This window comes from Streptomyces yamdrokensis, assembly GCF_053890455.1.
Genome location: NZ_CM132679.1, coordinates 5123446 through 5236711, shown reverse-complemented (window position 1 = coordinate 5236711; position 113266 = coordinate 5123446). Strand labels below are relative to the sequence as shown.

The window sequence follows — 113266 nt, the reverse complement described above, 5'->3', positions numbered from 1 at the left end:
CCCTCTACACCGCCCTCGCCGAGGTGTACGACGTCCATCTGGCGGAGGCCGAGGAGACCATCGAGACCTCCCTGGCCACCCCGCGCGAGGCCGGCCTGCTCGGCACCGACGTGGGGCTGCCGATGCTGATGCTCTCCCGGCACTCGCTGGACCGGGGCGGGCAGCCGGTGGAGTGGGTGCGCTCGGTGTACCGGGGGGACCGGTACAAGTTCGTCGCCCGGCTGAAGCGCCCGCAGGACTGAGCCGTTGAGTCAGCCTTCCGTGGAGTTTAAGTACGCAATTCCCGCGAGGGGTTCCGCCCCGGTCCGGCGCTGACCTAGATTTCCTGCGCATTACGCAGCGCAGGCGATCAGCGAGGGGACGGAGTCGTTCGATGTCACAAGCCCCAGATTCCAGCAGAGGCCCGGTGGTGACGCCCGCGCGCGTCGTCATCGGCGTCTGTCTTGCAGCACCGTTCGTGGCCATGCTGTGGGTCGGTTCGTACGCGAGGACCGACCCCACCTTCATCGGCATCCCGTTCTTCTACTGGTACCAGATGCTGTGGGTGCTGGTCTCCACCGCGCTGACGGTGATCGCCTACAAGCTGTGGCAGCGTGACCAGCGTGTCCGCGCGGCGGCGAAGGGCGGTGCGCGGCGATGAACGACGGCGTGAACGGCGTGGCACTCGCCGTCTTCATCTTCTTCTTCGTCCTCGTCACGGCGATGGGTTTCCTGGCCGCCCGCTGGCGCAGGGCCGCCAACGAGCACAGTCTCGACGAATGGGGCCTGGGCGGACGGTCGTTCGGCACCTGGGTCACCTGGTTCCTGCTGGGCGGCGACCTGTACACCGCGTACACCTTCGTGGCCGTACCGGCGGCGATCTACGCGGCGGGCGCGGCGGGTTTCTTCGCCGTGCCGTACACCATCCTCGTCTACCCTCTGATCTTCACCTTCCTGCCCCGGCTGTGGTCGGTGTCGCACAAGCACGGCTATGTGACGACGTCCGACTTCGTGCGCGGCCGGTTCGGCTCGAAGGGGCTGTCGCTGGCGGTGGCACTCACCGGCATCCTGGCGACGATGCCGTACATCGCGCTCCAGCTGGTCGGTATCCAGGCCGTGCTGGACGTGATGGGCGTCGGCGGCGGCGAGGACACCAACTGGTTCGTCAAGGACCTGCCGCTGCTGATCGCCTTCGGTGTGCTGGCGGCGTACACGTACTCGTCGGGTCTGCGGGCCCCGGCGCTGATCGCGTTCGTGAAGGACACGCTGATCTACCTCGTGATCGCGGTGGCGATCATCTACATCCCGATCAAACTGGGCGGCTTCGACGACATCTTCGCCAGGGCGAGCGAGGCGTACAGCGAGACCAACCCGGCCACCGGCGCGCCGCGCGGTTCGCTGGTGCCGGCCGAGGCGGGCCAGTGGACCTACGCCACGCTGGCGTTGGGTTCGGCGCTCGCGCTGTTCATGTACCCGCACTCGATCACCGCGACGCTGTCCTCGCGCAGCCGTGAGGTGATCCGCCGCAACACCACGATCCTGCCGCTCTACTCGCTGATGCTGGGCCTGCTGGCGCTGCTCGGCTTCATGGCGATCGCGGCCGGGGTCGATGTCAGCAACGGGCAGCTGGCGATCCCGCAGTTGTTCGAGAACATGTTCCCGGCCTGGTTCGCCGGCGTGGCCTTCGCGGCCATCGGCATCGGGGCGCTGGTGCCGGCGGCGATCATGTCGATCGCGGCCGCGAACCTGTTCACCCGCAACATCTACAGGGACTTCATCAAACCGGACGCGACGCCGGCGCAGGAGACCAAAGTCTCCAAGGTGGTCTCGCTCCTTGTGAAGGTGGGGGCGCTGGCCTTCGTCCTCACCATGGACAAGACGGTCGCCATCAACTTCCAGCTCCTCGGCGGCATCTGGATCCTGCAGACCTTCCCGGCGCTGGTGGGCGGCCTGTTCACCCGCTGGTTCCACCGCTGGGCGCTGCTCGCTGGCTGGGCGGTCGGCATGCTCTACGGCACGGTCGCGGCGTACGGGGTGGCCTCGCCGACGCAGAAGCACTTCGGCGGTTCGTCGCAGGAGATCCCGGGCATCGGCGAGATCGGCTACATCGGCCTCACCGCCTTCGTGATCAACGCTCTGGTCACGATCGCCCTGACCTTCGTCCTGAGGGCGGTCAAGGCTCCCGAGGGCGTCGACGAGACCCGGCCGCAGGACTACACGGCGGACGCGGGCGACCCGGGGGTCAGCACCGAGCTGCCCCTGGACACGGCCGGCAAGGTCGATACGGCCGCCGAGGGCACACACTGACGCGGTACGGCGAGGGCACACACTGACGCGGTACGGCGAGGGGCCGCCGGATGTCTCCGGTGACCCCTCGCCGTACCCGTGGGGCACACTCGCCCCATGGACACCGTCATCCGGCCGGTGGAGCCGTACGAGTTCGAGGAGCTCGGTGAGATCACCGCGCAGGCCTATCTGCGCGACGGGCTGCTCGACTTCGGGGAGAGCGACGCGTACCTCGGTGAGCTCAGGGACGTCGCCGGGCGGGCCGCGGCCGCCGGGGTACTGGTCGCCGTGGAGGGGACCGGGGCAAAGGCGGGCGGCGCGGGGAGAGTGCTGGGCGGGGTGACGTTCGTACCGCGCGGCGGGCCGATGGCCGACATCGCCGGGCCCGGCGAGGCGGAGATCCGGATGCTCGCGGTCGCCCGTGCCGCCCGGCGCCGGGGTGTCGGGGAGGCCCTCGTCCGCGCCTGCGCCGACCGGGCACGGGCCACGGAGGGGTGCGTACGGGTCGTGCTGTCGACCCGGCGGACGATGCGTGCGGCCCACCGCGTCTACGAGCGTCTCGGTTTCGTCCGCTCTCCCGGGCGGGACTGGAACCCTGTCCCGCACCTGGACGACATCACGCTGCTCACCTATGAGCTGACGCTCTGACACCCCTGCGCCCCTCGCCGCTCGCCGCTCGCCCCTGCGCCGCAATACCCGCCGGGACACAAGATATGGGACTGCCGACAGCACCCGGCACAAGATGTATGCTCATGCTCGCTGTCGCCGCAGGGGAATCCGGTGCGAATCCGGAACTGTCCCGCAACGGTGTACTTGTGCGTGTTCACGTTTCCCGTGTGCCCGCACGGGCTTGAGTCCGAGGACCTGCCGACAGTGCACCCGGCCGTCCGGTCCGGGTGCCCGACGTCCGGGCCTCGTGGAATGGGCCGGTGGACGCGTGGCGCGTGTGCGTGCCCGTGCGCTGCCCCCTGCCCTTGCGAGGCCCCGTGCCGAGCGAGGGAGAGCCCCACGTGACCATCGCGCCAGCCGATCCTGCTTCAGCGGTCGACGTGAGCGACGGCCCCGGTGCCGCGCTGCTGCGGACCCTGACCGAGCTGACCGCAGACCTCCAGGGCGCCGACCCCGGCCGGGTCGCCGCCGCCGCGCTGCGCGGCCGGTCCGCGCACGCGGACGAGACCGAGCTGCGCGAGCTGGCCACCGAGGCGGCGGCCGGACTCATTTCCGAGGACCCCGTCCACTCCCGGCTCGCCGCCCGGCTGCTGACCCTCGGCATCCGCGCCGAGGCCGCCTCTCAGGGGGTCACGTCGTTCACGTCGTCGATCGCGACCGGTCACCGTGAGGGTCTCGTCGCGGACCGGACCGCCGCGTTCGTCCTGGGGCACGCGGACCGACTCGACGCGCTGATCGACCCGCAGGCCGACGACCGCTTCGGCTACTTCGGGCTGCGCACCCTGCACAGCCGCTATCTGCTGCGGCATCCGGTGACCCGCAAGGTCGTGGAGACACCGCAGCACTTCCTGCTGCGGGTCGCCGCCGGCCTCGCGAAGGACGCCGGGAACACGGACGTCCGGCCGGTGGACGAGGTCGCCGCGCTGTACGGCCTGATGAGCCGCCTGGAGTACCTTCCCTCCTCCCCCACCCTGTTCAACTCCGGTACCCGGCACCCCCAGATGTCGTCCTGCTACCTCCTCGACTCCCCGAAGGACGAGCTGGACTCCCTCTACGACCGCTACCACCAGGTGGCCCGCCTCTCCAAGCACGCCGGCGGCATCGGCCTTTCCTACTCCCGCGTCCGCTCCCGGGGTTCACTGATCCGCGGCACCAACGGGCACTCCAACGGCATCGTCCCGTTCCTGAAGACCCTGGACGCCTCGGTCGCCGCCGTGAACCAGGGCGGCCGGCGCAAGGGCGCGGCGGCGGTCTACCTGGAGACCTGGCACTCTGACGTCGAGGAGTTCCTGGAGCTGCGCGACAACACCGGTGAGGACGCCCGCCGTACGCACAACCTGAACCTCGCGCACTGGGTGCCGGACGAATTCATGCGCCGGGTGAACGCCGACGCGCCCTGGTCGCTGTTCTCCCCGTCCGACGTTCCGCACCTGGTCGACCTGTGGGGTGAGGAGTTCGACGCGGCCTACCGGGCCGCCGAGGCCGCGGGCCTGGCACGCAGGACGATCCCCGCGCGGGAGCTGTACGGGCGCATGATGCGGACCCTCGCCCAGACCGGCAACGGCTGGATGACGTTCAAGGACGCCGCCAACCGCACCGCCAACCAGACCGCCGAGCCCGGCCACGTCGTCCACTCGTCCAACCTGTGCACGGAGATCCTCGAGGTCACCAGCGACGGGGAGACCGCGGTCTGCAACCTGGGCTCGGTCAACCTCGGCGCGCTCGTCGACCGGGACGCCGGTGACCTGGACTGGGTGCGGCTGGACGAGACCGTGCGCACGGCCGTCACCTTCCTCGACCGGGTCGTGGACATCAACTTCTACCCGACCGAGCAGGCGGGCCGCTCCAACGCGCGCTGGCGCCCGGTGGGGCTGGGCGTGATGGGCCTCCAGGACGTCTTCTTCGCCCTGCGCCTGCCCTTCGACTCGCCCGGGGCCCGGCGGCTCTCCACCCGGATCGCGGAGCGGATCATGCTCGCCGCGTACGAGACCTCCGCCGACCTGGCCGAACGCGAGGGTGTCCTGCCGGCCTGGGAGCACACGCGGACCGCCCGGGGCGTGCTGCACCCCGACCACTACGACACCGCTCTCGCCTGGCCCGAGCGGTGGTCGGCGCTGCGCGAGCGCATCGCGTCCGTCGGCCTGCGCAACGCGCTGCTGCTGGCGATCGCGCCGACCGCCACCATCGCGTCCATCGCCGGCGTGTACGAGTGCGTCGAGCCGCAGGTGTCCAACCTGTTCAAGCGCGAGACGCTGTCCGGCGAGTTCCTCCAGGTCAACCCGTACCTGGTGAACGATCTGAAGCGGCTGGGCGTGTGGGACGCGCGGACCCGCGAGGCGCTGCGCGAGGCCGGAGGCTCGGTGCAGGAGGTCCCCTGGATCCCCGAGGAGGTGCGCGAGCTGTACCGGACCGCGTGGGAGATCCCGCAGCGCGGTCTGATCGACATGGCCGCCGACCGCACCCCGTTCCTGGACCAGTCGCAGTCGCTGAACCTGTTCATGGAGACGCCGACCATCGGCAAGCTCTCCTCGATGTACGCCTACGCCTGGAAACGGGGTCTGAAGACCACGTACTACCTGCGCTCGCGTCCGGCGACCCGCATCGCCCGCGCGGCCCAGGCGCAGACCACCACCGCCCCCGTTCCCGCCCCTGCCCCCGTCCGGCAGCCGGCCGCCGGCCCCGAGGCCGTCGCCTGCTCCCTCGAGAACCCCGAGTCCTGCGAGGCCTGCCAGTAATGACCAGCACCACGGGCGCCACCCGGACCCAGAACCTCCTCGACCCGGGCTTCGAGCTCACCCTGCGCCCCATGCGCTACCCCGACTTCTACGAGCGCTACCGGGACGCGATCAGGAACACCTGGACCGTGGAGGAGGTCGACCTCCACTCGGACGTCGCCGACCTCGCGGAACTGAGCCCCGCGGAACAGCATCTGATCGGCCGCCTGGTGGCGTTCTTCGCCACCGGCGACTCGATCGTGGCCAACAACCTCGTGCTCACCCTCTACAAGCACATCAACTCCCCGGAGGCGCGGCTGTATCTGTCGCGGCAGCTCTTCGAGGAGGCGGTGCACGTCCAGTTCTACCTGACGCTGCTGGACACCTATCTGCCCGACCCCCAGGACCGGACGGCCGCGTTCGCGGCCGTGGAGAACATTCCGTCCATCCGGGAGAAGGCCGAGTTCTGCTTCCGGTGGATGGACTCGGTGGAGAAGCTGGACCGGCTGGAGACGCGGGCCGACCGTCGCCGCTTCCTGCTCAACCTGATCTGCTTCGCCGCGTGCATCGAGGGTCTGTTCTTCTACGGGGCGTTCGCCTACGTGTACTGGTTCCGCAGCCGGGGCCTGCTGCACGGTCTGGCGACCGGCACCAACTGGGTGTTCCGGGACGAGACGATGCACATGTCCTTCGCCTTCGACGTGGTCGACACCGTCCGCGAGGAGGAGCCGGACCTGTTCGACGACGAGCTCCGGCAGCAGGTGACGGACATGCTGCGCGAAGCGGTCGAGGCGGAGCTGCAGTTCGGGCAGGACCTGTGCGGTGACGGGCTGCCGGGCATGAACACCGGGTCGATGCGGCAGTACCTGGAGTGCGTGGCCGACCAGCGGCTGACCCGCCTGGGCTTCGAACCGGTGTATGGATCGGACAATCCGTTCGCGTTCATGGAACTCCAGGGGGTCCAGGAGCTGACGAACTTCTTCGAGCGGCGTCCGTCCGCGTACCAGGTCGCCGTGGAGGGCGCGGTCGACCTGGACGAGGACTTCTAGCCCGTCGGGCTCGGGTGCCGCCCCGTCTCATGCCGCCCGTGCGGTGCGGCGCGGGGTGGCACCCCGTGCGGGGGCGTGGTGCCGCTCGGCGGCGGCTCGGCCGGTCCCGGCCTGCTTCAGCTGCCGGTCGATCCTCCGGTCGTGCGCGATGCCGATGGCGGCGGGGAGGACCATCGGGACGAGCAGTCCGAGAACGGTCAGCATTCCGATCAGTGCTTCCACCTGTGTCGTATCCATGGACACCACTGTCACGCCTGACACTCCTTACCGAACAGTGGCAGGGCTGCCGCACACCCTCGATTTACTGCCAGCGGCAGGGCACACTGGAGCCATGCTCCGCAACGTCGCCGCTGTCCTGCTCGACAACGTGAACCCCTTCGAACTCGGCGTCGTCTGTGAGGTCTTCGGCGTCGACCGCAGCGACGACGGCCTGCCCGTCTACGACTTCGCGGTCGCCTCCGCGGAAGGCCCCTCGCTGCGCAGCAACACGGGTTTCACCATCCAGGTCGAGCACGGCCTGGACCGGCTGGAGGCAGCGGACCTCATCGCCGTACCCGCCGGGTCGTGCTACGAGACGCGGGACTTCCCGCCCGAGCTGCTGGAGGCGCTGCGCCGGGGCGTGGACCGGGGGGCCAGGGTGCTCAGCGTCTGCTCCGGCGTGTTCGTGCTGGCCGCCGCCGGCCTCCTCGACGGCCGGCGCGCCGCCGCGCACTGGCGGCACGCGGAGGCGCTGACCAGGAAGTACCCCCATCTGACCGTCGAACCGGATGTGCTCTACGTCGACGAGGACCCCGTGATCACCTCCGCCGGCACCGCCGCCGGGATCGACGCCTGTCTGCATCTCGTCCGCAAGGAGCAGGGCCCCGGGGTCGCCAACCGGATCGCCCGGCGCATGGTGGTGCCCCCGCACCGGGACGGGGGCCAGGCCCAGTACATCGAGCGCCCGCTGCCGCTGCCCGGCGGCGACAGCGTGGCCGAGGTGCTGGTGTGGATGGAGCGGCATCTCGACGAGGAGGTCACCGTCGAGCAGCTCGCGGCCCGCGCCCTCATGTCCCCGCGCACCTTCGCCCGCCGCTTCCAGCAGGAGACCGGCACCACGCCGTACCGCTGGATCCTGCGCCAGCGTGTGCTGCTCGCCCAGCGTCTGCTGGAGGGGACCGACGAGACGGTGGACGCGGTCGCGGGCCGTACGGGCTTCGGCAACGCGGCCGCGCTGCGCCACCACTTCGTACGCGCCGTGGGAACGACCCCGAACGCCTACCGGCGGACGTTCCGTGGCCCCGAGGCCGCGTGAACGCCCGCCGGAGGTGACGGTTCCGCCGGCTGTGACGGTTCAGCGCGCGACCGGCCTCAGCATCAGCCGGTTCGGGCGCAGGGTGATGCCCACGCGGGTGGTGCCGTCCGAGCCGGGCACGTGCTCGAAGCGGAACTTCGTCGCCAGCGCGGCCGCGATCAGGCTGAGCTGAGCCATCGAGAAGTGATCGCTCGGACACTTGCGGTTGCCCACGCTGAACGGACTCATGGCGTATTTCGGAACGTCCTTCGCACGCTCCGGAAGCCAGCGGTCCGGGTCGAACTCCAGGTTGCGCTCGTACGACTTCGGATCGCGCTGGATCGCGAACGGACTGTAGATGATGTCCGCCCCGGCCGGAATGCGATAGCCACCGAGCTCCGTATCCCTGACCGCCCGGCGGGTCAATATCCAGACAGCGGGACGCAAACGCATGGCTTCGACGACGACATTGTTGGTGTGCGTGAGCTTGTGGATGTCCTCGAATGCCACCGGGCGGCCTCCGGTAACGGCGAGAACCTCGTCGCGCATCCTGTCACCGTGTTCCGGATGCGTGGCAAGTGCCTGCAGCAACCACATGATCGTGGAGCCGATCGTTTCACCGCCGGGGGTGAGTATCGCGAGCACCTGGTCGTGGATCTCCTGCTCCCCGATCGGGTCGCCATTGTCGTCCTTCGCCTCCAGCAATGCCGTCAGCAAATCGTCCGGCTTTTGACCGGATGCACGGCGCTCGACGACGATCTCGTCGACCACACGATGCAAATCGGCCAAGGCCCGGTTGAATTCGCGATTGGCCGGAAGAGGCAGCTTGTACAGCGGACCGAGCGGCAGCACCATCCGCCGGTACATGCCGCGGAAGACGGTGGAGAGCGCGACGCACAGCCGGTCCGCCCGCTCGTCCGTGTAACCGCCGCGCAGGAGACAGCGGGCGGCGATGCGCACGGCGACCCGGAACGCCTCGGTGGTGCAGTCGACCGGCTCCCCCGGCGCCCAGCGCCCGGTCAGCGCGTGGGCCTCCTCCTCGATGACCGGGCCGTAGGCGGGGATCGCGTCGAGCCGGAAGGCGGGCTGGATGGTGCGCCGCTGGCGCCGGTGCAGCGGGCCGTTGGCCGTGGCCACGCCCTCCTTCCCGAGCAGGTCCTCCATCGACTCCCACAGGGGGCCGGAGATGATGTAGTCGGTGCTGAGGGCCAGCGCCCCGGTGAGAGCGGGCGTGGTGACGGCGTACACGGTCTTGGGGCCGAGCCTGAGCCGCACGATGTCGCCGTGGTCGCGCAGCTGGGACATGAAGGCCAGTGGATCGCGGACCAGTTTGAGGCCGTGGCCGAGGCCGGGGACCCCTCCGCCGGCCACCGGCGCCACGCGCGGCCCGGTCGCGTCGGCCCTCACCCGGGCCGCCTCGTCGGATGCTGCGGTCGTCGCGGATACCGCGGTCGTCGCGGATGCTCCGGATGCGTCTGGTGCGTCGGGTGTCACCGACTCGACGGTCATTTCTCACCTGCCGCTTCGTTGTTGACGTACGGGGGCGTGGACCGGTCGTCCCAGCTGTCGACCCTGTACCGGCCGGACTCGTGGTGGAACCAGTAGACGGAACTGAACCAGTTCCGCATGTTTTCGAGGCAGGCACGCACGGCCACACCCCGTTCCTTTCCTCCTACCGTGCCGTCGTCGAGACCGTCGGCGAATCGTAGGACTTCTTGTTCGGCGTCGATGAATTCGGTGACGCATTCCTCGACCCGGCGCCTCACATCGGCGGCCGCCTCTTCGGGAGTCAGTCCTTCATGTGCGATGAGACTGATTCCGAGATTGTGCACCTCATTGCCCGCCAGTTCCTTCGGGAGTGAGCAGAGGTCGTTGTACCAGGCGGCGAATTCCTGACTCAGCAGGGCCGCCCTCCGATAGGACGGGTTCTTCCGTACGGAGTCCGGCAGTTCACAGCCCGCACTCAGCTCCAGGAGATCGGTCCAGATCCAGTGGGCGAAGGTGAGCCGGCGCAGTTCCAGGTATTCCTCGACGGTCGGTACGATCCCCTCCGTACGATTGCGGAATTCCCGGTCGTACGCCTCGATCACCGTGTGGAAGTGCCGGGCGAACCGGACGTTCCACGTGTCCGGAAGGAACGAGTACAGCCGCCGCACACCGTCCGCGAGCCCGGCCACCAGTGCGTCTTCGTGACGCAGGTGGTCCGTGGGACGGTCGAGGGCCGTGTGCAGGTGGTCCTTCAGCCGCCGCCAGGCGCCGGAACGGCCGTGCACGACGTCGCGGTCGTGCCGGTCGTCCCAGACGAAGAACCACGCGCTGTAGTCCGCTATCGCCTGGAGGGCCTCGTCGGCGGCGCCGGTGTAGTAGCCCGCCATGAGGTCCGTGTAGCACAGTCCGTCGGCATATTCCTCCACCTTCTCGGCCGGCATGAGCCGCTTTTCGAGCAGCCACGCACGGGTCTCCTCCTGGAGTTTCGGCCAATACGGATGGAGTTGCCGGGGAAACGCCGCCTCGATCACCGGGAGGAACAGCGCCGGTGGAACTGCGATGGTGGTCGGTTTCGATGTGGTGCCGTGTGACAAAGCATGCACGAACAATCCCCTCTCAGCCGCCAGTCGGCGTGCGCCCCGTCCCCCGTGCCGGGCGCGCGCCGTTGCGTATCCCTGTCCCTCCATTCAGCACCACAACTGACCGTTCTGGGAACGCATTTGCCTCCTTCACTACCCGAGGGTGCCGAGAACCTCCCCTTGTGTGTCTGATTCCGGGCCGCCGGTCCCCCGAGAGGTCGAACATCTGCCGGAAAGACGAACGGCGCCCGGTCCGGCAGGGATGCCGGGCCGGGCGCCGTGCGCGAGGGAGTTCCGTGGACCAGGGGCCGAGAGGGTCGAGGAGGCCCGGACGCGACGGGCATGACGGGAGATCAGTCGTTGGCGACCACGGGGTAGCGCGGCTCGTTCTCGGCCATCTGCCGCAGCGCGTCCTTGCGTTCCCGCTTGGAGAGCCGGTCGATGTAGAGGTAACCGTAGAGATGATCCGTCTCGTGCTGCAAACACCGTGCGAAGTAGCCGGTGCCGCGCACCTTGACCGGGTTGCCCAGTTCGTCCTGACCGGTCACCTCGGCGTAGTCGGGCCGGGCCAGCGGGGCGTACGCCGTGGGGACGGACAGACAGCCCTCGTTGGAGTCGTCCAGCCGGCGCTTCTCGGCGGGCAGTTCGACCAGCTCGGGGTTGCAGACCACGCCGACGTGGCGCGCGCCGTCGTCGTCCGGGCAGTCGTAGACGAAGACCTTCAGGCCGACACCGATCTGGTTGGCGGCCAGACCCACACCCTCGGCGGTGCGCTGGCTGGCGAACATGTCCGCGACCAGCTGCTGGAATTCCGGGCCGAAGTCGGTGACGTCCCGGCACTCCTTGTGCAGCACCGGGTTGCCGACCACGGTGATCGGCCGCGAGGTGCCGCGCTCGACCCAGGCGGCCTCGCGCTCCGCGCAGCCCTCCGTGTCGATGACGTACCCCTCCTCGTCGACGGGGAGCACGCCCGCGTGCTGCTGATCGGTGTCCTGCTGAACCATGACCGACGTACGCCTTCCTGGAAAACATGGGGTGTGGTGCTGATACAGGGTACGGCGGACGGACGTCCCGCCGACCTGCTCCCACCCGCGGCCGGTCCGACAACCGGTCCGGTGGTCCGCCCCGTGAACGGGCCCCGGGAACGCCCTAGCAGACCTCTTCGAGGTCCCGCCAGTCCCGCGAGTCCGGGCTGTCCGCGACCCACCCGTCCAGCAGACCTCGGACCAGCGAGGCCGGCGCGGCCAGCCCGCACTCGCGCTCGGGCACCCACAACTGCCCGTCGGTGCGGTGACCGAGCGGTCCGGGGTGTCCGGGCTCACTGTGGTCGTGCGGGTCGAGATGCTCGCCCTCTCCCTCGTCGGACGGCATCCGGGACTCCGAGCACAATCGGCACAGCAGCCGCACCGAGGACGACCAGTCCTCGGCGGCGAACCCGGCGTCCGCGGCCAGCTGCTCCAGGGCGTCCCGGTCGGCCTCGCTCGCGGCCTCCAGCAGGACCACCCACGTGGGCACCGGCGAGGGCGCCCACAACTCGATCTCGTCGAACACCGGGTAGGTGTGCCCGACGGCCGTGCTCCGCTCGCCGTGCGGCACCCCGTCGTGCAGGACGACCTCGCCCCAGCGACGGCCGGAGGACGGCAGCGGAATGGACAGCACCTCGATCCGGGCGGGGTCGAGCCGTCGCCCCCAGACGACCTCTGCCTCCCCCTCCGGGGACAGCCGCACGGCCGCGCTGCCCAGGTCCATGCCGAGCGGCTCACCGGAGTCGGTGGGACTCCCCGGCACCTTCAGCCCGTAGGCCTGCCAGGCACGGCGGGCCAGCGGCCAGTCCTGCAGGGCGGTGCCGGCGATGCCGACGTTCCACCAGTCCGGCGCGCCGGTGTCCCGGTCGAGCAGCGCCACGGCCCTGAGGCCCGCTGCCCGCGCCTGCTCCCAGTCGTGCCGGAACTTGTGCAGCAGCGCGAGGTTGAACCAGGACTCCGACAGCCAGGGTTCCAGATCGGCGGCTCGGGTGAGCAGCGCGCCCGCGTCCTCGTAACGGCCGTCGCCGATGAGTGTGAACGCGCGGTCCGTGGCCTGCCGCCAGGAGGCGGAGGGCCTGTTCCGTCCCTTGCCGAAGATCCTCACGATTCCCGCCTGCCAGTTCCGTGCGGTGGGCGGCCTAGCCCCCGGACACCGTCTCCTTCGCATCCAACCACGTACGGCCGGAAGGGCGCTCATTACCCATGGGTTACCCCGGACCGGTCCGGGTCAGACCGTCCGGTTCGCGGCTCTCGCCGCGGTCGGGCGCCTGTCCTCACGCCGGTTCTCGCGCCCCTTCCGCCGTCGCTCCCCACCTCGTCCTCACATCCCGATCCTCATATCCCGGCCTCCGCGGTCCTCCGGCGGCCTCCGCGGCCTCCCGCTGCCTCACGACCGGCCGCCTCCGTCGTCGTACCCGTCCGCCTGCTCCCTCGCCCTGGCCCTGGACAGCACCCGGGCCAGGGATTCGACGACCTGGGGCGCGTACTCGCCGGCGGTGCCGAGGCGCAGTTCCTCCAGTGCCGTCAACGGCCCGCCGGGGCCTCCTGCCCGGGACTTCTCGTCGTACGCGTTCACCACCCGGACGATCCGCGCGGCCAGCGGCTGATCCCAGTGCGGTTCGGCCTGCCTCTCCACGATCCCGGCCACCCTCGGGTCCACCCCGGTCTGGCGGACCACGGCGCCGCCGAGCAGGGCGATCCGCCGCTGTTGCGGGGCCGGCAGGACGGCGGTGGCGCCCGCCGGCACCGGGTCGACAAGGCTGAGCTGGCCGATGTCGTGCATCAGGGCCGCGTACTCCAGCACCACCAGATCCGGCTCGGTCAGCCCCAGGTCTCGGCCCACCGACCGGCTGAGGTCGGCGACCCTGCGGGCGTGCCCGGCCGGGGTGCAGCCGGCGATCTCGGTGGCCCGCGCGAGGGAGGCGATGGTCTGCCGGTAGGTCGCCCGGACGGCCGCGTACCGCCGGTAGGACAGCTGTGCGAGCAGCAAGGGCACGGAGAGCAGGGGCAGCGCCCACAACCCCACGGCCGCGACGCCGAGCGCCATCACCGCGCCCGTCGCGACGACGGCGGCCCCGATGCCGGGCAGCGCCCTCAGCTCGTCACGCAGCACCGGCGGGAAGGGCCAACCGGTGCGGGAACGGGCCAGAGCGGCGGCGAGCACGGCGTCGCACAGGGCGGACAGCGACAGCAGGACGAGCAGCAGCAGCGCGTAGGCGGGGCCGCCCCAGTCGTCGAACGTCCCCCTGCCGTACAAGGGCTGGACACACACGGCGACGAACCCGACGGTGAGGGTCCGGCGGGCCAGCCGGTCGCGGGTGGGTCCGTGCCCGCGACCGATGTGCGGCACGCTGCCGAGCAGGGAGGCGGCGAGGACCACGACGACGGCCTGGGCCACGCCGTGGTGGCCGGGCCGCCCACCGGCCTCGCCGAGCAGCGCGTACGCCAGTGACCCGGCGGCGGCGAGCGGCGCGGCCTGACGGACCCGCGGTCCGTCGCGGGGCTGCGTTCCGGCGCCCGGCAGCGCTCCCTCACCGGGCTGCCGTCCGTCGCGGGGCCGCCGCGGGCCGTGGTACCGCGTGAGCTCCCCGACGGCGACGAGTACGCCGAAGGCGAGGGCGGTGCCTCGTTCCGCGACCCCGTGCCACAGGGTGGCGCCGAGGCAGCCGACGGCGAGCGCGGCGGCGCAGGCGTGCACGAGGGTGTGCGGCCGCGGGGTCACCGGCGTGCCCCGGGCGAATCGGCGGCCGGCTCGGCGACCGGCGGGGCGGGCGGGCCCGAGGGCTGTCGGACGTCCTCGGCCGTCACCGCGGGATGCCAGCCGGTCCGGCCGATCGCCCGCACCAGCGCCTCCACCATCCGCGGGTCGAAATGGCCCCCCGCGCACCGCTGGAGCTCGTCCAGCGCCACGGGCACCGGCCGCGCCCTGCTGTAGGAGCGGTTGGAGGTCATCGCGTCGAAGGCGTCGGCGACCGCCACCACGCGCGCGGACTCCGGGATCTGACTTCCCGCCAGCCCATAGGGGTAACCACTGCCGTCCAGCCGCTCGTGATGGTGCAGCACCGCCGCGCGGGCCTCGCCCAGGAAGGAGATCCCCCGGACCATCTCGTGCCCGTACTCGGGGTGCAGTTCGATGACCCGCCGCTCCTCGGGGGTCAGCGGCCCGTCCTTGGTGAGCAGCCGGGTGGGCACCCCGAGCTTGCCGACGTCGTGCAGGATGCCGGCGAAGCGCAGCACCTCGGTCCGCTCGTCGTCCATGCCGAGCTCGCGCGCGATCATCGTGGAGGCCTGACCGACCCGCTCGCTGTGGCCGCGTGTGTACCCGTCCTTGATGTCGACGGCCCGCACGAGCGCGCGGATCGTGGCCTGGTGGGCGGCCCGCTCCCGGTGGTACTGGGCGAACGCCCACCACGAGACGTACATCGGCGGCAGCACGAGCAGCGCGGCCACGGGCCCGTGGGTGCTGCGCCACAGCAGGGCCATCATCAGTCCGGCCAGCCCGTGCACGGTGACCGGCGCGAGCGACCGCAGGAACAGCCGCCACCAGGTCGCCTGCCGGGTCCCGCGCCGCGTCGTCCGCCAGGTCGTCCGGCTCCCGGGCCGGAGCGGCAGGCCGCCCACGAGCACCAGGATGCCGCGGTCCAGCAACGTCAGCACCAGGCAGAACACCAGCACCGAGGCGCCGGCCGCGCCCAGCGCCGCGGGAACGTCGCCGTCCGCGATCGTTTCCCGGCCGCCGGCCGCACGGTGTGCCCGGCTCGCGGCCCACACGGCGAGGGCCAGCTGCCCGGCCCGCCAGATCCGCCGCGCGAGGAACGGCCGCTGCTCCACGGGGGTGAGCAGCGCGCCGGGCAGCGCGACCAGCGCCGCGGCGGCCGGCGGCAGCAGAAAGGCCGCGGCGAGCAGTACGGGGTGGAAGGTGCCGCCGGAGTTCGGGGCACCGAGCTGCCGGGACCGGACGAGGCGTTCGCAGCAGACGTACAGCCCGGCGAGCGACGCGACGGCCCGCCAGGAGACGTCCGGACCGTACGCCGCCCACACCGGCAGCGGCGACCACGGCACCGCCGGCAGCAGACAGAGCAGGCCCGCCGCGGCGACACCGGCCAGGTACACGCGGGCCCGTGCCGGTGAGACCTCCATCAGACCCCTCCCCCGACCGTGCCGACCGTGCTCGGCCTGCCGCCTGTCAGGGTCTGGAGCCTAGGGGGACGAACGGCGCCTCCGCGGGCCCCTGGCCCGCGGATTAGCACGTACGGGTGAGGTCGCTCCTCTTTCGGAGGTGCTTACCGGGGCGGCCGTTCGGCGGGCGTTCGAACAATGGACCTCGGAGAGGCCGGGGTTCCTGAAGGACTCAGGACTCCTGCGGCGCCGGAGCGGCCTGGGGCTGCTGTGCGGCCGCCTCGGAGACGGTGACGTCCTGATCGGGAACGGTCTGGCCCGAGCGGATCACGTCGATCCGGCCCATGACCTTGGCACGCAGGTCGCCCGGCACGTCGTCCTGCCCGCAGCACCGCTTGACCAGCTTCTTCACCGCCTGCTCGAGCCCGTACTTCTCGAGACAGGGCGAGCATTCCTCGAAGTGGTGTTCGAATTTTGCGCAGTCGGAGTCCGGCATCTCACGGTCGAGGAACTCGTAGAGATGATCGAGGATCTCGCTGCAATCCGTTTCGTGCGGCTCTCCGCAGCTCATGACCTCGAGCCTTTCGCTTCGTTCGACTCTCCGGCGCCCGCAGGGACCAGTCCACGCTCGCGCGCGTAGTCCTCGAGCATGCCGCGCAGCTGACGGCGGCCGCGGTGCAGCCGGGACATCACGGTACCGATGGGTGTGCCCATGATGTCGGCGATCTCCTTGTAGGCAAAGCCCTCGACATCCGCGAGATACACGGCGATGCGGAACTCCTCGGGGATCGCCTGGAGCGCTTCCTTGACGTCCGAGTCGGGAAGGTGGTCCAGCGCCTGCGCCTCCGCGGAACGCAGACCGGTCGACATGTGCGACGCGGCCCGCGCGATCTGCCAGTCCTCGATCTCCTCGGCCCCGCTGCGCTGCGGTTCCCGCTGCTTCTTGCGGTACGAGTTGATGAAGGTGTTGGTGAGGATCCGGTACAGCCACGCCTTGAGGTTGGTGCCCTCGCGGAACTGGTGGAAGGACGCGTACGCCTTGGCGTACGTCTCCTGGACCAGGTCCTCGGCGTCCGCCGGGTTGCGCGTCATGCGCAGGGCGGCCGAGTACATCTGGTCGAGGAACTCGAGCGCGTCCCGCTCGAAGCGCGCGCTGCGCTCGGCGGTCGACTCCGCCCGCTTGTCGCCCTGGCCCTCGGGCTGCTCCGCCTGGCCGTGTTCGGTCCCTGCGTCGGTACCGGGAACCGGACCCACCTCCTCCAGAGTTGTCGTGGGACCGGAAGCGGTCTCACTCGAATCGGAGGATAGACGACGATCCGGTCCGTCCGCCGCCCGAAGAGGGACGGTCCTGGCCGCGTGCAGCACCGTCCAGTCCAGCTCGGTGCGCCCCTTGCGGCTCGGGCAGAAGGTCGAACCCATGCGGCGGACTTCCTCTCCTACGACTACGACGGCTGCGCCGGCGGACCGGCGGACACGTCGGCGTCAACAGCGGGGGTCGTCCGGACATTCCCGAAGCTTTACCCGGGCGGGTGCGGGTGGGCGGCGCTCACTGCTCCACCAGGGAGCCGACCCACCGCACGACAGCGTCCGTGACGACTGCCAGGGCCTCCTCCTGCGTGATGTCCGCCCGCTCGGGGACGGCGAGACCGTGATCGCCGTGCGCCACCTCGACCAGTTCGTACGTCCCCTCGGGGAACTCTCCGGGCCTGCCGAAGGGGTCGTTGCCGCCCTGTACGACGAGGGTGGGCACCCCGGCCCCGAGCAGCTCGTCGGCGCGGGACTTCTCGGGCCTGCCCGGCGGGTGCAGGGGGAAGCCGAGGGCGAGCACCGCGCGGGCGCCCAGTTCACCGGCGGTCCGGCAGGCGACGCGGGCTCCGGCGCTGCGCCCGCCCGAGATCACCGGCAGGCCCGGCTTCGTCAGCGCGGGCCAGAGGCCGCGCCAACCGGTGTCCAGGGTCTTCGGCGCGGGGGCCACCTTCTTGCCCGCCACCCGCCAGGGCTGCTCCACCAGCGCCACCGTCGTGCCGTGCGCGGGCAGCACGGCGGCCAGGGCCCGCAGGTCCCGGGCTTCGATGCCGCCGCCGGCGCCGTGACTCAGCGCGAGGACGAAACGCGCGGTGTGCCGGGCGGAGTGCCAGGTGATGCGGGCAGGACCGGCGTCGGTCCCGACGGTTTCGACGGTCCCGGCCGACGGCGGTTTTGCCGGGCCGACCGCGGCAGGAGCGTTCCTCGTGTTCTTCACAGACATCACATCAGAAGAGTGTGCTCTCTTCCGGTGCCTCCAGTTCCCTCAGCAGCTCCGGGCCGTTGTTGCGGACGTTGCTGACCGCGGTGGAGACCGGGAAGGCGCGCATCAGGCCGGAGGGCGGTGGCGCGAGAAGCCCGCGCAGCTCCTCGGTGTCCGTGCGGGCGGGGTCGAGCCAGGCGTCCCAGCGGTCCGGTGTGAGCATCAGCGGCATCCGCGGGTGGATGTCGGCCAGAGTCCTCGGGCCGTCCGCCGGCGCCACCGCGAGCGGCGTGGTCTCCGCCTCGGTGGTGATGACGGTGCACGTCGCCCACCAGGCCCGCGGATGGTCGTCCGGCAGGGTCCGGTCCCGCCAGAACTCGTACAGCCCCGCCATCGCGAACACCGAGCCGTCGGCCGGTGTCACGAAGTACGGCTGCTTGCGCGGGCGCTTGCGTTTGCCCTCGGCCTCCAGGTCCCGCTCCTGCGTGCCGGTGACCCACTCGTAGTAGCCGTCGGCGGGCAGGACGCAGCGCCGGGCGGCGAAGGCGCGACGGTAGGACGGCTTCTCGTGGACGGTCTCCGCACGGGCGTTGATCATCCGGGCCGCGCCCTCGGGCGTCTTGGCCCAGGACGGCACGAGGCCCCACTTCAGCTTCCGCAGCTGCCGAACCGGCCTCGGGTCGTCCGCGTCCTTCACCGCGCGGTCGAGCACGGCGAAGACCTCTTTGGTGGGTGCCACGTTGTAGTCGGGCTCCGGGGCCTCTTGCGGATCCCACTTATCGATCTCAAAGACTCCTGCGAGATCCTCGGGCCTGCGACTCGCTGCATACCGTCCGCACATACGTGCAACACTGCCAGACTCCGCGCCACCACGAGGAGCTCCCGCCCCACATGGACAGCACCGCATCCGCCTCGCTCACCTCCCTCTGGGACGAGGTCACCGGCACCCAGCCCGACCCGGACCTGTGGGTGGTGATCGCCACACTGGCCGCCGCGCTCGTCGTGGTCACGCCGCACGGGCTGTGGCGGCTCTCGCGCAACGCCATCACCATCGCGCACGAGGGGGGCCACGGGCTCGTGGCGCTGCTCACCGGCCGCACCCTCACGGGGATACGCCTCCATTCGGACACCAGCGGCCTGACCGTCAGCCGCGGCAAGCCGACCGGCATCGGCATGATCCTCACCGCCGCGGCCGGCTACACCGCTCCCCCGCTGCTGGGCCTCGGCGGCGCGGCGCTGCTGGGCGCCGGGCGCATCACGCTGCTGCTGTGGCTGGCCACGGTGCTGCTCGTGGCGATGCTGGTCATGATCCGCAACGCCTACGGGGCGCTGACGGTGCTGCTCACCGGTGGCACGTTCGTCGTCGTCTCCTGGCTGGCCGGCCCGCAGGTCCAGGCGGCCTTCGCGTACGCCGTGGTGTGGTTCCTGCTGCTCGGCGGGGTGCGCCCGGCGTTCGAGCTCCAGGCCAAGCGGGCACGCGGCGGCGCGGGCGACTCGGACGCGGACCAGTTGTCCCGGCTGACGCACGCACCGGCGGGGCTGTGGTTCCTCCTGTTCCACGCGGTGTCGCTGTGCTCGCTGCTCGGCGGTGGGCGGTGGCTGCTGGGGCTGTGACGCCGCAGGAGTGACCCGGGGACGGTGGTCGCCGGCGCGTCAACAGGGGTGTCCACCACGCGGGGCGCCCCTCGTACTCCACCGAGGGGCGCCCCGTGGAGGGGTTCGGCCCGGGGGACAACGGTCCGGGCCGGCCGTCCGGGGTGTCCCGGGCACGCCCGGTGGCCGGGACCGCCACTAAAGTGGTGCGCATGACCGCTGATCCCGCGCACACCGACCTCTGGCCCGCCCCGCACGCGAGCGGATCCGTCGACGCGACGGTCCATGTGCCGGGGTCGAAGTCGGTCACCAACCGTGCTCTCGTACTCGCCGCCCTCGCCTCCGAGCCCGGCTGGCTGCGCCGCCCGCTGCGCTCACGCGACACGCTGCTGATGGCCGGCGCGCTGCGGGCCATGGGGATCGAGATCGAGGAGGGCGTGGGCCCCGACGGCACCGGTGAGGCCTGGCGGGTGCTGCCCACGGGCCTGCGCGGCCCGGCCACCGTCGATGTCGGCAACGCCGGCACGGTGATGCGGTTCCTGCCCCCGGTGGCCGCCCTGGCCGACGGTCCCGTCCGGTTCGACGGCGACCCGCGGTCGTACGAGCGCCCGCTGAACGGCGTCGTCGACGCACTGCGTCACCTGGGTGCCCGGATCGACGACGACGGCCGGGGCGCACTGCCGCTGACCGTGCACGGCGGCGGCGCCCTGGAGGGCGGCCCCGTGTCGGTGGACGCGTCCTCGTCGTCGCAGTTCGTCAGCGCGCTGCTGCTGTCGGCGCCGCGTTTCAACCAGGGTGTCGAGGTCCGGCACACCGGCGCCACGCTTCCCTCCCTGCCGCACATCCGGATGACCGTCGACATGCTCCGCGCGGTGGGCGCCCAGGTGGACAGTCCGGAGTCGGGCGGCGAGCCCGACGTCTGGCGGGTCACCCCGGGTGCCCTGCTCGGACGGGATCTCACCATCGAACCCGACCTGTCCAACGCCCAGCCGTTCCTGGCGGCGGCGCTGGTGACCGGCGGCCGGGTGTTCGTCCCGGACTGGCCGGCCCGTACCACCCAGCCCGGTGACCGGCTGCGGGAGATCTTCACCGAGATGGGCGGTTCCTGCGAGCTGACCGAGCAGGGGCTGGAGTTCACCGGTTCCGGATCGGTCCACGGCATCGACGTGGACCTCGGCGAGGTCGGTGAGCTGACGCCGGGCATCGCGGCCGTCGCGGCGCTCGCGGACACGCCGTCCACTCTGCGTGGTGTGGCCCACCTCCGGCTGCACGAGACGGACCGCCTGGCCGCGCTCACCAAGGAGATCAACGAGCTCGGCGGCGACGTCACCGAGACCGCCGACGGTCTGCACATCCGCCCGCGCCGGCTGCACGGCGGCGTCTTCCACACGTACGAGGACCACCGCATGGCCACCGCCGGTGCGATCATCGGCCTCGGAGTGGAGGGCGTGCAGATCGAGAACGTGGCGACCACGGCGAAAACCCTCCCGGACTTCCCCGCGCTGTGGGCCGGGATGCTCGGGGCCTAGGACCGCAGACGATGCGCCGCTACGGCAAACACACCGACGAGGACGACATCCGCTCCCGCCCGAACCGCAAGGGCAACCGGCCGCGCACCCACATCCGGCCCAAACACGAGGACGCCGCCGAGGGCATGGTCCTCACCGTCGATCGGGGCCGGCTCACCTGCCTCGTCGAGGACCGGACCGTGCTCGCCATGAAGGCCCGTGAGCTGGGCCGCAAGGCGGCGGTGGTGGGCGACCGGGTCGCGATCGTCGGCGACCTCTCCGGGGAGAAGGACACCCTCGCGCGGATCGTCCGCATCGGGAAGCGGACGTCGGTACTGCGCCGTACCGCGGACGACGACGACCCCTACGAGCGGGTCGTCGTCGCCAACGCCGACCAGCTGGCCGTCGTCACCGCCCTCGCCGACCCCGAGCCCCGCCCGCGCCTGATCGACCGCTGCCTGGTCGCGGCGTACGACGGCGGGCTCACCCCGCTGCTGGTCCTGACCAAGTCGGACCTCGCTCCACCGGACAAACTGCTGGAGCTGTACGGCGACCTCGACATCCCGTACGTCGTCACCAGCCGCGCGGAACTGGAGAGCGGTGCGGCGGCCGACCGGGTGCGGGAGCAGCTGGCGGGCCGGATCACGGCGTTCGTGGGGCACTCCGGGGTCGGCAAGACGACCCTGGTGAACGCGCTGGTGCCGCAGGAGCGGCGACGGTCGACCGGGCATGTCAACGCGGTGACGGGGCGGGGGCGCCATACGACGACGTCCGCGCTGGCGCTGCCGCTGTCGGGCGCCGAGGGATGGGTGGTCGACACCCCCGGAGTGCGGTCGTTCGGCCTTGCGCACGTCGATCCGTCGCGGGTCATCCTCGCCTTTCCCGACCTCGGTCCGGGGACGGAGGGCTGCCCCCGCGCGTGCAGTCACGACGAGCCGGACTGCGCGCTGGACGCGTGGGTCGCCGAGGGACACGCGGACCCGGCGCGGCTGTACTCGCTGCGGCGGCTGCTGGCGGCCCGGGAGCACACGGAAGGCGACTGACCCGGGCGGCCCGAAGCGGCCTGGAGATGCCGGGTCCCCTCGGTGCGCGACGCGGAATCGTCGGCCCTCCCGTGTTTGTCATGGCCCGCGGACGGTAAGTGCATAATCGCACCGAGCCGGATCCGAAGCTCTCGAACCCGGCGAAGCGGGTCGCTGTACGTGAAAGCGGTCACTGCATGTCGGGACAACGGGAGGACGACACATGGCGTGGCTGCTGGTCGTGGTGGCCGGGGTGCTCGAGACCGGTTTCGCCGTGTGCCTGAAGCTGTCCCACGGCTTCACACGGCTCTGGCCGACGATCGCCTTCTGCGTGTTCGCGCTGGGCAGCTTCGGTCTGCTCACCATGGCCCTGAAGAAACTGGACGTCGGGCCCGCGTACGCGGTGTGGACGGGGATCGGGGCGGCGGGCACGGCCATCTACGGGATGGTCTTCCTGGGCGACCTGGTGTCGACGCTGAAGATCGTGTCGATCACCTTGGTGATCGTCGGCGTGATCGGGCTGCAGCTGTCGGGGTCGGCGCACTGAGCGCTCCCGGCCGGTGAACGTGGGGATGCGCCGGTGCCGGAGCGCTACGGCACCGGCTGACGGTACAGGGCACTGCGGACCAGATCGGCGACACCGCCCTCGGCCGGCGGCGGCGCGGTGACGCAGGACAGGGCGAGGCGCACCACCAGTTCGCAGGCGCGGGTCAGCTCCGCGGCGTCGGCCGGCCCGGGCACGCCGGGGCCGGTCAGGACGGCCACCGCGCGGTCGCGGACGAGCCCGACGAGGTCCCCGGGCGAGGGCAGCGGACCGTCGGCGCGGCGTTGGGCGGGGACGGCCGAGCCGGACCGGACCGGCGAGAGGGCCGGGGAGGGCAGGCGCTCGCTCCAGCAGCCGGTGAGCATGGCTCGGACGAGGGCGTTCCGGCGGGCCGCGGCGGCGGTCCACTCGGCCGCCGCGGTGAGCCGGTCGCGGGGGTCGCTGTGGACCGTGAGGGCACGGTCGACGCCGGCGAGGTAGCCGTCGGCCTCTCTGCGGACCAGGGCCCTGGCGAGTCCGTCCTTGCTGCCGAACTCGTTGTAGAGCGTCTGCCGGGACACCCCGGCCGTCGCGGCCACGTCCACCATCCGTACCGCGGACCACGGGCGGCGCGCGAGGGCCGTGTAAGCGGCGTCCAGCAGAGATTCCCGCGCTGCAGGCATCATCGCCTCCCTCGGGGCGGGCGAGCGGCTCTGCGCTTCAGATTTGACGCGTCGCCCGGCACTGTCAAGGGTTCGCGTGGGGCGCGGGGCGCGGATGCCCGCGCCGCGTGCGGACCGTCGGCCCGCGCGTGGGCCACAAGCCCCCTGTAGCCCCGGCCCCACCTCGGCAGATACGGTTCGTTGCATGCCCGACTACCTTGACGACCTGCGTCTCGCCCATGTCCTCGCCGACGCCGCCGACGCCGCGACGATGGACCGGTTCAAGGCCCTCGACCTCAAGGTGGAGACCAAACCGGACATGACGCCGGTGACCGAGGCGGACAAGGGCGCGGAGGACGTCGTCCGAGGCCACCTGAAGCGTGCCCGTCCGAGGGACGCGGTCCTCGGCGAGGAGTACGGGGTGGAGGGCACGGGGCCGCGGCGCTGGGTGATCGACCCGATCGACGGCACCAAGAACTACGTGCGCGGTGTTCCCGTCTGGGCCACCCTGATCTCCCTGATGGAGGCCGGCGAGGGGGGCTTCCAGCCTGTCGTCGGTCTCGTCTCGGCTCCCGCGCTCGGCCGCCGCTGGTGGGCGGCGAAGGACCACGGCGCGTACAGCGGCCGCAGCCTGACCTCGGCCTCCCGGCTCCAGGTCTCCCGGGTGTCCAAACTCGCCGACGCCTCGTTCGCGTACTCCTCGCTCAGCGGCTGGGAGGAGCAGGGGCGTCTGGACGGCTTCCTGGACCTCACCCGCGAGGTGTGGCGGACGCGCGCGTACGGCGACTTCTGGCCGTACATGATGGTCGCGGAGGGGTCGGTCGACATGTGCGCCGAGCCCGAGCTGTCGCTCTGGGACATGGCCGCCACCTCGATCGTCGTCACCGAGGCGGGTGGCAGTTTCACCGGACTCGACGGCCAGCCCGGACCGCACAGCGGCAACGCGGCCGCCTCGAACGGCCTGCTGCACGACGAGCTGCTGGGCTACCTCAACCAGCGTTACTAGCGCTGCCGGCGTCCGGAGACGTAAGAAGCCCGCGCACGAGGCCACGCGCGAGGTCCGCGCACGAGGCCTGCGCGCCCCCCGACTCGCCGCGCGCGCCCTCTTGTTGACTCCGGCTTCACCTGCGACTCTGAGGACCCGCCCACTTGTGAACTTGTGAAACCGTGAACCAGCGGACCGCTCCGGCGTCCGACGGCACGGTTCCCGGTAGGAGGTGGCTCCATCCCATGCTCGTCCGTGACGCCATGAGCACGGTGGTCCTCACCATCGGCCCCGCCCACACTCTTCGCCAGGCCGCCACCCTGATGTCCGCCCGCCGCGTCGGCGCGGCCGTGGTCCTCGACCCCGACGGCACCGGCATCGGCATTCTCACCGAACGGGACATCCTCAACTCGCTGGGGCTGGGACAGGACCCGGACTCCGAGCGCGCCCACGCCCACACCACCACCGACGTCGTCTTCGCCGACCCGTCCTGGACGCTCGAGGACGCCGCCCACGCCATGACCCACGGCGGGTTCCGCCATCTGATCGTCCTGGAACGGAGCGAGCCCGCCGGCATCGTCTCGGTGCGCGACATCATCCGCTGCTGGGCCCCGTACGACGACAGGTCGCCCAGCACACACCGGCGTGACCGAACGGGCCAGGAGCTGCTCGGCACGCCGAACGGGCCGGGCTCCCCGTGAGGGAGTCCGGCCCGTCGCCACGACAAGCGGTCCAGCGCTGGAATCAGCCGCGAAGGGCCTGGACCGCGGCCTCCAGCCGCTTGCCGAAGTCCTCGTCCGCCCGGCGGAAGTTGTTGACCGCGCGCTCGGCGATGTCGTCGCGCGTGACCCCGGAGAGGGCGCCCGCCAGGTTGTCGACCAGGCGGACCTTCTCGTCCTCGCCCATCAGCCGGTAGAGGTTGCCGGCCTGCACGAAGTCGTCGTCCTCGGCGTGGGACGGCGTGGCCGTCTCGCCGGTGAGACCGGTCACCGCGATGGGCTCCCACAGCGGACGGTTGATCTGGACCGGACCGTCGAAGCTGTTCGGCTCGTAGTTCTTCGCACCCTTGTGGCGGCCGTCGTACAGGTGGCCGTCACGGGAGTAGGTGCGCGCCTCGGTCGCGTGCGGGCGGTTGACCGGCAGGTGGTCGGCGTTGATGCCGACCCGGTACCGGTGGGCGTCCGCGTAGGAGAAGATGCGGCCCTGGAGCATCTTGTCCGGGGACGGACCGATGCCGGGCACGAAGTGACCGGGACTGAAGATGGACTGCTCGACCTCGGCGAAGATGTTCTCCGGGTTGCGGTTGAGCTCCAGCTTTCCGAACTCGATGACCGGGTAGTCCGCGTGCGGCCAGACCTTGGTCAGGTCGAACGGGTTGAAGCGGTACGTGGCCGCCTCGGCCGCCGGCATGATCTGCACGCCCACGGTCCAGGACGGGAAATCGCCCCGCTCGATGGACTCACGCAGGTCACGCTGGTGCGAGTCGGGGTCCCGGCCCGCGAGGACCTCGGCCTCCTCGGCGGTGAGGTTCTTGATGCCCTGGTCGGTCTTGAAGTGGTACTTGACCCAGAAGACCTCGCCGGCCTCGTTGTTCCACTGGTAGGTGTGGGAACCGAAGCCGTCCATGTGCCGGTAGGAGGCCGGGATGCCGCGGTCACCGAACAGCCAGGTCACCTGGTGGGTGGACTCGGGCGACAGGCCCCAGAAGTCGAAGACGTTGTCCGCCTCCTGCGAGCCCGTGTACGGGTCGCGCTTCTGCGTGTGGATGAAGTCGGGGAACTTGATGGCGTCCCGGATGAAGAAGACCGGGGTGTTGTTGCCGACGAGGTCGTAGTTGCCCTCTTCGGTGTAGAACTTCAGCGCGAAACCACGCGGGTCGCGCACGGCGTCCGGAGCGCCCAGATTGCCTGCCACGGTCGAGAAACGGACGAAGGTCTCCGTCTCCTTGCCCACCTCGGACAGGAACTTGGCCCTGGTGTACTTCGTCACGTCGGCGGTGACCTTGAAGGTTCCGTAGGCGCCGGCGCCGCGGGCGTGCACCACGCGCTCCGGAATGCGCTCACGGTTGAAGTGGGCCAGCTTCTCCAGAAGCAGCTGGTCCTGAACGAGCACCGGGCCGCCGACGCCCGCGCTCTCACTGTTCTGATTGTCGGATACCGGAGCTCCGGCCTCCGTAGTGAGCGGTCCCTGCGTCACGTGCGCCTCCTGCGTCATTCCAACCAACTGTGTCCCTCGGCTAAAGCCATCTCCGATCTTACAATAGACAATGTCTAAGTCAAGTGAGACTCCAAAGTCACACTCGTTCGTGACCTGGTCCGCCCAGCTGTTAGGCTGGTGTTCATGAGCGACCTTCTGGAACGACTGCGCGGGCGTGGCTGGCGGATGACCGCACAGCGTCGTGTGGTGGCCGAGGTCCTCGACGGCGATCACGTCCATCTGACGGCCGACGAGGTGCATGCCCGAGCTGTCACCAAGCTGCCCGAGATCTCCCGGGCCACCGTCTACAACACGCTGGGCGAGCTGGTCACGCTCGGCGAGGTGGTGGAAGTCTCCACGGACAAACGGGCCAAGCGCTACGACCCGAACGCCCACCGGCCGCACCACCACCTGGTGTGCGCACAGTGCGGCGCGATCCGCGACGTGCACCCGACCGGCAACCCGCTGGCCGACCTCCCCGACACGGAGCGCTTCGGCTTCACGGTGTCGGGCGTCGAGATGACGTACCGCGGCGTCTGCCCGAACTGCGTGACGGCGTAACGTTCCGGCGGCGCCGCCGCCCTTCCCCGACCCCATGACGAAGCCCGGCACCGTCGGTGCCGGGCTTCGTCATGGGGTCCCTGGATACGTGGCGATTCGCGGATCCGTGGATCCATACGGATGCGCACATACACCGAGGGCCGGAACCCTTTCGGATTCCGGCCCTCGGCCTTCAGTAGCGGGGACAGGATTTGAACCTGCGACCTCTGGGTTATGAGCCCAGCGAGCTACCGAGCTGCTCCACCCCGCGTCGATGAACGCAACATTACGTCAAGGGCGCGGACGGAGGCAAATCCCTTCCCGATCATCTGGCCTCTGTTCCTGATCGGCTTCCTACGGCCGGTCTATGGTCACCAAGCGTACAAGCGTCAGAGCCGGCAGTCAGGAGCTCGCGACGGCTTCGATCCGATACGAGGACGACTCGGTCTGCAGCGTGGAGCTCGGCCAGCTGCGCCGAGGCAGCTTCGACGGGTCCGTGCCGTGGCGGCGGGTCAGGTCAGCGAAGGGCCACAAGCATCATCCCGGGGAGTATGCGTCGGCGACGACGCGCGGCCCGGTGGTCCATGAGAGCCGGCTGGAGCTGGCCAGGCTGCTGCTGGCGGACTTCGACGCGCAGGTGGCCTGGATCTACGCCCAGCCGTGCCGGCTTCGGGCACCGGTGGGCGGGCGGTGGCGGCTGCACGTGCCGGACTTCTTACTGGTGCTGGCGGACGGGAACGTGCGGGTGGTCAACGTGAAGCCGGCCGACCGCCTGCTCGATCCGAAGATCGCGGAGGCCCTGGCCTGGCCGCGGGAACTGCTGGAGGGCCGCGGCTGGCAGTACGAGGTCTGGTCGGGTGCTGATCCGGTGCTGCTGTGGCGAACGTCCGGTTCCTGGCTGCCTACCGGAGGACCGGGGTCGTACTGGAGGAGGACATCGCGCGGGCCTGGGAGGTGGTGCGGGACGGGGATCCCCTTGCGGTCGCCGAGCGGCGTCTCGCAGCTGGCCGTTCCGTCGGGGACGTGCGGCCCGCTGTCCTCGCGTTGGTGTGGTCCGGGCGGCTCTCGGTCGACCTGACCCGCCCTCTCGACGGCGACTCGGTGCTGCGGAGATCGGCATGAGCAACTGGACGGTTCCGTTGCGGGCGGGCCTGGCCCTGATTTTCCAGGGAGAGCCGTTCACCGTGTCCGAAGTGCAGGGCCGCCAGGTCCTGCTCCAGCAGTCCGGGGCGGCCGGAGTGCGGTGGAGGCTGGTCGACGTGGCCATCCTGCTGGCGGACCCGACGACCGAACTGCTGGTTGAGTTGCCGGAAGAGCCGGAGTCCACGGCCGTCGCTCTGGGGGTACTCGACAAGGCCGAGGAGGATGCGGTCACCGAGCGCTTCCAGCACGTTCAGGAGGTTCTCTGCGGCTACCGGCTGGGCTCGCGGGACCTGGTTCAGGAGGGTGAGCCGTGGCCTGACTACGCGCCGGGCATCCCGATGATGCACCGCTACTTGGTCCCGATGGGAGGGTCCTGCATGACCGCGACGAGTTCCGCTTCAAAACGCCACCGCTTATGCGGGCCTTCCTCATCGACCAAGCCACCGACAACCTCACTCACCACAAGATCGGCGAGCCCGTCCTCTGGGAACCGCCAGACGACTGGTGCCAGCAACTGGCCTGGCCGGGGGGCAGCAGCCCGAACGCAGTTTCCAACGCCGGGTTCGCCGCCATGGCGGCAGGGGGCACTCGCATCGAGGACATCGCCCACACACTGCATCTGACCGCAGAACACCTCCGGCTCTACTGCGATGCCACCGGCAACTCCGCACCACCCCCCAGCCCAGGAGGACCCGGCCTCGGCCGCCGGACACCCCGACGCGGGCTCCTCGACCCGGAGTGCCTCCGCGCCGCCCACACCAGCGGAACCCTCAACCAGAGCCTGATCGCACGCAGGGCCGGATGCAGCCTCGCCACGGTCCAAAATGCCCTGGAAGAAACCGGAATCCCGGCCTCACCACGTCCCCAGCCCCTGAGCCGGCACATCACCCGCACGGAACTGGAACACGCTTACCTTCACCAACGCCGGAGCATCCCCGACATCGCCGATCAGTTCGGCCTCGACAGGCACCGCCTGAACCTCCTGGCCAGGAAGTGGGGCATCCCGATCCGCCCGAACAGCACCACAAGCAACCCGTTCGCACTACTCCTGAACGCACCGGCCTTGTCCGAGCCGATGGCGGCCATCAGCAACATCCGCAACTGTGTCGAGCGCCTCAGGCGCTTGGTCCAGCTCCCCGGCCAACGGAACCTCTGCGCGGCCGCCAAACACCTCAAAACGCTGCCGGCAACACTCACGCATCAGCTGAACGCCTTGGAGAAGACAGCAGGAATCCCGCTAATCCAGCGCACGAATCCGCTGGTGGCGACGGCTGCGGGCACCGCGCTCATCCACGAAGCAGAGCACCTGCTCAGCCTCTTGGATGCAGTCCGGTCTCTCCCCAACTGACCGGCGGCTCGACCAACATCACAACGCGGTCCGCCTCGACGTCGAACCCGAGGGCTGGACGGCTCCCGTCACCACCCTCGGAATCCATCCACACCGGCTTGCCCAACCGGCGACCGATCGCGGCGAGGAACCCGCACAGGACATCGAGTCGCTCCTGCCCCTGGATCTCCCGCAGGTCAAGGTCGAAGTCGATCTCCTCCGCTGCATAGAACCGAAAGATCGCCAACATGTCCGGCACCGGCCGAACCTCCAGACGAGGCTGTTCTGCGTCGGCCGGACGCGACAACACGACTACTGCCGGGGGCAGCGGCAGCACTGCCGAGCCCTCGCAGTACTGGAATGCCCAGCCCCGCTCCTCCACGAGGTCGAGGACGACCTGCCAGTCCGTCTCCGAGGAATCGGGCACCCGCACGTCCGGCAGCGACCCCATCACTTCGGGGTCGAAGAACCACCTGACGTCGTCCCACAGCAGATCAGCCACCGCCCCATCCTGCCTCCCGCAGGGCGCCCTCACCCACCGATTCCTTGTCACGGCTCCTGCCTCCGTGAGCGGGATGCCAGGATGGCCGGGTGGTCAGCGCCGAGGAGTGGATTCGGATCCGTCGCGGCCTGCGGATCGGGCAAAGGTTTCGGGGCACGGTGACAGCAATCCCGAGCCCGGGTGCGATCGGGATCTTCGTTGATATCGGTCTTCCGGTCAGCGGTTTCGTCGACGTTCTGCTTCTGCCGACGGTCACAGAAGACTGGCCGGGCGAAAGAGTGGAGGCCGAGTTCGAGGTCTGGTGGGCCGATCAGCGACCGCAGGTACGACTCAAGCCGGTGGACCCGAAGTTCCTGCGTGAGGACTTCGCCCAGTGGCAGGCGGACTGGCGACCGGGCTGGCCGGAGAACGTGCCGGTGGACCAGGCATGGGTCGATGCGGCGGCGACGTCACTACGGAAAACCGGTGTGATCGAGGAAACACTGCGCGCGGCAGGGTGGCGGCCGGGGCGGCGCACCCCAATCGATGACTGGCGCAAGGCGCTCGAGAAGACCGGCTTGGTTCGCATGCACGATGCCGCCGAAGCCTTCCTGACAGAGTTCGGCGGCCTGGACGTCCAGACCAGCGGCCCCGGCATCACCTGCGCCAAGACCCCGTTCAACTTCGACCCCGAAAACCTGATCGGCGAGGAGGACCGCTTCGCCGACTGGAGTCACACGATCGGGCGCGCAATCTTCCCTATCGGTGAACTCGATCAGGGCAGATTCTTCCTCGGCATCGACGAGAACAGCGAGATCTACCTGGTTGCGACCTGGCTGGCCGCATTCGGCCCCGCCCAGGACGCGCTGGAGAAGCTCATCCTGGGCATCGCCCCGCAGAGGATCGAGACCGCCGACTGAACAGCTCCGGGTCCAACGGTCTCTCCCGACGAACCACGCGATTGCTAAAGATCAGCCGATCGACCCACTGCTGACGCGACGCGAAATCCGTTGTTTCAGCAGGACCCACTGCTAACGGAGCGACCGAACCTACAGCGGTTGTACGCCCCCGAGGTGTGGCGACACGGTCCGCCCGTCCCACCCCCGGCCGGGCGGTCGGGCGGTGTCAGGCCGAGAGTTCCTCCCGGAGGGCGTCGCGCAGGCGGATCGCGCGCTCCATGACCGCCGCCGGGCCCAGTGCCGCCGCGCGGTCGGCCCAGCGCTGCCCCTCGGCGAGCTCACCCCGACGCGCGTAGACCAGGGCGAGCCGCAGGGCGGCACGCCCGTGCCCGGCGTCGGCCGCACGGGCCCACCACGCGGCCGCCTCGGGCTCACTGCCCTCACGGGCCAGCAGCAGGCCCAGGTTGAACGCGCCGTTGCGGGAACCGGCCTCGGCCGCCTCTCGGTACCAGCGGGCCGCCTCGGCCACGTCGCCACGGGCCGCGGCGAGCATGCCGACCCGCACCTGTGCGCGCCGGTGGCCCTGCAGGGCGGCACGCTCGTACCACTCCTCGCACTCGCTGCGCCGGTTCACCGGCTCGCCCAGTTCGTGCGCGGGCTCCGGCGGACGGCGGGCATCCAGCACGGCCGCCAGGCGGTAGGCGGCCTCGGCGCTGCCGCCGCCCGCCGCGCACCGCAGGAACCGCTCCGCCTCGCCCTCGTCGCCGTCGCGCAGCCGGGCCATGCCGACCTGGAGCGCGGCCTCCGTGTGCCCGGCGCCCGCGGCCTGCTCGTACCATCGCAGCGCGGCCGCATCCTCCTCCCGGCCCGCGTGCAGGATGCCGAGGTTGAAGGCGGCGTCCACGCTGCCCGCCTCCGCGGCCTTGGAGAACCAGGGCTCCGCCCCCTTCTCGTCGCCGGCCGTCAGCAGCAGGATCGCCAGCGCGTTGGCCGCCTCCCGGTGTCCGGCGTAGGCGGCCCGGCGGTACCACTGCTCGGCCGGGCCGGTCCGGCCCTGCTCGGCGCAGAGCAGCGCGAGGTTGTACGCGCCGTTGACGTCGCCCGCGTCCATCGCGGCCCGGTACCAGCGTTCGGCGGTCTGGGTCTCGCCGCGCTCGGCGTGCAGGGCGCCCAGCGCGTTGGCGGCGTTGCCGTCGCCGTCCTGGGCGGCGCGCAGCCACCACACCGCGGCGTTCTCGGTGTCGCCGGCGTCGCGCAGCAGGAAGGCGAGCGCGCAGGCGGCCCGCGCCTCCCCGTCCTTGGCCGACGTCAGGTACCAGCGGCCGGCCTCCTTGAGTTCGCCGCGCTTCTCCAGGATCGCGCCGAGGTACAGCGCGGCCCTGCGGTGTCCCCGCGCGGCGGCCTGCCGGTACCACTGCTCGGCCTCCTCCAGGAAGGGGAGGGTGTCCTCGTCGGCCTCCCGGGCCGCCTTCCGGTCCAGCGTCCTCGCCAGCCGGTAGGCGGCTTCCCGGTGTCCCCGCTCGGCGGCCGTCCGCATCCAGCGCTCGGCACCGGCCACGTCCCCGCGGTGCTCCAGCAGGTCGGCGAGGGCGTAGGCGCCCAGGGCGTGCTCCTGCTCGGCGGACTGGCGCAGCCAGTACTCGGCGGCGGGCTCGTCGCCGCGCTCCCGGTGGTACCGGCCGAGTGCGTGCGCAGCCGGGGCCGAGCCGGCGACGGCCGCGTTCCGCCACCATGCCGCGGCCTCCTCCGGGTAGCCGCGCTGGAACAGAAGGACGCCCAGGTTGTTGGCGGCGGCGCGGTCGCCCGCGGCGGTGGCGGCGCGCAGGTGGGGTTCGGCTCCGGCAAGGTCACCGCGGCGCAGCAGCATGGCGCCGAGGACGCTCATCGCCTCGACGTCGCCGGCTTCGGCAGCGAGCCGCCGGCGCAGCTCCTCGGCCGCCTCGTCGGCAGCCTCCGCGGTCTCGTCGCGAGGTTCCTCCCGAGGGGAGGGCTGCTCAATACGCCCTGTCTCGAACAGAGTTGTCCTGTCCCCCATAACATTCATCGTCGCACCACCTGCAACCTGGGTACACCTGCTATGCCGCAGTCAGTGAGGTCACTTCAGCGTTTTGTCGACATGCCCACAGAGAGACAAGTGAAACACAGATCCGCCAACTCCCGTCGTCGGCGCGGCCGTAGACGCTCCCGGCACATGCGTTCGCACACCACAAAGGCCCGGATTCCTTGAGGAATCCGGGCCTTTGCTGTCGCCGACTTCGCGACTTCAGTAGCGGGGACAGGATTTGAACCTGCGACCTCTGGGTTATGAGCCCAGCGAGCTACCGAGCTGCTCCACCCCGCGCCGTTGTGTGCACAACCGTACCACGGCGCGAGGTGGGCCTTTGACCAGCCGACTTGCTAACTGCTCGGGCTCGGGTCGGGACCGGGGCTGCCGTCCGACGCGCCCGAGCCGCCCTGGCCTTCCGCGGACTGGGCCTCCTCGGCCCTGCGCAAGGCATCCTCGAGGTCCTCCTGCGCCTGGCCGTAGGCTTCCCAGTCGTTCTTCTGCAGGGCTTCCTGGCCGGCCTCGAAGGCCTCCTGGGCGTCGTTCAGGGCCTCCTGGACCGTCGGGTTGTCGGACGTCGGCGGCGGCTCGGCGCCTTCCTCCTCGCCGGCTCCCTCGTCCTCGCCGGTTCCCTCGTCCTCCGGTGGCTCGGTGGCCGCGCCCTCCGCTCCGAAGATCTTGTCGAGGGCCTGCTCCAGGGTGTCCTCGAAGGCGGTCTGGCCTCCGTAGGTCACCAGCACCTTCCGCAGCAGCGGGTACTTGAGTCCGCCACCGCGCACGTAGACCGGCTCCACGTACAGCAGTCCGCCGTCGAGCGGGACGGCCAGCAGGTTGCCGTACTCCACTTCGGAGTCGCCGCCTCTCAGCAGCCTGATCGTCTCCGCGATGTCCTGCTGGGAGTTGAACTGGCTCTGGACCTGTTTGGGGCCGGCGGCCGTGGTGCTCGTCGGCAGTTTCAGGACTCTGATCTTGCCGTACCCCTCACTGCCCGCCTCGGCGTCGACCGCCATGAACGCGCTGAGGTTGTCACGGCCGTTCGGAGTGAACGTCGTGGTGAGCGAGAATGCCTGTTCCTGCTGGTCGGGCATCCTCATGCTCAGGTAGTACGGCGGTACCGCGTCGCCCGTCTTGTTCGTCGGGTCGTCCGGCACCTGCCACACCTCGCTGCCGCTGAGGAACGTGGTGGCGTCCTTCACGTGGTAGCGGGTCAGCAGTTCGCGCTGCACCTTGAACAGGTCCTGCGGATACCGCAGATGACTCATCAGGTCGTCGGAGATCTCGCTCTTCGGGTCGACCGTGTCCGGGAACGCCTTCATCCATGTCTTCAGGACGGGGTCCTGGGTGTCCCACTGATAGAGCTCGACCTTGCCGCTGTACGCGTCGACGGTCGCCTTCACCGAGTTGCGGATGTAGTTGACCTGGTTCTCCTGGGCCACCACCGCACGGTTGTCGTTGGTGGCGGTCAGCGAGTCGGCCGTCGTGTCACCGAGGGTCGTCCGCGACGCGTACGGGTAGCCGTTGGTGGTCGTGTAGGCGTCCACGATCCACTGGATCCGGCCCTCCACCACCGCGGGGTAGGCGTCGCCGTCGATGGTCAGCCAGGGTGCGACCGCTTCGACGCGCTCCTTGGGCGTGCGGTTGTACAGAATCCGCGACCCCTCTCCGATGGCACCGGAGTACAGGATCTGCGGCTCGCTGAACGCGGCGGCGTAGGCGGCCCGGTTGACCGGGTTCTCGAGGTTGACGCCGCTGTCGCCCTTGTAGCTGGTCGTCTTCTCGCCACTGTCGTCGGAGTAGTCGATCTCCTTCTGGGGACCGCCGACGATCGAGTACGTCGTCGTCCGCTCGCCGTAGTAGACGCGCTGCTCGTACGTCCCCAGGTCGCCCTTGGACGGCAGGTCGGACTCGGTGAACTCCGGACGGCCGCCGGCGTCGGCGCTGGTGCCCTTGGCCGCGACGGCACCGTATCCGTGGGTGTACCGGAAGTGGTCGTTGATCCAGTTCCGCTTGGGGATGCCGTTCAGGTTGATCTCGCGCAGACCGATGACGGTGTCCTGCTCCGCACCGGTCTCGGGGTCGGGATAGCGGTCCACGTCCAGGTTGGTCGGGAACGCGTAGTAGTTCCTGATCTGCTGGAGCTGCTGGAACGTCGGCGAGACGATGTTCGGGTCCATGATCCGGATGCTCGCCGTGTCGGAGACCTGGTCCCGGAGCTCGGTCTTGTCCTCGGTCTGGCTGGTTCCCGGGTAGTCGTCGACCTGGGCGTCGTCGATGCCGTAGGCATCACGCGTCGCCTTGAGGTTCTTCTCGACGTAGGGCGCTTCCTTGGCCTGCTCGTTCGGCTGGACCTGGAACTTCTGCACGATCGCCGGGTACAGGCCGCCGATGAGGATCGCCGACAGCACCATCAGGCCGAAGCCGATCACGGGCAGCTGCCAGGTGCGCCGCCAGAGGGTGGCGAAGAACAGCAGCGCGCAGATGACGGCGATGCAGAACAGGATCGTCTTCGCCGGCAGATAGGCGTTGGCGTCGACGTACCGCAGACCGGTCCAGCTGTCGGTCGCCTTGAAGTCGCTGGACTTGACCGCCAGGCCGTACCGGTCGAGCCAGTACGCGACCGCCTTCAGGGCGACGAAGACGCCGAGGAGCACCGACAGATGGCCGGTGGCCGCGGCCGTGGCACGCGCGCCGGGGCTGGTGACCCGCAGACCGCCGTACAGGTAGTGGGTGAGCGCGGCCGCGATCAGCGACAGGATGGTGGCCGCGAAGCCGAACCCGAGCATGAACCGGTACCAGGGCAGGTCGAAGGCGTAGAACGCCACGTCGAGCTTGAACTGCGGGTCCTTCTGGCCGAACGGCACCCCGTTGACCCACATCAGCCAGGTGCGCCACTGGCTCGAGGCCGAGGCACCGGCGATCAGCCCGAGCAGCGCGGTGATGCCGAGCAGCAGCCACTTCTTGTACGGGGCGATGCCCATCCGGTAGCGGTCGAGGTTCTGCTGCTCCATCGACATGGCGCTCAGCGGCGGCCTCATCCGGTGCGCCAGCCAGATGTTGAAGCCGACCGCGAGGGCCATCAGCAGGCCGAAGACGAAGAAGAGTCCGATCTTGGTCCACAGGGTCGTCGTGAACACCGACGAGTAGTCGACCGAGCGGTACCACAGCCAGTCGGTCCAGAACCCCGCGAACATGGTGAACACCATGCCGAGGACGGCCAGCACGCCCAGTGTCATGAGCAGGGTTCGGACCCGCCGGGACGGGCGGCCCACTCTCATCCGTGGCCCTGTCGGGCCTCCGCCTCGGTCCGGCATCTGGAAAGCCAAGGTAGGCACCTCGAAGTTCGCTGTCGATTCGTCAGGTCCGCGAGTTCGTGGACCGCGTGCGGGCCCCTTTGCTCACGGACCCACACCTATGCAACTTACTCACCCTTTACTCGGTTCCCGATTCCGGGCCTGAACGAGAGAGGATTGTGACCATGTCCAACACACCCATGGCGGCGAGCCCGCTCACCCGGGCCGTGCTCGAGATCGACGAGTACGTCTCCGGCCTCGGCTGGGACCAGCCCGCCCGGCTCTTCGCCCTCGTAGACACCGCACGGCTGCGTGCCGAGCAGCCCTCTCTCGCGCACCGGCTCGGTCCGGGCGACGAGCAGGAGACGACCGCCCTCACTCCGATCGAGCAGGATGCCATTCCAACGGGCAAGCCACTGGACGAGTTCCTGGGCACCGTCGCCTGGCCCGACTCGGTGGCCGGCTGCGCCCTGACCGTGGAGCGTCTGATGCTGCCTCCGTCCGCGGAGGCCCAGGTCCCGCAGGATCTGGACGAGGACGCGCTGGCCGCGTGGGTGGCGAAGCACCCGAAGCGCCAGGAGGTCCGTATGACGGTCGCGGTACTGCGCGACGGCTCCCGCGATTCCGCCCTGCGGCTGCGGGAGAAGGACTCGCCGACGGAGGTCCTCACCGGTTCCGCCCTGGTGCCGGGCCTGGCGGAGGCGCTGACGGCGACGTTCGAGGCGTAGTCCGGGGCCTGCCCGTCAGCAACCGCGGCGGGCGGTCCGCACGGTCAGGAGACCGTGCACGTCGGCAGGTCGGCGGCGTCGCCGGAGCCGAGGTCCTTCAGGGCGCCGAGGGCGTCGTCGATGGTGTCCACCTTGATGAGCGTCAGGCCTTCGGGGACGTCCGCGGCGGCGGCCGCGCAGTTGTCGGCGGGCGTGAGGAAGTACTCGGCGCCCTTGGCGCGCGCGCCGACCGTCTTCATCTCGATCCCGCCGATCGGCCCGACCTTGCCGGCGTCGTCGATGGTGCCGGTGCCGGCGACGAACTTGCCTCCGGTCAGGCTGCCCGGGGTGAGCTTGTCGTAGATGCCGAGTGCGAACATCAGACCGGCGCTCGGCCCTCCGACGTCGGCGAGCTCGATGTCGATGGTGAACGGGAAGGTGTGGTCGATTCCGGCGGCGATCCCGACAATGGCGCGGTCGTCCCCGGCGTCGTCGGAGGCCGCGGTGGTGATCGTGATCTCCTCGGTCCCGGTCGGCGTCCGGTTCTCCTTCTCGGCGGCGGCCTGCTCCTTGGCGGGCACGATCGTGAAGCCGACGTCCTCGCCGGGCTTGTGCCTGGTCACCAGCTCGGCGACGTCGGCCGGCTCACGCACCGCGCTGCCGTCGACGCTCTTGATCACGTCACCCGCGTGCAGCTTGCCCTCGGCGGGCGATCCCTTGACGACCGTGGAGACGATCACCCAGGACTTCACCGGGACGTCGAGCTCCTTCAGGGCCGCGACCTTGGCGCTCTCCTGGGACTGGCTGAACTCCTCGGCGTTCTCCTGGGTGGACTGCTCCTCCGTCTTGCCGTCGGGGTAGAGCGTGTCGTGCGGCACGACCTTGTTGTCGTGCGCGAGCCAGCCGTAGACGGCCTCGACCATGTTCATCCGGTAATCAGCGCTCGTGACCCGCACCGTGGTCATGTTGAGGTGGCCGTCGGTCGGATACGTCTTGCGCCCGTCGATCCGCAGCACCGGGTCGCCGTCGTGATCGCCCAGAGTGTTCACCGTCGGCCCCGGGGACATCTCCGAGTACGGCACGGGGATGAACACACCCACGCACAGAAGCACGATCAGCATGAGGGTGGAGGCGAGCATCGTCGCGGTGCGGCGTGGCATGCACCGACAGTACGGGACGGGTCTGTCAGCGCACTGTCAGGGCCGCCCGGACGGGCGGCCCTGACCTTGTCCTACGCCTGTGACCTGCCGTTCCGGCTCTAGGGCCGGGCCTCTTCCTCCGCCGGCCGAGGCCTCTCCATGGCCTCGCGGAACCGGGCGTAACCGATGAGTTCGGGGCCGTCGCCCCGCACCCGGCGGGTGCGATTGGCCCAACTGCCCCACAGTCCCGCGCCGACCGCGGCCACAAACGGAATCAGCAACCAGGCAAGCGCCGCCATGCCGACCTCCCATCCCCATGAGCGTCCGCGACTGACTGATCAGCAGATTAACCATCCACAGTGACAACGCTCATGCCCGGGGGGAGGTTATGCAAGCGGAGTGGAACGGGGAACGGGCGCACGAGAACGGAGGTGGCGGGACGGCCCTCAGAGGTGTCCTCTCAGCAGGCATCCCCCGCCCTCGGCCCGCTACGCGCCGACCCACTCCTCGGTCCCGTCCGAGAACGTCTGGTGCTTCCAGATGGGCACCTCGTGCTTGAGGTCGTCGATCAGCTTCCGGCAGGCCTCGAAGGCCTCGCCCCGGTGCGCACACGAAACGCCGACGACGACGGCGAGATCCCCGACCCTGAGATCCCCCACCCGGTGCACGGCCGCCAGCGCCCGCACGGGATACCCGGCGACGACCTTCTCGGCGATCCGCCGCATCTCGTCCTCGGCGCTCGGGTGGCACGAGTACCCCAGTTCATCGACATCGGTCCCGCCGTCGTGGTTGCGCACGGTCCCCACGAACAGTGCCGTCCCTCCGGCCGCCTCGTCACCGACGGCCCGGAAGACCTCGTCGACGGACAGCGGCGCGTCCCGGATCGCGATCAGCTTGATCGGGTCCTGTGCGGGCTGCTCACCGGGGTGATCGTTCGTGGATGCCATGTCCTCCATCGTGCCCCACGCCCACGACAGCGCGAAAGCACCCCGGTACCCCGTCGGCGTCCCGTCGGCGACGGGTGCCGCGTGGTGCTCAGATCCGCCGTCGGGCCTTCCGCGCCCGCCGCACCACTGCCGCCGCGCCCAGCAGCGCCACCGTCGCTCCCGCGGCGCCGGCCGCCGTCGCGTCCTTGCGTCCGAGCCGCCGCCCGACCACGGTGTGCCGGCCGGAGACCTCCTCCAGGAGCTCGGCCAGCACCTGCTCGTTGGTGTGGGCGGGCCGCCACCCGGCGTCGTGCAGCCGGCTCCCGCTGACCACCCAGGGGTGCATCGTGTACGCCAGGTCCCCGGCCGGGGACGGGGTGAGCCCGATCCGGTGCAGCCGGGCCGCCGCGCCCAGCGCGACCGCCGACGGCAGCTCCATCCGCCGGATCCCGCTGAGCTCCTCGACCTCCTCCTGCTCCAGCCATCCGTCGCACCCGACGGCCAGCTCTCCGTCGACCTTCTCCCGGACGGCGTACTCCAGGGCGCTGCACAGGTCGTCGACATGGCAGAACTGCCACGCGGGCCGCGAACCGGCCACCACGAGCAGCCGGGGCGACTCGAAGTACCTGGTCAGCGCGGTGTCGGTGCCACCCACGAGCACGGCCGGCCGCACCACCGTCACGTTGAGTCCGGGGTGCGCGCGGGGCGCCCTGCGCGCGAGCCGCTCGATCTCCAGGAGGTCGCCCACGCCCGTCGCCTCGGCGGTGGCCCTCAGTTCCGCGTCCTCGGACAGCGGCAGCTCGTTGTCCGGGAGCGCTCCGTAGACCATCGTCGAGGTGCACAGCACCACTCGGTGCACTCCGGCGGCCGCGGCGGCGGTCAGCACGGTCTGCGTCCCGCGGACGTTGTAGGCCGTCCGGGTGGCGGCGTCGGTCTCCAGGTCGAGGTCGAGTGCCAGATGGACCACGACGTCGGCCCCGCGCAGCCGGTCCGCGATGGCGGGGTCCCGTACGTCCAGGATGTGCCACTGTGCCTCGGCGCACTCGCCGCGGCGCTCGTCGATGGCGATGACCTGCTTGATCTCCTCCGAGGCGGCGAGCCGCTCGGTGAGCAGCGCGCCGACACCCGAGGCGGCGCCGGTGACCACGACGACGGGCCCGCGCGCGGGTGACGGGCGGGTTGACCGGTTTCGCGCTGCGCGAACCTGTGGATCTGGGGAACTCACCGGGCGTCTCCAGCGGTTGTCTTCAGTACGAGCGTATGCGAAGCATGCGTACCAGGTGGCATCCATCCTGCCGCAGGCCTTCTGTCGGCGAAGCATCGAGGCTCGAACCGCCTCAGGTGTCTACGCTGGGTGGTGTTGTCGGGCAACCGCGCCGCCGGAAGGAACCGGCGGCCCTATCAGCCGAGGAATCCCGTGAGTGACACCCCATTCGGATTCGGCCTTCCGCCGGAGGAGCCGGACGACGGCGACGAGGGCAAGAAGAAGGACCAGCAGAGCGGTGGTGGTCAGGACCCGGCCAACCCGTTCGGTTTCGGCATGTCCGGAGCCGGTGGCTTCGGCGCGCCCGGCGCGGACAATCCGTTCGCCGCGATGTTCGGTTCCCTGAACCCCAACGACCTGGGCGCCGCGTTCCAGCAGCTCGGGCAGATGCTCTCCTACGAGGGCGGCCCGGTGAACTGGGACATGGCCAAGCAGATCGCCCGCCAGACGGTGTCCCAGGGCACCTCCGACGGCACCAAGGACGCGAGCGTCGGCCCCGCCGAGCGCAGGGCCGTCGACGAGGCCGTCCGGCTGGCCGACCTGTGGCTGGACGACGCCACCTCGCTGCCGTCCGGTGCGGCTACTTCGGTGGCCTGGAGCCGCGCGGAGTGGGTCGAGGCGACGCTTCCGGCGTGGCGGGAGCTCGTGGACCCGGTCGCCGAGCGCGTCGGCGCCGCCATGGGCGACGTGCTGCCGGAGGAGATGCAGGCCATGGCGGGCCCGCTGATCGGCATGATGCGCTCGATGGGCGGCGCCATGTTCGGTACGCAGATCGGCCAGGCGGTCGGCGTGCTGGCCGGTGAGGTCGTCGGTTCCACCGACATCGGTCTGCCGCTCGGCCCGGCCGGCAAGGCCGCGCTGCTGCCGGTGAACATCGCGGCGTTCGGCAAGGACCTGGGCGTCCCGCAGGAGGAGGTGCGGCTGTATCTCGCCCTGCGCGAGGCCGCCCACCAGCGCCTGTTCGCTCATGTGCCGTGGCTGCGCTCGCACCTGTACGGCGCGGTCGACGGCTATGCGCGTGGGATCAAGGTCGACACCGCCAAGCTGGAGGACGTGGTCGGCCAGTTCGACCCGCAGAACCCGGAGCAGCTCCAGGAAGCTCTTCAGCAGGGCATGTTCCAGCCGGAGGACACTCCGCAGCAGAAGACGGCACTGGCCCGTCTCGAGACGGCGCTGGCCCTCGTCGAGGGCTGGGTGGACGCCGTGGTGCACGCGGCGGCGAAGCCCCGCCTGTCGTCGGCGGACGCGCTGCGCGAGACGCTGCGCCGCCGCCGCGCCTCGGGCGGCCCCGCGGAGCAGACGTTCGCCACGCTGATCGGCCTGGAGCTGCGCCCGCGCCGGCTGCGCGACGCCTCGCGCCTGTGGGCCTCGCTCACGGACGCACGCGGTGTCGACGGGCGGGACGCCCTGTGGGCCCACCCGGACATGCTGCCGACGGCCACCGACCTGGACGACCCGGACGGCTTCGTGCACCGCGAGCAGGTCGACTTCTCCGAGCTGGACAAGATGCTCGGCGAGGCGGCGGGCAAGCACGACCTCGGCAAGCGGAGCAAGAGCGAAGACTCCGACGCCAAGGACACCGAGGACACCGAGGACACCGAGGACGCCAAGGACACCAAGGGCGCCAAGGGCACCGAGGACGCCACCGGGGACGCCGGCGAGGGCAGGAACGACGACGGCGAGGACGATGGTGGCCGGGGCGGCGACCGCAGGGGGGACGGCGCCGGGTGAGTCTGTACGACGACGCGGTTCTCGTACTCAAGGGATACGAGGACCAGCCGGAGCTTCGCCAGGCCTATCTGGACCACCTCGCCGCGCATCCGGACGGCATGTGGAAGGCCTGTCATGCGGGCCATCTCACCGCCAGCGCCCTGGTGGTCGACCCCGGGCGCGGCCGGGTGCTGCTGACTCTGCACCGGAAACTGCGGATGTGGCTGCAGATGGGCGGTCACTGCGAGCCGGGTGACCCGTCGCTGGCCGCGGCGGCTCTGCGGGAGGCCACCGAGGAGTCGGGGATCGCGGGGCTGACCCTCCTGGCGGGCGGGCCGGTGCGTCTGGACCGGCACGCGATCCCGTCCCCCTGCCACTGGCACCTCGACGTCCAGTATGCGGCCGTGGCCGCTCCCGATGCCGCGCACACCGTCAGTGACGAGTCGCTCGACCTGCGCTGGTTCCCGTACGACGAGGTGGCGGAGGTGGCGGATGCCTCGGTCGTGCGTCTGCTGGAGGCGGCCCGGACGCGCCTGGGCGTCTGAGCTGCGGGGGCGGCCGGCACACGGGCAGACCGGCACCCGATTGTTCTCCGCGTACGGGTGAGGGGCGACCGCCTGGCGACCGCCCCCACCGTTGTGTCTCCAAAAGCCGGTCAGCTCCAGACGTTGCCCTGGTTCTGCCCGTGGGCACCCTGCTGTCCCATGCCGTACTGCGCGGCGATGCCGGAACCGGTCCGGGCGTTCTGCGGCGGCAGCAGCTCGCTGGGCTGGACGAGCGCGAAGCCGCTGCCCATGAAGCTGAGCTCCCAGCCCTCGCCGGTGCTGCCACGGCGGCGCCACACCCCGGAGGAGTGTGTCTGGGCCTGCAGCTGCACGCGCAGCCCCGTGGACCAGGCGACGATCGCGTCGGCGTCGCAGTTGACGTACTTGTCCGGAGTCACCTGCATCAGCAGCGGCATGCCGGAGGTCATCAGGGCGACCTTGCCCTGACCGGTGATGTTGAGCTGGTACTTCCCGGAGCCGGAGATGCCGTACAGGCTGTCGACGGCGACGGTCTCCTGGTGCAGTGAGGAGTCCATCGCCAGTACGTAGCTGCTGTCGACGGTCAGCCCCTCATGGTCCACGTCCATGACATGGATGTGCTGGGCGAGGTTGGCTAGGTAGACCGTGCCCTGCCCGTGGCAGCGCATCAGGTCCAGCCCCTCGCCCGTGCGCGAACGGTTGTGCGCCTGGCCACGGCTCTGGTATTCGGCGTCGAACTCGACGAGTCCCTGGTAGGCGATCATGCTGCCCTTGCGGGCGAGGATGTCGTCGTGGCCGCCCAGGGCGACCCGGAGCATCTGCTTGTTCTGCAGGCTCCAGCGTTCCTGGGTCTGCTGGTCGTTGAAGGCGAAAAGCGGGCTCTGCATGGTGTGGTTGCTCCCCCTCAGCCCCGGACCCGGAGACGGTCGGTGCTGTCCTCACTGGGCTGGACGACGACGATGCCCTGACCGGAGAACGCCATCTGGTAGGCCTCGCCGCTGCCGCGGCCGATCAGCGACTGTGCCCGGAAGCTGCGCTTGCCCTTCACCTTGAGGTTCGGGGACCAGGCGACCAGGGCGTCCGGGTCGACGTACGTCTCGTCGTCACCACCACCGCAGTCGACGACGATCGGCTTGCCCCGGGAGGTCAGCGCGACCCAGCCCTGCCCGGAGATCCTGGTGTTCCACAGGCCCTGCCCGGCGAACTTCGCCAGCCCCTTCACCCGCTCCACACCCCAGGTCAGGCCGGCGTCGAAGGCGAGGAGGTTGGTGGCGTTGACGGAGATGCCTTCGCCGTTGAGGTTGATCACGACGACGTTCGCACCGTAGTCGGCGAGGTAGAGCAGGCCGTCGCCGGAGCACTTCATCAGCGGGGCGCCCTCCCCGGTGGCCCAGTCCCGGGCGATCTGGCGCACGGCCGGCGGGTTGGGCTCGTACTGGATGAACCCTTCGTAGGCGATCATCGACCCGACGCGTGCGAGGAGGTCGTTCCCGGTCTGCATGGCGACCTTGAGCATGTGGTCGCCGTGGTTCTCCATGCGCGCGGTGACCGGTGCGGGGGCGAAGCCCGCGAGTGGCTGGTTCATGACGGGCTCCCTCAGATCTCGTACGGCTGGACGACGATGAAGTTGCCGGGCGCGCCCCGGAACTGGAGGTTGACGCTCTCCCCGGTGTCGCCGGGGTAGGAGTTGCGGCGCATCCGCACCTGGCTGGAGACGATCACCTGGGAGGCGGCCGACCAGGCGACCACGGCGTTGGCGTCGGCGAACGTGGTGGGTGTGACCGGCAGGACCACGGGCACCCCGTGCGTCTTGACGACGATGGTGCCGGTCCCCTGGAACTGCATCGTGAACAGCGCGCCGCCGGGGATGCCGTGCCCCTCGATGCGGCGGACCTCGTGCTGGAGGCTCTCGTCGAAGGCGAGGACGTTCTCGGCGGAGACGCACACGGCGTCGCCCTGGAGCTCGATCGGGTGCAGCATCGTGGCGTCCTCGGCGAAGAACACCTGGCCCTGGCCCGTGCAGCGCATCAGCTGCATCTCCTGGCCGGTCGCGTTGCCGACGATCCGGCCGCTGAACCCGGCGCCCTTGTAGCTGAAGTCGACCTTGCCCTGGTAGAGCACCATGCTGCCCTGACGGGCCAGCACGGGCTGTCCGCCCGTGCCGAGGTCGGCGCGGACCAGCTTCGGGTTCTGGGCGGTCCAGCGCTGCCCGGTGGGCGTCTCCTTGAACATCTGGAGCGCGCCGAGCACACCCTGGCTCTGCGGCGCTCCCTGGGGCGCTCCCTGCGGCGCCCCGTAGGGGGCCTGCTGACCCGGCACCTGTCCGGGCGGCATCTGTCCGGGCGGCATCTGTCCGGGCTGCTGGCCGTAGCCCGGCGGAGGTGTCGGCCGGCCGTAGCCCTGCGGCGGAGCGGGAGCCTGTGGTGCGTACGGCTGCGCGCCGTAGCCCGGGGGCGGCGGAGCGCTCGGGGCGGGCGGCTGCTGACCGGGCCGGCCGAAGGCGGGCGCCGGGGGCGGTGGCGGCACGGGGGAACCGCCGGGCGGAGTGTGCAAGGGCGCGACGATCGTCTGCGCGGCGTGCACCGACGGCGCGGAGGGCGGCGGGGTGGCGCCGGAGGGAGGGACGAACCCCTGCGTGGCAGGCTGAGGCGCGGGAGCAGGGGCCGGGACGGGTGCGGGAGGCGGCGCGGGTGCGGGGTCGCCGGGTACCCCGAACGCGGGCGGGGCGAAGCCGGGGGCCGCGCCACCGGCCTGCGGCTGCGGCTGCTGCGGGGCGGTGGGCTCCTCCTCGGCCACCTCGCCGCCGAAGTTCTTCAGCAGCGCGTCGAGCCCGCCGTCGAAGCCCTGGCCGACGGCGGCGAACCGCCACACGTCCTTGAAGTAGAAGTCACCCAGCATCACCGCGCGCTCGGTGGAGAACTCCGAGCCGTTGAAGGGGTAGCGGGCCACTTCCTCACCGCCCGCGACGATGCGGATGTATCCGGGACCGATCTGGGACATCTGCCCGGTGCCGTCGAGCGTCGCCGTGAAGGACAGCTTCTTGATCTGCTGGGGGATCGCGTCCAGCGTCACTCGGAAGGACTCCGTGTCGCCCGCCTGGGGGCCCAGCAGCTGAAGGGACTCCTCGGGGGACTTCGGCTGGTTGAAGAAGATGAAGTACCGGTCGTCCGAGAGCCGTTCCTCGGCGTCGAGACCGAAGCAGCTGATGTCGAAGGCGAGCCCGGGGCCGGAGATCTGCACGCCTACGTACAGATCCGTGCCCGCGGTGAGGTCACTGATCCTGGCCTTGTGGCCGCGTTGGAATTCCCTGGCCATGCGTACGACCGTCCCCCATCCCGAATGTGAGTGCGTCGCGCCAGGCTAACCGCAAACTCGGACATCCGATGTAGTCGGTACAGACCCGGTACACAACGCGCGGCTGCCCCTGCGGGGCGCCCACCTCGGGCGACATTCACTCGTCGCGGGCCCCCGGCGGGTGGGGCAACCGCTCGGCCGCGACCACTCCCTCAAGGTAGCCCCGGGCCCGCTCCGTCTTCGGATACGCCTCCAGCAGGCGCCAGAAGTCGGGCCCGTGTCCGGGCACGAGCAGGTGGGCCAGCTCGTGGCAGAGGACGTAGTCGACGACGTACTCGGGCATGCCCTGCAGCCGGTGCGACAGGCGGATGCTGCCCTCGGACGGCGTGCACGAACCCCAGCGCGTGTTCTGGTTGGTCACCCAGCGTACGGAGCGGGGCAGGGACCGCCCGTCGAAGTACTGGGCCGACAGCCGCTCGGCGCGCTCGGCCAGCTCGGTGTCCCCGAGTGCCCTCCTGCTCTCCTGGGCCGCCAGCTTGTCGAGCATGACGTTCACCCAGCGCTGCTCCTCCGCCTCGGACATCCGGGCGGGGATGAGCACCACCGTGCGATCGCCCTCGCGGTACGCGGAGACCGTTCTGCGCCGGCGGGGACTCCTGCGGACCTCGATCGCGCTCTCCCGTGAGCCGCCCGTCGGCTGGCTCGTCGTGCTGCGCTGTGGATCTGCGGCACTGTGCAGTGGGTCGGCGGGCACGCCCCGACGTTACCCGCTGCACACGGGGAAGTCCCGGCTCCGGGACGCTTCGGTGTCCGATCCCCCAGCCATGCGACGGATTTATACGATCATTCATCTTCTCTGTGGATGACTTGTCGCAAGGCACTTCGGATCAGGGCATGCTGGCACTCGCCGGCCGGCCCACGAGCGGACGGCGGTACGAGGGCATCTATTCAGGGACACGCGAAGACACACGGGGGACCTGACATGCATCCGATGATGAAACCGGCACTCCGGCGCGGCTGGCGCGACCTCAACACCGTGCAGTTCGGGATGACGCCCGCGCACGCGTTGACCCTGGGACCGGTGGACACCGCGACAGGCAGCTTCCTCGACCTGCTCAACGGCACCCGCGGGCTCGACCATCTGCGCAGGGAGGGCCGGCGGATGGATCTGCCCGACGGCCATGTCGACCGGCTCGTGGCCCGGCTGTCCCGGGCCGGGCTCCTCGACGACTCCCGGGGCGGCGGCCCGGCCGCCGACGCACTGCGCGAGAAGCGGGAGGTCCTCGACCGGCTGCGCCCCGATCTGGCCTCGCTGACCCTGACCACCTCCGCGCCGGGCGACGCACTCGGACGGCTCGCGGCGCGGAGCGGAGCGCGGGTGCAGGTGAGGGGCGCGGGCCGGGTGGGCTCGACGCTGGCGGCACTGTTGTCCGGGGCCGGAGTGGGTGAGGTCGACGTGCGCGACGTCGGCCGGGTCGAACCCTGGGACGTCGCGCCGGGCGGACTGCCCCCGGAAGCCGTCGGCGACCGCAGGGACGAGGCGGCCCGTCGTGCCGTGCGCCGGGCCGCACCGGACCGGCCTCCGCGCCGGACCTCTCAGTCCCCGCCCGAGGAGGGCGCCCCCGGGTTCTCCCTGGTGATCGTCGCCCCACGGGACGACGTCGCCGTGCACACTCCGGACCCGGCGGGGACCGAGACCCTGATGGTCTCGGGAACACCCCATCTCCACGCCGGCGTGGTGGAGGGGACCGGTGTCGTCGGCCCGTTCGTCCTGCCTGGTGAGACAGGATGCGCGGGCTGTCTCCAGGAGGACAGGACCGACCGGGATCCGACGTGGCCGCGTATGGTCGCCCAATGGCGCTCCGGGCAGCAGCGCCGGGTGGGAGCCTGTGATCTGCTGTTGGCCGCGACCGTGGCCGGACTCGCCGGTGCCCATGCGCTCGCCTTCCTGGACGGCCATGTTCCGTCCAGTGCCGGTGCCCGGTGGGAGGTCTCCCTCCCGGATCTGCGCTGGCGTGCGCGGCCGGTCGGGGGGCATCCCGGCTGTCCGTGCGGAGCGGCGGATCAGGACTCGGCGAAAACAGAGTCGGAGCACACCTCCGAGCACGGCCGGACGCACGAGACAATGGCCATGCACGGGCCGTCGAAGAAGGTGTGCCGTCAGGCGGACGCGAAGCGGCCGGCAAGGACTTGGAGGGCTCATGTCTGATCTTCCCCGGAAGGCGGTCACCCGGACCGCCAAGCTGGCCGCGCTCCCGCTCGGCTTCGCCGGACGGGCGACCTGGGGGCTCGGCAAGCGGATCGTGGGCGAATCCGCGGAGCTCGTCGGCCGCGAGGTCCAGCAGCGCACCGCGGAGCAGCTGTTCAAGGTACTCGGCGAGCTCAAGGGCGGTGCGATGAAGTTCGGCCAGGCCCTGTCGGTCTTCGAGTCCGCCCTGCCCGAGGAGGTCGCCGGGCCCTACCGCGCGGCGCTGACGAAACTCCAGGAGGCGGCCCCGCCGATGCCGACCCGGACCGTGCACGCGGTGCTGGAGGAGCGGCTCGGCGAGGACTGGCCCGACCTGTTCCTCGAGTTCGAGGACAAACCGTCCGCCGCAGCCTCGATCGGTCAGGTACACCGTGGGGTGTGGCACGACGGCCGTGAAGTGGCGGTCAAGGTGCAGTACCCGGGTGCCGGCGAGGCCTTGCTGTCCGACCTGAACCAGTTGAGCCGGTTCGCCCGGCTGCTGGGGCCGCTGGTCCCCGGTATGGATGTCAAGCCACTGATCGTGGAGCTGAAGGACCGGGTCGCGGAGGAGCTGGACTACGGTCTGGAGGCCCAGGCCCAGCGGGTCCACGCCGAGGAGTTCGCGGACGACCCCGATGTCTTCGTACCGGCGGTGGTCCACCAGTGCGAGCAGGTACTGGTCACCGAGTGGATGGACGGCGTACCGCTGTCGGAGATCATCTCGGACGGCACGGAGGAACAGCGCGACCGGGCCGGCCAGCTCCTCGCCCGTTTCCTGTTCTCCGGGCCGGCCCGCACCGGACTGCTGCACGCCGACCCTCATCCGGGCAACTTCCGTCTGCTGCCCTGCGGCCCGGACGGTGAGGAGGAGTGGCGTCTGGGTGTGCTGGACTTCGGCACGGTCGACCGGCTGCCGGGCGGACTGCCCGCCCCCATCGGCTCGGCTCTGCGGATGACGCTGGACGGCGAGGCGGAGGCCGTCCACGAGATGCTGCGCGCGGAGGGGTTCATCAGGGAGACCATCGAACTGGATCCCGACGCGGTCCTCGAGTATCTCTTGCCGATCATCGAACCGGCGCAGGTGGAGGAGTTCACGTTCACCCGGGGCTGGATGCGCGGTCAGGCAGCCCGCATCGGCGACCCCCGCTCCCCCGCGTACCAGCTGGCCAAGCAGCTCAACCTTCCCCCGGCGTATCTGCTGATCCACCGGGTGACCCTGAGCACGATCGGCGTGCTGTGCCAGCTGGGCGGGACGGTACGGCTGCGCGACGAACTGCGGGAGTGGCTCCCGGGGTTCGCCCCGGAAGGGCCGCAAGAGACGGACGAAGCGCGAGCAGCGGAAGTGGACGACACGGATCCGGAGGCAGCGGGACCGGAGGAGACAGGGGAAACAGAGGAAGCCGGGGAACTGCTGCCGAGACAGGCGGTGGACGAGGTCCTGATGAAGGAGCCCTCGGAGGAGAAGCCTGCCGGCCGGGGGACCGCGAAGCAGAAGTCCGGGAAGCGGAAGCCCACAAAGGGGAAGCCCACGGCGAAGAAGGCCACGGAGGGCAAGCCCACGGCGGCCAAGCCTTCGGACGTGGCCGCCGAGGACGGGGTGACCGAGCCGGTGGAGGAGGCGTCGGCGGCGCAGGCGTGAGAGACGCGGTCCGCGCCTGCCGTCACCGGCGCCGTCACCGGGACGGCTCGTCACCCGGCGACGACAACACCGCGGCGGACGGCGCGCACCGCACCATGTGCTCGGTGCAACGTACCGCGGGGGCCGGTCCGTTCGGCACGGACCGGCCCCCGCGGGAAGAGCCACGACAGACTGGATCACCTCGATCCGACGGATCGGATCATCGGGTCGGTCACTGCATGACGGCCATGGCGAGCGCGCGGCGGGCGCGCCGGGAGGCGCGCCCGGCGCGGCGCTGCATCCGGCGAGCGGTCACCAGGTGTGCGGCCCGGCGTTCCCGCTCGGCCTCTTGCAGTCGCTCGTGCATATGCGCACGGGCCAGGGCTTCTGGAATGAGTTGCATCTCTCGGGTCCTGTTCTGGCGCGAGTCGTTCGCACCACGGGTGGTGAAGTCTTCGGTCGCGGAGCCTGCGGGCTCGTCTGCGGTCGGCATCATCGGGGCCTGCTTCTGGGGGTCGTGCGTGAGGGGGCGGTTGATCGTTCCTGGGGTGTTCATGCCATGACCGGGTTCTTCCGCGGACGGCCACGCGGCCGCTTCCGGGCGACCACGACACCCTGGACGAACAGCTCACCACCCCAGACACCCCACGGCTCACGCCGCTCCTTGGCGCCGGCGAGGCAGGCCTCCATCAACGGGCAGGTGCGGCAGAGGGACTTGGCGTACTCGACGTCCGCCGGCGACTCGGCGAAGAAGACCTCCGGGTCGTAGGAACGGCAGGGGACGGGTACGCCGAGGTTCTCGATGGCGTCGTCGAGCGCGGTGAGCGCGGTGAGCGGAGTCAAGGTCGGGTCCTCCGTGGAGCCGGGCTTGGGGATCGTGTCGGAAGGCGGTACGGACGGGGCGTGCGCTTCGAGTTGCACGGTTCGTCTTCCTCGTCTGGTCGTTCCGGCCGGTGGGCCGGGTGGCGGCTGGTACCGGGCTCTTGCTCTTGTCCCGAGGCGCTTCGGTCCGTCGTCCCCGTTCGGGGACAAACAGAAGGGCCGCGGATCCCGGATGGGGTTCCGCGGCCCTGAAGGCGCCGGCCTGAGCGAATCAGGCTGGATCACTCCAGGGTTCTGGCCCACGGAAGGCCCACATCAGGTGGTGCTGCGTCGTCTGCTTCCGGAATCCGGCACCGGCTGCCGCAAAGGCATAGGCCTTCGCCTGTGCCTCTACCGCTTCCAGTGCCTTGATCGGTCGCTCATCGCGCTCACAGAGGGCAAGGCCCACGGGAGCGACGGAGGACGCCGGACGTGCGGCAGGGACGCCGGACAGACCGGTGCCCTGGTTCGAGGCGCCGAGAATGCACAGGGAGACGGCCGAGCGATCGGTCATCTTGACGATGGAGCTGGTGTTGATACTGATCACAGGACTCGCCTCCTCTCGGCGCATCGGGGAACCGGGGTCAGCCGGTCCAACGGATATGCAAGTACAACACGGAATCAGGGCCTCCGAGGAGGCCGCTGTTCTCGTGTCTAAGAACCTATGGGGATTCCTGGGGCCTGCGCAAACTATTTTCTCGACGAGTTGGAATCAGTCCTGTTTCTTGCCCTCCGCTCCGTCCCTGCCTGCGCAGATGGCCAGTACGTCGGCCCCGTAGCGGTCCAGCTTGCGCTTGCCCACACCGGGGATGCGGGCGAGCCCCGGCGCGTCCTCGGGGACGGTCTCGGCGATGGCCATCAACGTCTTGTCGGTGAAGACGCAGAACGCGGGCTGCCCGCTGCGCCGCGCCTGCTCACCACGCCAGTCGTGCAGCCGCTCGTAGACGCCCTCGTCCATGTCGGAGGGGCAGTCCTCACAGCGCATCAGCTTCATCTCGCCCGCGTCCGTCAGCGTGCGTCCGCAGACCCGGCAGCGGGCGGGGCTGCGCTGCCTGCGTCCCGGACTCGGGGTCACGGAGGCAGCCACCGGCCCGGGCACACCGCGCTCCACACCACCGGCGTCTCCCGCGCCGGCCCGGCCGGCCGCGGCGGGCGAGCCGGAACGCAGCCCGTGGAGGAAACGGCTGGGCCGGCGGTTCGCCCGGCCGCCGGGCGAACGGGCGAGCGACCATGAGACATGGAGACGCTCCCGTGCCCGGGTGACACCCACATAGAGGAGACGGCGCTCCTCCTCGACCTGCTCGTCGGTCTTCGCGTAGGTGATCGGCATCATGCCCTCGGCGACACCGACCAGGAAGACGACGTCCCACTCGAGTCCCTTGGCCGAGTGCAGCGACGCGAGCGTGACGCCCTGCACGGTCGGGGCGTGCTGGGCACCGGCCCGCTCGTCGAGCTCGGCGACGAGATCGGTGAGGGTGGCCCCGGGGCTCGCGGCGGTGAAGTCCTGGGCGAGGCTCACCAGAGCGGCCAAGGACTCCCAGCGCTCCCGCACCGCCCCCGAGCCCGCCGGCGGCTGCGCCGTCCAGCCTTCGCCCGACAGCACGGCGCGCACCTGGGAGGGCAGGTCGACCACGTCGTCGAGGAGGCTGTCGTTGCCTCCGAAGCGGGCCGCCGCGCGCAGGGCGCTGCTCGCCTTGCGCACCTCCGGACGGTCGAAGAACCGCTCGGCGCCCCGCAGCTGGTACGGGACTCCGGCGTCCGCGAGGGCCTGCTCGTAGATCTCGGACTGGGAGTTCGTGCGGAACAGCACGGCGATCTCGCTGGCCCGGGCACCGGCGCCGATCAGTTCGCCGATCCGGCGCGCGGCGCCCTCGGCCTCCGCGGGTTCGTCGGTGTACTCGGTGAAGACGGGGTCGGGTCCTGGACCGCGCTGGGAGACGAGTTCCAGCCGGTGGTCGGCGGCACGGCCGCGTGCCTGGGCGAGCAGACCGTTGGCGAGGCGGACCACCTGAGGAGTCGAGCGGTAGTCGCGGACCAGTTTCACGACGGTGGCACCGGGATGCCGGGTGCGGAAGTCGAGCAGGTGGTCGGGGGTCGCGCCCGTGAACGAGTAGATCGTCTGGCTGGCGTCGCCGACCACGCACAGGTTCTCCCGGTCACCGAGCCAGAGCTCCAGCAGCCGCTGCTGGAGCGGGCTGACGTCCTGGTACTCGTCGACGACGAAGTGCTGGTACTGGGCGCGGACCTGTTCCGCGATGTCCTGACGGTCCTGGAGCACGGCCACGGTGAGCAGCAGCACGTCCTCGAAGTCGATGACCCCCCGATCCCGCTTGAGGTCCTCGTAGGCGGCGTAGAGCTGGGCGATCTCGGCAGGGTCACGGGTCGCCTCCCGCGCGGCCTTGGCAGCGGCGGGCGGGTACTCGGCGGGGACGGTCTGGGTGACCTTGGACCACTCGATCTCGGCGGTGACGTCCCGCAGCTCGCCCCGGTCGAGCCGGATGCGGCAGGCGGCGGCCGCGTCGGCGACGAGCTGGACCTTGCGGTCGACCAGCCGGGGCAGGGATCCACCGACCGCTTTCGGCCAGAAGTACTGGAGCTGGCGGAGCGCCGCCGAGTGGAAGGTGCGGGCCTGGACCCCTACGGCGCCGAGCTGGCGCAGCCGGCCGCGCATCTCCCCGGCGGCGCGGTTGGTGAAGGTGACGGCGAGCACGCTGGAGGGCTGGAGGATCCCGGCGCGCACCCCGTAGGCGATCCGGTGGGTGATCGCCCTGGTCTTGCCGGTACCGGCGCCCGCCAGCACACACACCGGGCCGTGCAGGGCGGTGGCGACCTCGCGCTGCTCGGGGTCGAGCCCTTCGAGCACCGCGTCGGCCGAGTCCGGTACCCGCGGGAAGGGAGGGGAGTGCGTTGCTGCTGTCACACAGCCATGCTGCCAGGTCGCCAAAGACGGCTGAGCCTGTTGTCCACAGGCGCGCCCTCGCAGTCGTATTGATGCGGCAGGCATCACGTCCTTCTGATGCGGCGGGCATCACGCCCTTGCGCCGCAGACATCGCGTCACACGGGCGGGTGGGCCACGGACCCTGGGAATGCCGGCGCTTTCAAGTACGTTCCTCTCCCAACGAGGACTTCCCGAGTCGCCGAAGGAGCGCGAGAGACATGCCGGGCACTGTGACGATGTACAGCACCACGTGGTGCGGTTACTGCCGCCGCCTGAAGGGCCAGATGGACCGCGAGGGCATCGCGTACACCGAGATCAACATCGAGCAGGACCCGGCCTCCGCGGCCTTCGTGGAGAAGGCGAACGGCGGGAACCAGACGGTTCCCACCGTGCTCTTCGCGGACGGCTCGACGCTCACCAACCCGTCGTTGGCGCAGGTGAAGCAGAAGGTCGGCGTCTGAGCGAGTGATCCGTCCCGAGCGGGGTGGGCGTCCCCGACCGAGGGAGCCCACCCCGTTTCCGTGTGTCAGAAAGCGGTGCGGGTCGGGAGGGGCTTGCCGTACCAGCGCTCGATCAGGCGGGCCGCGATCGAGATGCCGTAGGGCGGGAGCATCTCGCCGGACTCGAAGGCTGCGCCCAGTTCGTCCCGGGAGAACCAGCGGGCTTCGTGGATCTCGTCGCCGTCGACGTCGATGTCGGTGGAGGTGGCGCGGGCGACGAAGCCCAGCATGAGGCTGGAGGGGAACGGCCAGGGCTGGCTGGCGACGTACTCGACCTCGCCGACGCTGATACCGACCTCCTCGTGGACCTCGCGGCGTACCGACTGCTCGATGGACTCCCCCGGCTCGACGAAGCCCGCGAGCGTCGAGAAGCGGCCCTCGGGCCAGTGGACCTGGCGGCCGAGCAGGATGCGGTCCTGGTCGTCGACGACGGACATGATCACCGCGGGGTCGGTGCGCGGGTAGTGCTCGGCGCCGCAGGCCGGGCAGCGGCGGATGTGGCCGGCCGCGGCGATGACGGTGCGCTCGCCGCAGCGGGAGCAGAAGCGGTGCAGACGCTGCCAGTTCTCCAGGGCGACCGCGTGCACCATCAGGCCCGCGTCGCGGGGTGACAGGAGCAGGCCCGCCTCGCGCAGGCCGGCCGGGCGGGCGGAGGCGTCCATGCGGCCGGGCAGGGCGTCCTTCTGCAGGGCGAAGTAGCTGACGCCGTCCTCGTCGATGCCCAGGAAGTAGCGGTGTGCTTCGGTGAGCGGCGCCTCGAAGGGGGGTGTCATGACGAGTTCGGTGCGGCCGTCGGCCGTCTCGTCGATGAGGACCTGGCCGCCGGAGACCACGAAGCAGCGCGTCGAGGGGTGGCTCCAGGCCGCCGCGAGCCACGCTTCGTCGAGCCGGTGGTGGGCGGCGCGGTTGATGCCGCTCGGGGCGGTGAGCGACACGGGACGGTCGGCGGTGTGGTCGGTCCAGGTGGTCACGGGTGCTTCCAACTCCCCCGGTGAAACGGATGGGATCGGCGGTCGGCGGTCGGCGGTCGGGTCGGCGGGTCGTACGGCGGGAGGCGACCGGGCCCGGTGGCACGCGCGGCGGCGGGGTGCTTCCAGTGTGCCCCGCGCGGGCGGCCGGGGTCGGACGGCCTGAGAGCGTTCAGGGCACGCGCCGCCAGTGCTCGGCGAGGTCGTCCCAGAGGTGTGCGGCGGCTTCGGCACCCTTGCGGAGCAGATCCAGTTCGACCTTCTCGTCGGGGGCGTGCCATCCGTCGGACGGGATGGAGATGCCGAGGAAGAGCACGGGGGCGCCGAGCACGTCCTGGAGGTCGGCGGCCGGTCCGGAACCGCCCTCGCGCGTGAAGCGGACGGGTGTGCCGAAGGCACGGCCCATGGCGCGGGCCACGGACTCGAGGGCCGGGTGGTCCAACGGGGTCAGGCACGGGCGGGTGGCGGGGCTGAAGACGATCTCGCAGCGGATGCCCTCAGGGATCTGCCCGGCCACCCAGTCGCGGACGGCTTTCTCGACGTGGCCGGGGTCCTGGCCCGCGACCAGCCGGAAGGACAGTTTGACCATGGCGGAGGACGGGATGATCGTCTTGCTGCCGGGGCCCTGGTAGCCGCCGCCGATACCGTTGACCTCGGCGGTGGGGCGGGCCCAGACGCGCTCCAGGGTGCTGTATCCGGCCTCGCCGCCGGTGGCGCGGGAGGAGGCGGCGCGCAGCCACTCCTGCTCGTCGAAGGGCAGCTCGGCGAAGAGTTCGCGTTCGCGGTCGGTCAGCTCGACGACACCGTCGTAGAAGCCGGGGACCGCCACGTGCGCGTGCTCGTCGTGCAGCGCGGCGACCAGGCGGGCGACCGCGGTGGCCGGGTTGGGCACCGCGCCGCCGAAGGAGCCGGAGTGGATGTCCTGGTCCGGGCCGTGCAGCCGGATCTCGCATTCGGCGAGGCCGCGCATGCCGGTGCACACGGTGGGGGTGTCCTCGGACCACATCCCGGTGTCGGAGACGATCACCACGTCGGCGGCGAGCCGGTCCGCGTGCCGCTCGACGAGGGCCCGGAAGTGGGGTGAGCCGGATTCCTCCTCGCCCTCGACCAGTAGTTTCAGGTGGACCGCGGGGGTGGTACGGCCGGTCGTGGCGAGGTGGGCCCGGACTCCGAGGGTGTGGAAGAACACCTGGCCCTTGTCGTCGGCCGCCCCGCGTGCGTACAGCCGGTTGTCCCGGACGACGGGTTCGAAGGGTTCGCTGTGCCAGCCGTCCTCGCGGGCGGCGGGCTGCACGTCGTGGTGGCCGTAGACCAGGACGGTGGGCGCCCCGGGGTCGGCGGAGGGCCATTCGGCGTAGACGGCGGGGGCGCCGGGGGTCGGCCAGACCTCGGCGGTCGGGAAGCCGGTCGCGGTGAGTGCGGCGGCGAGCCAGTCGGCGCTGCGGCGCACATCGGGTGCGTGATCGGGGCTGGCCGACACCGAGGGGATGCGCAGCCACTCGGTGAGGTCGTCGAGGAAGGCGGCGCTGTGCTGTTCGATGTACGTACGGACGGCGCTGACGGCACTGTCAACGGGCTGGCTCATGGTCTCGAGCCTATCGGCCCGCGGGGGTGTCCTCGGAGTGCGGTATCTCACCGGGGGTATCACCCGGTGTATCGCCCGATGGGTCTCCGGAGGGTTCCTCCAGGAGCAGCCGTTCGATGGCCGCGCGGTCCGGCAGCGCGTCGTGGCGTACGACCTCGCCGGTGCGTACGTACAGGAAGGCTGCGGTGACCGACTCCAGGGGGACGCCCTGCTGCTCGGCCCACGCGAGCCGGTAGACGGCGAGCTGGAGCGGGTCGGCGGTGCGGCCTCGGCCGGTCTTCCAGTCGACGATCTCGTACGTCGTCCCGGCGCCGGTGCCGTGCCCGCCCGCGTCGCTTTCGTCCTGCCGGTAGACGGCGTCGATGCGGCCGCGGACGACCCGGCCGGCGATCTCCAGCTGGAAAGGGGCTTCCACCCGGTAGGGCGTGCGGTGGGCGTACTCGGTGCGCTCGAAGGCGTCCTTGAGGGCGGCGAGGTCGTGCTCGTCGGCGATCTCGGCCTCGCTGCCGGGCAGGTCGTCCGGTTCGAGCAGGGGCAGCGTCAGTTCCTCGAAGCGGGCCTCGACCCAGGCGTGGAAGCGGGTGCCGCGGCGGGCGGCGGGCTGCGGCGGGCGGGGCATGGGGCGGGCCAGTTCCCGCGCGAAGCCGTCCGGGTCTGCGGCCAGTTGCAGCAGCTGGGACGCGGTGAGCGACGCGGGCAGCAGGACCTCGGTGACGCTGTCGCGGGCGCGCAGCAGTTCGCCGGCGAGGGCGTCGAGGTCGCGGTCCCAGGAGGCGACGGTACGGGCCTCCTCCGGGGTGAGGCGGGGCGCGGCGGGCTCCGGGGCCGTCGCCTGGTGCGGGACGGTGGGACGGCGGCCGGCGGGGCGGCCGGCCGGGAGACTGCCGGCGGGCGGGCCGGTGGGCGGGCTGTCGGCGGGGAGGCCGTCCGTGGGGCGGTGGGCGGTCCAGGAGTCCCAGTCGTCCTCGTCGGCCACGTCGTCGGCGAAGGGGGCGACGTCGTCGGGCGGGAGCTCCTCGTCGTCCGGGGGCGGGGGCCAGTCCGGGTCGTCGTACGTGTCCTGGGGGTGTGCGGCCGCAGGGCGGTCGTCGGGGTGGCCGGCGAGGCTCTCGAGGTGGGCCAGGACGGTGTCGGCGGCGGCGCGGCGGCGGGCGAGGGCGTCGTCGTCCAGCGGAAGGGGCCACATCTGGTCCTGGCCGGCGCGCTGCAGGGCGGGGTTCTCGTCGTCCTCGGCGGGCTCGTCCGCCCAGGCCTCGGTCTCGCCGTACCCGGCGGCGCAGTGGTCGTGGAGGGCCTGGAGGAACGCGGAGGGTCCGCGCGGTTTCTTCTGCGAGGGCCCCCACCAGTGGCCGGAGCCGAGCAGCAGCGAGCGGGGGCGGGTGAAGGTGACGTAGCCGAGGCGGAGCTCCTCGGTGTGCTGGTGCTCCTTCATCGCCTCGTGGAAGGCCTTCAGGCCGCGGGAGTCCCAGGACTCGATGTCGGGCAGGGTGTCGGCGTCGCCGCGCAGCCCGTGCGGCAGCACCTTGCCCTGCGCGGTCCACTTCTCGCGGCCCTGGCCGCTGGGGAAGGTGCCGGTGACCAGTCCGGGGACGGCCACGACGTCCCACTCCAGGCCCTTGGACTTGTGCGCGGTGAGCACCTTGACGGTGTTCTCGCCGCCGGGCAGCGCGTTGTCGAGGCCCTTCTCGTACTGGGCGGCGGTGCGCAGGAAGCCGAGGAAGGCGAGCAGGGTCGCCTCGCCGTCCCCGGCGGCGAAGGAGGCGGCGATGTCGAGGAAGTTGGACAGGGTCTCGCGGCGGCGGGCGGCCAGGGCGTGCGGGGACGCCGACAGTTCGATCTCCAGGCCGGTGACGGCTAGGACGCGGTGCAGGACGTCCATCAGCGGGTCGGCCAGGGAGCGGCGCAGGTCGCGCAGTTCGGTGGCCAGCCGGGCGAACCGTACGCGCGCGTCCGGCGAGAAGGGCAGGCCGTCGTCGTCCCCGTGGCCGTCGAGCGGGGTTTCCAGGAACGTGTCGAGGGCGTCGGCGAGCGAGATCACCTCGGACGGGTCGGTCCCCTCGACGGCCTCGGCGAGACGGCGGTCGGGGTCGTCCTCGCCGCCCACGCGCGCGTGGGACACGAGCAGGCGCGCGCGGCGGCCGAGGAGGGCGAGGTCGCGCGGGCCGATGCGCCAGCGCGGGCCGGTCAGCAGACGGACGAGCGAGGCGTTGGCACCGGGGTCCTGGAGGACCTCGCAGACGGCGACCAGGTCGGCGATCTCGGGCAGGTGCAGCAGCCCGGACAGGCCGACGACCTCGACGGGGACGTCCCGGGCGACGAGGACGCTCTGGATCTCGGCGAAATCGGTCGCCGTGCGGCACAGGACGGCGATCTCGCCGGGCGCCGTGCCGGTGCGTACGAGGTGGGCGATGGAGTCGGCGATCCAGTCGAGTTCCTCGGCGTGGGTGTGCAGCAGGGCGCAGCGCACGGTGCCGTCCCGCTCGGCACCCGGGGCCGGGCGGAGGGCCTCCACACCCGCGTGCATGGCCCGCAGGGGTTCGGCGAGGCCGTTGGCGAGGTCCAGCAGGCGGCCGCCGCTGCGGCGGTTCTCGCTGAGCGACTGGCGGGTGGCGGGGCCGCCGTCGGCCCGGGCGAAGTGCTCGGGGAAGTCGTCGAGGTTGGCGACGGAGGCGCCGCGCCAGCCGTAGATCGCCTGGCAGGGGTCGCCCACGGCGGTCACCGGGTGGCCGGTGCCGCCGCCGAACAGGCCGGCGAGCAGGACGCGCTGGGCGACCGAGGTGTCCTGGTACTCGTCGAGGAGGACCACGCGGAACTCGTCGCGCAGGACGCGGCCCACCTCGGGGATCCGGCCGAGTCGCGCCGAGAGGGCGATCTGGTCACCGAAGTCGAGCAGGTCTCGCTCGCGTTTGGCGGCCCGGTAGCGCAGGACGAGGTCGGCGAGTTCGCGCCGCGCGGCGGCCGCTTCGGGCACTTTGCGCAGGTCGGCGTTGGTGAGTTTGGTGTTCTCCAGGGTGCGCAGCAGCTCGGTGTCGTGGCCGCGCAGGTCCTCGGGCCGCACGAGGTGCTCGGAGAGTTCGCCGTCGAGGGTCAGGAGGTCCCCGACCAGGTCGGGGAAGGAACGGGTGAGGGCGGGGTACGGGCCGGGGGCCTCGCGCAGCACCCGCGCGGCGAGCTGGTAGCGGGTGGCGTCGGCGAGGAGCCGGGAGGTCGGTTCGAGGCCGATGCGCAGCCCGTGGTCGGTCAGGAGGCGGCCCGCGAAGGCGTGGTAGGTGGAGATCACCGGTTCGCCCGGCGGGTTGTCGGGGTCGATGGTGTCCGGATCGGTGACGCCTGCCTTGATCAGCGCCTTGCGGACGCGTTCGGCGAGTTCACCGGCGGCCTTGTTGGTGAAGGTGAGGCCGAGCACCTGTTCGGGGGCGACCTGGCCGGTGCCGACCAGCCACACCACGCGTGCCGCCATCACCGTCGTCTTGCCGGAACCGGCTCCGGCCACGATCACCTGAGGAGCGGGCGGCGCGACGATACAGGCCGTCTGCTCGGGGGTGAAGGGGATCCCGAGGAGCTCCTTGAGCTGCTCGGGATCGCTGATGGGTGCATGCACATGCAGAGGTTAGCGGCGGTTGCCGGCAGAAGGCCGTACCGCCCCTCAGCGTCCGGAGAACCGCAGGTCGGCGCGGGTGGTGTGATGCGTCATGCCGGTCGCCGGTGCGCCCCGCCGGGCCGGCGGGGCGCACCGGACCGCTCACTCGACCACGTGCCGCCCCTCGGGGCGGGCGCTGCACGAGGCGCGGAAGGCGCAGTGGGCGCAGTGCTGGCCCGCGCTCGGGGTGAAGCGTTCGTCGAGGACCTTGCCGGCGGCCGTGGCGAGCAGGTCGCCGACCCACTCCCCTTGCTCTCCCTCTCCCCCCAGCGACTCCTGGGCCTGCACCTTGGGCAGGGTCTCTCCGCCGTCCCGCTTGGCCGCGGGCTGGCGCAGCTGGACCAGTTCGGCGCCGCCCGTCCCGGGACGGACACCGTCGAAGACCTCGTCGACGGCTCCCTCCTGCACGGCGAGCTGGTAGACGGCGAGCTGGGGGTGGCGGGCCACCTCTGCGGAGCTGGGGGCGTGCTTGCCGGTCTTGAAGTCGACGACGTAGGCGCGGCCTTCGCCGTCCGCCTCGACGCGGTCCATCTGGCCGCGGACACGGACCTCGTAGTCGCCTGCTTCGAGGCGGACGTCGAAGTCGTGCTCGCTGGCCACCGGGGTGCGGCCGGTGCGGTCCATGACGTGCCACTTCAGGAAACGTTCGAGTGCCACGCGCGCGTTCTGCTTCTCCTGTTGCGATTTCCACGGCGCGTCGAAGGCGAGCGCGTTCCACACGGAGTCGAGCCGTTCCATGAGGACGGCGAGGTCGGCCGGGGTGTGTCCGGAGGCCACCTCGTCGGCGAGGACGTGCACCACGTTGCCGAAGCCCTGGGCGGCGGTCGCGGGGGCGTCGGCCTTCACCTCCCGGCCGAGGAACCACTGCAGGGCGCAGGTGTTGGCGAGCTGGTCGAGGGCGCTGCCGGAGAGCACGACGGGCTGGTCGCGGCTGCGCAGCGGCACCTTGCTCCGGGTGGGCTCGTACATGCCCCACCAGCGGTAGGGGTGCGCGGACGGCACCAGGGGGCGGCCGTCCTCGTCGGCGAGGGCGGCGAGCCGGGCGAGCCGGCGGGCGGCGGCCTCTCTGAGGGGCTCGGAGACACGCGGGTCGACGGTGGTGGCGCGCAGCTCGGCGACGAGCGCGGCGACGGACAGCGGGCGGCGCGGGCGCCCGGTGACGTCCTTGGGCTCGACGCCGAGTTCGGTCAGGAAGCGGGAGGGCTGGTCGCCGTCGTCGGCGGGGGCCTTCACGGCCGTCACGACGAGCCGTTCACGCGCGCGGGTGGCGGCGACGTAGAACAGGCGGCGTTCCTCGGCGAGGAGCGCGCCGGGGGTGAGCGGTTCGGCGAGCCCGTCGCGGCCGATGCGGTCGGCCTCCAGCAGGGAGCCGCGGCGGCGCAGGTCGGGCCACAGCCCCTCCTGGACACCGGCCACGACGACGAGCCGCCACTCCAGGCCCTTCGCGCGGTGCGCGGTCATCAGGCGTACGGCGTCGGGGCGTACGGCGCGGCGGGTGAGGGTGTCGGCGGCGATGTCCTCGGCGTCGATCTCCTCCAGGAAGTTCAGGGCGCCGCGGCCCCCGGTGCGTTCCTCCGCGCGGGTGGCGGTCGCGAACAGGGCGCACACCGCGTCGAGGTCCCGGTCGGCGTTGCGTCCGGCCGCGCCGCCGCGGCGGGCGGAGCGTTCCAGCCGAGTCGGCCACGGGGTGCCGTTCCACAGGTCCCACAACGCCTCCTCGGCGGTGCCGCCGTTCGCCAGGCGCTCGCGTGCCGTGCGCAGCAGCGTGCCGAGCCGCTGGGCTCCGCGCGCGTACGTGGGGTCGTGCACGACCAGCCGTTCGGGTTCGGCCAGCGCCCGCGCGAGGAGGTCGTCCGAGGGCGGCGGCAGCGCGTTGCCCGCGGCCCGCTCCTCCTCGCGCAGGGCCCGGCCGAGGCGTCGCAGGTCGGCGGCGTCCATGCCGGCGAGAGGAGAGGCGAGCAGGGTGAGCGCGGTCTCGGTGTCGAGCCAGCAGCGTCGCCCCTGCGCCTGCCCCTTCTCCTGCCCCGAGGCATCCGGTTCCGCCCCCGGCCCGCCGGCCGCCGCCGTCGCCACCGCTCGCAGGGCCGTGAGCAGCGGGGCCACCGCCGGTTCGTGGCGCAGGGGAAGGTCGTTGCCGTCGACGTCCACCGGGACGCCCGCCGAGGTGAGGGCGCGGCGGACGACGGGGAGGGTGCGGGAGCCGGCCCGCACCAGGACGGCCATGTCCCGCCAGGCGACGCCGTCCTCCAGGTGGGCCCTGCGCAGGATGTCGGCGATGTTGTCCAGCTCCGTGCCGGGGGTCGGGTACGTGTAGACCTCGGCCCGGCCGCCGCCCCGTACCGGGGTGAGCTCCCGGTGGGCGCGGACCTTCTCGGCGGGCAGGCGGGGCAGCGGCATGCGCTGGGTGACCAGGCGGGTGGCCGCCAGCAGGGCCGCGCCGGAGCGGCGCGCGACGCGCAGCACCTCGACCGGGGCCGGGCGGCCGTCCGCGCGGGGGAACGCGTCGGGGAAGTCCAGGATGCCGTTCACGTCCGCGCCCCGGAAGGCGTAGATCGACTGGTCCGGGTCGCCGAGGGCGACCAGGGTGCGGCCGCCGCCGGCCAGCGCCTGCAGCAGTCGTACCTGCGCCGGGTCGGTGTCCTGGTACTCGTCCACGTACACGGCGTCGTACCGCGCGGCGAGCTGCCGGGCGGCCTCGGGGCGGCGGGCGAGGAGCACCGCGCGGTGGACCAGTTCGGCGTAGTCGAGGACGCCCTGCAGGTCGAGGACGTCGAGGTACTCGGCGAGGAAGGCGGACGCGGCACGCCAGTCGGGGCGACCGATGCGGCGGGCGAAGGCGTCCAGGGCGTCGGGGCCGAGGCCCAGTTCGCGGCTGCGGGCGAGCACCGCGCGGACCTCGTCGGCGAAGCCTCGGGTGGTCAGGCAGGCGCGCAGTTCGTCCGGCCAGCGCACATGCGCCAGGCCGAGACGCTCCAGGTCGACCTGGCCGGCGAGCAGCTCACGGACGGTGACGTCCTGTTCGGGGCCCGACAGCAGTCGCAGGGGCTCGACGAAGAGGTCGCTGTCCTGGTGCGCGCGGATCAGGGCGTAGCACAGCGAGTGGAACGTGGTCGCCTGCGGGGCGTGCGCGGCTCCGGTGCGCAGGGCCATGCGGTCGCGCAGCTCGACCGCCGCCCTGCGGCTGAACGTCAGCACGAGGATGCGTTCGGGGTCACCTCCCCGGGCGATGCGCGCAGCCACCGACTCGACCAGTGTGGTCGTCTTCCCGGTGCCCGGACCTGCGAGGACGAGCATCGGTCCGGTCCCGTGGTCAACCACGGAGCGCTGTGCGACGTCCAACCGAGGGGGGGATGCGGGGGCCGGCGGGGTACGGACCAGTCGATGAGCGCCACGCTTCCCCCGTCGCACCTGGGGGTGCGACAGGCCGTTGGTGGAGAAAGAGGAGCTCACGTGGTTCGCCGGTCCTGGTGGGTGTGCTGGTTGCCGTTCCGCCGCGTGGGGCGGGCTGTGGCCGCGGGGTCGCGAGGGACACGCGCGGTTGACGCTACGCCGACGGAGAGTGCGGAAGCAGGGCTTCCACTTCTTCCCTCCCGGCACACGCGGCACGCGTGTCACTTGCCTCACGAACGTACGTCATGGTTCGGAGGTGCCCTGTCTCCCCCGTACGGATCACAGGTCACCCGGCGGTACGTCCGAGGGCGGAAGCCGGCCGCCGTCCTTCGCGGACCCGCCGCCGTCCCACCGCGCGCGCTTCATGTCGAGGCGCGGCAGGTGCCGCTCGGCGGCCCGGCCCGCCTCCCTCAGGGGAGTGCCCTCCGCGCGGTAGTGGTCGAGGGCCCTCAGCTCGTGACCCGGCAGCAGCGCCCCGTCCGCGCGGACGACCCTCCACCACGGGACGGCTCCCCCGTAGAGCGCCATCACGCGCCCGACCTGTCGGGGGCCGCCCTCCTCCAGCCATTCGGCCACGTCGCCGTACGTCAGGACGCGGCCCGGCGGGATCCGCTCGGCCGCGTCGAGGACCCGCTCGGCGTACTCGGGCAGGGTGCCCGCGCACTTCGGGGCGGTGTCGGACGGAAGGCTCTGCTGGCTCATCCCGCCCATCCTGCACCACCCCACCGACAACGCGGCCGGCGATCCCGCGCGCACCGGGGCGTACGTACGCCTCGCCCGGGAACCGTGTGTCGGGCAGACTGTGCGACCCCGCACCTCGACCCTGCCACCCGCGTGCGGCGGTGCGGCATGCCACCATCGTGCGGGCGGTGAACCGGTGATACGAGATCAAGACGAGGCCATGACGGAACAGGGTGCGCACCCAGGGGAGGCGGGCACCCCTGACGCTTCGGCGCGCCCGGACACCGGCCGTACCGACCGCCCCGGCTCCCAGGGCACCGATCCGCGCGACGCCGATCCACAGCACGCCGGCACCGAGGACGCGGGCACCAGCACGGCCGGGACCGGGAAGCAGGCCGCTCCGGACGCCGACGGCACCGACGGCACCGACGGCGGGAACGGCACCGATCCGGCGCACGTCGACGAGGTGGAGGGCGACGAACCCCTGCTCCCCGCGCGCGTGCACCGTCCGTCCGATCTCGTGCGGCTCCTGGTGGGCGTGTTCGCCATCGGAGTGCTGCTGGCGATCGCCGCGTTCGCCCACGGCACCACCTCGGGGCTGGAACAGGACATCACCAAGGGCACCGGTCAGGCTCCCGACCTGCTCATCAAGATCGCCGGTCTGGCCTCCAGCATCGCGATCCTCCTGGTGCCGGTCGCCTTCGCCATCGAACGGCTGATCAAACGGGACGGACTGCGGATCGCGGACGGTGTGCTCGCCGCCGTCCTCGCGCACGGAGTGACACTCGCCACCGATCTGTGGGTCGCGCGGGCGGCCCCCGGCTCGATCCAGGAGGCGCTGACCCAGCCCTCCCCCGGCGACGTCCACGCCCTCACCGATCCGGTGCACGGCTATCTGGCACCCGTCATCGCCTACATGACGGCCGTCGGCATGTCCCGCAGGCCCAGATGGCGCGCGGTGCTGTGGGTCGTGCTGCTCCTCGACGCCTTCTCCATGCTGGTCACCGGGTACACGACCCCGTTCTCGGTCATCCTGACGGTGCTGCTCGGCTGGACCGTCGCGTACGGCACGCTCTATGCGGTCGGTTCGCCCAATGTGCGTCCCACCGGGCAGACCCTGATGGCGGGCCTGCGGACGGTCGGCTTCCATCCGGTGAGCGCGTCCCGCCAGGAGGCGCCGGAGGCCGTCGAGACCGGGGACCGGGGCCGCCGGTACTTCGTCACCCTGGAGGACGGCCCGCCGCTGGACGTGACGGTGGTCGACCGCGAGCAGCAGGCACAGGGCTTCTTCTACCGCGCGTGGCGCAATCTGACCCTGCGCGGCTTCGCCACCCGCAGCAGCCTCCAGTCCCTGCGCCAGGCACTCGAGCAGGAGGCACTGCTGGCGTACGCGGCCATCGCGGCCGGTGCCAACGCGCCGAAGCTGATCGCGATGTCCGAGCTGGGTCCCGACGCGGTGATGCTCGTCTACGAGCACAGCGGCGGGCGCACCCTCGACTCGCTGCCGGACGAGGAGATCACCGACGAACTGCTGCACGGCACCTGGCATCAGGTGCGGTCTCTGCAGTCCCGCCGGATCGCGCACCGCAGGCTGGTCGGCGACGCGATCCTGGTGGATCGTTCCGGCGCGGTGATCCTCACCGATCTGCGGAGCGGGGAGATCGCGGCCGGCGAGGTGCTGCTGCGCATGGACGTCTCCCAGCTGCTGGTGACACTGGGGCTGCGGGTGGGCGCCGAACGCGCGGTGGCCTCCGCGCTGAGCGTCCTCGGCCCCGACGCCGTGGCGGACTGCCTGCCGATGCTCCAGTCGATCGCGCTGAGCCGCTCCACGCGCGCGACGCTGCGCAGGCTCGCCCGGGAGCGGGCGGAGCGCGAACGTGAGGCGGTCCTGGAGGCCTCCCGGCAGGCCAAGCTGCTGCGCACGGAGCAGGCCTCGGATCACTCTGGGGGCTCCTCGGTCGACGGGCGGCTCGAGGGCGGGAAGCCCGACAAGAAGGCCGTACGCGCGGAACAGCGGGCCGAGAAGCGGGCGATCGACGAGGCGCTGGAGGAGGCACGCGAGGAGGACCTGCTCACGCAGATCCGGCACGAGGTGCTGCGGATCAGGCCACAGGCGCCGGTCGAGCCGGTCCGCCTCGAGCGGGTGCGTCCGCGCACGCTGATCAGTTTCATCGCGGGCGCCATCGGCGGGTACTTCCTGCTGACGCAGCTCACCCATATCGAGTTCGGGCCACTGATCTCCAACGCGCAGTGGGGCTGGGTGGCGGCAGCCGCGCTGTTCTCGGCGGCCAGCTACTTCGCCGCCGCCCTGGCGCTGCTGGGGTTCGTGCCGGAGCGGGTGCCGTACGTCAGGACGGTGGCGGCGCAGGTGGCCGGTTCCTTCGTGAAGATCGTCGCCCCGGCGGCGGTGGGCGGTGTCGCCCTGAACAGCCGGTTCCTCCAGCGTGCCGGGGTGCGGCCGGGGCTCGCGGTGGCGAGTGTCGGCGCGTCCCAGCTGTTCGGGCTGGGCTGCCACATCCTGATGCTGCTGGCGTTCGGCTATCTCACCGGTACCGAGAAGACGCCCTCGCTGTCACCGTCCCGTACGGTCATCGCGGGTCTGCTGACGGTGGCGGTGCTGGTGCTGGTGGTGACCTCGGTGCCGTTCCTGCGGAAGTTCCTCTTCACGCGCGTGCGGTCGCTCTTCGCGGGTGTCGTGCCGCGGATGCTCGATGTGCTGCAACGCCCGCAGAAGCTGGTCACCGGCATCGGTGGCATGCTGCTGCTGACCGCCTGCTTCGTGCTGTGCCTGTACGCCTCCGTCCAGGCGTTCGGCGACGGGACGACGTCGGTCAGCCTCGCCGGCGTGGCGGTGGTCTTCCTCGCGGGCAACGCGCTGGGGTCGGCGGCGCCCACCCCGGGTGGTGTGGGCGCGGTCGAGGCGACCCTGACGGTCGGTCTGATCGCGGTCGGCCTGCCCAGCGAGGTCGCCGCGCCCGCGGTCCTGTTGTTCCGGCTGCTGACCCTGTGGCTGCCGGTTCTCCCGGGGTGGCTGGCCTTCAACCACCTCACCCGCAAGGAAGCCCTGTAGCGGGCAGCGACGAACACACACCGAACAACTCAACAAAACAACAGGTCAGAAGGTTATCCACAGGCTTCCGTGACGAACGCTGGATCTGCCTACCATGGCCTGACCGCCATCCGCCGCACGGTGCGGACGGCCCGCGAGGGGAATGTGGCACATGACGCGTTTCGTACGGTGGACGGCTCTGGCGGCCTGTGCCGCGCTGCTGACGGCGGGATGCAGCGGCGGCTCCTCCGACGACGGCTCGGACGACCAGGACAGGAGCGGCGGGACGGCGATCGGCTGGGGGCCCTGTGAGGCCTCCGGGGACACGCCCGCACCCGGTGAGGAATGGCAGTGCGGCACGCTCGAGGTACCGCTCGACTGGTCGGAGCCGGACGGCAGGACGATCGGGCTGGCGCTGATCCGGGCGAAGGCCACGGGGGACGACCGCCTCGGATCCCTGCTGTTCAACTTCGGCGGCCCCGGCGGCTCCGGCGTGTCCGGGATGCCTTCCTACGCCACCACCGCCTCGCAGCTGCGCGAGCGGTACGACCTGGTGAGCTGGGACCCGCGCGGGGTGGCCGCAAGCGAGGGCATCCGCTGCCGGGACGACGAGGAGATCGAGGCGGCCGAGTCGGTGGACTTCACCCCGGACACCCCGTCCGAAAAGCAGGCGTACCTCGCGGACGCCACGGACTTCGGAAAGGGCTGCCGGGAGTCGGCCGGCGAGCTGCTGGCCCATGTGTCGACCACCGACACCGCTCGTGACATGGACCGCATCCGGCAGGCTCTGGGCGACGACAGGCTCAACTACTTCGGGATCTCCTACGGCACCGAACTCGGCGGCGTCTACGCCCACCTCTTCCCGAAGAAGGTGGGGCGGCTCACTCTCGACGCGGTGGTCGACCCGACCGCCGACACGGTGGGGCACGCCCAAAACCAGACCCGTGGCTTCCAGCGCGCGCTGGACAACTATCTGAAGTCCACCGGCCGGGACCCCGGGCAGGGGTCGCGTGAGATAGCGGAGCTGCTGGACCGGATCGACGCCGAGCCGCTGCCGACGTCCTCGCAGGGGCGGGAGCTGACCCAGTCGCTGGCACTGACCGGCATCGTCCTCCCGTTGTACAGCCAGACCAGCTGGCCGGTGCTGACCAGCGCCCTGGAAGCGGCCGAGGAGGGCGACGGCTCGGAGCTGCTGGCGCTGGCCGACGGCTACAACGAACGGGACGCGTCGGGGAAGTACGGCACGACGACCCACTCGCAGCGGGCCATATCGTGCCTGGACGACAAGCAGCGGATGACGGCGGCCGAGACGGAGGAACTGCTGCCGGAGTTCGAGCGGCTGTCGCCGGTGTTCGGCCCGTTCCTCGGCTGGGACACGGCCGGCTGGTGCCACGACTGGCCGGTCCCCGGTCAGCACGACACCCCGGAGGTGAGCGCGCCGGGTGCCGCGCCGGTCCTGGTGATCGGCAACACCGGCGACCCCGCCACCCCGTACGAGGGCGCGCGGCGGATGGCGGACGAGCTGGGCGAGGGCGTGGGAACCGTGCTCACCTGGAAGGGCGAGGGCCACGGCGCGTACGGCAGTGGGAGCGACTGCGTCGACTCCACCGTGAACGCGTATCTGCTGGACGGCACGGTGCCGGAGGACGGCAAGGTCTGCTCTTGACGACGGCGGGGGCTTCGCGCACCCGTGGTGCGTGCGCGAAGCCCTCGCCGAAAACGCCCGGGACCGGGGCCCTGTCCGGGGTCGCGGTGGCGACCCCGGCGTCAGGCGCCCCGGGGATCGGTCAGTAGATCGGCTTGGCCGGCTCGATCTGGTTGACCCAGCCGACGACGCCGCCGCCGACGTGGACGGCGTCGGCGAAGCCCGCGGACTTCAGGACCGCGAGGACCTCCGCACTGCGGACGCCCGTCTTGCAGTTCAGGACGATCTTCTTGTCCTGCGGGAGGCTTTCCAGGGCGCTGCCCATGAGGAACTCGTTCTTCGGGATCAGCCGGGCGCCGGGGATGGAGACGATCTCGAACTCGTTCGGCTCGCGGACGTCGATGATCTCGATGTTCTCGCCGTCGTCGATCCACTCCTTGAGCTGCTTGGGAGTGATCGTGGAGCCGGCGGCCGCCGCCTGGGCCTCGTCGGAGACGACGCCGCAGAAGGCCTCGTAGTCGATGAGCTCGGTGACGGTCGGGTTCTCGCCGCAGATCGCGCAGTCGGGGTCCTTGCGGACCTTGACCTGGCGGTACTGCATCTCCAGGGCGTCGTAGATCATCAGGCGGCCGACCAGCGGCTCACCGATACCGGCGAGGAGCTTGATGGCCTCGTTGGCCTGGATGGAGCCGATGGACGCGCACAGCACACCCAGGACACCGCCCTCGGCGCAGGAGGGGACCATGCCGGGGGGCGGGGGCTCCGGGTAGAGGCAGCGGTAGCAGGGGCCGTGCTCGGACCAGAACACGGAGGCCTGGCCGTCGAAGCGGTAGATCGAGCCCCAGACGTAGGGCTTGTTCAACAGCACGCACGCGTCGTTGACCAGGTAGCGGGTCGCGAAGTTGTCCGTGCCGTCGACGATGAGGTCGTAGTCGCTGAAGAGGCCCATCACGTTGTCGGCCTCGAGGCGCTCCTCGTGGAGGACCACGTTCACGTAGGGGTTGATGCCCTTGATCGTGTCGCGCGCGGACTCGGCCTTGGGCCGGCCGATGTCGGCCTGGCTGTGGATGATCTGTCGCTGCAGGTTCGACTCGTCGACCTCGTCGAACTCCACGATGCCGAGCGTGCCCACGCCCGCCGCGGCCAGATACATCAGCCCCGGCGAACCCAGGCCACCGGCGCCGACGAACAGCACCTTGGCGTTCTTCAGCCGCTTCTGCCCGGCCATCCCCACGTCGGGGATGATCAGGTGGCGGGAGTACCTGCGGACCTCGTCTACGGTGAGCTCGGCGGCCGGCTCGACCAGGGGTGGCAACGACACGGGGACTCCGTTGGTCGGTCAATCACTACGGTTGTTCTTCCCCCCAACAGTGCCATGGCCTTTTTCATTCCGAGACACCCATCCCGACCTGCGAGACAACATCGTCCCAGTAGCCGGGCAGCTGCTCCCAGTGGCCGATGTTGCCGTCGTGGTCGGTGAACCGGACAGTCGCGGCGCCCTGCCGGCGGGCGATGCGCGGCGCCTCCTCCAGACGCGGCACCGGACCACGCGACCCGGGCGGGCACAGTGCAAGGGCCCCCCGAGTGGCAGAAACGCTCGGGCGGATGGACTGCGGTCCACTCGGCCACCTGTGACCAGCGGTAGTCGCGCCACGGGCCGGAGAAGGTGACCGGCTGGTCGGCGATGTCCGCGTGACCCGGGTGCGGGTGGGTTCCGTGGCCGAGGACGATGTGGGCATCGTCATGGATCGCCCGGAGCGTACGGACCACGCGCCGGACCTCGGGGAGCCCGGCGCGGTCCGCGGGGCAGTGGTCCAGGAGGAATCCGTCGGCCTGGTACCAGTCGATGAACCGGTGGTCGTCCGAGACCAGCTCACCGAAACCCCGGAGACCGTATGCCGGGTCGAGATGGCCCAGAATGCGGACACCGGCGTTGCGCAGGCGGCCGGCCGCTTCCAGGCAGCTCGGATCGGGTCGCGCTCCGGGTCCCTCGGCCACGTTCAGGACGACCCGGTGCAGCGGGGCTCGCGCCTCCCGGGCGGGTGAGCGCGTTCCATTCGGCCGGAGCGAGGAGAGGATGCGCCAGACCGGGCACGCCGAAGCCGGTGCGGGCAGCGGTGCCGGTGCTTGTGCCCCTGCCGGCCCCGGGCCTGCTGTCGCCCGCGGCGGCCGACCGGCCGGGGCGGACCGAACCGCCCGGGTGGTTCCGGTTGGTCAGATGCGGCATGCCGCCTCCATCCAGATGTCGGCGAGGGACTCCTCGAGATTGATCCGGGGCCGCCATCCGAGCCGGTCGCGCGCGGTGCGCACGTCCGCCTGCTGCCAGCTGCCGCAGCCGTCCGGGTAGGGGAACGCGACCGCGGCCGTGTGCTGGTCGGACTCGCCGCGGGGGTGCCCGATGGCCGGCCTCGGATGCGGGGGGTGGGCGGTGTGCCCCGCGTGACCGCCGTGCCCGCCGTGCGCGGAGTGGGAGAGGTGAGCACCGGGCGAGCCGTCGAGCTCGTTCAGAACGCCGCTGTATCCGGCCACCCGGGCGAGCACCCCGGCAGCGTCCCGCAGGCGGACGGCGCGACCCGAACCGATGTTGATGACCCCCTGCGCGGCGGAGAGCGAGGCCGCGTGGACGGCGCGCGCCACGTCCCGGACGTCGACGAAGTCGCGCTGGACGCCGAGGCCGCCGAGCTTCAGTTCGCCGTCACCGGACTGCATCGCACGGCGCATGGCCTCGGCGAGGCGGCCGAGCGGCGAACCGGCGGGGGTGCCGGGGCCCGCGGGTGAGAAGACCCGCAGGACCACGGCGTCCAGGCCGGAGCCGAGGACGAGTTCGGTCGCGGCGAGCTTGCTCACTCCGTACGGACCGCCGGGGCGGGGGACGGCGTCCTCCGCCGTGGAGGAGTTGGGCTGGCTGGGTCCATACTCGGCGCTGCAGCCGATCTGCACGAGCCGGGCGCCGCAGCCGCTGCGGCGCAGGGCCTCGCAGACGGTGGCCACGGCGACGGTGTTGTGCCGGGTGAGGTCGCGGGCTCCGCCGCGGGTGGTACCGGCGCAGTTGACCACGACGCCGGGGTGCACGGCGTCGAGGAAGCGGGTGAGCGCACCGGGGCTGCCGGTGGCGAGGTCGAAGCGGACGTCGGCGTCGTCGCCGCGGCCGAGAGCGGTGAGCTGGACGGCCGGGTCGGCGAGCAGACGGTCGGCGACGAAGCGGCCGAGGTAGCCGCCTGCTCCGATCAGCAGGACTCTCATCGGGCGGCTCCTGTGACGACCGAGGCCGCTGGGCGGGCGATCATGCGGGATCTCCTTGGGGTGGGGCCTCCGGCTGGGCGTGGGCCGAGGCTCGGGTGAGGGTGCGTGCTGCGTGGATCAGAAGGGTCAGGGCGGCCGCGCCGCAGATGAGGGTGGGGACGCCGCTGGGGTCCCAGGCGGCGACCAGGGTTTCCACGGGGGTGGCCAGCGCCCCGCAGCCGGGCAGGCGGGCCGTGAAGACCACGGCCAGGACGGCCCCCTGGGCGAGGGCCGCGGCGACGAGGACCACCTTCGGCGCGTGGGTGAAGCCGTGGAGGGCGAGGAGGCGGGCCAGGAAGAAGAGGGCGCCCAGGGTGAGCACTTCGTGGAGGGTGAAGGGCTCGTCCAGGGCCGTGGCGCAGAGGGCGAAGAGCGCGGCCAGGGCGCACAGGAACAGGGCGAAGGCGCCGAACAGCAGGGGGCGCACGGAGTCGGCGAAGTCCTCGAGACCGCGGCTGGCCGCGACCTTGCGGCGGGCCCGTACGGCGAACAGCCGGGCGCTCCAGGCCCCGGGGGCGAAGGCCAGGGTGAGGGCCAGGGCCGGGGCGACGGCGAGCGCCCAGCCGCCGCCGGTGACACCGGTGGGCGGGCCGTCGGGACCGCCGGTGATCGCGGTGTGGAGCAGGCCGTCACCCAGGAGGGCGTATCCGACGAGCCAGCAGGTCCAGGCCGCCGTGCCCGTGGTGGGTGGACTGGACGCGGCGGGCGTGGTGCCGAGGGGCCTGCCGCGTCGCAGGGCCGCGCGCATGGCCAGGGCGATGGCGAGGACTCCCGCGGAGACGGCGTAGACGCGGGTCTGGCCGTGGGTGAGGCGCAGAGCGGCCACCGACGCGAGGCAGAGGGCGCCGGGGAGCAGGGTGAGGAGGACCCAGCCGGCGCGGAGCCCGGGGGCGGCCCTGTCGGCGGAGGGGCGGGAGACGTCGCCGTCGCGCGGGATGCGGGCGTACAGCTCCTCCGCCAGGGAGAAGACGTCCCGGTGCCGGAAGCGTGCGGCGGTCCGGTCGGTGACGCCGTGCGCCTCGAGGCCCGCCGCGATCTCCAGGGCATCCACCGCGCGTTCGCACAGCTCGCGGTGGCGGTGCAGCAGCGCCTTCACGGGGTCGGCGGTGCCCTGGCCGGGGCCGGGCCGCGCGGTCTCGCGGTCCAGTTCGTCCAGGCCCGTCATCGCGCCGCCTCCGTCACGGGGATGGGCGACGCGTCCGCCACCGGGGTGGTCGCGGACCGAGCCGGGGCGGTGGCCCGCACGGGCGTGTCCGTGGCCCAGGCCGGGACGGTGCGGGACGGCCGGTGGGAGGTGAGGTCGGCCCAGCGGCCGGGGACATGGGCCTCGGCGGGAGCGGCGAAGGGCAGGGGATCACCGGTGGCGTTCAGGAGGACGTGGCGGACCGGGGTGCGCGCGACGATCTCCAGGTACAGGTCGTGGAACGCGGCGACGTTCTGCTCGACGGTGAACAGTTCGAGCGCGCGGGCGCGCGCGGCGGCACCGAGGCGCGCGCGCCGCTCGGGGTCGCGCAGCAGCGACACGCACGCCTCGGCGAGTGCTCGCGGATCGCGCGGGGGTACGACGAGTCCGGTGCCGCCGATGACCTCGACCACGGCGCCGACGTCCGTGGACACCGTCGCGCGGCCGGCGAACATCGCCTCGACGAGTCCGGCGGGGAAGCCTTCGACGACGCTGGACAGGACGGTCACGGCGCCCGCTGCGTACGCGTCGGCGGGGCCGGTGAGCCCCGGGCCGCCGATCTCCTCGAAGGACACCGGACCGGCGCCGTCGGCGTGCGGGTCCTCGGCTCCGTCCGGGAAGAGCCGCGCGGCCAGGTCCCTGCAGTGCTCGAGGTAGGGGGCGCCCTCGGGGCCCGCCGGGCCGCCGATGATCCGCAGGCGGGCCGAGGGCTCGGCCGTACGGACCCCGGCGAACGCGTGCAGCAGCGAGACCAGGTCCTTGGCGGGTTCCACCCGGCCGGTCCAGACGAGGGTGTGCGGGTCGGCGCGCTCCGGCGACTCGCCCGCCTCCGCGAAGGGCGCCGCGTCCATGCCGGGATGGACCGTACGGACCTTCGTCCGGTCGGCTCCGCAGCGTTCCTGCCAGCGGCGGGTGTGCGAGTTGCCCGGGGTGATGAACGCGGCCCGCCGGTAGGTTTCGGCGGCGAGCCGGCCGTGGAAGGCCGCGAGCAGGGACCGGACGGCGGATGAGGAGTCCGGCCGGGTCAGGTAGTGCGTGCGCAGCCGGACGCCGTACTCGGTCACCAGCAGGGGGACGCCGAAGAAGTGGCCGGCGAGCAGACCCGGCAGGGCGGCCGTGCCGCCGGAGGCGGCGTGGCACAGGTCGACCGCGCCGAGCCCGTCCTCCTCGTGCCAGTCGAGGGAGAGGGGGCGCAGGGCCTGGTGCAGGTGCGCGGCCACGGCCAGCAGGTCCGGCACCCGGGCCTCCCGCACGGCGGGCAGCACGCGGGGCGCACGGCAGGCGCGTTCCAGGGCGCGTACGGCGGTCTCGGAACGGAGGGCGGCGGTGAGACCGCCTTCCTCGCGGGCGAGTTCGGCGAGACCGAACAGCGCCCCGGCGAAACGGTCCGCCTCGGCCTGGGTGCGGGTCGTCCCTGTCGTTCCGGCGCCCCCGGGGCCCGCGTCGGGTGCCACCGCGGGGGTCGCCGTCGCGGAGCCGGACGCGCAGAGGACGGCGACGAGTTCGCCGTAGTGCTCGGCGAAGCGCCGGCGCGCGCGCCTGCCGTACACCACCCCGTCGTCCTCGGCCGTCCACAGCGGCGCGGTACGCACCCGGCCGACCTGCGGCGGCAGCGGCACCCAGCCGTCGTCCTCCTGGGCCTGGCTGCGACTGAACGCGTAGACGTCGAACTCGTGGTGTCCGAGTCCGCGCACGAGACGGTCGCACCAGAGTCCGGCGTCACCGCTCACATACGGATAGCCACCCTCCGTAAGCAGTCCGATGCGCACGAGTGCACCCCCGATCTCCCGTATGGGGAGCCGCCGTTGACCCGGCGGCTCGCAGCGGGACGAACGTATGCGGACAAGGTGGTGGCGTGATGGACGGTTGTCCGTCGCACCATCAGAAGGGGTGAACGGTCGTAACTTTCCCGTGTGGGGTGCGTTGGGTCACGCTAGGGGGTCGGATACCGTCAGCTGTTCGGATACGCCCAGGCGTTGGGCCGGCAGCTGATTCCGTCGTGTTCGAGGAACTTGGTCTGCTGCTGCATGACCGGGGCCAGATCGCCGTCCTTGTCACAGGTGACGTGGTTGTACCCGAGGCGGTGGCCGACCTCGTGGTTGATCAGCATCTGGCGGTAGGCGAGCAGTTCGTCGCCGTACGTCGCGGCACCCCGCGCCCAGCGGAACGCGTTGATCATCACGCGTTCGGTGGACGCCGAGTCGCAGGACACGTTGTCGACCGTGGTGTCCAGGCCGGACTTGGCGCACCACTCGGCGGTCGTCGCGGGGCCGGCGAGGGTGATGACGAAGTCGGGGCGGCCGGAGTGGATGCGTTCGAAGGTGCGGGCGCCGTTGTGCGCCCAGCTGCGGTCGTCGTTGAGCGTCCTGTGCACCGCCTCGGCGAAGAGTGCCCCGTCGAGGCCGAGTCCCCGCTCCACGTCCACGCGGTAGGTGATCTTCTGCCCCTTGCCGGGCCCTTCGGCGATGCCGGTGATCGCGTCGAACTTCCCCGAGCCCTCGGCCGTGGCGCTGAGCGGGAACCTCTTGTCCATCTTCTGCGCGTACGTCAGCGGCTCGGCGCGGGGGGCTCCCGGGGAGGTGCCCCGATCGTCGCCCGCGCCCCCGCCCACACCGGGGTCCCGGACGTCGCGCGCCGCCTGTTCGGGGGCGGACTGCGCCTGGAGGCCGTCGGAACCGTCGCGCTCGTCGGCGACCTGGCCGGCCACGACGACCGCCAGCACGGTGGTGACGGCGGCGGCCGCGATCCCGGTGAACGCGCGCCCCTTGGCGCCCTTGCCCTGCTCCGGCGCCCCGGTGGGTGGCGTGTCGCCGGGACCGGCCTGGGCCCCCGTGGCCGAGGCGGGACTCCAGTCCGTGACGGCGGTACAAGGATCCGTGGGGTGTGCGGGGCCCACACCAAAGGCCGGGCGGATCGTGGCGGGCGGACGGGGCGTGAGGACGTCGTCGCCCTCACCGAAGGCGTCGAGGTAGTCCTGCCGCGGGCCCTGTCGGCCTCGCGGCCCCCGTGGCCCGCGCGGTTGCTCGGGCGGCGCCTGGCGCTGCCCCGGCAGGGGTACGGCCCGGCCGGCCGACCGGGCACCCGCGCCGCGTCCCCCCACCTCTCCCCAGCCGCCGCCGGGTTCCCGCTGCTCGGGGTGGCCGCCGCCACGGGCGGCTCGCGGAACGTCGTACGCGGGGGTGCCGTCGGGCAGTCGGGGGAAGCCGTGGGCGGGCGTGCCGTCGGGGAAGCGAGGCACTCCCCGCGCCGGTGTCCCGTCCGGAAGCCGGCCGTCCGGTGGCCGCCGTGCCCCGTGGGCGGGGGTTCCGGGCCCCTCGGGTATGCCGTCACCCCGCGCTCCCCGCCCGGGTGAGCCGTACGGGCCGGGCGGGGTGGGTGGGCTGTACGCACCGGTTCCGCCGGAGGCCGCCCCCTGTCCCGGGGGCGTCGTACCCCGCGCCGGGCGGGCGTCGCCCTTGGGCGCGGGTCCACGGCGGCTGTGGCGTCCCACGTCGCGCCTCAGCCCCTCAGGTTGTCGGCGGTTGGCCCGCCGGCGGCGGTCCCGTCCGCGGTGATACCGGCGGCCGAGCCCGGGGCGCCCTTCGCACCCGGCTCCAAAGTATCCCCCTCCTCCGCCGGATCCGTTGCATCCGCGAGGAGTTCACGGAACGCGGCGGCCACCGCCTCGGGGTATTCCATCATCGCCACATGCCCCGCTTCGGGCAGGGTGACCAGCCTGGAGTCGCGGAACGCGCGGGCCGCGCGCCCGGCCATCCGGAAGCCGACGAGCTGGTCCCGTCCGCCGTACAGCAGCAGGGTCGGCGCGAGCACCCGCTCGGCCTGGCGCCACAGCCCGTGCCGGCCGCCGAGGGTGTACGCGTTGACGAGGCCCCGCGCGGAGCGGGCCATGGCATCCCAGAAGTACGGCAGCCGCAGCCGGCGTTCCATCTCCTGCACGGCGTGGCGGAACGCCTCCGGTGTCACCTGCCCGGGGTCTCCGTAGCAGAGCGCCACGACGCCGCGGACGCGCTGTTCCGCCGACCATCCCCGGGTGATCCGGGTGAACAGCGGGGCCACCCCGGGCACCGCCAGCAGTCCCGTCGGCACGGCGGTGCGCTGCACGCGCAGTTCGGGAAGGGCCGGTGACACGAGCGTGAGCGTCCGGACGAGATCGGGGCGCACGGCGGCGACACGGGTGGCGACCGCGCCGCCGAGCGAATTGCCCAGGAGGTGCGCGGGGCCGCGCCCGGCCGCGTCGAGATAACGGATCACCGCGCGGGCGTGCGCCGAGATCGAGTAGTTGCCGTCGTCCGGCGGCGGCGAGTTGCCGAAGCCGGGAAGGTCGACGGCCTCGCTGTGGACGATGTCGTCCAGGAGGGGCATCAGCGTGGACCAGTTCTGCGACGACCCCCCGAGCCCGTGGATGTGGAGTGCGGGCGGGAGTCCTTCGCGCGCGGGCGGCCTCGACCGCACGGACAGGGTGACGCCCGGAAGTTCGACCGACCTGAGACGCTCGCCCTCGGCGACCCTCACGGCGGCCTCTTCGGAAAGAATGGTCGTGGGCGGCACGGACGGCAGGTCGGTCGAAGACATGCCGCAATGTTACGAGACGATCACGCCGGGACTCGTGTGCCGGCGGTCACAGACCCGCCGGCCCCGCCGCGTGCACACGGCGTCACGTCCCGGTCGCGGATCGCACGACGCCCGGATCGGGTGTCTCCCTGGCTCGAACCGAGGGCACTCGTATGTGACCCCCGCACGGTGCGGGGACGTTCGCAGGAAGGGAGCCCAGCCATGGCATCAGATCCCACCGATCCCGAGACGTTCGAGGAAGCCGACGCCGCCCGCGAAGACCTGGAGTACGGTGTCGAGGCGCCGGAGGCCGACGCGGCCGAGCAGCACGCGGGCCTCGCCCCGGACCGTGACGAGCCGCTGACCGACGCCGACACCGACCGCGCCAACGAGGCGGACCTCGCCGAACAGGCCAGGGTCGTCTCCCTCGACGAGGACGACTACCGGTGACGGCGCCGAGGGAGCCGGGGAGGTCGCAGAAGGGCCACTCCACGGGAAAGGTCCACGCGGAAACGAGGTCTCGCCTTGCCCTCTCTGGCAGCTTTTGAAACCGTCCATGCGGCTTTCGGCGTCGTCCGGTCCGTGAAATCCTGCGCTCTCACCGCGCACAGCACGGTTACCGAAAAGTACGATGACGGCGCGGCTCACACCGCATGTGGACGACAATGGGAGGCGGCGTGACAGCCATCGAGCAGACAGAGACCGTGCGCCCGAGGGGCACACGCCTGCCGCGCCGTGCCCGACGGAACCAGCTGCTGGGCGCCGCCCAGGAAGTGTTCGTCGCGCAGGGTTACCACGCGGCGGCGATGGACGACATCGCCGAGCGTGCGGGCGTCAGCAAGCCGGTGCTCTACCAGCACTTCCCGGGCAAGCTCGACCTGTATCTGGCGCTGCTGGACCAGCACTGCGAGTCGCTGATCCAGTCGGTGCGTCACGCGCTCGCGTCGACGCACGACAACAAGCAGCGCGTACGGGCGACCATGGACGCCTACTTCGCGTACGTCGAGGACGACGGTGGCGCCTTCCGGCTGGTCTTCGAGTCGGACCTGACGAACGAGCCCGCGGTGCGCGAGCGGGTCGACCGGGTCACCAACGACTGCGCCGAGGCGATCTGCGACGTCATCGCCGAGGACACCGGGCTGTCGCGCCAGGAGTCGATGCTGCTCGCCTCGGGGCTGGGCGGTCTGGCCCAGGTGGTCGCGCGGTCCTGGCTGCACAGCGACCGCAGCGTGCCGCGCGACCAGGCGGTCCAGCTGCTGACCTCGCTGGCCTGGCGGGGCATCGCCGGATTCCCGCTGCACGGCAGCGAGCAGCAGTTCTGACAGCGCCGGGCCGCGGATGCCGGCGGGCGGGGGCGGCCGTTTGTTCCCGTCCGCTGTTCGCTCCTGGCGTTGCGGGGGCTGAGCGTGCACATCGCCTCACCGGGCTAATGTGTGCTGAGTACGGCGCGGAAGGCCGCGCACTTCACTGACCGTCGGAGGGACATAGCCGTGGAGGTCAAGATCGGCGTGCAGCACGCGCCCCGCGAGATCGTTCTGGAGAGCGGTCAGAGCGCCGAGGAGGTCGAGCGCGTGGTGGCCGAGGCGCTGGCCGGGAAGTCTCAGCTGCTGAGCCTCGTGGACGAGCACGGCCGCAAGATCCTGGTCCCGGCCGACCGTCTCGCATACGTCGAGATCGGCGAGCCGGCCCCGCGCAAGGTGGGCTTCGGCGCACTGTAGGCGACGGCCGGCAGACACACCGGCGGGCATGGAAGGGCCCGGCGGCTCGGCACCCCGAGCCGCCGGGCCCTTCCATGCCCGCGCTCCGCACCTTTCGGATGCTCCGGCGCTCCGCTCTGCGCGTCTGCTCCGTTCGGCTTCTCCCCCGTGCCGTTCACCTCTGCGCACCCCGCCGTTCCCCCTGCCGCCCGGCGCCGTCTTCGCTCTTCACGGACGGGGCCCGGGTCCCTTACAGGGGAGGATTGGATTCCGCAGGTCAGGGGTAGGACGGGCTACGACCGATGTGAGCAGGCCGGCTATGCGGGAGGGACCCCGAACATGCTCTTGGAAGCGCTCGGTTCAGCGATCCTCGGCCTGGCTCTGGCATGGGCGGCCACGCGCCGCCTGCCGCACCGCCTCCCCGCCCGCACGCTGGTCCTGTCGACCGGGGTGGCCGGGGCCCTGTTCGGCGCCTTCCTCACGCACAGCGCGCTGGACGCGGGCCGCCTGCCGGCGGTCCTGTTCGGGGCGGCGATCGTCTCCGTGGCGTCGCTGTCACTGCTGCTGCGCCCCGCGGGCGGGCTCCGCGGCCGATCGGCGACCGCCTGACCGGCCGCCGAAACCGGTTCCGCCGACACGACACCTCCTGTCCTGGAGCTCCACGGGGCCCAGGAGCCCGGCGGAGCCGGACGATTCTCAGGCCGCCAGGCCCAGGGCCGCCATCCGCTTGGTGTGGGCCTCGGTGATCCGGGAGAACATCCGGCCGACCTCTGCGAGGTCGAATCCGTCCGCGACACCGCCGACGAGCATCATCGACAGCGCGTCCCGGTCGGCCACGACCCGCTGCGACTGGGACAGCGCCTCACCCATCAGCCGCCGCGCCCACAGTGCGAGCCGCCCGCCCACGCGCGGGTCCGCGTCGATCGCCGCGCGCACCTTCTCGACGGCGAACCCGCCGTGCCCGGTGTCGTCGAGCACGCCCAGCACCAGCGCGCGGGTGTCGGAGTCCAGCCTGGCCGCGACCTCCCGGTAGAAGTCGCTGGCGATCGAGTCGCCGACGTAGGCCTTGACGAGCCCCTCGAGCCAGTCGGAGGGCGCCGTCTGCTTGTGGAAGCCCTCGTACGCGGCCACGAACGGCTCCATCGCGACGGTCGGCTCCTGGCCGATCCCGGCCAGCCGGTCGCGCAGCCGCTCGAAGTGGTGGAACTCGGCCGACGCCATCTTCGCCAGCTCCGCCTTGTCCTCCAGCGTGGGCGCCAGCTTGGCGTCGTCCGCGAGCCGCTCGAACGCCGCCAGTTCCCCGTACGCGAGCGCGCCGAGCAGGTCCACGATGGCGGCGCGGTACTGCGGGTCGGCGGAGGCGACCGCCCAGTCCATGGCGGCGACGCCGGTCGGCGCGGCGGGGGTGTCGGGGGTGTCCGTGACAGGGTCGGGCATGTCAGAGCTCGTCATAATCCGCACAATAGCCCGCTTGTCGCGGGCCGTAAGGCGCTGGTCAACACGTGTGATGACGACTACGTGGCCAGATCGGCCATGGCGTGTGCGCGAATTCGGGGTATGGTGGTAATGCGCCTGCCGAGTACTCTGACGTAGTCGACGGGGCGCACGTATGAGGATGCCCGGTCGGAGGCCCGATCGGCTCCGCCCCGACCGCTCTCCCTGACCGTACGGCACATTGCGTACGACGATCGGAGGGACCCTCAGCGGTACGAGCGCTAGAGCGTCGGCAGTGGTCCCGTGCCCTACGGCATCCCCGTAAGGCAGCCGACGTCCCCGGCATGGTCCATAGACGACCCCCGCGCTCGCCTCGCACCGCGCACACAGAAGAGGCAGCACCCTGACTACGTTCCGAGAGCTCGGGATTCTCCCCGAGACCGCCGAAGCCCTTGAAGCCGTCGGCATCATCACCCCCTTCCCCATCCAGGAGATGACGCTCCCCGTGGCCCTGTCGGGCTCGGACGTCATCGGCCAGGCCAAGACCGGTACCGGCAAGACGCTGGGCTTCGGCCTTCCGATCCTCGAGCGCGTGACCGTCCCCGCGGACGTGGAGGCGGGCCGCGCGAAGCCCGAGGACCTCACGGACACGCCGCAGGCGCTCGTCGTCGTCCCCACCCGCGAGCTGTGCACGCAGGTCACCAACGACCTGCTGACCGCCGGCAAGGTGCGCAATGTCCGCGTCACCGCGATCTACGGCGGACGGGCCTACGAGCCGCAGGTCGAGGCCCTGAAGAAGGGCGTCGACGTGATCGTCGGCACCCCGGGCCGCCTGCTCGACCTGGCCGGGCAGAAGAAGCTGAACCTGAAGGACGTCAAGGCCCTCGTCCTCGACGAGGCCGACGAGATGCTCGACCTGGGCTTCCTGCCCGACGTCGAGAAGATCATCAACCTGCTTCCGGCCCGCCGCCAGACCATGCTGTTCTCGGCGACGATGCCGGGCGCGGTCATCGGGCTGGCCCGCCGCTACATGTCGCAGCCCACGCACATCAGCGCCACCTCGCCGGACGACGCGGGCGCGACCGTCGCGAACACCACGCAGTTCATCTACCGCGCGCACAACATGGACAAGCCCGAGATGGTCTCGCGGATACTCCAGGCGGACAACCGGGGCCTGGTCATGGTCTTCTGCCGCACCAAGCGCACCGCCGCCGACCTCGCCGACCAGCTCAAGCAGCGAGGCTTCGCCTCCGGCGCGGTCCACGGCGACCTCGGCCAGGGCGCCCGCGAGCAGGCGCTGCGCGCGTTCCGCAACGGCAAGGTGGACGTGCTCGTCTGCACCGACGTCGCCGCCCGCGGCATCGACGTCGAAGGCGTCACGCACGTCATCAACTACCAGTCCCCCGAGGACGAGAAGACGTACCTGCACCGCATCGGCCGTACCGGCCGCGCGGGGGCGAAGGGTACGGCGATCACGCTGGTCGACTGGGACGACATCCCGCGCTGGCAGCTGATCAACAAGGCGCTGGACCTGGGCTTCGGCGACCCGCCGGAGACGTACTCCACCTCCCCGCACCTGTTCACCGACCTCGGCATCTCCGAGGGCACGAAGGGGGTCCTGCCGCGTTCGGAGCGCGTCCGCGCCGGGCTCGACGCGGAGGAGATGGAGGACCTGGGCGAGCTGGGCGGCCGTGGTGGCCCGCGCGGACGCGGTGGCCGCAACGAGCGGGCCGACCGCAGCAACCGGGGCGAGCGGGCCGACCGGGGCGACTCCCTGTCCGCGGACCACGAGCGCCCGGCCCGTACGCCGCGCCGCCGTCGCCGCACGCGTGGCGGTACACCGCTGAGCGAGTCGGCGCAGCAGCCGGCGTCCCCGGCCGTCGGGGGCGCCGGCGAAAGCACCGGTGAGGCGGAGGCCGGCACGACTTCCCGCGCCCCGCGTCGCCGTCGCCGTATGCGCGGTGGGGCCGAGGCGACGACGGCCCCGGTGGCCGCCGCGGTCGAGTCCGCCGAGGCCGCCGTCGCGGTGGCGGAGGGCACGACCGGACACGCTCCAAAGACCCCGGAAGTCCTTGAGGCCCCGTCGAACGAGGCCCCGTCGAACGAGGTCCCGTCGAAGCCGCGCCGCCGCCGTTCCCGCAGGTCCGCGGAGACGGCAGCCGTCGTCGACACCGCGGCCGACGCAGCGGTGGCGGTCGCCGTCGCCCCGTCGGCCGAGAGCGCCGCCCCGACCGGGGCGGCCCCGGTGTCCGGTGAGCCCGAGACCCCCGCCGTCGAGCCGCGCCGCCGCCGGACCCGCAAGTCCGCGGCCGCGACTGCGCCTTCGGCTGCCGAGGTAGTGGTGGACACGGCCGAGGCGACCGCGGCATCCACCCCTGAGCCGGTGGAGACCAAGCCTCGCCGCACCCGCAAGAGCGTGGCCAGGGCCCCCGAGGCTGCCGCTGCCGAGGCCGTGCTCGACACCGCCGAAGGCACGGAGGCCAAGCCCCGCCGCCGCACCCGCAAGGCCACCGCGACGGCCGAGGCCGCTGAGACCGCCACGACCGCCGCCGGTATCCCCATCCCGGCCCAGGCCACGTCCGAGACCGAGCCGGAGGCAGCCGCGGCGACCAAGCCCCGGCGCACCCGCAAGACCGCTGCGGCGGCGGAGACGGCTGTGGACACGGCCGAGGCCACCGAGGCCAAGCCCCGGGTCCGCCGCACCCGTAAGGCGGCCACCGCCACGCAGCAGCCGGAAGCCACGGCGGTCGCCACGGCCGAGGCGAAGCCCAAGCGCACCCGGAAGACGGCGGCCGCCAAGGCCGCAGACACCGCTGAGGCTGTCGAGGCGGCCGAGACCAAGCCGCGCCGCCGCGCCCGCAAGGCCACCGCGGACACCGCCGGTATCCCGGCCCAGGCGGCGTCCGAGGCCGAGCCGGAGGCGGCCGAGGCCAAGCCCCGGGTCCGCCGCGCCCGCAAGACCGCTGCGGCGGCCCCCGCGGAGTCCACGGAGGCCTGACGCGCACCCGAGGCGCCGTCCGACGGCCCGGTCCCACACCTGTGGGGCCGGGCCGTCGGCGTCACCCGGCAGGCGTCACCCGGCACCCCGCACGCCCCGCGGCGCCCGCTACCCTCACCCCGTGACCAGCCACCCCGCTCCCGCTCCCGCTCCCCCTCCTTCTCCTTCCCCTGTTGTCACCTCCCCCTCTCCCTCTCCCTTCTCCACGCTGCCGGCCGGCGCTCGGGCGTACCGGCTCCGCACCGCCCGCGGGGAGTTCGCCGTCGTCGACGTGCCGCCGGCCGACAGGCTCGAGCCGAAGGGGGTCGTGCTGTCGCTGCCCGGGTTCACGGGGAGCAAGGAGGACTTCACGCTGGTGCACGGGCCGCTCGCCGCACGCGGGTACCGCAGCGTCGCCGTGGACGGGCGGGGACAGTACGAGTCGGACGGGCCCCTGGACGACGAGTCCGCGTACGCGCGGGCGGAACTGGCGCGGGACGTGCTCGCGCAGGCGGAGGCGCTCGGCGCTCCGCGTGGAGCGGACGTACCGCTGCATCTGGTCGGACACTCGCTCGGCGGCCAGATCGCCCGCGCTGCGGTGCTCGAGGACCACTCCCCCTTCCGTTCGCTCACCCTGATCTCGTCCGGTCCCGCCCGGATCTCGGTCTCCCAGGAGCAGCGCGTGAAGCTGCTGCGGGACGCGCTCTCCCACATGACGATGGCGGAGTGCTGGGAGGCGGTCCTGGCCCTGGGCCCGCCGGAGGAGGTCGGTGGGCCCGCGCGCGGGATCGGCGGCCAGGAGCATCTGCGCCGCCGCTGGCTGGGCACCAGCCCCGCTCAACTACTTGCTACGGGGCTGCAGTTGTGCGTGGAGCCGGATCTGGTCGCCGAACTGGCCGCCGTACCCATGCCGTTCCACGTGCTGTCGGGTGCGCACGACGACACCTGGCCGGTGCCGGACCTCGACTCCATGGCCGTACGCCTGAACGCGCACCGCACGGTCGTCGCCGGGGCCGAACACTCCCCCGCCGTCGACCGGCCCGAGCCCACCGCGCAAGCCCTCGCCGACTTCTGGGACGGCCTCCAGTCCCGCCCCACCGGCAGCGCCGGCATCACCGCCCCCGGGCCCCTCGCCTAGTACTGCGCCTGGAGGTGGGCCCAGAAGCCGTCGCGCAGGGCGCGTCGCAGGTCGGCCTGGCCTCGCAGGGAGTACTGCAGCAGTCCTTCGGCCTCCACCAGCAGGTCCTGGTCGACCGAGCCGGGCAGATAGGGGTGGCCCGGCAGTAGTTCCACCAGCGAGTCCCGCCCGCGTTCGGAGAGCCACTTCGCGGCGATCTGCGCGCCGACGAAGCGGACGTCCTCGCGGGCGGGCCGGCCCGTCGCGGGCTCGTACATGGGGCCCGTGCGCCGGGAGACGTACGGCTTGAAGAAGTCGAGGTCGAAGGTGCGCTGGCTGTCGACCTCCCAGAGCAGGGGCTCGGCCTGGTTTCGGCCCTCGGGCGCCTCTATGCCCCAGAGGTGGACCCGGGCGCCGTACCCCTGGGCGGCCTCGACCGCCGAGACCAGGTCCTCGTCGCCGCCCAGCAGGGCCGCGTCGCTGATGGCGCGGTGCCGGGCCAGTGACTCCAGGTCGGAGCGGATCAGGGAGTCGACGCCCTTCTGCTGGTTGTTGGCGTTGAGGTTGCCCAGGCGGACCTTGACGTCGGGGAGCTCGGCGACGGTCTGCTGCTCGGCGGTGTGGATACGGCGCCTGGCGCCGTCGTACCAGTAGACGCGCAGCAGTCTGCTGTCCGCGAAGATGGTGCGGGCCCGGTCGATGAGCGCGTCGATGAGCCCCTCGGCGTCGAGGTCGAAGGCCCGGCGGTCCTCCGTGCCGGCGACCAGCCGCCCCGCCGCCGCGTACAGATAGCCCGCGTCGACGAAGATCGCGTGCGTGGAGGGCGTCTTCGCCACCTCGGCGAGCATGCGCTGGAGCAGCTCGTTCGTGCGGTCGATACGGGAGTTCAGGTCCGCCAGGTCGTCGTTCATCGCTTCCATTGTCCCGGCGGTCACTGTGCGAACACAACCGGTCCCGGTCGGTCTCCCGCGAAACCCTTACTCGTCAGTATTTAGTCGATCGAAGAATTTCCTTAGCGTAGGGAATGTTTGCAGGGGGCAACTCGTTGAGCACTGATGGAACACGGGCCGTTTCGGACCGTGGCCGACCACCCCAGTAGTTCTCCTTCAGGAGGATGACCAGACGAAGGGAGAAGCCCTTGCGCTTCGAAATCATGCGACTCGACGACATCGACGGCACCGCCGTGGACACCACCGTCGTGGACGCCGCCTCCGTCAACCGCATCGTGCAGCAGGCCGCCGCCATCGGGCAGCGCCTGTGGATCCGCCCGGCCGGCACACCGGCCTCATAACGCAGGACGCCGGGTCCGCACCGACCTTCCGAAGCCCCCGTACCGCCATCGCCGGATACGGGGGCTTCGCGCGTCCCGCGCGCTGCCGCGCGGCGCGGCCGGCACGGGGCGGCCGGCACGGTGCGGTCGACACGGTGCGGTCGGCACGGTCAACCGCCCTGGACCACCTGCGTGACCCCGTTGATGATCTGCTGGACGGCGATCGCGGAGAGCATCATGCCCGCGAGCCGCGTCACCAGGACCACCCCGCCGTCCTTGATGACCCTGATGATCAGCAGCGAGTACCGCATCACCAGCCACAGCACGACGTGGATGGCGAGGATCGCCGCCCACACCGACACCTGGGCCGTGCCGCTGTCGGCCTTCTGCACGGCGAGGATGACCGACACGATCGCGCCGGGCCCGGCCAGCAGCGGCATGCCGAGCGGGACCAGAGCGACGTTGACGTCCTTGGTCTGCTGGGGCTCGTCGGTCTTGCCGGTGAGCAGGTCGAGTGCGATCAGCAGGAGCAGCAGCCCGCCCGCGATCATCAGCGCGGGCACGGACACGTGCAGGTAGTCGAGGATCTGCTGCCCGATCAGCCCGAACAGGACGATCACGCCACCGGCCACGCAGACGGCCTGGAAGGCCATCCGCTTCTGCACCTTGGCGGGCCGGCCCGCGGTCAGGGCCAGGAAGATCGGGGTGATCCCGGGGGGATCCATGATGACGAAGAGGGTCAGGAAGAGGGAGCCGAAGACGGCGACGTCGAACATGACTGCCTTGCTGTGAAACGAGTGAGGGAAGAGGGGTGAAGAGGAGTCAGGAGGGGTGGGCGAGCCGCGAGCAGGGGGCACCGGAAGGACGCGTATTCAGAAGCGCTCGATGCGCAGGCCCGGAGCGAGGAGCCTCAAGGAGCGGAAAGCCCGGGAGGAAAGCGGGCGCCGCCCCCTGCGAGGGGCGGAGCCCAAGGGCGTACGGGCGGGCGGCTCAGACGCCGCCGGCCCCCGGCACCGGGAACGCGCCGGTCGCACGGCGTGTGATCTCGCCGTACACCTCGGGGTCCGTGGTGAACTCCCCGGGCACGCAGTTCTTCCGGCTGCCGTGGTAGTCGCTGGACCCGGTCACGAGCAGTCCCAGTTCCTTCGCGAGGCCCCGCAGCCGCGCCCGGGTGTCGGGGTCGTGGTCCATGTGGTCGACCTCGATGCCGTCGAGACCGGCCCCGGCCAGTTCGGCGATGGCGGACTCCGGCACGGTCCGGCCGCGCTTGCTCGCGGCCGGGTGGGCGAACACCGCCACCCCGCCCGCGCCCTTGACCAGGCGGAGCGCTTCGAAGGGGTCGGTCTCGTGCTTCGTCATGTGGGCCCGGCCGCCGTCGGCCAGCCACTGCGGGGTGAACGCGTCGTTCACCGTCTCCACCACACCCAGCTCGACGAGTGCCGTGGCGATGTGCGGGCGGCCCACCGAGCCGTCGCCGGCGATCCGCGCGACCCGCTCCCAGGTGACGGGCACCCCCAGATCGTTCAGCTTGGCGACCATGCCCCGGGCCCGCGGCACCCGGTCGTCCCGGACCAGCTCGCGCTCGGCGAGCAGCGCCGGTTCCTCGGGATCGAAGAGGTAGGCCAGCATGTGCATGCTGATGCCGTCGTAGCGGCAGGAGAGCTCGGCGCCGGTCACCAGCGTGAGCCCCGCGGGGAGTGCGGCGAGGGCCTCGGCGTGTCCGCGGGTGGTGTCGTGATCGGTCAGCGCGACGACGTCGAGACCGGCGGCGGCCGCCGCTCGTACCAGCTCGGCCGGGGAGTCCGTACCGTCGGACGCGGTGGAGTGGGTGTGCAGATCGATACGCACGACGCGTGGCTCCAAGCGGTGACGGGCGGACGGGGACGCTTCAGGATAACCGCACTTCCACACGTCCACGTCACACCCGAACCCGCCCGGCGCCCCCTACACGCGCACTCCCCCCTGTCCGCGCACTCCGCGTCGACGCGCCCCTCCGGCCCTCCCGCCGCCGCGGGTCACGGCGCCTCCATCAGCCGCGGCGACAGCGCGCCACAGGGCACCAGCTCCACCTCGGCCCCGGCGTCCCGCAGGTCGGTGAGGACCAGTTCGTCGTACATCAGGAGCCCGGACTGCTCGGGCCACACCACCGCCCACAGCCACATCCCGAGCGCCTCGCCCGCGAAGACGGCCCGGTCGTCCGGCGTCTTGGAGACGTGCCAGAGCGGGGTCGGGCGGCCGGCGGCCAGCACCTTGGTGTCGGCGGGCTTCTCGACGTCCAGGTACGGCCCCGGGTCCGGGCCGTCGACTCCCGCGTAGCGCGCGCCGAGTCCGACGCCGAGTTCCTCGGCCACCAGGATCAGCTCGCCCATGCCGCCGAGCGGCCCGGGGCCGGTGCACGCGACGGCGCTGGCACGGCCGCCGCTGCGGTCGTCACCGGCGCTGGCCACACCGCTGAACAGCCAGCCCACCGGCAGCGGCCACGGCATCCACACCGGCACCTGGGTGCGGTGCACGACGACGTCGAGAGCCTCGACGCTCGGCGGTATCACGGGCTGGACCGGATGTACTATGCCGTGCGCATCGCACTGCCAGGCATCGGAGAAGAGGCCGGGAGCCCTGACCCGGCCACCACACTTCGGGCAACTGGGTTCGCCCCTCATAAGGCCCCACGGTCCTACCCTCGCACCGCCACGTCAAGGACGATCACCCGTTCGGACCGAACCGGTCGTCCACCACGGCCGAGGCCGGCCCACCCGCCCCCCGACCGTGCTCCCGGCCGGCACCGGGCCGCCGCGGTCCTCGCCAACCGGGCCGTCGCGACTCGGCGTTGACGGGTCGGCACAGGTGAGCTTGCTCACCCCGGCGAGCGGCCGCCCGCCCCGCCGGGGAGCCGTTCAGTCCAGCGCGACGGAGGCGCGGGCGGGGTGTCTCAGGTCCGTCTCCCGGGTCAGCCAGCGCTCCTGGAGAGCCTGGGCGCCGTGCACCCGCTTCCAGGCGGCCTCGTTCGGCGTCATGGGCAGCAGCGGCAGGAACCGTACGGGCTCCATGGGCTCGTCGAGCGCCAGGTCCTCCACCAGACCGCCCGGCTCGGCGACCAGCACCGAGGTGAACGGGGCCCCGGGCCACAGCGGTTCACCGACGTCCAGGGAGGCACCGGGGGCCACGACCACGCCCTCGACCTGGGGGGACGCGGCGAGCACGGCGAGCGGGCGGAGCACCTTGTCGGTGTCGGCGAGACCGGTCCGTACCGACAGCACGAGTTCCGCGCGCGGGCCCGCGACCGGGTCCGCGATCACCGCCGTGGGGTCGGCCATGGGCTGCGCGGACATGCCGAGGGTGGCGTAGCGCACGATGTCGCCCTCCTGGAAGCGCAGCACCTCGACGCGGTCCGTACCCAGGAAGGTGACCGCCGCGCGCGCGTCCGGTTCACCCAGAGCGGTACGCAACCGGGCTTCGACCAGAGGAAGAACATCTGCCATGCGGCGAGCATAGAACTCGTCGGCGGCAGGCGAAGCGGCGCCTTGACACAGCGGTCGGCTGCTAGTGTGGCCCGGAGGTTCGGGGCAGCACGCAGTAGGCCCCCAGGCAACGCCCAGGCCGTCAGGGCATTTTCAGGGCACTGGGAGAGTCCGCCGGAGCCCCGGTACCGCTGTGACGCTCCCCCTGTGGGGGAATCCCCCCAGGGGGTCAGGATCGTCCCTCACGGGGGACCGGCCGGAGGAGGTGGGGCTGGCATGGACCGAAGTCGACCGTGCAGTAGCACCCGCTCTTCCACCCGTTGATGTAGCTGCTCCGTTCCGGCTGCCACCTCGCATCATCGCGTCTTCATCGGAAGAGCGTTTCGTTTCGTCCCGTCTGATCTGCCCCAGTAGCTGCATCAGCGACGAGACTCGCCACCGCGACGATGCGGTGCTCCCCGCTTTGTGGACGTGCCAAACATCCCCTGCCCCGGCTTTCCCGGAGGCCGGGTCGTCTCTTGGTCAGGACGTCCTCATTCCGGGTGGTTCCACCCGTTGCACCGGCGCCTTTCGTTGCCCGTTTCGCGAAGGAGCCCGCCATGTCGATGATCCGCGACCTGCGCGCCGTGGTCCGTCCCACCCGTGTCTCGCTGCGCAAGGAGAGCAACTCCCCGTACGACACCACCCGTGATCCGGCGACGGCCACCGCGGTCGTCGACTGCGCCATCTACCGCGACGGCCGGCGCGTGGAGACCGACAGCCCGCTCACCCCGCAGGAGGCGATGCGCCTGGTGCGCCGTGACTCGGGCTTCGTGTGGATCGGCCTGCACGAGCCGACCGAGGACGAATTCTCCGGCGTCGCCCGCGAGTTCGGGCTGCACCCGCTGGCCGTGGAGGACGCCGTCCAGGCCCATCAGCGGCCCAAGCTGGAGCGTTACGACGACTCGCTCTTCACGGTCTTCAAGACCATCCACTACCTCGACCACGACCGGCTCAACTCCAGCAGCGAGGTCGTCGAGACCGGTGAGGTGATGTGCTTCACCGGCCGGGACTTCTTCATCACCGTCCGGCACGGCGGCCAGGGCTCCCTGCGTGGTCTGCGGCACCGTCTCCAGGAGGACCCCGAGCTGCTGGCCAAGGGCCCCTCCGCGGTCCTGCACGCCATCGCCGACCACGTCGTCGACGGCTACATCGCGGTCACCGACGCGGTGCAGGACGACATCGACGAGGTGGAGACGGAGGTGTTCTCGCCGGGCCGGGGAGGCACCCCGCGCGGCACCGACGCCGGACGGATCTACCAGCTCAAGCGTGAGGTGCTGGAGTTCAAGCGGGCGGTGTCGCCGCTGCTGCGGCCCATGCAGCTGCTGAGCGAGCGGCCGATGCGGCTGATCGACCCGGAGATCCAGAAGTACTTCCGGGACGTCGCCGACCACGTGGCCCGGGTGCACGAGCAGGTGATCGGCTTCGACGAGCTGCTCAACTCCATTCTCCAGGCCAACCTCGCGCAGGCGTCCGTGGCGCAGAACGAGGACATGCGCAAGATCACCTCGTGGGCCGCCATCATCGCCGTACCGACGATGGTCTGCGGGGTGTACGGCATGAACTTCGACTACATGCCGGAGACGCACTGGAAGTACGGCTATCCGGTGGTCCTCGGTGTGACCGTCGCCCTCTGCCTGGGCATCCACCGCACGCTGAAGCGCAACGGCTGGCTCTGACACCGGCCCCGGGACCGCAGCGGGAACGGGCCCCGGCATCCGGGATCCGGCCCCGCGGCCCTGGATAGGCTGGGCCCATGACAAGTGCGACCAGTGCGCTGTTCGACCGGGCCCTCGTCGAGGAGGCCACCAAGAAGTCCGGCCTCGTCTGGGTCCAGGGACCCGGTGTCCCGGCCCGGCCGCTGTGGCATGTGTGGCACGAGGGTGCGATGTGCCTGGTCGGCGACGGTCCCGGCGAGCAGCCGCTGCCGGGGCTGGTGGACGGCGGGGCGGCCGGGGTGACGGTGCGCAGCAAGGACAAGGGCGGCCGGCTGGTCTCCTGGGCCGCGACGGTCGTGGAGCTGCCCTCCGGCTCCGAGGAGTGGGAGGCGGCGGCCGCCGTGCTCAAGGGCAAGCGGCTCAACGCGCCCGACGGCGAGGCGATGACGGAACGCTGGGCTCGTGAGTGCCGGGTCCTGCGCCTGGAGCCGACCGGGGCGACGGCACCGCTGCCCGACGGCTCCCTGGCCGAGCCCCCGCTGCCGACCCCGGTGACGACCCGGCATCCGGCCCCCGCGGGCCTGCCCCGGCTGCTGGCGGGGCGGAAGAAGCGCCGCTGACCGGCCGCTGCGCCGGTTCTCCTACGACGTCGGGAGCTGCCCCTCGTAATCCAGCGTTTCGTCCTTGGCCGGCCTCTCCAGGGTGAAGTCGGCGCCCCAGGCCGAGAAGGTGAGGGTGCCCGCCTTGCCGGCGCGCACCATGCGCAGTGGGTACGGCTTGCCCTCGAGCGAGACGTCCAGGGTGCCGCCGGAGCCCTTGTCGCCGGTGACGCGGATGCTGCGGACGCCGTCCTGCTCGTGGTGGCCGTCCGTGGCGAGGGCGCCGTGCAGGGTCAGCAGGCTGTCGAGGAGAACGTCCTTGTCCGCGAAGCCGATGAACTTCTTGTACGACGGGTCACCCTCCGGCACCTTCACGTACTTCTCGGCGAGCTTGCCGGCCGCCACCGTGTCCGACGCACCCCCGCCCTCGCCCTTCGCGTCGTCCTCGCCGGCCCCGCCCTCCGCCCGGCCCCAGAACTTGGCGTCGGCCTTCAGGAAGAGTTCGTCGTCGACCTTCAGCAGCCGGAAGGTCTGCCCCCCGGCGGTGACCGATCCGATGCCGCCCTCGGGCTTGAGGCGCATGTCGAGCGCGTACGTACGCCCGCTGGTGACCACGTTCCCGTGCAGTCGCACGGTGTCGACCGACTTGGCGGCCGTCCGCGTCCTGTTCTGGATCTCGGCGGCGGAGAGCCTGCCGACGCCGTTGGTGCCCTTGTTCGGGTCCTCTTCCTCGGAGGAGCATCCCGTGAGCGCCGTTCCGGTCACGAGCAGCACGCACACGGCACCCGCCAGCGTGGCTGTGCGGGAACGGCCCGGGGAGATCGGAGTCACAGGTTGCGCTGCCTCTCTGAGGGGGACCTGAACTGCGTACCGCAGATTACCGGGACCGCACCGGCCCTTTGGAGGCAGTCCGTCCGGACCGGCTCCCGAAGCACCGCCGGTCGGGACGGGCTAGCCTGAAGCCGCCTGAACGGGGCATCCGGACCATCGGAACGGTCCGCGGGGGGAGAAGCGGCAGGACCAGAGCAGGCAGCACGCAGCACGCAGCACAGGCAAGGCGGCACGGCAGCACCGCCCCGTACGAAAAGGAGCCGCCGCCATGGCAGCGGGCGCCCCCCGGTTCTTCGTCTCGCACATCTCCGGCGTCGCCACCTTCGATCCGGCCGGTGACCAGGTGGGGCGTGTGCGTGATCTGGTCGTCATGCTGCGGGTGGGCGGGCGTCCGCCGAGGCTGCTCGGTCTGGTGGTCGAACTCCCCAGCCGGCGCCGCATCTTCCTGCCCATGAACCGGGTGACCGCCGTGCAGTCCGGCCAGGTCATCACCACCGGGGTGCTCAACGTCCGGCGCTTCGAGCAGCGGCCCACCGAGCGGCTCGTCTTCGGCGAGCTCCTGGACCGCAGGGTGACGCTGGTGGAGACCGGTGAGGAGGTCACCGTCCTGGACCTGTCGGTGCATCAGCTGCCGGCCCGCCGGGAATGGGAGATCGACCGGGTGTTCGTCCGCAAGGGCAAGAAGGGGGGAACGTTTCGGCGGGGCAAGGGCGAGACGCTGACCGTCGAGTGGTCGACGGTCACCGGGTTCTCCCTGGAGGAGCAGGGGCAGGGCGCCGAGAGTCTGCTCGCCACGTTCGAGCAACTGCGTCCCGCCGACCTGGCCAACGTCCTGCACCACCTCTCCGCCAAGCGCCGCGCCGAGGTGGCCGCCGCCCTGGACGACGACCGCCTCGCGGACGTGCTGGAGGAGCTGCCCGAGGACGACCAGGTGGAGATCCTCGGCAAGCTGAAGGAGGAGCGCGCCGCCGACGTCCTGGAGGCCATGGACCCGGACGACGCCGCCGACCTGCTCTCCGAGCTGCCCGAGGAGGACAAGGAGCGGCTGCTGAGCCTGATGAAGCCCGGTGACGCGGCCGACATGCGGCGCCTGATGGCGTACGAGGAGCGCACCGCGGGCGGTCTGATGACGACCGAGCCGATCGTGCTCAGGCCCGACGCGACCGTCGCCGACGCCCTGGCCCGCATCCGCAACCCGGACCTGTCCCCGGCGCACGCGGCCCAGATCTACGTGTGCCGTCCGCCGGAGGAGACCCCGACCGGCAAGTACCTGGGCACGGTCCACTTCCAGCGGCTGCTGCGCGACCCCCCGTACACACTGGTCGGCTCGATCATCGACGACGATCTGCAGTCGCTGGCGCCGGATGCGGCGCTGCCCGTGGTCGCCGGGTTCTTCGCCGCGTACGACATGGTGGCGGCGCCCGTGGTCGACGAGACGGGCGCGCTGCTGGGCGCGGTGACGGTGGACGACGTACTGGACCACATGCTGCCGGACGACTGGCGGGAGACCGAGTTCCATCTGAACGACGACGACGTCCCGGACGACACCGGGGGCCCGGACGACACCGGGGGCCCGGACGACACCGGGGGCCCGGAGGGCGCGAGGGGCACGGACGGGAGGGACGGTACCGGTGACGCGGACGGCAGGGACGTCAGGGACGTCAGGGACGACGAGGAGGTGGTGACCGATGACACCTGAGCGCGACGGCGTGCGCGAGCAGCGTCAGCCCGCGGGAGCCACGGCCTCCGGCCACCGGCCGCGTACGCCCCGGCTGGACCAGCCGCTCCCGCCCGGGCGCCGGCTGCTGCCCGAGTGGGACCCGGAGGCCTTCGGACGCCTGTCGGAGCGGATCGCGCGGTTCCTGGGGACCGGGCGGTTCATCGTCTGGATGACGGTCGTCATCATCGTGTGGCTGGTGTGGAACGTGGCCGCGCCCGAGGAACTGCGCTTCGACGAGTACCCGTTCATCTTCCTGACCCTGATGCTGTCCCTCCAGGCCTCGTACGCCGCCCCGCTGATCCTGCTCGCGCAGAACAGGCAGGACGACCGCGACCGGGTCAACCTGGAGCAGGACCGCAAGCAGGACGAGCGGGTGATCGCGGACACCGAGTACCTGACACGGGAGATCGCCGCCCTGCGGATCGGGCTCGGGGAGGTCGCGACGCGCGACTGGATCCGCTCGGAGCTCCAGGACGTGATGAAGGAACTCGAGGGACGGCAGAACGGACACCGGGCCCACCAGGACCACCAGGACCACCAGGACCACCAGGACCACCAGGACACAATCGCGACGATGCGGGCACAACGGCCTCCGGGACGTGACGCAGACGACCGGTAGCGGGCTTACCGGGGGACGTACCGGGCGCCGTACCATCGACACCATGGCTACGGAAGACGCGGTGCGCGAGGCACTGGCGACGGTGAACGACCCCGAGATCAACCGGCCCATCACCGAACTCGGGATGGTCAAATCGGTGGAGATCGGTGCGGACGGGGCGGTCGCGGTCACCGTGTACCTGACGGTCTCCGGCTGCCCGATGCGGGACACGATCACGCAGCGGGTGACGGAGGCGGTCTCCCGGCTCGAAGGCGTCACCCGGGTCGACGTCACGCTGGACGTGATGAGCGACGAACAGCGCAAGGAGCTGGCGAACGCCCTGCGCGGCGGCCAGGCCGAGCGCGAGGTGCCCTTCGCCAAGCCGGGCAGCCTGACCCGGGTGTACGCGGTCGCCTCCGGCAAGGGCGGGGTCGGCAAGTCGTCGGTGACGGTGAACCTGGCGGCGGCGATGGCGGCCGACGGCCTGAAGGTGGGCGTCGTGGACGCCGACATCTACGGTCACTCGGTGCCGCGCATGCTGGGTGCCGACGGGCGTCCGACCCAGGTCGAGAACATGATCATGCCGCCGTCCGCGCACGGCGTGAAGGTCATCTCCATCGGCATGTTCACCCCGGGCAACGCGCCGGTGGTGTGGCGCGGCCCGATGCTGCACCGCGCGCTGCAGCAGTTCCTGGCGGACGTGTACTGGGGCGACCTGGACGTGCTGCTGCTCGACCTGCCGCCGGGCACCGGCGACATCGCGATCTCCGTCGCCCAGCTCGTGCCGAACGCCGAGATCCTGGTCGTCACCACGCCTCAGCAGGCGGCGGCCGAGGTGGCCGAGCGGGCGGGCTCCATCGCCGTGCAGACCCACCAGAAGATCGTCGGCGTGGTCGAGAACATGTCCGGCCTGCCCTGCCCGCACTGCGGCGAGATGGTCGACGTCTTCGGTACCGGTGGCGGCCAGTCGGTGGCCGACGGGCTGACCCGCACCACGGGGGCAGGCGTTCCGGTGCTCGGCTCCATCCCCATCGACGTGCGCCTGCGCGAGGGCGGCGACGAGGGAAGGCCGGTCGTCCTGACCGACCCGGAGTCCCCGGCGGGTTCGGCGCTGCGCTCGATCGCCGGCAAGCTCGGCGGGCGCCAGCGCGGCCTGGCGGGCCTGGCGCTGGGTATCACGCCGAGGAACAAGTTCTGAGCGCTCCAGGGGCCCGTACGGGGCCGTGAACGCGCCGTGGTCCGCTGTGCCGCAGGGCGCCGTCCGTCGGGGCGGCGCCCTGCGCCGTAGGGGGCATCCGTACGGGGATGCCCGTGCGGGACGACAGCCGTACGCTCCGCGGCTCAGACGGCCGCGTAGGCGGCGATGTCCTCGACCACGGCGAAACCCAGGCCGTACGCGCTCATGCCCCGGCCGTACGCGCCGACGTGCACGCCCGCCCGCGTCGACCCCGCGAGCACCCAGCCGAACTCGGACTCCCGGTAGTGGAACGGCGTCGGCACCCCGTCCACCGGGAGGGACAGCGTCGACCAGTCCGGCCCGTCGAGGTCGTCCGCCAGCACCCAGGCCGTCTCCGTCTGCTGCTCCAGCCAGTCGTCGCGCAGGGAGTGGTCCATCTGGCCCGGCCAGGTGAACGACAGCAGCCCCACTCCGGCCAGCCAGGCGGCGGAGGACACCGAGGTGGCCTCCATCAGACCGGTGCCGTCCGCACTGCGGCGCACCGGGTTCGCGGCCACCGTCACGACGACCGCGAACTTCTCCTTCGCGTCCTGGCCGGTCTGGGCCGTGTACTCGCTGCGGACCGAGGGCTCGTCACCGTGCCCGGTCGACCCGTGCTCGACGGCCCCGTCGGCCGCGGTGCCGACCTGCATCAGCCAGCGCCGCCCCGTGAACGCCTCGTCGAGGCCGTACCACGGGAAGGGCGCGCTCAGGTAGCCGTCGACCGTACGCCGGCCGAAGGGGACCTGTCGTCCACCCTCCGCGGCCGACGCCTGCGCGACTGCCCGACTCGTCGTCTCCATGCCCGGACGCCTCCTCGCTCTCGTCGGACCGGGGGCGGCCCGCCCCCCTTCGGGCGTACTCGTCCGGACCGCACAACAACTCGGGCAGCATAGCCACCTCGTGGGCGCGCGCCGGGAAACCGCCCGGCGCGTGGGCCGCGCGGACACCCGGTTCAGGCCGTACGGGGGCCTGACGGAGTATGAAACGCGTCACGTACGGGGGTGTACGGGGGCCCTGCCCGGACGGCCACGCAGGGGCTCGGCGGGGCTCAGGTGGCGTCCGCGTCGAAGGGCGGACGGTCGTCGGCGGCCGGCCTCTCGGGCTTCTTCGTCATGTCGAGGCGACCGCCCGCGGCGGGCGCGGGGGAGGCGGCGGAAGACGAGGAGGCCTGGGAGGCCTCGGGGTCGCGGCCGTGGACGGCGTCCGTGACCTCGGTCATCTCCTTCTTCAGGTCGAATCCGCTGCGGATCTCCTTGAGCCCCAGCTCGTCGTTGTCCAGCTGCTTGCGGATGAACGCCTTGGGGTTGAGGTCCTCGAACTCGAAGTCCTTGAACTCCGGACCCAGTTCCTCGCGGATGTCCTGCTTGGCGCTGTCCGAGAAGTCACGGATCTTACGGATCGTCCTGGTCACGTCCTGGATGACCTTGGGGAGCTTTTCCGGACCGAAGACGAGCACGGCGAGGATGACGAGCGTCACCAGCTCGAGCGGTCCTATGTCATTGAACACCTGAAGCTCCTTGCGATGTCCTCGGCCCTCGGCCCTCGGTGGCCAGTGCGTCGACGTGTCCGTGCGTCCGTGCGGTCTTCCGTGGTCCGGGCCGGGTCCACGGTACCCGGCCACCCCGTACGACCGGTACTGTGCCGAGGCCTCCGGCTGCGTGACGCGTACGGTCTTCGCCGGCTGTTCGCCTTCCCTTGCCCTCCGCGCCCGGGTGTCTGCCGCGCTCCGTGCCGTCCTGTGTCTAGTCGCCGCCGGAGGAGCCGAGGACGAGCGAGACCTCGCGCTCCTTGCCGTCCCGTTCCAGGGTGAGCTCCAGGCGGTCTCCCGGACGGTGGGCGCGGGTCTTGACGATGAGTTCCTCACCGGAGTGGACGCGCTGCCCGTCGACCTTCGTGATGACGTCGCCGGCCCTGATCCCGGCCTTGTCCCCGGGTCCGCCGCCGCTGACCGGAGGGCCGCCGTCGCTGCCCCTGGCGCCGACGCGGGCACCGTCGCCGGCGTAGTCCATGTCCAGGGTGATGCCGATCACCGGGTGGGTCGCCCTGCCGGTGTTGATCAGTTCCTCGGCGACGCGCTTGCCCTGGTTGATCGGGATGGCGAAGCCGAGGCCTATGGAACCGGCCTGGCCGCCCTCGGCCTCGCCGCCGCTGTCGGCGGAGCGGATGGCGGAGTTGATGCCGATCACGTGGCCCTCGGCGTCGAGCAGGGGGCCACCGGAGTTGCCGGGGTTGATCGGCGCGTCGGTCTGCAGGGCGTCGACGTAGGACACGTCGCTGCCGTCACCCTGTTCGCCGCCCGCCGTGATGGGGCGCTCGCGCGCGCTGATGATGCCGGCGGTGACCGTGCCGGCCAGGTCGAAGGGGGCGCCGATGGCGACGACGGGGTCGCCCACCTGCGCGTTGTCCGAGTTGCCGAGGGGCAGGGGGGCGAGCCCGCTGACGCCCTTGACCTTCACCACGGCGAGGTCGTAGCCGCTGTCCCGGCCGATGACCGTGGCCTCGGTGGTGTCGCCGCTGTGGAAGGTCACGGTGATCTCGCCGTCGCGTCCGGCGGGCTGCACGACGTGGTCGTTGGTGAGGATGTGTCCGCGGCCGTCGAGCACGAATCCGGTACCGGTGCCCGCCGACGACGCCCCGCTGGCGTGCAGGGTGACGACGCTGGGCAGGGCCTGCGCGGCGATCCCGGCGATGCTTCCGGGTTCCCGTCCGGCGGGCTTGCCCTCGGCCTGCGGGAGTTCCACGGAACCGACACCGCCGTTGCGCTCCAGCTGGGAGCCGACGATCCCGCCGACGCTGCCGGAGGCGAGCGCGACCACCAGCATGAGGCCGACGAGCGTCCTCCTGGCCCGCTTGCGCCGCTGCCCCTCCGTGGCGACCACGCCCCCGGTCTGCTGCAACGGGGCGCTCGCCGCGGCGGCGGCCCAGGGGTCGTAACGTCGCCAGGGGTCGGTCGGCGCCTGGTCGTCCGCCGCCGGAGCGTCCGGGGCCGGGAACACGGCCGCGGGCGCGGGCACGGTTGCGGTTGCGGGGTGGCTCGTGTCCGGGGCGCCGGGCGCGGGCATGCCGTGCGGCAGGGCGCCCGGCTCCGGGGACGGCGCCGGAACCGATGTGCCCTGCGCGGGAGTCGCCGCCGGGTGCTGAACCGGGGGTGCGGGCGCCCAGGGCCCCGGCTCACCGTACGGCGGGGTGCTGTAGGGGTCGGGGTCGTGCAACGGCCGGGGCTGCTCGGACCGGCCTCCGAGGAGACCGGATACGGCGGACCCGGCGGGCCGTACGGGCTCCGCGGTCGCGCCGGGCCCACCCCGCGCGGTGGTTCCCGCGGGCTCGCCGAGGGCACTGGGCCCGGCGACCTCGGCAGACCCGACAGACCCGGCGGGCTCCGTGGCCGCGCCGGACTCACGCGGCCCGGTGGTTCCCGCGGGCTCGACGTCCTCCGGCAGGCCGGGCCCCCTCGTCGTGGCGCTCGGGGGGCGGTGCGGTTCGTAGTCGTCCCCCGTGTCGGCCGGGGGCGTGGCGGGCCGCGCGAGTTCGAAGTCGTCGGAGCCGCTCGACGGCGCCGGGCGCTCCAGTTCGAAGTCCCCGTCCCCGCCGGGCTCGGCCGGCGGCTGTTCCTGCTCCCCCGACGGGCTCGCCTTCGGGGGCTTCCCCTCGTTCATGCTCTCCCCACAGCTGGCCGCAGATCGTCGACTCCGTGGCTCCGTACGCCTGCGCGTAGGAACTCTCCTGGTGCGACGCCCGGCTGCATGGGCCCGGGCGCGCCCCTGGATTCAATCAGGTTCGCACGCCCGTGCGCAGCGGACGCGGTCGGTGCACCGACCGGTGCACCGGTCAGCGGATGGTGCGGGAGGAGGCGACGGGGGCGGGCGCCGCGGTCGCGCCGGCGGAGGGCGCGGAGGAGGCGGGGGGCGACGAGACGGCGGCGACGGGGAAGCCGCCGGGCGGCTTGAGCCCCGGGGCCGTCTCCCACTCCGACAGGGACAGCGGCGCTGTCAGCGGTGCCATCGGTGCCCCGCCTGCCATGACGGGGGTGACCGCCAGGGGGCTGTGGCGCCGGGGGGCGGGCGGTGGCACCCCGGGGAGCAGCGGCGCGGACGCCTGGGTCGGGGCGGCCGGGGTGTCGCCCAGCGTGCCCTGGCCCTGCAGTTGGCCCAGCAGCGGGACGGCACTCCGGCGTCGCTGGGACTCGGGTGCTGTCGCCGCCGTACTGCCCTGGGTGCGCAGCGGCGTCACGTTGCTGCCGTTGCCCGAACCGCGGACCTCCGCGTCGGTGGGGGCGACGGTGACGACGCCGCCGAGGGCGATCGCCGCGAGGGACACCGCTCCCGCCGCCGCGGCGGCGAACCGCATTCCGCGTGAGGAGGACCGGTCCTGCTCGTGCCGGCTGACGTCATGGACGAGGAAACCCCGGTCCGCCCGGTCCACGCCCGACGGGGACGCGAGCAGGGGGGAGGAGCGCCGGGCAGGTGCGTAGGCGAACTCGAACCGCTCGCCGCGCCTGCCGGTCCCGAAGGCTCCGGGCATCCCGCCGAGCTGCACGGGCGGGTCGCCCGGCAGTCCCCCGCCGGCCTTCGGAGAGCCGCCGCCGAGGTCACCGCCCGCGGGAAGGCCCTGGAGGCGGGCCAGGAAGCTCTCGGACGGGGGTGGGGGCGCGACTTGTGCGAAGACGTTCTTCAGGCGGCGCTGCGCGTCCACCTCCGACTTGCACTTCGCGCAGGTGGCGACGTGCGCCAGTACGCGCTCACGCGCGTCGTGACCGAGCTCTCCGTCCACCAGGGCGGAAAGGCGGTCTCCCAGGTGCTGCTCCGCGAGGTGTCCCTCGGCAGGTTTCGGCCATGAACCGCTCACGTGCTCGTGCCCCCTCCCCCCAGTGCGGGGACACGCGGCATGAAGGAGCGGCGCTCCGCACGTGCCTGGGGCGAGCGATGGGCGAGGGCCTTGCGCAGCTGGGAGCGCCCTCGGTGGATCCGGGACCGGACCGTGCCGAGCTTGACGCCGAGGGTCGCGGCGATCTCCTCGTACGACAGTCCCTCGATGTCGCAGAGGACGACCGCGGCGCGGAATTCGGGCGCGAGCGTGTCGAGGGCCTGCTGGACGTCCGCGTCGAAGTGGGTGTCGTTGAAGATCTGCTGGGGTGTGGGCTCCTTGCTGGGGAGCCGCTCGGCCGCGTCGTCGCCCAGCGAGTCGAAACGGATGCGCTGCTTGCGGCGCACCATGTCCAGGAAGAGGTTGGTGGTAATACGGTGCAGCCAGCCCTCGAAGGTGCCCGGCGTGTACGTCGACAGCGAGCGGAAGACGCGGACGAAGACCTCCTGGGTGAGGTCCTCCGCGTCGTGCTGGTTACCGGTGAGACGGTAGGCGAGCCGGTAGACCCGGCCGCTGTGCATGCTGACGATCTCCTCCCACGTGGGCGGAGTCCACGCCTGCCCGTCCGCGTCGGTGGAGAAGCTCGCGGTCTGGGCCGGGTCAGCGGCGTGACTGTGGTCAGCAGCGGTGTCGTTCACGGATTTCGGCCTGCCCGCCGATCCGAGGAAGCGCCTCAGCACTCCCCCCCGATCCATAGGCGCAGCCGCACCTCCCCTGTCGGCTCTGATGGTGTCCGGTGGAGCCCCTACCATAGCCACCTCGCCCGTTAGCTCCGGATAAGCGGTTTTGCGAGAAATTGACATGGGCTGCCACGGCTCGTGGGCCTGCGTCAGCACTTGCTCGGTGTCCTCGCTCATTCGCCCACCCCCCTCCACGGCACACGCCGCTCGCTCTTCCCTTCAAACGACCGGTCCCATCAGTGGGTTCCCGGCGTCAACGGATAAAGTCACGCCGAGGCAACCACGGGGACAGGAGAGGGTCATTACCGCCAACCGGCAGACGAGCTGGGCGTTCGCGGACGCCTATGTCGCCGAGGACGAGGCGCTGCACTGGGCCCGGGACCGGGCCCGTGAGGCAGGGCTGCGCGCGGTGTCGCCCGGTACGGGTGCGGCCCTGCGATTGCTCGCGGCCACCGTGGACGCCAAGGCGGTCGCGGAGATCGGCACCGGCTGCGGCGTCTCCGGGATCCACCTGCTGCACGGTATGCGGCCGGACGGCGTGCTCACCACGGTCGACCAGGAACCGGAGCACCAGCAGTCGGCCCGTCAGGCCTTCCGTACGGCGGGCTTCGCCGCCAACAGGGCCCGCTTCATCCCGGGCCGGGCGCTGGACGTCCTGCCCCGCCTCGCGGACTCCGGCTACGACCTCGTCTTCTGCGACGGCGACCGGCTCGAGTACCAGGACTATCTCGCCGAATCGTTGCGTCTGCTGCGCCCGGGAGGACTGGTCGCCTTCGAAGGTGTCTTCGCGAACGGCCGGACGGTGGACTCCGGCCCGCAGCCCACCGAGGTGCTGCGGCTGCGGGAACTCGTGCGGGCCCTGCGCGAGAGTCAGGAGATGGTGTCGTCCCTGCTGCCCGTGGGTGACGGGCTGCTCTGCGCGGTGAAGCGGTAGCGGACGTCCGTGGATGTGGGCAGTGGACCTCTCTGCCCCTGACCTGTGCAAACAGTCGCCCCGGTGCCGCATGCGGCACCGGGGCGACTGAAGGGGTATGGTCGCTTGCGCGTCAGCCGACGACCTTCTTGAGGGCGTCGCCGAGCGCGTCGGCCTCATCCGGGGTCAGCTCGACGACGAGCCGACCGCCGCCTTCGAGCGGAACGCGCATGACGATGCCCCGCCCCTCCTTGGTCACCTCGAGCGGGCCATCACCCGTTCGCGGCTTCATGGCCGCCATGCTCGTTCCCCTTCCTGAAACCCAGCTCAACCGTCTAAGCCGACGGCCCACTGAAGGGCACCTGCGGTCCTTGAAGCAGGACACACGCCACCGGCATCGAACACATTGCTTCCAGGCCATTATCCCGCATCTCAGGACCCGATGACCAACATCAGTCGGCATCGCTTGGGCAACGCGCGCGAGCAAAACCACTCAATTCGGCGATGTGGCTGCGATACTGCGCCACCGCGCACCGCTCCACCGACGGAAAACGCACCGGAATTCTTTGACGCAGGTCACATGCGGGCTCCGTTCCACCGCCGTCGATCTCCGTCATGCTGTCCTGCACAGGGACGTACTGACGGGTAGGTCCACGAGCCGCGACGCGGAGGGGTACACCATGGCCGACACCGTTCTCTACGAGGTGGGCGACGGACTCGCGACGATCACGCTGAACCGCCCGGAGGCGATGAACGCGCTGAACGTGGCGGCGAAGGTCGCGCTCCGGGACGCGGTCCGGGCCGCCGCGGACGACGACGGTGTACGGGCCGTGCTGCTGACCGCCGCCGGCGACCGGGCGTTCTGCGTCGGGCAGGACCTCAAGGAGCACATCGGGCTGCTGGCCGCCGACCGCGAGGACGGCGGCGAGCGCACGATGAGCACGGTGCGCGAGCACTACAACCCGATCGTGAAGGCGCTCGCCGGGGCCGCGAAGCCGGTGGTCGCCGCGGTGAACGGGGTCGCGGCCGGGGCGGGATTCGGCTTCGCGCTGGCGGCGGACTACCGGATCGTCGCGGACACGGCGGCGTTCAACACGTCGTTCGCGGGGGTCGCGTTGACCGCCGACTCCGGGATCTCCTGGACGCTGCCGCGGGTCGTCGGCCCGAGCCGCGCCACCGACCTGCTGCTCTTCCCCCGCAGCATCACGGCCCAGGAGGCGTACGACCTCGGGATCGCGAACCGGCTGGTCCCGGCCGCCGAGTTGCACGCGGAGGCCCGGAAGACGGCGCGGGCGCTGGCCGCGGGGCCGACGGTGGCGTACGCGGCGCTGAAGGAGTCGGTGGCGTACGGGCTCACCCACTCCCTGGAGGAGGCCCTGGAGAAGGAGGACGAGCTCCAGACCCGGGCGGGTGCCTCCGAGGACCACACGATCGCCGTGCAGGCCTTCGTCAACAAGGAGAAGCCGAAGTACCAGGGGCGCTGACCGGGGGGCGGGGGACCCGGGCGGCCTGCGGCGGGTCTGCCCGCCGCCGCCGCTCAGGCCTGTCGGGCCACGCAGTCCTTCAGGTGGTCGTCGACCAGGCCGCAGGCCTGCATCAGCGCGTACGCCGTGGTCGGGCCGACGAAGCGCAGGCCCTGCTTCTTCAGGGCCTTGGACAGCGCCGTCGACTCGGGGGTGATCGGGGGGACGTCGGCGAGGGCCACCGGGGCCGGCCGGCCGGCCGGGTCGGGGGCATGCGACCAGATCAGGGCATCCAGGTCGCCCGGCGCCCATCCGGCCAGCACCCGCGCGTTGCCCAGGGTCGCGTCGATCTTGGCGCGATTGCGGATGATGCCGGCGTCGGCGAGCAGACGCTCCCGGTCGGCGTCGGTGAACTCCGCGACGGCCGCGATCCGGAAGCCCGCGAAGGCGGTACGGAAGCCCGGACGGCGGCGCAGGATCGTGATCCACGACAGGCCGGACTGGAAGGCCTCCAGGCTGAGGCGCTCGAACAGGGCGTCGTCCCCGTGGACCGGGCGGCCCCACTCCTCGTCGTGGTACGTGATGTAGTCCTCGGCGGACAGGGCCCAGGGGCAGCGCGGGGCGCCGTCCGGGCCGGGGAGGGCGGCTCCGTCGGTCACGGCTGGTCTCCCTCCTGGCGGGCGGCGGGCTCGTCCGGGGCGACGTGGGCCGCGACGGCACGGGCACCGGCCAGCGCTGACTCCATGTCGGCGATCCGGGCGTCGCGCTCGGCGAGTTCGGCGCCGAGGCGGCTCAGCGCGTCGTCCACGTCGGCCATGCGGTAGCCGCGGGCGGCGAGCGGGAAGCGGAGGGCGTCCACGTCCGCGCGGTTGACCGGGCGGTCCAGCGGCAGGGTGTCCCTCAGACGGTCGGGGGCCGCGTCGGGCAGCGGGCCGCTCTCACCGCCGCCCACCACCGCGAGGGTCACCGCGGCGACCACGACGGCGAGCGCGACGACCAGGAACAGGAACATAACCATCGCTGAGGTCCCCAGGGTTGGATCGGGAGGGTCGGATCGGGCCGGAGTCGGATGTGTGGCTCCGATCGTGCCATGCGAGTCTGACAGTCGGGATCACAGGCGGCCGGGGACGGCCGCGGACCGGACCCGACGAGGAACCGAACGAGGAGAGGTCTCAGGGGATGCTCAGGCTGGGCAGGCGGGAATTCGCACCGCACGAGCCGGTGATCATGGCGATCGTGAACCGGACCCCGGACTCCTTCTACGACCGGGGCGCGACCTTCCGCGACGAACCGGCGCTCGCGCGCGTGGAGCGGGCGGTGGCCGAGGGCGCCGCGATCATCGACATCGGCGGGGTGAAGGCCGGGCCGGGCGAGGAGGTGTCCGCCGAGGAGGAGGCCCGGCGGACGGTCGGTTTCGTCGCCGAGGTGCGGCGGCGCTTCCCGGACGTCGTGATCAGTGTGGACACCTGGCGGCACGAGGTCGGCGAGGCCGTGTGCGAGGCGGGGGCGGATGTACTGAACGACGCGTGGGGCGGGGTCGATCCGCGGCTCGCGGAGGTCGCCGCGCGGCACGGCGCCGGGCTGGTGTGCACCCACGCGGGAGGCGCACTGCCGCGGACCCGGCCGCACCGGGTGGAATACGAGGACGTGATGGCCGACATCCTGGACCGGACGCTGGGACTGGCGGAGCGTGCGGTGTCCCTGGGCGTGCCGCGGGAGTCGGTGATGATCGATCCCGGGCACGACTTCGGCAAGAACACCCGGCACAGTCTCGAGGCGACGCGGCGGCTGGACGAGATGGTCGCCACCGGGTGGCCGGTGCTGGTGTCGCTGTCCAACAAGGACTTCGTCGGCGAGACGTTGGACCGGCCGGTCAGGGAACGGCTGCTGGGGACGTTGGCGACGACTGCGGTGTCCGCGTGGCTGGGGGCACGGGTGTACCGGGTGCACGAGGTGGCGGAGACGCGGCAGGTGCTGGACATGGTGGCGTCGATCGCGGGACATCGCCCGCCGGCGGTGGCCCGGCGAGGGCTGGCGTAGGGCTCCGCCCCGGGGGACGGTCGTGCCCCTACGCCCACTTCGTCGGCGCCGCCCCCGGACCCCGGGCACGGGGCTCCGCCCCGTGCCCGCCAGGGGCTCCGCCTCCGGCCCCGGCCTGTGCCCACCCATCACCCGACTCGGTCGGCCAAGAGATGACCCAAGGACCGCGCCCGCCCACGCCGGCACCCGGCCGGTCAGGAGGTGGGCCTCAGCGGCCCGCTTCCTTCGAGACCAGGGCCACCGCTTCGTCCACGTCGTCCGTGACGTGGATGAGGAGGAGGTCCTTGTCGGCTGCCTTGCCCTGGGCGATGACCGTGTTGCGCAGCCAGTCGACCAGACCGCCCCAGTACTCGGTGCCGAACAGGACGATGGGGAACTGGGTGATCTTCTGCGTCTGGACCAGGGTCAGCGCCTCGAAGAGTTCGTCGAGGGTGCCGAGGCCGCCGGGCAGGACGACAAAGCCCTGCGAGTACTTGACGAACATCAGCTTGCGGACGAAGAAGTACCGGAAGTTCAGGCCGATGTCGACGTAGCTGTTGAGTCCCTGCTCGAAGGGCAGTTCGATGCCGAGGCCGACCGAGATGCCGTTGGCGTCGCAGGCGCCCTTGTTGGCCGACTCCATGGCCCCGGGGCCGCCGCCGGTGATGACGGCGAAGCCCGCCTCGACCAGGCCCCGGCCGAGTCGGACGCCGGCCTCGTACTCCGGTGAGTCCACCGGGGTGCGGGCCGAGCCGAAGACGCTGATGGCGGGCGGCAGTTCGGCGAGGGTGCCGAAGCCCTCGATGAACTCCGACTGGATCCGCAGCACCCGCCAGGGGTCGGTGTGCACCCAGTCCGAGGGCGCGCGCCCGTCCAGCAGCCGCTGGTCCGTGGTGCTCGCCTGGACCTGGTCCCGCCTGCGGAGCACCGGACCCAGCCGCCGCTCCTCCGGTGGGCTCTGCTTGCCCTCGGGGTTGCCAGTAGCCATATGTGCTCCCTCCGGTTGCGGTCTCCCCCGCTCGGGAGATGCCGAGATCCGGAGGAGAGGTCGTTCCACTTCAGCGTAGATCCACGCGGGTTACGTCTGGGGGACGTCAGCATGTCCGCAGAGAAGCGTTCCAAACGCCCTGCCGGGGCGGCGCGCTCACGCGGTCAGCCAGGTCCGCAGCCGCTCCTCCCCCGCGATGATCTTCGCGGTCTCCACGCGTTCGTCCCGCTTGTGCGCCAGGTGCGGGTTGCCGGGACCGTAGTTGACGGCCGGGACGCCGAGCGCGGAGAAGCGGGAGACGTCCGTCCAGCCGTACTTGGGCCGGGGGGTGCCGCCCACCGCCTCGATGAAGGCGGCCGCGGCCGGGTGGGAGAGGCCGGGCATGGCCGCGCCGCTGTGGTCGTCGACGACGAACTCGCTCACGCCGCAGTCGGCGAAGACCTCGCGGACGTGGGCGAGGGCTTCGGCCTGAGAGCGGTCGGGGGCGTAGCGGAAGTTGACGGCGACGACGCACTCGTCGGGGATGACGTTGCCGGCCACGCCCCCGGAGATGCCCACCGCGTTCAGGCCCTCGCGGTACTCCAGGCCGTCGATCACCGGGTACCGCGGCTCGTAGGAGGCGAGGCGGGCGAGGACGGGGGCCGCCGCGTGGATCGCGTTGGAGCCCATCCAGCCGCGCGCGGAGTGGGCCCGCTCGCCGGTGGTCCTCAGGAGCACCCGGAGCGTGCCCTGACAGCCGCCCTCGACCTGGCCGTCGGAGGGCTCGAGGAGAACCGCGAAGTCGCCCTCCAGCCAGTCGGGATGCTGCTCGGCGACGTGCTTGAGGCCGTTGAGGTCCGCGGCGACCTCCTCGTTGTCGTAGAAGACGAAGGTCAGGTCCCGGTTGGGTGCGGGGACGGTGGCCGCGATGCGCAGCTGGACGGCCACGCCCGCCTTCATGTCGCAGGTTCCGCAGCCCCACAGCACGCCGTCCTCGTCGAGCCGGGAGGGGACGTTGTCCGCGATCGGGACCGTGTCGATGTGACCGGCGAGGATCACGCGCTCCTCGCGCCCCAGGTTCGTACGGGCCACGACGTTGTTGCCGTACCGGTCGACCGTGAGGTGCGGCAGGGTGCGCAGGGCGGATTCGACCGCGTCCGCGAGCGGCTTCTCCGTGCCGCTGACGGAGGGGAAGTCGACGAGCCGCGCGGTCAGGAGCGCCGCGTCCAGGGTGAGGTCAAGCGGGGTGTCGGCCATGCCGACGACCCTAACGCGCTGGTGCGGGCGCACTGTCCACACCCGGCACACACGCCTCGTACTCTCCAGTACCTTGTACGCGTGTCAGAGTCACCGCCTCCTTCCAAGCGTCGTGGCCGCTTCTTCCGCTTCGGGGCGGCCCTGGTGGTCCTCCTCGGAGTCGCCGGCTACCTGGCTGTCCAGTACGACACGGGCGGCGGTCCGAGCGGGCCGGGCTGCCGGGTCGTGTCCGCCAAGGGCGACGGGGCCACCTACGAGTTCACGCCCGAGCAGGCGGTGAACGCGGCGACGATCACGGCCGTGGGCACCGCGCGCGACCTGCCCGAGCGGGCCGTGACGATCGCGCTGGCGACCGCCCTCCAGGAGTCGGCGCTGCGCAACATCGACTTCGGGGACCGCGACTCGCTCGGCCTGTTCCAGCAGCGGCCTTCGCAGGGCTGGGGCACGCCGGAGGAGATCATGGACCCGGCGTACTCGGCGGGGAAGTTCTACGACGGTCTGGAGGAGGTGCCGGGGTACACCCGGCTGCCGCTCACCGTCGCCGCCCAGCGGGTGCAGCTCAGCGGCTTCCCGCAGGCGTACGCCAAGCACGAGCCGGACGCCACCCTGCTGGCCGCCGCTCTCACCGGCCGCCGTTCGGCGGCCACCCTGACCTGCGCGGGCCGCCCGGCGGCGACCCGCGCGGCGGGGGCGGACGCGGTACGGGACGCGCTGGCACGCGACTTCGGGCGGGACGCCCTGGAGCCGGCCGGTGCCGAGGTCGGCGACCCGGCGGACTCCTCCTCCGCTCCCGGGGACAAAGACACCGGCTCGGACGGGCGGACCATGACGCTGCCGGTCTCCACCGAGGCGGATCCCGGCCGGAAGGGCAGGGACCAGGGCTGGCAGCTGGCCCACTGGGCCGTGGCCAACGCCTCCGCGCTGCACATCGAGCGGGTGTCGTACGCGGGGGAGGAGTGGACCGCCGGGGGCGACGGCGACCGGTGGAGCCCGATCGACGGCGAGGACGGCGAGGACGGCGAGGACGGCGAGGACGGCAAGAACTCCGCGGGCTCGGACGGCGGTGCGGACGGCGGTGCGGACACGGTCCGGATCACGACCGCGCAGTAGTCCGCGCGGCCCCGTGCGCAGCCGCCCGCACAGTTGCCCGATGACTCGCCCCCAGGGGTTGCCCCGGGGGTCGGGCCCTTGACGGGATGAGCGGGTTTCGCGTGCCGGCCCCCGGTTCGGCCCACCCCTTGGGGCTTGGGCGCTGTAACCATTCGGCAGCCCATCGAACGGCGTACCGTTCGTCCGCTTTTCGGCGTAGCTGATAATGCGACGCATTGCCAACTCTTTACGTCGCCGCACCGCAACCTTCCCGCCCTTCGAGCGGTAGTCACTGCGTCCGAGTCCGGAGGCCGATCACCGGGTCCGGCTGGACGTCTCACCGTTCTCTCCCGCCGAAGGAGCACCATGTCCCTCCCCCTGACCCGTCGGATCGCCCGTGCCGCGCTGCTCGTCGCCGCCGGAGCCGCCGCCGGGGTCGGTGCGGCCGGTTCCGCCGTCGCGGCCCCCGAGCTGCCGGTCAGCCCGAGCGTCGGCGGCCTGACCGTCCTGGACGAGGCCGGCGCGACCGGCACCGTGGACGACGCGACGCACACCGTCACCGACACCGCGGGCAACGCCGGAGGCCAGGCACTCGAGCAGGCCGCCGGGGACGCGCTGCCGGCCGACGCCGTCGGCCTGGACGGCGTGCCGGCCGCCCGGACCCTCCCGGCCACCGCGCTGCCGCTCGGCTGACGCGCCCGGATCCACGGGGATCCGGCCGGCTCCGCCCGGACCGCACGAGCGCCGTCGGGGCCCAGGAGGAACCTGGGCCCCGACGGCGCTCGTGTCTCCGCTCCCCCGCGTCACGCCTTCAGTCGTTCCACCGCCGCCCGTACCCGCTCGTCCGTGGCGGTGAGGGCGACGCGTACGAACCGCTCGCCGGCCGGACCGTAGAAGTCGCCCGGTGCGACCAGGATGCCGCGCTCGGCGAGGCGGGCGACGGTGTCCCAGCAGGACTCGTCGCGGGTGGCCCACAGGTAGAGCCCGCCCTCGCTGTGCTCGATGCGGAAGCCGTGTCCGAGGAGGGCCATCCGCAGGGCGGTGCGGCGGGCCGTGTAGCGCTCGCGCTGGACGCGGACGTGGTCGTCGTCGCCCAGGGCCGCCACCACGGCCGCCTGGGTGGGCGCCGAGGTCATCATGCCGCCGTGCTTGCGGATCTGCAGCAGCGGGCCGAGGACGGCGGGGTCGCCGGCCAGGAAGGCGGCGCGGTAGCCCGCGAGGTTGGACCGCTTGGACAGCGAGTGCACGGCGACGATGCCGTCGTACGAGCCGCCGTTGACGTCCGGGTGCAGCACCGAGACCGGGTCGGCGTCCCAGCCCAGTTCGAGGTAGCACTCGTCGGAGAAGACGAGGACGCCGTGCTCGCGGGCCCAGGCGACGATACGGGTCAGCTCCGCCCTGGGGAGCACCTGGCCCGTGGGGTTGGACGGGGAGTTCAGCCAGAGGAGCTTCAGGCCGGCCGGGTCCAGCTCGGTCGGGCCCGGCGCGTCGGCGCCTGGTGTCAGCGAGTACGCCTCGTACTCCGCGCGGGCCAGGCGGGCGCCGACCTCGTACGTCGGATAGGCCAGGAGCGGGTACGCCACCCGGTCGCCGGGGCCGAGGCCCAGCTGGGTGGGGAGCCAGGCGACCAGTTCCTTGGAGCCGACGACCGGCAGCACGTGGTCGTGGGTGATGTCACGGGCGCCCAGGCGGCGCTCCACCCAGCGGGTGAGCGCGTCGCGCAGTTCCGGGGTGCCCCGGACCGTGGGATAGCCCGGGGAGTCCGCGGCGGCGATCAGGGCCTTCTGGATCGGCTCGGGGACCGGGTCGACGGGGGTGCCGACGGAGAGGTCGACGATGCCGTCGGGGTGCGCGGCGGCCGTCTTCTTGTAGGGCTCCAGCTTGTCCCAGGGGAAGGTGGGCAGCCGGTCGGAGACTGCGGACACGGGTTCTCGCTCACTTTCTGGTGCGGCAAACGCCTCGGCCCCGTGCGGCGCCGATCGGGGTGATCAGGCCGTACGGGACCGTGGCGGCGCGGGCGGGGGCCGCTTTGGGGCCGCCCGAATGCTTACGCCTGCGGCGGCAGCGCGGCGATGAACGGGTGGTCGCGCTCGATCAGCCCGAGCTTGCTGGCGCCGCCGGGCGAGCCGAGGTCGTCGAAGAACTCGACGTTCGCCTTGTAGTAGTCCTTCCACTCCTCGGGAGTGTCGTCCTCGTAGAAGATGGCCTCGACCGGGCAGACCGGTTCACAGGCGCCACAGTCGACGCATTCGTCCGGGTGGATGTACAAGGACCGCTGGCCCTCGTAGATGCAGTCGACCGGGCACTCCTCGATGCACGCCTTGTCCTTCACGTCGACACAAGGCTGCGCGATGACGTAGGTCACGCTGTCGTTCCTCCTCGATAGGGCGCTGGCGGGCCTCCTCAGGCTCCGCCGCCTGGCGCGCGGGAGCGCGGCGTCGTCGATGCCCGCCCCTAGTATCTCCGTTCCTGGGCACGATCCGAACAGGAGGGGTGAACCGACCTGTGGAAATATCCGCCGCCGGACGTCTCGAGGTCCGCATCACCACCGCTGACGTGGGTAAACGGGTCTCCGTACGGAGCTTGATCGAACATGGTCCCCCGGGTGAGAAGTTCACCGACGCCGTCGGAGTTCTCACATCATGGGACAGCGGTGTGCTGCGGATCACTCAAAAGAGCGGCGAGAGCGTGCTCGTGAGGGAGTCCGCGCTGGCCGCGGGCAAGGTGGTCCCGTCCGCACCGGCCCGCCGGCGCGGTCCGGCCGCCTCGTACGAGGAGCTGGCACGGGTCGCCGCGCGGGCGTGGCGGCCCGTGGAGAGCGAGCCGCTGGGCGCGTGGGAGCTGAGGGCTGCGGCCGGGTTCACCCGCCGGGCCAACTCGGTGCTGCCGCTCGGCGACCCGGGCGCGGAGCTGGACGAGGCGCTGACGGCCGTGCGCCGCTGGTACGCCGGGCGCGGGCTGCCCGCCTACGTGCAGACGGCGACCGGCGCCGAGGGGACGCAGGAGGCGCTGGGCGCGGAGCTGGAGCGGCGGGGCTGGGTGCGGGAGGTGACCGCCGAGTTGTGGGTCGGCGGGCTCGCGCCGGTGGCCGACCTGGGACCGGCACCGTCCGGCACGGAGTCCGCCGGGGTGGACGTCGTCCTGTCCCGGGAGGCCGACGAGGCGTGGCTGGCGCGCTACCGGCGCCGGGGTCTGGGCGAGGTCGCCCTGAAGGTGCTGGGCAGCGGTCCGTCGGTGTGGTTCGCGACCGTGCCCGGGGACGACGGGGGCGCGGGTGGCGCTCCCGCGGCCATCGGGCGGTGTGTCGTGGACGGGCGGTGGGCCGGTTTCGCGGCCGTCGAGGTGGATCCGGCGCTGCGGCGGCGTGGGCTCGCGACCGCCGTGATGGCCGCGCTGGCCCGGCGGGCGCTCGACGAGGGCGCGTCGGCCGCCTGGCTCCAGGTGGAGGTCGACAACGCGGGAGCGCGCGCCCTGTACGACAGAATGGGTTTCGCCGCACACCACGCCTACCACCACTACCGCGCGCCCCGGTCGTCGGCTCCGGCCGGTGACGGGTCGCCCTGAGAGGGCACGAACCGGTCATGCGCTCCCCCC

At 71.8% G+C, this 113266-nt stretch carries 102 protein-coding genes, 2 tRNA genes, 2 pseudogenes and 1 riboswitch (2 of these 107 running past the window's edge); of the genes and pseudogenes, 44 read left to right on the top strand and 62 right to left on the bottom strand.

The genetic code is table 11. The features are described from left to right. From ACWZEH_RS23445 to ACWZEH_RS23420, 6 genes are all read left to right on the top strand, one after another. Positions 1-242 carry the 3' end of a GntR family transcriptional regulator gene (locus ACWZEH_RS23445; RefSeq protein ID WP_456193084.1) on the top strand. The gene continues 523 nt to the left of window position 1, outside the view, so 242 of the gene's 765 nt are visible here — the last part of the coding sequence; the start codon falls outside the window, past its left edge; it ends in the stop codon at positions 240-242. Positions 243-373: 131 nt separating this feature from the next. Next, entirely contained in the window at positions 374-640 is a 267-nt protein-coding gene (locus tag ACWZEH_RS23440) for a DUF3311 domain-containing protein (protein WP_456193083.1), read from the top strand. Then, complete coding sequence (mctP, locus tag ACWZEH_RS23435; protein ID WP_456193082.1) at positions 637-2286, top strand: monocarboxylate uptake permease MctP; 1650 nt, start codon at positions 637-639, stop codon at positions 2284-2286. Before ACWZEH_RS23440 ends, mctP begins: the two co-directional genes overlap by 4 nt. A 96-nt stretch (positions 2287-2382) precedes the next feature. Next, positions 2383-2913 (top strand): GNAT family N-acetyltransferase, encoded by a 531-nt coding sequence (locus tag ACWZEH_RS23430; RefSeq protein WP_456193081.1) that lies wholly within the window; start codon positions 2383-2385, stop codon positions 2911-2913. A gap of 98 nt (positions 2914-3011) precedes the next feature. Continuing rightward, positions 3012-3151: riboswitch (cobalamin riboswitch) on the top strand. A gap of 124 nt (positions 3152-3275) precedes the next feature. Beyond that, entirely contained in the window at positions 3276-5669 is a 2394-nt protein-coding gene (locus ACWZEH_RS23425; protein WP_456193080.1) for a ribonucleoside-diphosphate reductase subunit alpha, read from the top strand. Next, on the top strand, positions 5669-6697 hold the full coding sequence (locus ACWZEH_RS23420) for a ribonucleotide-diphosphate reductase subunit beta (protein WP_456193079.1): 1029 nt from the start codon (positions 5669-5671) through the stop codon (positions 6695-6697). Before ACWZEH_RS23425 ends, ACWZEH_RS23420 begins: the two co-directional genes overlap by 1 nt. 27 nt (positions 6698-6724) lie before the next feature. Here the strand turns inward: ACWZEH_RS23420 and ACWZEH_RS23415 are convergent, their stop codons facing one another. After that, positions 6725-6934, bottom strand: coding sequence for a hypothetical protein (locus tag ACWZEH_RS23415; RefSeq protein ID WP_456193078.1), 210 nt, complete (start codon positions 6932-6934; stop codon positions 6725-6727). Between the two features lie 94 nt (positions 6935-7028). On the opposite strand from ACWZEH_RS23415, the gene ACWZEH_RS23410 reads away from it, so the two are divergent. Continuing rightward, complete coding sequence (locus tag ACWZEH_RS23410; protein WP_456193077.1) at positions 7029-7991, top strand: GlxA family transcriptional regulator; 963 nt, start codon at positions 7029-7031, stop codon at positions 7989-7991. A 39-nt stretch (positions 7992-8030) separates the two neighbouring features. On the opposite strand, the gene ACWZEH_RS23405 is transcribed toward ACWZEH_RS23410, so the two are convergent. The 10 genes from ACWZEH_RS23405 to ACWZEH_RS23360 form a co-directional block, all read right to left on the bottom strand. After that, a complete protein-coding gene (locus ACWZEH_RS23405) occupies positions 8031-9479 on the bottom strand; it encodes a bifunctional albaflavenone monooxygenase/terpene synthase (protein ID WP_456193076.1) in 1449 nt (482 codons plus the stop codon). Beyond that, entirely contained in the window at positions 9476-10561 is a 1086-nt protein-coding gene (cyc1, locus tag ACWZEH_RS23400; protein WP_456193075.1) for an epi-isozizaene synthase, read from the bottom strand. The genes ACWZEH_RS23405 and cyc1 overlap by 4 nt, the downstream gene beginning before the upstream one ends. A gap of 329 nt (positions 10562-10890) precedes the next feature. Continuing rightward, on the bottom strand, positions 10891-11541 hold the full coding sequence (def, locus tag ACWZEH_RS23395; RefSeq protein ID WP_456193074.1) for a peptide deformylase: 651 nt from the start codon (positions 11539-11541) through the stop codon (positions 10891-10893). Positions 11542-11686: 145 nt separating this feature from the next. Next, positions 11687-12667, bottom strand: a complete 981-nt coding sequence (locus tag ACWZEH_RS23390) for a tetratricopeptide repeat protein (RefSeq protein WP_456193073.1) — start codon at positions 12665-12667, stop codon at positions 11687-11689. A gap of 282 nt (positions 12668-12949) precedes the next feature. Continuing rightward, positions 12950-14284 carry an HD-GYP domain-containing protein gene (locus ACWZEH_RS23385; protein WP_456193072.1) on the bottom strand — a complete coding sequence of 445 codons (1335 nt, stop codon included), beginning with the start codon at positions 14282-14284 and terminating at the stop codon, positions 12950-12952. Beyond that, a complete protein-coding gene (locus ACWZEH_RS23380) occupies positions 14281-15702 on the bottom strand; it encodes an HD-GYP domain-containing protein (RefSeq protein WP_456193071.1) in 1422 nt (473 codons plus the stop codon). Before ACWZEH_RS23380 ends, ACWZEH_RS23385 begins: the two co-directional genes overlap by 4 nt. Positions 15703-15913: 211 nt before the next feature. Further along, positions 15914-16252, bottom strand: coding sequence for a mycothiol system anti-sigma-R factor (gene rsrA / locus ACWZEH_RS23375; RefSeq protein WP_456193070.1), 339 nt, complete (start codon positions 16250-16252; stop codon positions 15914-15916). Beyond that, entirely contained in the window at positions 16249-16935 is a 687-nt protein-coding gene (sigR, locus tag ACWZEH_RS23370; protein ID WP_384018920.1) for an RNA polymerase sigma factor SigR, read from the bottom strand. Before sigR ends, rsrA begins: the two co-directional genes overlap by 4 nt. A gap of 292 nt (positions 16936-17227) precedes the next feature. Then, on the bottom strand, positions 17228-17929 hold the full coding sequence (locus ACWZEH_RS23365; RefSeq protein WP_456193069.1) for an alpha/beta hydrolase family protein: 702 nt from the start codon (positions 17927-17929) through the stop codon (positions 17228-17230). 4 nt (positions 17930-17933) lie between these two features. Then, on the bottom strand, positions 17934-18749 hold the full coding sequence (locus ACWZEH_RS23360) for an SOS response-associated peptidase (protein ID WP_456193068.1): 816 nt from the start codon (positions 18747-18749) through the stop codon (positions 17934-17936). Between the two features lie 50 nt (positions 18750-18799). Here ACWZEH_RS23360 and ACWZEH_RS23355 point away from each other — a divergent pair, with 50 nt between their 5' ends. The 4 genes from ACWZEH_RS23355 to ACWZEH_RS23340 all read left to right on the top strand — a co-directional run bounded on the left by ACWZEH_RS23355 (position 18800) and on the right by ACWZEH_RS23340 (position 22578). Continuing rightward, positions 18800-19522, top strand: a complete 723-nt coding sequence (locus ACWZEH_RS23355; protein ID WP_456193067.1) for a M50 family metallopeptidase — start codon at positions 18800-18802, stop codon at positions 19520-19522. Between the two features lie 191 nt (positions 19523-19713). Next, entirely contained in the window at positions 19714-21030 is a 1317-nt protein-coding gene (gene aroA / locus ACWZEH_RS23350) for a 3-phosphoshikimate 1-carboxyvinyltransferase (protein ID WP_456193066.1), read from the top strand. Between the two features lie 11 nt (positions 21031-21041). Continuing rightward, complete coding sequence (gene rsgA / locus ACWZEH_RS23345) at positions 21042-22052, top strand: ribosome small subunit-dependent GTPase A (RefSeq protein WP_456193065.1); 1011 nt, start codon at positions 21042-21044, stop codon at positions 22050-22052. 202 nt (positions 22053-22254) lie between these two features. Further along, entirely contained in the window at positions 22255-22578 is a 324-nt protein-coding gene (locus ACWZEH_RS23340) for a DMT family transporter (RefSeq protein ID WP_456193064.1), read from the top strand. A 44-nt stretch (positions 22579-22622) separates the two neighbouring features. On the opposite strand, the gene ACWZEH_RS23335 is transcribed toward ACWZEH_RS23340, so the two are convergent. Continuing rightward, complete coding sequence (locus ACWZEH_RS23335; protein ID WP_456193063.1) at positions 22623-23240, bottom strand: TetR/AcrR family transcriptional regulator; 618 nt, start codon at positions 23238-23240, stop codon at positions 22623-22625. A gap of 181 nt (positions 23241-23421) precedes the next feature. Between ACWZEH_RS23335 and hisN the strand changes: the two genes are divergently transcribed. Both hisN and ACWZEH_RS23325 read left to right on the top strand, forming a co-directional pair. Then, a complete protein-coding gene (gene hisN, locus ACWZEH_RS23330) occupies positions 23422-24222 on the top strand; it encodes a histidinol-phosphatase (RefSeq protein WP_456193062.1) in 801 nt (266 codons plus the stop codon). Positions 24223-24446: 224 nt separating this feature from the next. Beyond that, the gene (locus ACWZEH_RS23325; protein ID WP_456193061.1) at positions 24447-24902 is read left to right on the top strand and encodes a CBS domain-containing protein; all 456 of its coding nucleotides are present in this window, start codon (positions 24447-24449) and stop codon (positions 24900-24902) included. 43 nt (positions 24903-24945) lie between these two features. Here the strand turns inward: ACWZEH_RS23325 and ACWZEH_RS23320 are convergent, their stop codons facing one another. Continuing rightward, positions 24946-26397 carry a catalase gene (locus ACWZEH_RS23320; protein WP_456193060.1) on the bottom strand — a complete coding sequence of 484 codons (1452 nt, stop codon included), beginning with the start codon at positions 26395-26397 and terminating at the stop codon, positions 24946-24948. A 144-nt stretch (positions 26398-26541) separates the two neighbouring features. Here ACWZEH_RS23320 and ACWZEH_RS23315 point away from each other — a divergent pair, with 144 nt between their 5' ends. Further along, positions 26542-26958 carry a Fur family transcriptional regulator gene (locus tag ACWZEH_RS23315; protein ID WP_456193059.1) on the top strand — a complete coding sequence of 139 codons (417 nt, stop codon included), beginning with the start codon at positions 26542-26544 and terminating at the stop codon, positions 26956-26958. A 176-nt stretch (positions 26959-27134) separates the two neighbouring features. Here ACWZEH_RS23315 and ACWZEH_RS23310 read toward each other — a convergent pair. Continuing rightward, positions 27135-27208 (bottom strand) — tRNA-Met (locus ACWZEH_RS23310). A 96-nt stretch (positions 27209-27304) separates the two neighbouring features. On the opposite strand from ACWZEH_RS23310, the gene ACWZEH_RS23305 reads away from it, so the two are divergent. Together ACWZEH_RS23305 and ACWZEH_RS23300 are read left to right on the top strand one after the other, a co-directional pair. After that, positions 27305-28015 (top strand): TnsA-like heteromeric transposase endonuclease subunit, encoded by a 711-nt coding sequence (locus ACWZEH_RS23305; RefSeq protein WP_456193058.1) that lies wholly within the window; start codon positions 27305-27307, stop codon positions 28013-28015. 480 nt (positions 28016-28495) lie between these two features. Beyond that, positions 28496-29428, top strand: coding sequence for a LysR family transcriptional regulator (locus ACWZEH_RS23300; RefSeq protein ID WP_456193057.1), 933 nt, complete (start codon positions 28496-28498; stop codon positions 29426-29428). On the opposite strand, the gene ACWZEH_RS23295 is transcribed toward ACWZEH_RS23300, so the two are convergent. Next, positions 29391-29909: a hypothetical protein gene (locus tag ACWZEH_RS23295; RefSeq protein WP_456193056.1), complete on the bottom strand. Its 519-nt coding sequence runs from the start codon at positions 29907-29909 to the stop codon at positions 29391-29393. The two genes, ACWZEH_RS23300 and ACWZEH_RS23295, sit on opposite strands and share 38 nt — an antisense overlap. Before the next feature lie 89 nt (positions 29910-29998). Between ACWZEH_RS23295 and ACWZEH_RS23290 the strand changes: the two genes are divergently transcribed. Then, positions 29999-30808 (top strand): SUKH-3 domain-containing protein, encoded by an 810-nt coding sequence (locus ACWZEH_RS23290; RefSeq protein WP_456193055.1) that lies wholly within the window; start codon positions 29999-30001, stop codon positions 30806-30808. A 205-nt stretch (positions 30809-31013) separates the two neighbouring features. On the opposite strand, the gene ACWZEH_RS23285 is transcribed toward ACWZEH_RS23290, so the two are convergent. The 3 genes from ACWZEH_RS23285 to ACWZEH_RS23275 form a co-directional block, all read right to left on the bottom strand. Further along, positions 31014-32831, bottom strand: a complete 1818-nt coding sequence (locus ACWZEH_RS23285; RefSeq protein WP_456193054.1) for a tetratricopeptide repeat protein — start codon at positions 32829-32831, stop codon at positions 31014-31016. A gap of 223 nt (positions 32832-33054) precedes the next feature. Then, positions 33055-33128: transfer RNA gene (locus tag ACWZEH_RS23280), tRNA-Met, on the bottom strand. A 56-nt stretch (positions 33129-33184) separates the two neighbouring features. Further along, complete coding sequence (locus ACWZEH_RS23275) at positions 33185-36106, bottom strand: UPF0182 family membrane protein (protein WP_456193053.1); 2922 nt, start codon at positions 36104-36106, stop codon at positions 33185-33187. Positions 36107-36306: 200 nt separating this feature from the next. Here ACWZEH_RS23275 and ACWZEH_RS23270 point away from each other — a divergent pair, with 200 nt between their 5' ends. Continuing rightward, entirely contained in the window at positions 36307-36849 is a 543-nt protein-coding gene (locus tag ACWZEH_RS23270; RefSeq protein WP_456193052.1) for a PPA1309 family protein, read from the top strand. A gap of 44 nt (positions 36850-36893) precedes the next feature. Here the strand turns inward: ACWZEH_RS23270 and ACWZEH_RS23265 are convergent, their stop codons facing one another. The 4 genes from ACWZEH_RS23265 to ACWZEH_RS23250 form a co-directional block, all read right to left on the bottom strand. After that, complete coding sequence (locus tag ACWZEH_RS23265; RefSeq protein ID WP_456193051.1) at positions 36894-37988, bottom strand: YlbL family protein; 1095 nt, start codon at positions 37986-37988, stop codon at positions 36894-36896. Between the two features lie 98 nt (positions 37989-38086). Further along, positions 38087-38266 (bottom strand): hypothetical protein, encoded by a 180-nt coding sequence (locus tag ACWZEH_RS23260; RefSeq protein ID WP_456193050.1) that lies wholly within the window; start codon positions 38264-38266, stop codon positions 38087-38089. 189 nt (positions 38267-38455) lie between these two features. Then, positions 38456-38914, bottom strand: coding sequence for a molybdenum cofactor biosynthesis protein MoaE (locus ACWZEH_RS23255; RefSeq protein WP_456193049.1), 459 nt, complete (start codon positions 38912-38914; stop codon positions 38456-38458). Between the two features lie 88 nt (positions 38915-39002). Further along, on the bottom strand, positions 39003-40118 hold the full coding sequence (locus ACWZEH_RS23250; protein ID WP_456193048.1) for an SDR family oxidoreductase: 1116 nt from the start codon (positions 40116-40118) through the stop codon (positions 39003-39005). Between the two features lie 192 nt (positions 40119-40310). Here ACWZEH_RS23250 and ACWZEH_RS23245 point away from each other — a divergent pair, with 192 nt between their 5' ends. Together ACWZEH_RS23245 and ACWZEH_RS23240 are read left to right on the top strand one after the other, a co-directional pair. Beyond that, entirely contained in the window at positions 40311-41888 is a 1578-nt protein-coding gene (locus tag ACWZEH_RS23245) for a zinc-dependent metalloprotease (protein ID WP_456193047.1), read from the top strand. Beyond that, positions 41885-42412, top strand: coding sequence for an NUDIX hydrolase (locus ACWZEH_RS23240; RefSeq protein WP_456193046.1), 528 nt, complete (start codon positions 41885-41887; stop codon positions 42410-42412). The genes ACWZEH_RS23245 and ACWZEH_RS23240 overlap by 4 nt, the downstream gene beginning before the upstream one ends. A gap of 110 nt (positions 42413-42522) precedes the next feature. On the opposite strand, the gene ACWZEH_RS23235 is transcribed toward ACWZEH_RS23240, so the two are convergent. The 4 genes from ACWZEH_RS23235 to ACWZEH_RS23220 all read right to left on the bottom strand — a co-directional run bounded on the left by ACWZEH_RS23235 (position 42523) and on the right by ACWZEH_RS23220 (position 46439). Continuing rightward, positions 42523-43278 (bottom strand): AIM24 family protein, encoded by a 756-nt coding sequence (locus ACWZEH_RS23235; protein ID WP_456193045.1) that lies wholly within the window; start codon positions 43276-43278, stop codon positions 42523-42525. Positions 43279-43295: 17 nt separating this feature from the next. Next, entirely contained in the window at positions 43296-43976 is a 681-nt protein-coding gene (locus ACWZEH_RS23230; protein WP_456193044.1) for an AIM24 family protein, read from the bottom strand. An 11-nt stretch (positions 43977-43987) separates the two neighbouring features. Next, on the bottom strand, positions 43988-45706 hold the full coding sequence (locus ACWZEH_RS23225) for a TerD family protein (protein WP_456193043.1): 1719 nt from the start codon (positions 45704-45706) through the stop codon (positions 43988-43990). A 136-nt stretch (positions 45707-45842) separates the two neighbouring features. Then, on the bottom strand, positions 45843-46439 hold the full coding sequence (locus tag ACWZEH_RS23220; RefSeq protein WP_456193042.1) for a M48 metallopeptidase family protein: 597 nt from the start codon (positions 46437-46439) through the stop codon (positions 45843-45845). A gap of 228 nt (positions 46440-46667) precedes the next feature. Between ACWZEH_RS23220 and ACWZEH_RS23215 the strand changes: the two genes are divergently transcribed. Both ACWZEH_RS23215 and ACWZEH_RS23210 read left to right on the top strand, forming a co-directional pair. After that, entirely contained in the window at positions 46668-47894 is a 1227-nt protein-coding gene (locus tag ACWZEH_RS23215) for a TOMM precursor leader peptide-binding protein (RefSeq protein ID WP_456193041.1), read from the top strand. Then, a pseudogene (locus ACWZEH_RS23210) lies at positions 47887-49251 on the top strand (ABC1 kinase family protein); the annotation flags it as partial. The gene ACWZEH_RS23215 and the pseudogene ACWZEH_RS23210, both read left to right, overlap by 8 nt. A gap of 511 nt (positions 49252-49762) precedes the next feature. On the opposite strand, the gene ACWZEH_RS23205 reads toward ACWZEH_RS23210, so the two are convergent. From ACWZEH_RS23205 to ACWZEH_RS23190, 4 genes are all read right to left on the bottom strand, one after another. Then, positions 49763-50086 (bottom strand): hypothetical protein, encoded by a 324-nt coding sequence (locus ACWZEH_RS23205; RefSeq protein ID WP_456193040.1) that lies wholly within the window; start codon positions 50084-50086, stop codon positions 49763-49765. Continuing rightward, positions 50083-50451, bottom strand: coding sequence for a WhiB family transcriptional regulator (locus ACWZEH_RS23200; protein ID WP_381366596.1), 369 nt, complete (start codon positions 50449-50451; stop codon positions 50083-50085). The genes ACWZEH_RS23205 and ACWZEH_RS23200 overlap by 4 nt, the downstream gene beginning before the upstream one ends. A gap of 172 nt (positions 50452-50623) precedes the next feature. After that, the gene (locus ACWZEH_RS23195) at positions 50624-50938 is read right to left on the bottom strand and encodes a hypothetical protein (protein ID WP_456193039.1); all 315 of its coding nucleotides are present in this window, start codon (positions 50936-50938) and stop codon (positions 50624-50626) included. A gap of 165 nt (positions 50939-51103) precedes the next feature. Next, on the bottom strand, positions 51104-53395 hold the full coding sequence (locus ACWZEH_RS23190) for an ATP-dependent DNA helicase UvrD2 (protein ID WP_456193038.1): 2292 nt from the start codon (positions 53393-53395) through the stop codon (positions 51104-51106). 153 nt (positions 53396-53548) lie between these two features. On the opposite strand from ACWZEH_RS23190, the gene ACWZEH_RS23185 reads away from it, so the two are divergent. Next, a complete protein-coding gene (locus ACWZEH_RS23185; protein WP_456193037.1) occupies positions 53549-53791 on the top strand; it encodes a mycoredoxin in 243 nt (80 codons plus the stop codon). A gap of 65 nt (positions 53792-53856) precedes the next feature. On the opposite strand, the gene nudC is transcribed toward ACWZEH_RS23185, so the two are convergent. From nudC to ACWZEH_RS23160, 5 genes are all read right to left on the bottom strand, one after another. Then, the gene (gene nudC / locus ACWZEH_RS23180) at positions 53857-54801 is read right to left on the bottom strand and encodes an NAD(+) diphosphatase (protein WP_456193036.1); all 945 of its coding nucleotides are present in this window, start codon (positions 54799-54801) and stop codon (positions 53857-53859) included. A gap of 169 nt (positions 54802-54970) precedes the next feature. Next, positions 54971-56383: a dipeptidase gene (locus ACWZEH_RS23175; protein ID WP_456193035.1), complete on the bottom strand. Its 1413-nt coding sequence runs from the start codon at positions 56381-56383 to the stop codon at positions 54971-54973. Between the two features lie 10 nt (positions 56384-56393). After that, positions 56394-59984 carry a UvrD-helicase domain-containing protein gene (locus ACWZEH_RS23170; RefSeq protein WP_456193034.1) on the bottom strand — a complete coding sequence of 1197 codons (3591 nt, stop codon included), beginning with the start codon at positions 59982-59984 and terminating at the stop codon, positions 56394-56396. A gap of 141 nt (positions 59985-60125) precedes the next feature. Beyond that, positions 60126-63473, bottom strand: a complete 3348-nt coding sequence (locus tag ACWZEH_RS23165; RefSeq protein WP_456193033.1) for an ATP-dependent helicase — start codon at positions 63471-63473, stop codon at positions 60126-60128. Between the two features lie 219 nt (positions 63474-63692). Next, positions 63693-64115, bottom strand: coding sequence for an MGMT family protein (locus ACWZEH_RS23160; RefSeq protein ID WP_456193032.1), 423 nt, complete (start codon positions 64113-64115; stop codon positions 63693-63695). A gap of 199 nt (positions 64116-64314) precedes the next feature. Here ACWZEH_RS23160 and ACWZEH_RS23155 point away from each other — a divergent pair, with 199 nt between their 5' ends. Continuing rightward, complete coding sequence (locus ACWZEH_RS23155; RefSeq protein ID WP_456193031.1) at positions 64315-67164, top strand: lysylphosphatidylglycerol synthase transmembrane domain-containing protein; 2850 nt, start codon at positions 64315-64317, stop codon at positions 67162-67164. A 151-nt stretch (positions 67165-67315) separates the two neighbouring features. Then, entirely contained in the window at positions 67316-68809 is a 1494-nt protein-coding gene (locus tag ACWZEH_RS23150) for an alpha/beta hydrolase (RefSeq protein WP_456193030.1), read from the top strand. A gap of 121 nt (positions 68810-68930) precedes the next feature. On the opposite strand, the gene moeZ is transcribed toward ACWZEH_RS23150, so the two are convergent. The 7 genes and pseudogenes from moeZ to ACWZEH_RS23115 form a co-directional block, all read right to left on the bottom strand. Further along, a complete protein-coding gene (gene moeZ, locus ACWZEH_RS23145; protein WP_456193029.1) occupies positions 68931-70109 on the bottom strand; it encodes an adenylyltransferase/sulfurtransferase MoeZ in 1179 nt (392 codons plus the stop codon). Between the two features lie 64 nt (positions 70110-70173). Then, positions 70174-71015: pseudogene (locus ACWZEH_RS23140) on the bottom strand (spherulation-specific family 4 protein). Continuing rightward, positions 71003-72031 carry an SDR family oxidoreductase gene (locus ACWZEH_RS23135; protein WP_456193028.1) on the bottom strand — a complete coding sequence of 343 codons (1029 nt, stop codon included), beginning with the start codon at positions 72029-72031 and terminating at the stop codon, positions 71003-71005. Before ACWZEH_RS23135 ends, ACWZEH_RS23140 begins: the two are co-directional and overlap by 13 nt. Before the next feature lie 40 nt (positions 72032-72071). Further along, positions 72072-73235, bottom strand: a complete 1164-nt coding sequence (locus tag ACWZEH_RS23130) for a hypothetical protein (protein ID WP_456193027.1) — start codon at positions 73233-73235, stop codon at positions 72072-72074. After that, a complete protein-coding gene (locus ACWZEH_RS23125; protein WP_456193026.1) occupies positions 73232-75022 on the bottom strand; it encodes a DUF3492 domain-containing protein in 1791 nt (596 codons plus the stop codon). Before ACWZEH_RS23125 ends, ACWZEH_RS23130 begins: the two co-directional genes overlap by 4 nt. Before the next feature lie 182 nt (positions 75023-75204). After that, on the bottom strand, positions 75205-76743 hold the full coding sequence (locus ACWZEH_RS23120; RefSeq protein WP_456193025.1) for a DUF3152 domain-containing protein: 1539 nt from the start codon (positions 76741-76743) through the stop codon (positions 75205-75207). 8 nt (positions 76744-76751) lie between these two features. Continuing rightward, a complete protein-coding gene (locus ACWZEH_RS23115; RefSeq protein WP_456193024.1) occupies positions 76752-77825 on the bottom strand; it encodes an alpha/beta fold hydrolase in 1074 nt (357 codons plus the stop codon). A gap of 201 nt (positions 77826-78026) precedes the next feature. Between ACWZEH_RS23115 and ACWZEH_RS23110 the strand changes: the two genes are divergently transcribed. From ACWZEH_RS23110 to ACWZEH_RS23095, 4 genes are all read left to right on the top strand, one after another. Then, positions 78027-78254, top strand: coding sequence for a hypothetical protein (locus tag ACWZEH_RS23110; protein WP_456193023.1), 228 nt, complete (start codon positions 78027-78029; stop codon positions 78252-78254). 227 nt (positions 78255-78481) lie between these two features. Next, entirely contained in the window at positions 78482-79126 is a 645-nt protein-coding gene (locus ACWZEH_RS23105) for a TetR/AcrR family transcriptional regulator (RefSeq protein WP_042172863.1), read from the top strand. 168 nt (positions 79127-79294) lie between these two features. Continuing rightward, positions 79295-79522 (top strand): DUF3107 domain-containing protein, encoded by a 228-nt coding sequence (locus ACWZEH_RS23100; RefSeq protein ID WP_019522837.1) that lies wholly within the window; start codon positions 79295-79297, stop codon positions 79520-79522. Between the two features lie 318 nt (positions 79523-79840). Then, complete coding sequence (locus ACWZEH_RS23095; protein WP_456193022.1) at positions 79841-80110, top strand: hypothetical protein; 270 nt, start codon at positions 79841-79843, stop codon at positions 80108-80110. An 87-nt stretch (positions 80111-80197) separates the two neighbouring features. On the opposite strand, the gene ACWZEH_RS23090 is transcribed toward ACWZEH_RS23095, so the two are convergent. After that, entirely contained in the window at positions 80198-80953 is a 756-nt protein-coding gene (locus ACWZEH_RS23090; protein WP_456193021.1) for a ferritin-like fold-containing protein, read from the bottom strand. A 475-nt stretch (positions 80954-81428) separates the two neighbouring features. On the opposite strand from ACWZEH_RS23090, the gene ACWZEH_RS23085 reads away from it, so the two are divergent. Continuing rightward, complete coding sequence (locus ACWZEH_RS23085) at positions 81429-83933, top strand: DEAD/DEAH box helicase (RefSeq protein ID WP_456193020.1); 2505 nt, start codon at positions 81429-81431, stop codon at positions 83931-83933. 208 nt (positions 83934-84141) lie between these two features. Continuing rightward, entirely contained in the window at positions 84142-85050 is a 909-nt protein-coding gene (locus ACWZEH_RS23080) for an alpha/beta fold hydrolase (protein ID WP_456199784.1), read from the top strand. On the opposite strand, the gene ACWZEH_RS23075 is transcribed toward ACWZEH_RS23080, so the two are convergent. Continuing rightward, positions 85047-85940 carry an NYN domain-containing protein gene (locus tag ACWZEH_RS23075; protein ID WP_456193019.1) on the bottom strand — a complete coding sequence of 298 codons (894 nt, stop codon included), beginning with the start codon at positions 85938-85940 and terminating at the stop codon, positions 85047-85049. The genes ACWZEH_RS23080 and ACWZEH_RS23075 overlap by 4 nt on opposite strands. 227 nt (positions 85941-86167) lie before the next feature. Between ACWZEH_RS23075 and ACWZEH_RS23070 the strand changes: the two genes are divergently transcribed. Then, entirely contained in the window at positions 86168-86320 is a 153-nt protein-coding gene (locus ACWZEH_RS23070; protein ID WP_456193018.1) for a hypothetical protein, read from the top strand. A gap of 149 nt (positions 86321-86469) precedes the next feature. Here ACWZEH_RS23070 and ACWZEH_RS23065 read toward each other — a convergent pair whose 3' ends face one another. The 4 genes from ACWZEH_RS23065 to ACWZEH_RS23050 form a co-directional block, all read right to left on the bottom strand. After that, positions 86470-87075 (bottom strand): MarC family protein, encoded by a 606-nt coding sequence (locus ACWZEH_RS23065; protein WP_456193017.1) that lies wholly within the window; start codon positions 87073-87075, stop codon positions 86470-86472. A gap of 214 nt (positions 87076-87289) precedes the next feature. Then, positions 87290-88147, bottom strand: a complete 858-nt coding sequence (locus ACWZEH_RS23060) for a PHP domain-containing protein (RefSeq protein ID WP_456193016.1) — start codon at positions 88145-88147, stop codon at positions 87290-87292. Positions 88148-88314: 167 nt separating this feature from the next. Continuing rightward, on the bottom strand, positions 88315-88959 hold the full coding sequence (locus tag ACWZEH_RS23055) for a DUF6758 family protein (protein WP_456193015.1): 645 nt from the start codon (positions 88957-88959) through the stop codon (positions 88315-88317). Between the two features lie 234 nt (positions 88960-89193). Continuing rightward, positions 89194-89778, bottom strand: a complete 585-nt coding sequence (locus tag ACWZEH_RS23050) for a suppressor of fused domain protein (protein ID WP_456193014.1) — start codon at positions 89776-89778, stop codon at positions 89194-89196. A gap of 578 nt (positions 89779-90356) precedes the next feature. On the opposite strand from ACWZEH_RS23050, the gene ACWZEH_RS23045 reads away from it, so the two are divergent. After that, on the top strand, positions 90357-91475 hold the full coding sequence (locus ACWZEH_RS23045; protein ID WP_456193013.1) for a magnesium and cobalt transport protein CorA: 1119 nt from the start codon (positions 90357-90359) through the stop codon (positions 91473-91475). 77 nt (positions 91476-91552) lie between these two features. Beyond that, complete coding sequence (locus ACWZEH_RS23040) at positions 91553-92074, top strand: hypothetical protein (RefSeq protein WP_456193012.1); 522 nt, start codon at positions 91553-91555, stop codon at positions 92072-92074. 21 nt (positions 92075-92095) lie between these two features. Here the strand turns inward: ACWZEH_RS23040 and ACWZEH_RS23035 are convergent, their stop codons facing one another. After that, positions 92096-92884, bottom strand: a complete 789-nt coding sequence (locus ACWZEH_RS23035; RefSeq protein WP_456193011.1) for a hypothetical protein — start codon at positions 92882-92884, stop codon at positions 92096-92098. A 268-nt stretch (positions 92885-93152) separates the two neighbouring features. Between ACWZEH_RS23035 and ACWZEH_RS23030 the strand changes: the two genes are divergently transcribed. From ACWZEH_RS23030 to ACWZEH_RS23020, 3 genes are read left to right on the top strand one after another with little or no spacing between them, the layout of a single operon-like run. Then, a complete protein-coding gene (locus tag ACWZEH_RS23030; protein ID WP_456193010.1) occupies positions 93153-94583 on the top strand; it encodes a magnesium transporter MgtE N-terminal domain-containing protein in 1431 nt (476 codons plus the stop codon). Beyond that, on the top strand, positions 94573-95223 hold the full coding sequence (locus ACWZEH_RS23025) for a DUF1003 domain-containing protein (protein ID WP_456193009.1): 651 nt from the start codon (positions 94573-94575) through the stop codon (positions 95221-95223). The genes ACWZEH_RS23030 and ACWZEH_RS23025 overlap by 11 nt, the downstream gene beginning before the upstream one ends. 43 nt (positions 95224-95266) lie before the next feature. Continuing rightward, positions 95267-96400, top strand: coding sequence for an Mrp/NBP35 family ATP-binding protein (locus ACWZEH_RS23020; RefSeq protein ID WP_456193008.1), 1134 nt, complete (start codon positions 95267-95269; stop codon positions 96398-96400). A gap of 143 nt (positions 96401-96543) precedes the next feature. Here ACWZEH_RS23020 and ACWZEH_RS23015 read toward each other — a convergent pair whose 3' ends face one another. From ACWZEH_RS23015 to sigE, 5 genes are all read right to left on the bottom strand, one after another. Continuing rightward, on the bottom strand, positions 96544-97221 hold the full coding sequence (locus ACWZEH_RS23015; RefSeq protein WP_456193007.1) for a hypothetical protein: 678 nt from the start codon (positions 97219-97221) through the stop codon (positions 96544-96546). A gap of 248 nt (positions 97222-97469) precedes the next feature. Then, on the bottom strand, positions 97470-97928 hold the full coding sequence (locus tag ACWZEH_RS23010; protein ID WP_456193006.1) for a sec-independent translocase: 459 nt from the start codon (positions 97926-97928) through the stop codon (positions 97470-97472). Positions 97929-98163: 235 nt separating this feature from the next. Next, positions 98164-100077 carry a S1C family serine protease gene (locus ACWZEH_RS23005; protein ID WP_456193005.1) on the bottom strand — a complete coding sequence of 638 codons (1914 nt, stop codon included), beginning with the start codon at positions 100075-100077 and terminating at the stop codon, positions 98164-98166. A 172-nt stretch (positions 100078-100249) separates the two neighbouring features. Then, positions 100250-101266 (bottom strand): anti-sigma factor family protein, encoded by a 1017-nt coding sequence (locus ACWZEH_RS23000; protein WP_456193004.1) that lies wholly within the window; start codon positions 101264-101266, stop codon positions 100250-100252. Then, the gene (gene sigE / locus ACWZEH_RS22995) at positions 101263-101979 is read right to left on the bottom strand and encodes an RNA polymerase sigma factor SigE (protein WP_456193002.1); all 717 of its coding nucleotides are present in this window, start codon (positions 101977-101979) and stop codon (positions 101263-101265) included. Before sigE ends, ACWZEH_RS23000 begins: the two co-directional genes overlap by 4 nt. A gap of 106 nt (positions 101980-102085) precedes the next feature. On the opposite strand from sigE, the gene ACWZEH_RS22990 reads away from it, so the two are divergent. Then, on the top strand, positions 102086-102898 hold the full coding sequence (locus tag ACWZEH_RS22990; RefSeq protein ID WP_456193001.1) for an O-methyltransferase: 813 nt from the start codon (positions 102086-102088) through the stop codon (positions 102896-102898). Between the two features lie 112 nt (positions 102899-103010). Here the strand turns inward: ACWZEH_RS22990 and ACWZEH_RS22985 are convergent, their stop codons facing one another. Continuing rightward, positions 103011-103178 carry a DUF3117 domain-containing protein gene (locus ACWZEH_RS22985; RefSeq protein ID WP_003966491.1) on the bottom strand — a complete coding sequence of 56 codons (168 nt, stop codon included), beginning with the start codon at positions 103176-103178 and terminating at the stop codon, positions 103011-103013. A gap of 151 nt (positions 103179-103329) precedes the next feature. Continuing rightward, positions 103330-103494, bottom strand: coding sequence for a hypothetical protein (locus ACWZEH_RS22980; RefSeq protein WP_456193000.1), 165 nt, complete (start codon positions 103492-103494; stop codon positions 103330-103332). A gap of 63 nt (positions 103495-103557) precedes the next feature. On the opposite strand from ACWZEH_RS22980, the gene chcB reads away from it, so the two are divergent. Continuing rightward, positions 103558-104361 (top strand): 2-cyclohexenylcarbonyl CoA isomerase, encoded by an 804-nt coding sequence (gene chcB / locus ACWZEH_RS22975; RefSeq protein ID WP_456192999.1) that lies wholly within the window; start codon positions 103558-103560, stop codon positions 104359-104361. A gap of 53 nt (positions 104362-104414) precedes the next feature. Here chcB and ACWZEH_RS22970 read toward each other — a convergent pair whose 3' ends face one another. Together ACWZEH_RS22970 and ACWZEH_RS22965 are read right to left on the bottom strand one after the other, a co-directional pair. Further along, on the bottom strand, positions 104415-104999 hold the full coding sequence (locus tag ACWZEH_RS22970; protein ID WP_456192998.1) for a DNA-3-methyladenine glycosylase I: 585 nt from the start codon (positions 104997-104999) through the stop codon (positions 104415-104417). After that, positions 104996-105358: a DivIVA domain-containing protein gene (locus tag ACWZEH_RS22965; protein WP_456192997.1), complete on the bottom strand. Its 363-nt coding sequence runs from the start codon at positions 105356-105358 to the stop codon at positions 104996-104998. The genes ACWZEH_RS22970 and ACWZEH_RS22965 overlap by 4 nt, the downstream gene beginning before the upstream one ends. A 161-nt stretch (positions 105359-105519) precedes the next feature. On the opposite strand from ACWZEH_RS22965, the gene folP reads away from it, so the two are divergent. Beyond that, a complete protein-coding gene (gene folP, locus ACWZEH_RS22960) occupies positions 105520-106380 on the top strand; it encodes a dihydropteroate synthase (protein ID WP_456192996.1) in 861 nt (286 codons plus the stop codon). Between the two features lie 208 nt (positions 106381-106588). On the opposite strand, the gene ACWZEH_RS22955 is transcribed toward folP, so the two are convergent. Together ACWZEH_RS22955 and dapE are read right to left on the bottom strand one after the other, a co-directional pair. Beyond that, positions 106589-107347 carry an LOG family protein gene (locus ACWZEH_RS22955; RefSeq protein WP_456192995.1) on the bottom strand — a complete coding sequence of 253 codons (759 nt, stop codon included), beginning with the start codon at positions 107345-107347 and terminating at the stop codon, positions 106589-106591. Between the two features lie 156 nt (positions 107348-107503). Continuing rightward, entirely contained in the window at positions 107504-108583 is a 1080-nt protein-coding gene (gene dapE, locus ACWZEH_RS22950) for a succinyl-diaminopimelate desuccinylase (RefSeq protein WP_456192994.1), read from the bottom strand. Between the two features lie 81 nt (positions 108584-108664). On the opposite strand from dapE, the gene ACWZEH_RS22945 reads away from it, so the two are divergent. Next, positions 108665-109693 (top strand): VldE C-terminal domain-containing protein, encoded by a 1029-nt coding sequence (locus ACWZEH_RS22945; protein ID WP_456192993.1) that lies wholly within the window; start codon positions 108665-108667, stop codon positions 109691-109693. Between the two features lie 345 nt (positions 109694-110038). Beyond that, on the top strand, positions 110039-110365 hold the full coding sequence (locus ACWZEH_RS22940; protein WP_456192992.1) for an ATP-binding protein: 327 nt from the start codon (positions 110039-110041) through the stop codon (positions 110363-110365). Between the two features lie 110 nt (positions 110366-110475). Here ACWZEH_RS22940 and ACWZEH_RS22935 read toward each other — a convergent pair whose 3' ends face one another. Then, positions 110476-111597 carry a bifunctional succinyldiaminopimelate transaminase/glutamate-prephenate aminotransferase gene (locus ACWZEH_RS22935; protein ID WP_456192991.1) on the bottom strand — a complete coding sequence of 374 codons (1122 nt, stop codon included), beginning with the start codon at positions 111595-111597 and terminating at the stop codon, positions 110476-110478. A gap of 122 nt (positions 111598-111719) precedes the next feature. Continuing rightward, complete coding sequence (gene fdxA / locus ACWZEH_RS22930; protein ID WP_055572727.1) at positions 111720-112037, bottom strand: ferredoxin; 318 nt, start codon at positions 112035-112037, stop codon at positions 111720-111722. Positions 112038-112177: 140 nt separating this feature from the next. Here fdxA and ACWZEH_RS22925 point away from each other — a divergent pair, with 140 nt between their 5' ends. Beyond that, the gene (locus ACWZEH_RS22925) at positions 112178-113236 is read left to right on the top strand and encodes a GNAT family N-acetyltransferase (RefSeq protein ID WP_456199783.1); all 1059 of its coding nucleotides are present in this window, start codon (positions 112178-112180) and stop codon (positions 113234-113236) included. Positions 113237-113253: 17 nt separating this feature from the next. Next, positions 113254-113266: the 5' end (the start) of a transglutaminase family protein gene (locus tag ACWZEH_RS22920; RefSeq protein WP_456192990.1), read on the top strand. The gene runs 851 nt beyond the window's last position; only the first 13 of its 864 coding nucleotides appear in the window; the start codon lies at positions 113254-113256; its stop codon lies beyond the right edge, outside the window.

Coding starts and splice junctions, on each gene's coding strand:
- ACWZEH_RS23365 (WP_456193069.1), bottom strand. CDS start 17,929: ATGTCTGTGAAGAACACGAGGAACGCTCCTGCCGCGGTCGGCCCGGCA.
- ACWZEH_RS23025 (WP_456193009.1), top strand. CDS start 94,573: ATGACACCTGAGCGCGACGGCGTGCGCGAGCAGCGTCAGCCCGCGGGA.
- ACWZEH_RS23005 (WP_456193005.1), bottom strand. CDS start 100,077: ATGAACGAGGGGAAGCCCCCGAAGGCGAGCCCGTCGGGGGAGCAGGAA.
- ACWZEH_RS23115 (WP_456193024.1), bottom strand. CDS start 77,825: ATGTCTTCGACCGACCTGCCGTCCGTGCCGCCCACGACCATTCTTTCC.
- ACWZEH_RS23285 (WP_456193054.1), bottom strand. CDS start 32,831: ATGAATGTTATGGGGGACAGGACAACTCTGTTCGAGACAGGGCGTATT.
- ACWZEH_RS23215 (WP_456193041.1), top strand. CDS start 46,668: ATGCATCCGATGATGAAACCGGCACTCCGGCGCGGCTGGCGCGACCTC.
- ACWZEH_RS22940 (WP_456192992.1), top strand. CDS start 110,039: ATGTCCCTCCCCCTGACCCGTCGGATCGCCCGTGCCGCGCTGCTCGTC.
- ACWZEH_RS23335 (WP_456193063.1), bottom strand. CDS start 23,240: ATGATGCCTGCAGCGCGGGAATCTCTGCTGGACGCCGCTTACACGGCC.
- ACWZEH_RS23205 (WP_456193040.1), bottom strand. CDS start 50,086: ATGAACACCCCAGGAACGATCAACCGCCCCCTCACGCACGACCCCCAG.
- ACWZEH_RS23110 (WP_456193023.1), top strand. CDS start 78,027: ATGGCATCAGATCCCACCGATCCCGAGACGTTCGAGGAAGCCGACGCC.
- ACWZEH_RS23275 (WP_456193053.1), bottom strand. CDS start 36,106: ATGAGAGTGGGCCGCCCGTCCCGGCGGGTCCGAACCCTGCTCATGACA.
- ACWZEH_RS23095 (WP_456193022.1), top strand. CDS start 79,841: ATGCTCTTGGAAGCGCTCGGTTCAGCGATCCTCGGCCTGGCTCTGGCA.
- ACWZEH_RS23440 (WP_456193083.1), top strand. CDS start 374: ATGTCACAAGCCCCAGATTCCAGCAGAGGCCCGGTGGTGACGCCCGCG.
- ACWZEH_RS23300 (WP_456193057.1), top strand. CDS start 28,496: ATGCGGGCCTTCCTCATCGACCAAGCCACCGACAACCTCACTCACCAC.
- ACWZEH_RS23415 (WP_456193078.1), bottom strand. CDS start 6,934: ATGGATACGACACAGGTGGAAGCACTGATCGGAATGCTGACCGTTCTC.
- ACWZEH_RS23185 (WP_456193037.1), top strand. CDS start 53,549: ATGCCGGGCACTGTGACGATGTACAGCACCACGTGGTGCGGTTACTGC.
- ACWZEH_RS23030 (WP_456193010.1), top strand. CDS start 93,153: ATGGCAGCGGGCGCCCCCCGGTTCTTCGTCTCGCACATCTCCGGCGTC.
- ACWZEH_RS23090 (WP_456193021.1), bottom strand. CDS start 80,953: ATGACGAGCTCTGACATGCCCGACCCTGTCACGGACACCCCCGACACC.
- ACWZEH_RS23420 (WP_456193079.1), top strand. CDS start 5,669: ATGACCAGCACCACGGGCGCCACCCGGACCCAGAACCTCCTCGACCCG.
- ACWZEH_RS22990 (WP_456193001.1), top strand. CDS start 102,086: ATGGGCTGCCACGGCTCGTGGGCCTGCGTCAGCACTTGCTCGGTGTCC.
- ACWZEH_RS23260 (WP_456193050.1), bottom strand. CDS start 38,266: ATGGCGGCGCTTGCCTGGTTGCTGATTCCGTTTGTGGCCGCGGTCGGC.
- ACWZEH_RS23160 (WP_456193032.1), bottom strand. CDS start 64,115: ATGAGCCAGCAGAGCCTTCCGTCCGACACCGCCCCGAAGTGCGCGGGC.
- ACWZEH_RS23050 (WP_456193014.1), bottom strand. CDS start 89,778: ATGGCAGATGTTCTTCCTCTGGTCGAAGCCCGGTTGCGTACCGCTCTG.
- ACWZEH_RS23130 (WP_456193027.1), bottom strand. CDS start 73,235: ATGACGGGCCTGGACGAACTGGACCGCGAGACCGCGCGGCCCGGCCCC.
- ACWZEH_RS23430 (WP_456193081.1), top strand. CDS start 2,383: ATGGACACCGTCATCCGGCCGGTGGAGCCGTACGAGTTCGAGGAGCTC.
- ACWZEH_RS23015 (WP_456193007.1), bottom strand. CDS start 97,221: ATGGAGACGACGAGTCGGGCAGTCGCGCAGGCGTCGGCCGCGGAGGGT.
- ACWZEH_RS23085 (WP_456193020.1), top strand. CDS start 81,429: ATGACGCTCCCCGTGGCCCTGTCGGGCTCGGACGTCATCGGCCAGGCC.
- ACWZEH_RS23040 (WP_456193012.1), top strand. CDS start 91,553: ATGACAAGTGCGACCAGTGCGCTGTTCGACCGGGCCCTCGTCGAGGAG.
- dapE (WP_456192994.1), bottom strand. CDS start 108,583: ATGGCCGACACCCCGCTTGACCTCACCCTGGACGCGGCGCTCCTGACC.
- ACWZEH_RS23075 (WP_456193019.1), bottom strand. CDS start 85,940: ATGAACGACGACCTGGCGGACCTGAACTCCCGTATCGACCGCACGAAC.
- ACWZEH_RS23065 (WP_456193017.1), bottom strand. CDS start 87,075: ATGTTCGACGTCGCCGTCTTCGGCTCCCTCTTCCTGACCCTCTTCGTC.
- rsgA (WP_456193065.1), top strand. CDS start 21,042: ATGCGCCGCTACGGCAAACACACCGACGAGGACGACATCCGCTCCCGC.
- ACWZEH_RS23305 (WP_456193058.1), top strand. CDS start 27,305: ATGGTCACCAAGCGTACAAGCGTCAGAGCCGGCAGTCAGGAGCTCGCG.
- ACWZEH_RS23325 (WP_456193061.1), top strand. CDS start 24,447: ATGCTCGTCCGTGACGCCATGAGCACGGTGGTCCTCACCATCGGCCCC.
- ACWZEH_RS23255 (WP_456193049.1), bottom strand. CDS start 38,914: ATGGCATCCACGAACGATCACCCCGGTGAGCAGCCCGCACAGGACCCG.
- sigE (WP_456193002.1), bottom strand. CDS start 101,979: ATGGATCGGGGGGGAGTGCTGAGGCGCTTCCTCGGATCGGCGGGCAGG.
- hisN (WP_456193062.1), top strand. CDS start 23,422: ATGCCCGACTACCTTGACGACCTGCGTCTCGCCCATGTCCTCGCCGAC.
- ACWZEH_RS23380 (WP_456193071.1), bottom strand. CDS start 15,702: ATGGAGGTCTCACCGGCACGGGCCCGCGTGTACCTGGCCGGTGTCGCC.
- ACWZEH_RS23190 (WP_456193038.1), bottom strand. CDS start 53,395: ATGCCTGCCGCATCAATACGACTGCGAGGGCGCGCCTGTGGACAACAG.
- def (WP_456193074.1), bottom strand. CDS start 11,541: ATGGTTCAGCAGGACACCGATCAGCAGCACGCGGGCGTGCTCCCCGTC.
- rsrA (WP_456193070.1), bottom strand. CDS start 16,252: ATGAGCTGCGGAGAGCCGCACGAAACGGATTGCAGCGAGATCCTCGAT.
- ACWZEH_RS22955 (WP_456192995.1), bottom strand. CDS start 107,347: ATGGCTACTGGCAACCCCGAGGGCAAGCAGAGCCCACCGGAGGAGCGG.
- ACWZEH_RS23405 (WP_456193076.1), bottom strand. CDS start 9,479: ATGACCGTCGAGTCGGTGACACCCGACGCACCAGACGCATCCGGAGCA.
- ACWZEH_RS23175 (WP_456193035.1), bottom strand. CDS start 56,383: ATGAGCCAGCCCGTTGACAGTGCCGTCAGCGCCGTCCGTACGTACATC.
- ACWZEH_RS22985 (WP_003966491.1), bottom strand. CDS start 103,178: ATGGCGGCCATGAAGCCGCGAACGGGTGATGGCCCGCTCGAGGTGACC.
- ACWZEH_RS23340 (WP_456193064.1), top strand. CDS start 22,255: ATGGCGTGGCTGCTGGTCGTGGTGGCCGGGGTGCTCGAGACCGGTTTC.
- ACWZEH_RS23150 (WP_456193030.1), top strand. CDS start 67,316: ATGACGCGTTTCGTACGGTGGACGGCTCTGGCGGCCTGTGCCGCGCTG.
- ACWZEH_RS23155 (WP_456193031.1), top strand. CDS start 64,315: ATGACGGAACAGGGTGCGCACCCAGGGGAGGCGGGCACCCCTGACGCT.
- ACWZEH_RS23410 (WP_456193077.1), top strand. CDS start 7,029: ATGCTCCGCAACGTCGCCGCTGTCCTGCTCGACAACGTGAACCCCTTC.
- ACWZEH_RS23135 (WP_456193028.1), bottom strand. CDS start 72,031: ATGAGAGTCCTGCTGATCGGAGCAGGCGGCTACCTCGGCCGCTTCGTC.
- ACWZEH_RS23055 (WP_456193015.1), bottom strand. CDS start 88,959: ATGAGGGGCGAACCCAGTTGCCCGAAGTGTGGTGGCCGGGTCAGGGCT.
- ACWZEH_RS23270 (WP_456193052.1), top strand. CDS start 36,307: ATGTCCAACACACCCATGGCGGCGAGCCCGCTCACCCGGGCCGTGCTC.
- ACWZEH_RS23020 (WP_456193008.1), top strand. CDS start 95,267: ATGGCTACGGAAGACGCGGTGCGCGAGGCACTGGCGACGGTGAACGAC.
- aroA (WP_456193066.1), top strand. CDS start 19,714: ATGACCGCTGATCCCGCGCACACCGACCTCTGGCCCGCCCCGCACGCG.
- folP (WP_456192996.1), top strand. CDS start 105,520: ATGCTCAGGCTGGGCAGGCGGGAATTCGCACCGCACGAGCCGGTGATC.
- ACWZEH_RS22965 (WP_456192997.1), bottom strand. CDS start 105,358: ATGGTTATGTTCCTGTTCCTGGTCGTCGCGCTCGCCGTCGTGGTCGCC.
- mctP (WP_456193082.1), top strand. CDS start 637: ATGAACGACGGCGTGAACGGCGTGGCACTCGCCGTCTTCATCTTCTTC.
- ACWZEH_RS22980 (WP_456193000.1), bottom strand. CDS start 103,494: ATGACGGAGATCGACGGCGGTGGAACGGAGCCCGCATGTGACCTGCGT.
- ACWZEH_RS23315 (WP_456193059.1), top strand. CDS start 26,542: ATGAGCGACCTTCTGGAACGACTGCGCGGGCGTGGCTGGCGGATGACC.
- ACWZEH_RS23355 (WP_456193067.1), top strand. CDS start 18,800: ATGGACAGCACCGCATCCGCCTCGCTCACCTCCCTCTGGGACGAGGTC.
- ACWZEH_RS23265 (WP_456193051.1), bottom strand. CDS start 37,988: ATGCCACGCCGCACCGCGACGATGCTCGCCTCCACCCTCATGCTGATC.
- ACWZEH_RS23235 (WP_456193045.1), bottom strand. CDS start 43,278: ATGCAGAGCCCGCTTTTCGCCTTCAACGACCAGCAGACCCAGGAACGC.
- chcB (WP_456192999.1), top strand. CDS start 103,558: ATGGCCGACACCGTTCTCTACGAGGTGGGCGACGGACTCGCGACGATC.
- ACWZEH_RS23230 (WP_456193044.1), bottom strand. CDS start 43,976: ATGAACCAGCCACTCGCGGGCTTCGCCCCCGCACCGGTCACCGCGCGC.
- ACWZEH_RS23225 (WP_456193043.1), bottom strand. CDS start 45,706: ATGGCCAGGGAATTCCAACGCGGCCACAAGGCCAGGATCAGTGACCTC.
- ACWZEH_RS23045 (WP_456193013.1), top strand. CDS start 90,357: ATGTCGATGATCCGCGACCTGCGCGCCGTGGTCCGTCCCACCCGTGTC.
- ACWZEH_RS23360 (WP_456193068.1), bottom strand. CDS start 18,749: ATGTGCGGACGGTATGCAGCGAGTCGCAGGCCCGAGGATCTCGCAGGA.